At 69.6% G+C, this 90,202-nt stretch carries 92 protein-coding genes; 57 read left to right on the top strand and 35 right to left on the bottom strand.

Annotated features, from left to right (window positions below; all coding sequences use genetic code 11):
• On the top strand, window positions 1-822 hold an 822-nt coding region (locus tag ACWDOP_RS29495; protein ID WP_456347646.1), incomplete at its 5' end, for a (Fe-S)-binding protein.
• A 48-nt stretch (window positions 823-870) separates the two neighbouring features.
• On the opposite strand, the gene ACWDOP_RS29490 is transcribed toward ACWDOP_RS29495, so the two are convergent.
• Complete coding sequence (locus tag ACWDOP_RS29490) at window positions 871-1,512, bottom strand: TetR/AcrR family transcriptional regulator (protein ID WP_456347645.1); 642 nt, start codon at window positions 1,510-1,512, stop codon at window positions 871-873.
• A gap of 208 nt (window positions 1,513-1,720) precedes the next feature.
• Here ACWDOP_RS29490 and ACWDOP_RS29485 point away from each other — a divergent pair, with 208 nt between their 5' ends.
• The 3 genes from ACWDOP_RS29485 to ACWDOP_RS29475 are packed head-to-tail and all read left to right on the top strand — an operon-like array spanning window position 1,721 to window position 5,041.
• Window positions 1,721-2,911: an acyl-CoA dehydrogenase family protein gene (locus ACWDOP_RS29485; protein ID WP_456347644.1), complete on the top strand. Its 1,191-nt coding sequence runs from the start codon at window positions 1,721-1,723 to the stop codon at window positions 2,909-2,911.
• Between the two features lie 31 nt (window positions 2,912-2,942).
• Window positions 2,943-4,091, top strand: coding sequence for a VOC family protein (locus ACWDOP_RS29480; RefSeq protein ID WP_456347643.1), 1,149 nt, complete (start codon window positions 2,943-2,945; stop codon window positions 4,089-4,091).
• Window positions 4,088-5,041, top strand: a complete 954-nt coding sequence (locus ACWDOP_RS29475) for a fumarylacetoacetate hydrolase family protein (RefSeq protein WP_456347642.1) — start codon at window positions 4,088-4,090, stop codon at window positions 5,039-5,041. The genes ACWDOP_RS29480 and ACWDOP_RS29475 overlap by 4 nt, the downstream gene beginning before the upstream one ends.
• 7 nt (window positions 5,042-5,048) lie before the next feature.
• Here the strand turns inward: ACWDOP_RS29475 and ACWDOP_RS29470 are convergent, their stop codons facing one another.
• Window positions 5,049-5,972, bottom strand: a complete 924-nt coding sequence (locus ACWDOP_RS29470; protein ID WP_456347641.1) for a DAPG hydrolase family protein — start codon at window positions 5,970-5,972, stop codon at window positions 5,049-5,051.
• 155 nt (window positions 5,973-6,127) lie between these two features.
• Window positions 6,128-7,981 (bottom strand): dihydroxy-acid dehydratase, encoded by a 1,854-nt coding sequence (ilvD, locus tag ACWDOP_RS29465; RefSeq protein WP_456347640.1) that lies wholly within the window; start codon window positions 7,979-7,981, stop codon window positions 6,128-6,130.
• A gap of 100 nt (window positions 7,982-8,081) precedes the next feature.
• Here ilvD and ACWDOP_RS29460 point away from each other — a divergent pair, with 100 nt between their 5' ends.
• Complete coding sequence (locus tag ACWDOP_RS29460) at window positions 8,082-8,669, top strand: TetR family transcriptional regulator (RefSeq protein WP_456347639.1); 588 nt, start codon at window positions 8,082-8,084, stop codon at window positions 8,667-8,669.
• 97 nt (window positions 8,670-8,766) lie between these two features.
• On the opposite strand, the gene ACWDOP_RS29455 is transcribed toward ACWDOP_RS29460, so the two are convergent.
• Window positions 8,767-9,765, bottom strand: coding sequence for a 1-aminocyclopropane-1-carboxylate deaminase/D-cysteine desulfhydrase (locus ACWDOP_RS29455; protein WP_456347638.1), 999 nt, complete (start codon window positions 9,763-9,765; stop codon window positions 8,767-8,769).
• Window positions 9,766-10,066: 301 nt separating this feature from the next.
• Between ACWDOP_RS29455 and ACWDOP_RS29450 the strand changes: the two genes are divergently transcribed.
• A complete protein-coding gene (locus ACWDOP_RS29450; RefSeq protein ID WP_456347637.1) occupies window positions 10,067-11,359 on the top strand; it encodes a phytoene desaturase family protein in 1,293 nt (430 codons plus the stop codon).
• On the opposite strand, the gene ACWDOP_RS29445 is transcribed toward ACWDOP_RS29450, so the two are convergent.
• Window positions 11,356-12,003: a TetR/AcrR family transcriptional regulator gene (locus tag ACWDOP_RS29445; RefSeq protein ID WP_454200338.1), complete on the bottom strand. Its 648-nt coding sequence runs from the start codon at window positions 12,001-12,003 to the stop codon at window positions 11,356-11,358. The two genes, ACWDOP_RS29450 and ACWDOP_RS29445, sit on opposite strands and share 4 nt — an antisense overlap.
• A 70-nt stretch (window positions 12,004-12,073) precedes the next feature.
• Between ACWDOP_RS29445 and ACWDOP_RS29440 the strand changes: the two genes are divergently transcribed.
• Entirely contained in the window at window positions 12,074-13,492 is a 1,419-nt protein-coding gene (locus ACWDOP_RS29440; RefSeq protein WP_454200339.1) for a cytochrome P450, read from the top strand.
• A 13-nt stretch (window positions 13,493-13,505) separates the two neighbouring features.
• On the opposite strand, the gene ACWDOP_RS29435 is transcribed toward ACWDOP_RS29440, so the two are convergent.
• Entirely contained in the window at window positions 13,506-14,516 is a 1,011-nt protein-coding gene (locus tag ACWDOP_RS29435) for a TY-Chap domain-containing protein (RefSeq protein ID WP_454200340.1), read from the bottom strand.
• Between the two features lie 123 nt (window positions 14,517-14,639).
• Here ACWDOP_RS29435 and ACWDOP_RS29430 point away from each other — a divergent pair, with 123 nt between their 5' ends.
• Entirely contained in the window at window positions 14,640-15,431 is a 792-nt protein-coding gene (locus ACWDOP_RS29430) for a 3-oxo-5-alpha-steroid 4-dehydrogenase (protein ID WP_456347636.1), read from the top strand.
• A gap of 4 nt (window positions 15,432-15,435) precedes the next feature.
• Here the strand turns inward: ACWDOP_RS29430 and ACWDOP_RS29425 are convergent, their stop codons facing one another.
• The 3 genes from ACWDOP_RS29425 to ACWDOP_RS29415 form a co-directional block, all read right to left on the bottom strand.
• Entirely contained in the window at window positions 15,436-16,707 is a 1,272-nt protein-coding gene (locus ACWDOP_RS29425) for a diguanylate cyclase domain-containing protein (protein ID WP_456347635.1), read from the bottom strand.
• A 33-nt stretch (window positions 16,708-16,740) separates the two neighbouring features.
• Entirely contained in the window at window positions 16,741-17,547 is an 807-nt protein-coding gene (locus tag ACWDOP_RS29420; RefSeq protein WP_456347634.1) for an SAM-dependent methyltransferase, read from the bottom strand.
• 139 nt (window positions 17,548-17,686) lie between these two features.
• A complete protein-coding gene (locus ACWDOP_RS29415) occupies window positions 17,687-18,466 on the bottom strand; it encodes a M50 family metallopeptidase (protein WP_456347633.1) in 780 nt (259 codons plus the stop codon).
• A gap of 453 nt (window positions 18,467-18,919) precedes the next feature.
• Here ACWDOP_RS29415 and ACWDOP_RS29410 point away from each other — a divergent pair, with 453 nt between their 5' ends.
• A complete protein-coding gene (locus ACWDOP_RS29410; RefSeq protein WP_456347632.1) occupies window positions 18,920-20,116 on the top strand; it encodes an LLM class flavin-dependent oxidoreductase in 1,197 nt (398 codons plus the stop codon).
• 10 nt (window positions 20,117-20,126) lie between these two features.
• Here ACWDOP_RS29410 and ACWDOP_RS29405 read toward each other — a convergent pair whose 3' ends face one another.
• Window positions 20,127-20,615, bottom strand: coding sequence for a hypothetical protein (locus ACWDOP_RS29405; protein WP_454200346.1), 489 nt, complete (start codon window positions 20,613-20,615; stop codon window positions 20,127-20,129).
• A 470-nt stretch (window positions 20,616-21,085) separates the two neighbouring features.
• Here ACWDOP_RS29405 and ACWDOP_RS29400 point away from each other — a divergent pair, with 470 nt between their 5' ends.
• From ACWDOP_RS29400 to ACWDOP_RS29390, 3 genes are all read left to right on the top strand, one after another.
• Window positions 21,086-22,282 (top strand): nitric oxide synthase oxygenase, encoded by a 1,197-nt coding sequence (locus tag ACWDOP_RS29400; RefSeq protein WP_456347649.1) that lies wholly within the window; start codon window positions 21,086-21,088, stop codon window positions 22,280-22,282.
• Window positions 22,283-22,366: 84 nt separating this feature from the next.
• Complete coding sequence (locus ACWDOP_RS29395) at window positions 22,367-23,023, top strand: TetR/AcrR family transcriptional regulator (RefSeq protein WP_454200347.1); 657 nt, start codon at window positions 22,367-22,369, stop codon at window positions 23,021-23,023.
• Window positions 23,020-23,940: a TauD/TfdA dioxygenase family protein gene (locus ACWDOP_RS29390; protein ID WP_456347631.1), complete on the top strand. Its 921-nt coding sequence runs from the start codon at window positions 23,020-23,022 to the stop codon at window positions 23,938-23,940. The genes ACWDOP_RS29395 and ACWDOP_RS29390 overlap by 4 nt, the downstream gene beginning before the upstream one ends.
• Window positions 23,941-24,052: 112 nt before the next feature.
• On the opposite strand, the gene ACWDOP_RS29385 is transcribed toward ACWDOP_RS29390, so the two are convergent.
• Window positions 24,053-24,457 carry a pyridoxamine 5'-phosphate oxidase family protein gene (locus ACWDOP_RS29385; RefSeq protein WP_456347630.1) on the bottom strand — a complete coding sequence of 135 codons (405 nt, stop codon included), beginning with the start codon at window positions 24,455-24,457 and terminating at the stop codon, window positions 24,053-24,055.
• 300 nt (window positions 24,458-24,757) lie between these two features.
• On the opposite strand from ACWDOP_RS29385, the gene ACWDOP_RS29380 reads away from it, so the two are divergent.
• The 7 genes from ACWDOP_RS29380 (at window position 24,758) to ACWDOP_RS29350 (ending at window position 31,551) form a co-directional block, all read left to right on the top strand.
• On the top strand, window positions 24,758-25,309 hold the full coding sequence (locus ACWDOP_RS29380; protein WP_456347629.1) for a cytochrome C5: 552 nt from the start codon (window positions 24,758-24,760) through the stop codon (window positions 25,307-25,309).
• Window positions 25,310-25,424: 115 nt separating this feature from the next.
• Entirely contained in the window at window positions 25,425-26,633 is a 1,209-nt protein-coding gene (locus tag ACWDOP_RS29375) for a molybdopterin-binding protein (RefSeq protein WP_456347628.1), read from the top strand.
• A 42-nt stretch (window positions 26,634-26,675) separates the two neighbouring features.
• Entirely contained in the window at window positions 26,676-27,077 is a 402-nt protein-coding gene (locus ACWDOP_RS29370) for a TOBE domain-containing protein (protein ID WP_456347627.1), read from the top strand.
• Between the two features lie 5 nt (window positions 27,078-27,082).
• On the top strand, window positions 27,083-27,862 hold the full coding sequence (gene modA, locus ACWDOP_RS29365) for a molybdate ABC transporter substrate-binding protein (protein WP_456347626.1): 780 nt from the start codon (window positions 27,083-27,085) through the stop codon (window positions 27,860-27,862).
• A 130-nt stretch (window positions 27,863-27,992) separates the two neighbouring features.
• The gene (gene modB, locus ACWDOP_RS29360) at window positions 27,993-28,727 is read left to right on the top strand and encodes a molybdate ABC transporter permease subunit (protein ID WP_456347648.1); all 735 of its coding nucleotides are present in this window, start codon (window positions 27,993-27,995) and stop codon (window positions 28,725-28,727) included.
• Window positions 28,724-29,773 carry an ABC transporter ATP-binding protein gene (locus tag ACWDOP_RS29355; RefSeq protein ID WP_456347625.1) on the top strand — a complete coding sequence of 350 codons (1,050 nt, stop codon included), beginning with the start codon at window positions 28,724-28,726 and terminating at the stop codon, window positions 29,771-29,773. The genes modB and ACWDOP_RS29355 overlap by 4 nt, the downstream gene beginning before the upstream one ends.
• Before the next feature lie 674 nt (window positions 29,774-30,447).
• Window positions 30,448-31,551, top strand: coding sequence for a YihY/virulence factor BrkB family protein (locus tag ACWDOP_RS29350; protein ID WP_456347624.1), 1,104 nt, complete (start codon window positions 30,448-30,450; stop codon window positions 31,549-31,551).
• A 9-nt stretch (window positions 31,552-31,560) separates the two neighbouring features.
• On the opposite strand, the gene ACWDOP_RS29345 is transcribed toward ACWDOP_RS29350, so the two are convergent.
• Entirely contained in the window at window positions 31,561-32,271 is a 711-nt protein-coding gene (locus tag ACWDOP_RS29345; protein ID WP_456347623.1) for a TerD family protein, read from the bottom strand.
• A gap of 356 nt (window positions 32,272-32,627) precedes the next feature.
• Here ACWDOP_RS29345 and ACWDOP_RS29340 point away from each other — a divergent pair, with 356 nt between their 5' ends.
• On the top strand, window positions 32,628-33,386 hold the full coding sequence (locus ACWDOP_RS29340; protein ID WP_456347622.1) for a M15 family metallopeptidase: 759 nt from the start codon (window positions 32,628-32,630) through the stop codon (window positions 33,384-33,386).
• Window positions 33,387-33,401: 15 nt separating this feature from the next.
• Here ACWDOP_RS29340 and ACWDOP_RS29335 read toward each other — a convergent pair whose 3' ends face one another.
• The 5 genes from ACWDOP_RS29335 to ACWDOP_RS29315 all read right to left on the bottom strand — a co-directional run bounded on the left by ACWDOP_RS29335 (window position 33,402) and on the right by ACWDOP_RS29315 (window position 39,448).
• Entirely contained in the window at window positions 33,402-34,874 is a 1,473-nt protein-coding gene (locus ACWDOP_RS29335) for a serine/threonine-protein kinase (RefSeq protein WP_456347621.1), read from the bottom strand.
• A gap of 129 nt (window positions 34,875-35,003) precedes the next feature.
• Window positions 35,004-36,311 carry an NtaA/DmoA family FMN-dependent monooxygenase gene (locus tag ACWDOP_RS29330; protein ID WP_456347620.1) on the bottom strand — a complete coding sequence of 436 codons (1,308 nt, stop codon included), beginning with the start codon at window positions 36,309-36,311 and terminating at the stop codon, window positions 35,004-35,006.
• 44 nt (window positions 36,312-36,355) lie between these two features.
• Complete coding sequence (locus tag ACWDOP_RS29325; protein ID WP_456347619.1) at window positions 36,356-37,174, bottom strand: sulfurtransferase; 819 nt, start codon at window positions 37,172-37,174, stop codon at window positions 36,356-36,358.
• A gap of 361 nt (window positions 37,175-37,535) precedes the next feature.
• On the bottom strand, window positions 37,536-38,531 hold the full coding sequence (locus tag ACWDOP_RS29320) for an Acg family FMN-binding oxidoreductase (protein WP_456347618.1): 996 nt from the start codon (window positions 38,529-38,531) through the stop codon (window positions 37,536-37,538).
• A complete protein-coding gene (locus tag ACWDOP_RS29315; RefSeq protein WP_456347617.1) occupies window positions 38,528-39,448 on the bottom strand; it encodes a universal stress protein in 921 nt (306 codons plus the stop codon). Before ACWDOP_RS29315 ends, ACWDOP_RS29320 begins: the two co-directional genes overlap by 4 nt.
• A 399-nt stretch (window positions 39,449-39,847) precedes the next feature.
• Here ACWDOP_RS29315 and ACWDOP_RS29310 point away from each other — a divergent pair, with 399 nt between their 5' ends.
• The gene (locus ACWDOP_RS29310) at window positions 39,848-40,450 is read left to right on the top strand and encodes an Rv1733c family protein (protein WP_456347616.1); all 603 of its coding nucleotides are present in this window, start codon (window positions 39,848-39,850) and stop codon (window positions 40,448-40,450) included.
• A 4-nt stretch (window positions 40,451-40,454) separates the two neighbouring features.
• Here the strand turns inward: ACWDOP_RS29310 and ACWDOP_RS29305 are convergent, their stop codons facing one another.
• From ACWDOP_RS29305 to ACWDOP_RS29290, 4 genes are all read right to left on the bottom strand, one after another.
• Window positions 40,455-42,911, bottom strand: a complete 2,457-nt coding sequence (locus tag ACWDOP_RS29305; protein WP_456347615.1) for a heavy metal translocating P-type ATPase — start codon at window positions 42,909-42,911, stop codon at window positions 40,455-40,457.
• A gap of 126 nt (window positions 42,912-43,037) precedes the next feature.
• Entirely contained in the window at window positions 43,038-43,952 is a 915-nt protein-coding gene (locus ACWDOP_RS29300; RefSeq protein WP_456347614.1) for a 2-hydroxyacid dehydrogenase, read from the bottom strand.
• Window positions 43,953-44,002: 50 nt separating this feature from the next.
• Window positions 44,003-44,158 (bottom strand): hypothetical protein, encoded by a 156-nt coding sequence (locus tag ACWDOP_RS29295; RefSeq protein ID WP_454200365.1) that lies wholly within the window; start codon window positions 44,156-44,158, stop codon window positions 44,003-44,005.
• A gap of 9 nt (window positions 44,159-44,167) precedes the next feature.
• Window positions 44,168-44,620 (bottom strand): hypothetical protein, encoded by a 453-nt coding sequence (locus ACWDOP_RS29290; protein WP_456347613.1) that lies wholly within the window; start codon window positions 44,618-44,620, stop codon window positions 44,168-44,170.
• 167 nt (window positions 44,621-44,787) lie between these two features.
• Here ACWDOP_RS29290 and ACWDOP_RS29285 point away from each other — a divergent pair, with 167 nt between their 5' ends.
• Both ACWDOP_RS29285 and ligA read left to right on the top strand, forming a co-directional pair.
• Window positions 44,788-45,522 (top strand): HAD family hydrolase, encoded by a 735-nt coding sequence (locus tag ACWDOP_RS29285; protein WP_456347612.1) that lies wholly within the window; start codon window positions 44,788-44,790, stop codon window positions 45,520-45,522.
• Between the two features lie 71 nt (window positions 45,523-45,593).
• Entirely contained in the window at window positions 45,594-47,582 is a 1,989-nt protein-coding gene (gene ligA / locus ACWDOP_RS29280; RefSeq protein ID WP_456347611.1) for an NAD-dependent DNA ligase LigA, read from the top strand.
• A gap of 73 nt (window positions 47,583-47,655) precedes the next feature.
• Here ligA and ACWDOP_RS29275 read toward each other — a convergent pair whose 3' ends face one another.
• Both ACWDOP_RS29275 and ACWDOP_RS29270 read right to left on the bottom strand, forming a co-directional pair.
• Complete coding sequence (locus tag ACWDOP_RS29275) at window positions 47,656-48,453, bottom strand: SDR family NAD(P)-dependent oxidoreductase (protein WP_456347610.1); 798 nt, start codon at window positions 48,451-48,453, stop codon at window positions 47,656-47,658.
• A gap of 301 nt (window positions 48,454-48,754) precedes the next feature.
• Window positions 48,755-49,657, bottom strand: coding sequence for an aminoglycoside phosphotransferase family protein (locus ACWDOP_RS29270; RefSeq protein WP_456347609.1), 903 nt, complete (start codon window positions 49,655-49,657; stop codon window positions 48,755-48,757).
• A gap of 137 nt (window positions 49,658-49,794) precedes the next feature.
• On the opposite strand from ACWDOP_RS29270, the gene ACWDOP_RS29265 reads away from it, so the two are divergent.
• The 5 genes from ACWDOP_RS29265 to ACWDOP_RS29245 all read left to right on the top strand — a co-directional run bounded on the left by ACWDOP_RS29265 (window position 49,795) and on the right by ACWDOP_RS29245 (window position 54,669).
• Window positions 49,795-49,983: a hypothetical protein gene (locus ACWDOP_RS29265; protein WP_454200374.1), complete on the top strand. Its 189-nt coding sequence runs from the start codon at window positions 49,795-49,797 to the stop codon at window positions 49,981-49,983.
• Between the two features lie 104 nt (window positions 49,984-50,087).
• Window positions 50,088-51,083, top strand: coding sequence for a non-homologous end-joining DNA ligase (ligD, locus tag ACWDOP_RS29260; protein ID WP_456347608.1), 996 nt, complete (start codon window positions 50,088-50,090; stop codon window positions 51,081-51,083).
• Window positions 51,084-51,156: 73 nt separating this feature from the next.
• On the top strand, window positions 51,157-51,576 hold the full coding sequence (locus tag ACWDOP_RS29255; protein WP_456347607.1) for a pyridoxamine 5'-phosphate oxidase family protein: 420 nt from the start codon (window positions 51,157-51,159) through the stop codon (window positions 51,574-51,576).
• Between the two features lie 152 nt (window positions 51,577-51,728).
• Window positions 51,729-53,132 (top strand): amino acid permease, encoded by a 1,404-nt coding sequence (locus tag ACWDOP_RS29250; protein ID WP_456347606.1) that lies wholly within the window; start codon window positions 51,729-51,731, stop codon window positions 53,130-53,132.
• A gap of 163 nt (window positions 53,133-53,295) precedes the next feature.
• A complete protein-coding gene (locus tag ACWDOP_RS29245) occupies window positions 53,296-54,669 on the top strand; it encodes a hydroxysqualene dehydroxylase (protein ID WP_456347605.1) in 1,374 nt (457 codons plus the stop codon).
• Between the two features lie 40 nt (window positions 54,670-54,709).
• On the opposite strand, the gene ACWDOP_RS29240 is transcribed toward ACWDOP_RS29245, so the two are convergent.
• Window positions 54,710-55,306 carry a TetR/AcrR family transcriptional regulator gene (locus tag ACWDOP_RS29240; protein ID WP_456347604.1) on the bottom strand — a complete coding sequence of 199 codons (597 nt, stop codon included), beginning with the start codon at window positions 55,304-55,306 and terminating at the stop codon, window positions 54,710-54,712.
• A gap of 140 nt (window positions 55,307-55,446) precedes the next feature.
• Between ACWDOP_RS29240 and ACWDOP_RS29235 the strand changes: the two genes are divergently transcribed.
• A complete protein-coding gene (locus tag ACWDOP_RS29235; RefSeq protein WP_456347603.1) occupies window positions 55,447-56,457 on the top strand; it encodes an oxygenase MpaB family protein in 1,011 nt (336 codons plus the stop codon).
• Between the two features lie 3 nt (window positions 56,458-56,460).
• Window positions 56,461-57,813: an oxygenase MpaB family protein gene (locus ACWDOP_RS29230; RefSeq protein ID WP_456347602.1), complete on the top strand. Its 1,353-nt coding sequence runs from the start codon at window positions 56,461-56,463 to the stop codon at window positions 57,811-57,813.
• Between the two features lie 8 nt (window positions 57,814-57,821).
• Here ACWDOP_RS29230 and ACWDOP_RS29225 read toward each other — a convergent pair whose 3' ends face one another.
• From ACWDOP_RS29225 to ACWDOP_RS29215, 3 genes are all read right to left on the bottom strand, one after another.
• Window positions 57,822-58,172, bottom strand: a complete 351-nt coding sequence (locus ACWDOP_RS29225) for a hypothetical protein (RefSeq protein WP_456347601.1) — start codon at window positions 58,170-58,172, stop codon at window positions 57,822-57,824.
• 421 nt (window positions 58,173-58,593) lie between these two features.
• Complete coding sequence (locus ACWDOP_RS29220) at window positions 58,594-59,247, bottom strand: LysE family translocator (protein WP_456347600.1); 654 nt, start codon at window positions 59,245-59,247, stop codon at window positions 58,594-58,596.
• Between the two features lie 282 nt (window positions 59,248-59,529).
• Window positions 59,530-60,300, bottom strand: coding sequence for an SDR family oxidoreductase (locus ACWDOP_RS29215; RefSeq protein ID WP_456347599.1), 771 nt, complete (start codon window positions 60,298-60,300; stop codon window positions 59,530-59,532).
• Window positions 60,301-60,358: 58 nt separating this feature from the next.
• Between ACWDOP_RS29215 and ACWDOP_RS29210 the strand changes: the two genes are divergently transcribed.
• The 3 genes from ACWDOP_RS29210 to ACWDOP_RS29200 all read left to right on the top strand — a co-directional run bounded on the left by ACWDOP_RS29210 (window position 60,359) and on the right by ACWDOP_RS29200 (window position 62,328).
• Window positions 60,359-60,718 (top strand): winged helix-turn-helix transcriptional regulator, encoded by a 360-nt coding sequence (locus ACWDOP_RS29210; protein WP_456347598.1) that lies wholly within the window; start codon window positions 60,359-60,361, stop codon window positions 60,716-60,718.
• 2 nt (window positions 60,719-60,720) lie between these two features.
• Window positions 60,721-61,428 carry a polysaccharide deacetylase family protein gene (locus ACWDOP_RS29205; RefSeq protein ID WP_456347597.1) on the top strand — a complete coding sequence of 236 codons (708 nt, stop codon included), beginning with the start codon at window positions 60,721-60,723 and terminating at the stop codon, window positions 61,426-61,428.
• Between the two features lie 87 nt (window positions 61,429-61,515).
• A complete protein-coding gene (locus ACWDOP_RS29200) occupies window positions 61,516-62,328 on the top strand; it encodes a GntR family transcriptional regulator (protein ID WP_456347596.1) in 813 nt (270 codons plus the stop codon).
• A gap of 108 nt (window positions 62,329-62,436) precedes the next feature.
• Here ACWDOP_RS29200 and ACWDOP_RS29195 read toward each other — a convergent pair whose 3' ends face one another.
• The 3 genes from ACWDOP_RS29195 to ACWDOP_RS29185 form a co-directional block, all read right to left on the bottom strand.
• A complete protein-coding gene (locus ACWDOP_RS29195) occupies window positions 62,437-62,733 on the bottom strand; it encodes a hypothetical protein (protein WP_354989620.1) in 297 nt (98 codons plus the stop codon).
• A gap of 186 nt (window positions 62,734-62,919) precedes the next feature.
• Entirely contained in the window at window positions 62,920-63,096 is a 177-nt protein-coding gene (locus tag ACWDOP_RS29190; protein WP_454200388.1) for a hypothetical protein, read from the bottom strand.
• 130 nt (window positions 63,097-63,226) lie between these two features.
• Window positions 63,227-64,021, bottom strand: coding sequence for an SAM-dependent methyltransferase (locus ACWDOP_RS29185; protein ID WP_456347595.1), 795 nt, complete (start codon window positions 64,019-64,021; stop codon window positions 63,227-63,229).
• 346 nt (window positions 64,022-64,367) lie between these two features.
• Between ACWDOP_RS29185 and ACWDOP_RS29180 the strand changes: the two genes are divergently transcribed.
• Window positions 64,368-64,598, top strand: a complete 231-nt coding sequence (locus tag ACWDOP_RS29180; protein ID WP_454200390.1) for a DUF397 domain-containing protein — start codon at window positions 64,368-64,370, stop codon at window positions 64,596-64,598.
• A gap of 85 nt (window positions 64,599-64,683) precedes the next feature.
• A complete protein-coding gene (locus ACWDOP_RS29175) occupies window positions 64,684-65,568 on the top strand; it encodes a helix-turn-helix domain-containing protein (protein WP_456347594.1) in 885 nt (294 codons plus the stop codon).
• 246 nt (window positions 65,569-65,814) lie between these two features.
• Here ACWDOP_RS29175 and ACWDOP_RS29170 read toward each other — a convergent pair whose 3' ends face one another.
• Both ACWDOP_RS29170 and ACWDOP_RS29165 read right to left on the bottom strand, forming a co-directional pair.
• A complete protein-coding gene (locus tag ACWDOP_RS29170) occupies window positions 65,815-66,063 on the bottom strand; it encodes a hypothetical protein (protein ID WP_454200392.1) in 249 nt (82 codons plus the stop codon).
• A 434-nt stretch (window positions 66,064-66,497) separates the two neighbouring features.
• Window positions 66,498-66,836 carry a hypothetical protein gene (locus tag ACWDOP_RS29165; RefSeq protein WP_456347593.1) on the bottom strand — a complete coding sequence of 113 codons (339 nt, stop codon included), beginning with the start codon at window positions 66,834-66,836 and terminating at the stop codon, window positions 66,498-66,500.
• A gap of 216 nt (window positions 66,837-67,052) precedes the next feature.
• Here ACWDOP_RS29165 and ACWDOP_RS29160 point away from each other — a divergent pair, with 216 nt between their 5' ends.
• The 4 genes from ACWDOP_RS29160 to ACWDOP_RS29145 all read left to right on the top strand — a co-directional run bounded on the left by ACWDOP_RS29160 (window position 67,053) and on the right by ACWDOP_RS29145 (window position 70,788).
• Window positions 67,053-67,886: a thioesterase family protein gene (locus ACWDOP_RS29160; protein ID WP_456347592.1), complete on the top strand. Its 834-nt coding sequence runs from the start codon at window positions 67,053-67,055 to the stop codon at window positions 67,884-67,886.
• Between the two features lie 43 nt (window positions 67,887-67,929).
• Window positions 67,930-68,607, top strand: coding sequence for a PAS and ANTAR domain-containing protein (locus tag ACWDOP_RS29155; RefSeq protein ID WP_456347647.1), 678 nt, complete (start codon window positions 67,930-67,932; stop codon window positions 68,605-68,607).
• Between the two features lie 209 nt (window positions 68,608-68,816).
• Window positions 68,817-69,251, top strand: a complete 435-nt coding sequence (locus tag ACWDOP_RS29150; RefSeq protein ID WP_456347591.1) for an ATP-binding protein — start codon at window positions 68,817-68,819, stop codon at window positions 69,249-69,251.
• Between the two features lie 127 nt (window positions 69,252-69,378).
• Window positions 69,379-70,788: a lipase family protein gene (locus tag ACWDOP_RS29145; protein ID WP_456347590.1), complete on the top strand. Its 1,410-nt coding sequence runs from the start codon at window positions 69,379-69,381 to the stop codon at window positions 70,786-70,788.
• A 173-nt stretch (window positions 70,789-70,961) separates the two neighbouring features.
• On the opposite strand, the gene ACWDOP_RS29140 is transcribed toward ACWDOP_RS29145, so the two are convergent.
• Complete coding sequence (locus ACWDOP_RS29140; RefSeq protein ID WP_456347589.1) at window positions 70,962-72,512, bottom strand: acyl-CoA carboxylase subunit beta; 1,551 nt, start codon at window positions 72,510-72,512, stop codon at window positions 70,962-70,964.
• Between the two features lie 183 nt (window positions 72,513-72,695).
• Between ACWDOP_RS29140 and ACWDOP_RS29135 the strand changes: the two genes are divergently transcribed.
• From ACWDOP_RS29135 to ACWDOP_RS29125, 3 genes are all read left to right on the top strand, one after another.
• Window positions 72,696-74,063 (top strand): ABC1 kinase family protein, encoded by a 1,368-nt coding sequence (locus tag ACWDOP_RS29135; protein WP_454200595.1) that lies wholly within the window; start codon window positions 72,696-72,698, stop codon window positions 74,061-74,063.
• A 98-nt stretch (window positions 74,064-74,161) separates the two neighbouring features.
• Window positions 74,162-75,385 carry an alkane 1-monooxygenase gene (locus tag ACWDOP_RS29130; protein WP_456347588.1) on the top strand — a complete coding sequence of 408 codons (1,224 nt, stop codon included), beginning with the start codon at window positions 74,162-74,164 and terminating at the stop codon, window positions 75,383-75,385.
• Window positions 75,385-75,555 carry a rubredoxin gene (locus ACWDOP_RS29125; protein WP_454200399.1) on the top strand — a complete coding sequence of 57 codons (171 nt, stop codon included), beginning with the start codon at window positions 75,385-75,387 and terminating at the stop codon, window positions 75,553-75,555. The genes ACWDOP_RS29130 and ACWDOP_RS29125 overlap by 1 nt, the downstream gene beginning before the upstream one ends.
• A gap of 17 nt (window positions 75,556-75,572) precedes the next feature.
• Here the strand turns inward: ACWDOP_RS29125 and ACWDOP_RS29120 are convergent, their stop codons facing one another.
• Window positions 75,573-76,181: a TetR family transcriptional regulator gene (locus tag ACWDOP_RS29120; protein WP_456347587.1), complete on the bottom strand. Its 609-nt coding sequence runs from the start codon at window positions 76,179-76,181 to the stop codon at window positions 75,573-75,575.
• Window positions 76,182-76,291: 110 nt separating this feature from the next.
• Between ACWDOP_RS29120 and ACWDOP_RS29115 the strand changes: the two genes are divergently transcribed.
• The 15 genes from ACWDOP_RS29115 (at window position 76,292) to ACWDOP_RS29045 (ending at window position 89,193) form a co-directional block, all read left to right on the top strand.
• Window positions 76,292-77,515, top strand: a complete 1,224-nt coding sequence (locus ACWDOP_RS29115) for an alkane 1-monooxygenase (protein ID WP_456347586.1) — start codon at window positions 76,292-76,294, stop codon at window positions 77,513-77,515.
• Window positions 77,515-77,706, top strand: coding sequence for a rubredoxin (locus tag ACWDOP_RS29110; protein ID WP_454200402.1), 192 nt, complete (start codon window positions 77,515-77,517; stop codon window positions 77,704-77,706). Before ACWDOP_RS29115 ends, ACWDOP_RS29110 begins: the two co-directional genes overlap by 1 nt.
• Window positions 77,696-77,881 (top strand): rubredoxin, encoded by a 186-nt coding sequence (locus tag ACWDOP_RS29105; RefSeq protein ID WP_454200403.1) that lies wholly within the window; start codon window positions 77,696-77,698, stop codon window positions 77,879-77,881. Before ACWDOP_RS29110 ends, ACWDOP_RS29105 begins: the two co-directional genes overlap by 11 nt.
• Entirely contained in the window at window positions 77,878-79,107 is a 1,230-nt protein-coding gene (locus ACWDOP_RS29100) for an NAD(P)/FAD-dependent oxidoreductase (RefSeq protein ID WP_456347585.1), read from the top strand. The genes ACWDOP_RS29105 and ACWDOP_RS29100 overlap by 4 nt, the downstream gene beginning before the upstream one ends.
• A gap of 261 nt (window positions 79,108-79,368) precedes the next feature.
• Window positions 79,369-80,199: an MlaE family ABC transporter permease gene (locus ACWDOP_RS29095; RefSeq protein ID WP_456347584.1), complete on the top strand. Its 831-nt coding sequence runs from the start codon at window positions 79,369-79,371 to the stop codon at window positions 80,197-80,199.
• Window positions 80,199-81,068 (top strand): MlaE family ABC transporter permease, encoded by an 870-nt coding sequence (locus ACWDOP_RS29090; RefSeq protein ID WP_456347583.1) that lies wholly within the window; start codon window positions 80,199-80,201, stop codon window positions 81,066-81,068. Before ACWDOP_RS29095 ends, ACWDOP_RS29090 begins: the two co-directional genes overlap by 1 nt.
• 3 nt (window positions 81,069-81,071) lie before the next feature.
• Window positions 81,072-82,100, top strand: a complete 1,029-nt coding sequence (locus ACWDOP_RS29085; protein WP_456347582.1) for an MlaD family protein — start codon at window positions 81,072-81,074, stop codon at window positions 82,098-82,100.
• Complete coding sequence (locus ACWDOP_RS29080) at window positions 82,097-83,104, top strand: MCE family protein (protein WP_456347581.1); 1,008 nt, start codon at window positions 82,097-82,099, stop codon at window positions 83,102-83,104. Before ACWDOP_RS29085 ends, ACWDOP_RS29080 begins: the two co-directional genes overlap by 4 nt.
• Window positions 83,101-84,114: an MlaD family protein gene (locus tag ACWDOP_RS29075; protein ID WP_456347580.1), complete on the top strand. Its 1,014-nt coding sequence runs from the start codon at window positions 83,101-83,103 to the stop codon at window positions 84,112-84,114. Before ACWDOP_RS29080 ends, ACWDOP_RS29075 begins: the two co-directional genes overlap by 4 nt.
• Window positions 84,114-85,034: an MCE family protein gene (locus ACWDOP_RS29070; protein ID WP_456347579.1), complete on the top strand. Its 921-nt coding sequence runs from the start codon at window positions 84,114-84,116 to the stop codon at window positions 85,032-85,034. Before ACWDOP_RS29075 ends, ACWDOP_RS29070 begins: the two co-directional genes overlap by 1 nt.
• Window positions 85,031-86,038 carry an MlaD family protein gene (locus ACWDOP_RS29065; protein WP_456347578.1) on the top strand — a complete coding sequence of 336 codons (1,008 nt, stop codon included), beginning with the start codon at window positions 85,031-85,033 and terminating at the stop codon, window positions 86,036-86,038. The genes ACWDOP_RS29070 and ACWDOP_RS29065 overlap by 4 nt, the downstream gene beginning before the upstream one ends.
• Complete coding sequence (locus ACWDOP_RS29060; RefSeq protein ID WP_456347577.1) at window positions 86,035-86,985, top strand: MlaD family protein; 951 nt, start codon at window positions 86,035-86,037, stop codon at window positions 86,983-86,985. Before ACWDOP_RS29065 ends, ACWDOP_RS29060 begins: the two co-directional genes overlap by 4 nt.
• Window positions 86,986-86,999: 14 nt before the next feature.
• The gene (locus ACWDOP_RS29055; protein ID WP_456347576.1) at window positions 87,000-87,920 is read left to right on the top strand and encodes a hypothetical protein; all 921 of its coding nucleotides are present in this window, start codon (window positions 87,000-87,002) and stop codon (window positions 87,918-87,920) included.
• An 8-nt stretch (window positions 87,921-87,928) separates the two neighbouring features.
• Window positions 87,929-88,561 (top strand): TetR/AcrR family transcriptional regulator, encoded by a 633-nt coding sequence (locus ACWDOP_RS29050; RefSeq protein WP_454200414.1) that lies wholly within the window; start codon window positions 87,929-87,931, stop codon window positions 88,559-88,561.
• A complete protein-coding gene (locus ACWDOP_RS29045; RefSeq protein ID WP_456347575.1) occupies window positions 88,558-89,193 on the top strand; it encodes a TetR/AcrR family transcriptional regulator in 636 nt (211 codons plus the stop codon). The genes ACWDOP_RS29050 and ACWDOP_RS29045 overlap by 4 nt, the downstream gene beginning before the upstream one ends.
• Before the next feature lie 17 nt (window positions 89,194-89,210).
• Here ACWDOP_RS29045 and ACWDOP_RS29040 read toward each other — a convergent pair whose 3' ends face one another.
• On the bottom strand, window positions 89,211-89,990 hold the full coding sequence (locus tag ACWDOP_RS29040) for an SDR family NAD(P)-dependent oxidoreductase (protein WP_456347574.1): 780 nt from the start codon (window positions 89,988-89,990) through the stop codon (window positions 89,211-89,213).
• Window positions 89,991-90,202 lie beyond the last annotated feature (212 nt).

The raw sequence follows: 90,202 nt of genomic DNA, 5'->3' as shown, positions 1-90,202 counted from the left end.
AAGCTGATTCCGGTGTCCCCGGTCGCGCAGAACGTCACTTACCACGACCCGTGCTATCTGGGCCGGCACAACAAGATCTACGACGCCCCGCGTGAACTCATGGAGGCCTCGGGCTCCAAGCTGCTGGAAATGCCGCGCCACGGGGAACGGTCGATGTGCTGTGGCGCCGGTGGTGCGCGGATGTGGATGGAAGAGCAGCTCGGCAAGCGCATCAACGTCGACCGTGTCGACGAGGCCCTGGACGCGTTGAACGGTGGTAACGAGCCGTCGATGATCGCGACCGGTTGCCCGTTCTGCCGGGTCATGCTCACCGACGGTGTCACCGCCCGCAAGGATGGTGGCGAGGTCGGTCAGGGTGTCGAGGTCGTCGATGTCGCGCAGCTGATGCTGCAGTCCATCGACCGGATCGACGCCGCGGCGATGACCGAGAACCTGAAGGTCATCCAGGTCCCCAAGGCCGAAGAACCCGAACCGGTTTCGGATCCCGAGCCGGTCGTGGAAGTTGAGTCCGAGCCCGCCGCGCACCCCACGCCCGATGCGCCGAAGCCTCCCGCCCCGGCCCCGGCGAAGGGTCTGGGTATGAAGGGCGGTCTGAAGGCTCCGGGAGGTAAGGGCCTGGCCATGAAGGGTCCGGCGAAGGCTCCCGGCAAGGGCCTGGCGATGAAGGGCGCCGCAAAGGCCCCGGGTGCCGAGGCGGAAACCGCTGCGGCACCGGCGATTCCGGCCACGGTCGAGCCACCGGTCGCACCCAAGGGTCTCGCGATGAAAGGCGCGGTGAAGAAGCCCGGTTCGAAGCCGGCGACCGCACCGTCGGACGCCTAGCCCCGAGGGTGAACGATCGGCCGGGCGGTGGGGATGCCGCCCGGCCGATCAGGAACCCGACGTCGCGACCGTGCCGCGCAGGGTGCCGATCGCGTCGGCGACGTCCAGCGCCGGGTCGAGCGCCTTCGCACCGTCGAGCGCGAAAACCGCCATGGACATGAGACTTTCGACCATCGTCTCGACGGGGAACGGCTCGCCGTTCTCCAGCCAGTAGGCCGTCGCCGAGTCGATGGCGGCGATGGCGGCCCGGCCCGTCATCAACAGCGCCGGATTCGCGCGATCCAGGCCGAGCACGCTCGCGACGCCGTAGAGCGCGTCCATGCGCGCCCGCTCGAACACCTCCCAGGCTTCGGGATCCGCGCCCCGGCCGCCGAGCACGAGCCGCAGCGCCAGCCCGCGATTGGCCGAGAGATAGCGCAGGTGCGCGGCGAACGCCTGCCGCAACTGCGCGTCCGGCGTGAGGGTCGGATCGACGATGAACGCGGCGTTGAGCTGCGTCGCGGCCTCGTGCATGGCGGCCAGGTAGATGCCGCGCTTGTTCCCGAAGTGATGGAACAGTAGCCCGTGCGCCACCCCGGCTGCCTTGGCGATGTCGGCGACCGCGACCTCGTCGTAGTGGGTCGCGGAGAACATGCCGATGGCGACGTCGGTCAGCCGGCGTCTGGTCTCGGCCGCCTGTGCGGCGCGCACGGTCGCTCTCTTCTCGCTCGGCAAATTCGCACCCTTCGAAGTGTGTGTCGCTGTCCGATCATGCTGCCCGCCTGCGCCGATCTCAACTGATTCTAAGTCATTGACATGAAGTCAGCCAATCACTACCTTCGTCGCTATCGCGAGGGTCACCCGGCCGGACGGTCCGAACGACTCCCGTCGCGAGCCGAATCCGTACGAAGGAATTGCGATGACAACCACCGCTACGCCGACCGATGCCGCCGCGGTCCTGGCGAGAGTCCGCGAACTGGCCCCGCTCATCGAGCGCAATGCCGCCGAATCCGAGGCGGCCCGCCGGGTCTCGCCCGAAACCATCGAGGCGCTCAGGGACGCCGGCGTCTTCCGCATCGCCGTCCCCGCGGCCTTCGGCGGACTGCAGACCAGCCTGCGCGACATGCTGGACATCTCGGCCGCCGTCGCCGAAGCCGACGGCGGCGCGGCCTGGGTGACATCGCTGTCCAACGTCAACGCCTGGGCGACGAGCCTGCACACCCCGGCAGCCAAACAGGAGGTGTGGGCTTCGGGACCCGATGCGATCCTGGCCGGTGTCCTCGCGCCCGGTGGCACCGCCCGCCGGGTGCCGGGCGGCTATCGGGTGAGCGGGTCGTGGGCCTACTCCTCGGCCAGCCTGCACGCCGACTGGACGGCGGGCGGTGTGTTCCTGCTCGACGAGAACGACGGTGTGCTCGATCAGGGCATGGTCACCATCCCGCGCGCGGACTTCCGCGTCGAGGACACCTGGTACGTGGCCGGCATGCGTGCCTCGGGCAGCAATACCATTGTCGCGGAGGACATTTTCCTCCCCGAACACCGCTACATGTCGATGCTCCCCGCGATCGACGGCGACTATCTCTCCGATCACCCGGACGACTCGTTCTATCGCAGCGCGCTGGGCCCGATGCTGGTCATGGTGCTCGTCGGCCCGCAGCTCGGCCTGGCCCGCGCCGCCCTGAACCTGGTGCTGACCAAGGGCGCGACCAAGGCCCCGGCCTATACGACCTTCGCGCGCAATCGCGATTCGGTGGCCTTCCAGCTGCTCGTCGCCGAGGCGGCGCTCGCGATCGACACCGCGCACCTGCACGCCTACCGCGCCGCCGACGATGTGGCGCACTACGCCGATCTGGGCGTCTACCCCGATGTCGCGGCCCGCGCCCGGATTCGCGGTGACGCCGCCGTCGCGCTGCGCGCCGTCAACGCGGCGCTCAACACCCTGCTCGACGCCAACGGCGCCGGCAGTTTCGCCGAAGTCAATCGCCTGCAGCGCATCTGGCGTGATTCGAACGTCGCCGCCCGCCACGCCGTAGTTCTCCCGCAGGTGTCCCTGGAGACCTACGGCAAGGCGCTGCTGGGTATCGACGAGCACATCACCCCCATCATCTGACCCCGAGAAACGCTCGGAAACAAGGAGTTTCATGACGCACCCACCCGACGCCGGGGCCGGCGCCCACCGCGGGCTGCACGCCGAACAGGGCGCACTGCCCGGCGAACACCCGGGACGGCACCGCGACCCGGTCATCAAGGCGGCCGATCTAGCGTGGCTGGAGTTCGAGAAACCCGATCTCGCCCGGACCGCCGCGTTCGCCGCCGACTTCGGCTTCACCCCCACCCTGCATACGGCCACCGAGTTGCATCTGCGCGGCGCCCTGGCGGGCCCGCCGTGCGTGATCGTCCGGCGCGGACGCCGATCGGCGTTCCGCGGCATAGCTTTTCGCGCGGCCGACACCGCGGACCTGCGCCGGCTGGCCGCGCATACCGGAACGACCGTCACCGAACTCCCCGAGGTCCTCGGCGGCCGATCGGTGAGCCTGACCGACCCCGGCGGCCTGCGTGTCCGGCTGGTCGGTGACACCGTCGAGTACCCGGCACAGCCGCGTCAGGGCCGCCACGACTACAACACGGCGGGCGCGCTCACCCGCGTGAACGCCACGCAGCGACCGCCAGTCGAGCCCGCGCGCGTGGAACGACTCGGTCATGTCGTCGTCCAGACCACCCGCTACCGCCGCACGCTCGACTGGTATCTCGAGCACCTCGGCCTGATCGTCAGCGACTTCCTGTTCTATCCCGGTCAGCGCGCCCGCGGCCCCGTCATGAGCTTCATCCGCTGTGATCGCGGTCCGGAGCCCGCCGACCATCACACCCTGGCGCTGACGCTGGGCCCGTCGAATCGCTACGTGCACTCGGCATTTCAGGTCGCCGATCTGGACGCCCTGGCCGCGGGCGGGGAGTACCTGCGCCGGCGCGGACACGACCGGTCGTGGGGGATCGGGCGGCACATTCAGGGCAGTCAGATCTTCGACTACTGGCGTGATCCCGACGGCTTGCTGGTCGAGCACTTCACCGACGGCGATCTGTTCGACCACACCCTCGACCCGGGCTGGGCGCCCATGACCGCCTCCGGACTCAACCAGTGGGGCGATCCCGCCACCCCGGACTTCCTCGGGCTGCGCCTGAGCCGCGCCGCCGTGCGCGAACTGTTCTCGATCGTGCCCGCACTGCGCGACACCGACAACGAATTCGATCTCCACCGCCTGCGCGGTCTGCTGAAAGTGGCTTCCACATGACGACTTCCGTACTCCGCACCGCCGACGGCTGGTGGGTCTGCGCTCCCGACGGGGAGACGGCGTATCCCGTCGACACCGCCGCGACCACCACGGCCGAACTGCTCGCCGACCGCACAGCCGTCGACGCCGCCCACCGGGCCGACCCCGCAACGGGTGTGCGCACGGCCGATCTCGCGCTGCTTTCGCCCGTGACCGCGCCCTGCCGGGTGGTCGCGCAGATGACCAATTACGTGTCACACGTGCGTGATTCCGGAATGGATCCGGCCCGGGTGCCGCTGACGTTCTTCCGCAAGTCCTCGCACTCCATCACCGGTCCCCGTGCCGAGGTCGTGCGCCCCGCACACGTCACGCTCCTGGACTACGAGATCGAGATCGGCCTGGTCATGGGCGCTGCCCTGCCGGTCGGCACCGAGCTGCGCGACGGCGATCTCGGTACCTACGTGGCCGGTCTCGTCCTCGCCAACGACATCTCCGCCCGCGACATACAGCTTCCGAAAACCCAGTTCTACGAAGGAAAGTCCTATCCCACCTTCACCCCGCTCGGCCCGCGGCTGGTGCTGCTCGACGCCGGCGAGCTAGCGCGCTTCGAGGACCTGCGCCTGACCCTGCGCGTCAACGGCGTCGTCCGGCAGGACGCCACGGTGCGCGGTGACATCATCTACCCGCCGCTGCGAGCCCTGCGGGAGCTCAACAGATTTCAGCCCCTGGACCCCGGCGACGTGCTGCTGACCGGGACACCCGCGGGAACCGCGCTGGTGGCCCCGCCCAAGCCGATCGAACTGCTCGGCGCGCTGTTGCCCGCGCACCTCAAGTGGAAGAGCTTCTTCCGGCGCCAGGCCGCCAACCCGAAGTTCCTGCGCGAGGGCGACGTGATGGAGCTGACGGCCGCCACCCCGGACGGGGCCGTCGACCTCGGTACCCAGCGCACGGTGGTGCGGTTCGCGCGATGACGAACCGTCAGGGCGTGTCGCGAAACCGCTCGTAGAGTTCGGGCAGGAACCCTGCCAGGTGGTTCATCTCCTGGCCGCAGTGCAACAGCAGGTCGCTGGCCATGGTCAGATCCGGGAACAGGTCCGCCGGGTCCGCGGCCGCCCCGCGCTGAATCGCACGCACGGTGTGTTCCGGTGCGGGAGCATGGATTCCGTACTCCTTCAGGTAGAAGCGGCTGCGCATCTCGCTGCCGCCGGGAACCGGGCGGACCTGGTGGGCGAGCCAGCCCAGATCGACGGGGAGCACGCTGCTGCCCACCCGGGCGCAGATCACGGTGTGGTCCTCGGGCACGGTGAAGCCGCGGGCCGCGGGATCATGGAAGGCGATGGCGAGCTGCTGCAGCTCGGAACCGATGTACTCGTCGACGTAGGAGATGTTGCCGACGTACCGCGCCCGGTCCGGCAGCGTCCGGCCGCGAGTGTCGGTGGCGATCTCGGAGTACATGTGCGCGTCGGGATGCCAGAGCTTGTAGCGGGCCGAATCGGTGGAATGCCAGCCGAACCACCAATCCCACATGGCGGCGGTGACCCTCGGCATCTCGGTGCGGACCGCCACCCACACCGCACCCGCGCCGGTGTGGCCGTAGCCCGTCTCGACGGCGGAGTAGCCGCCGGGAGCGAGATCGGCGGGCAGCGCCGCGAGGTCCGGAATCAGCTCGGCCGCAACGGGTCCGGACTCGTATGCCGCCGTAACCGCGGACTGCGCCGGTGCGGTGCGCTCGGACATGAAGTGCGCGAACGGCTTTGCCCGGTCCTCGGCGTCGTAGCCGGGGTAGCGGCGATCCGCCGCCGCCGGATCCGCGTGGGCCGCGCCCGCCGCGACGGTCGCCGCCGCCCCGGCCACCCCCAGCGCCAGTGCCCGGCGGCGGCTCACTCTCGTCGGTCTCACCATCCGTAGAGAGTAGGTCTCCGTGCCGGTGGTCGCGACACCTGTGTGGAAGGACTGTCACCGGCCATTCCGGTTGGGGGCGAGGGCCACCGGGCGGGCCGAGCCGGTGTGCCGTGGGCGGACAACGGAGGTCGCCGCAGCCTGCCGTGGGGGCCCGCTCAGCCCGGCAGTTTCGTCGCGTCCCGCACCGCGCCCTTGTCCGCGGAGGTGGTCAGCAGCGCGTAGGTGCGCAGCGCCAGGGACACCGCCCGGTCGCGATCGCGGGGCCGGTAGCCCGTGGCCGACTCCAGCGCGGTTCGGCGGGAATCCAGTTCACGGTCCTCGACGTGAACGGTCAGCGAGCGGGTCGGGATGTCGATAGTGATCGAGTCGCCGTCGCGGACCAGGGCGAGGGGGCCACCGGAGGCGGCCTCGGGGGAGATGTGGCCGACCGACAGGCCCGAGGAGCCGCCGGAGAACCGGCCGTCGGTGACCAGGGCGCAGGTGCCGGACAGGCCCCGGGCCTTGAGATACGTGGTGGGGTACAGCATTTCCTGCATGCCGGGACCACCGCGCGGTCCCTCGTAGCGGATGACCAGGACATCGCCGGGGTGCACGCGGCCGGTGAGGATGGCCTCGACCGCCGCTTCCTGGGATTCCACGACCAGGGCCGGCCCGGTGAAGGTGTGCATGTGGTCGGCGACGCCGGCGGATTTCACGATCGCGCCGTCGGGGGCGAGGTTGCCGCGCAGCACCGCCAGGCCGCCGTCGCGGGAGTAGGCGTGCGCGCGGTCGCGGATGCAGCCCGCGGCCGCGTCGGTGTCGAGGTCGTGCCAGCGCTCGGACTGGGAGAACGCGGTGGCCGAACGCTTTCCGCCGGGCGCGGCGTGGAACAGCTCGGTGGCCGCGGCGGTCGGGGAGCCGCCCCGCACGTCCCAGTCGCGCAGCCACTCCGGCAGCGAATCCGCGTGCACCGCATGGACATCGCGGTGCAGCAGCCCGCCGCGATCCAGTTCGCCCAGTAGCGCCGGGATCCCGCCGGCGCGATGCACGTCCTCCATCAGGTAGTGCCCGTTGGGCGCGACCTTGCACAGGCACGGCACCTGCGGCGACATCTTCTCGATATCGGTGAGCGTGTAGTCCAGACCCGCCTCCTGCGCGGCGGCCAGCAGGTGCAGCACCGTGTTGGTCGAACCGCCCATGGCCAGATCCAGCGTCATCGCGTTGTCGAATGCCCTGTGCGAGGCGATGTTACGCGGCAGCACCCGCTCGTCGTCCTGCTCGTAGTAGCGCCTGGTCAGCTCCACCACGGTGTGCCCGGCCGCCTCGTAGAGCGCCCGGCGGGCGGTGTGGGTGGCCAGCACGGTCCCGTTGCCCGGCAGCGCCAGGCCGAGCGCCTCGGTGAGGCAGTTCATCGAGTTCGCGGTGAACATGCCCGCGCAGGAACCGCAGGTGGGACAGGCGTTCTCCTCGATCAGCGCCATGTCGGCGTCGGAGACCTCGGGGGACACGGCCGCGGCCATGGTGTCCACCAGATCCAGCCGCCCGCGCACGGTGCCGTCGACCAGCACCGCGGTGCCGCCCTCCATCGGACCGCCGGAGACGAACACCGTCGGGATGTTCAGGCGCAGGGCCGCCATCAGCATGCCGGGAGTGATCTTGTCGCAGTTGGAGATACACACCAGCGCGTCCGCGCAGTGCGCGTTCACCATGTACTCGATCGAATCGGCGATGAGATCGCGCGAGGGCAGCGAATACAGCATTCCGCTGTGCCCCATGGCGATTCCGTCGTCGACCGCGATGGTGTTGAACTCGCGCGCGATACCGCCGGCCGCGCGCACGGCCTCGGAGACGATCCGGCCGACGGGCTGCAGGTGCGTGTGCCCGGGCACGAATTCGGTGAAGCTGTTGGCGACCGCGATGACCGGCTTGCGGCCGATATCCGCCGACGGCACCCCGCTGGCCCGCATGAGCGCGCGGGCCCCCGCCATATTCCGACCGTGCGTGACCGTCCGTGAACGCAATTCGGGCACGATGCCACCTCCTCGACTGAAACTGCAACCGTGCGGTTGGAGTTTGCCACAGCGGCGGGCCGAATTACAACCGCACGGTTGGAAATGGTTGGATGGGCGCATGGCGTGGGATACCGACAGGACCAGACGACTGCTGCTCGAGGCCGCCGTGCACGAGTTCGCCGAACGCGGCCCGGACGGCGCGCGCGTCGCCGCCATCGCCGCCCGCGCCGGGATCAACAAGGAGCGCATCTACCAGTACTTCGGCGACAAACAGGGCCTGTTCGACGCCGTGCTCACCGATCAGCTCGCCCAACTCGCGGCGGCCAGCCCGCTGCACCCCGACGCCGCCGGTGACCTGGCCGAGTACGCGGGCCACGTCTTCGACTTCCACCACACCCACCCGCAGTTCCTGCGCCTGCTCTACTGGGAGGGCCTGCAGTCACACGCCGGCGCGCTCCCCGCCGAATCCGCGCGCGCCTCGCACTACGCCGAGAAGGTCCGGGCGCTGGCCGCCGCCCAGCGCGCGGGCACCCTCCCCGACGACGTGCCCGCGGGCTACCTGCTCTACGCGGTCGCGGCCCTGGCCGCGTGGTGGTTCGCCGCGCCGCAGGTGGTCCGGATGATTCTGGGCTCGGACGTGGACCATCCGGACAAGCAGCGGGCCGCCCTGGTTGCCATGGTTCGCCGGCTCGAGCTGCGCCCCTGACCCCGTCCGCGCGGGAACAATCCGCTCCGGACCGTGCGCGCTCGAGCCGCTCCGGCTCGGAGCCGGCGGCCGGGCGGCCCGGTGGGACGCTGCCGGCTCAGCGCGGCCCGTTGGTATTGAGATACACCACCGGTCCCGCGCCGAAGTGCCCGTGCGCGTTCATGTCCAGCACGGCCGCCATGGCTTTGGCGGTGTACACCGGTTCCAGTGTCAGATGCTCCAGCGTCGCCGAAAGCGTCTGCGCGGTAGCGGCTTCCGGGGTCACCTCCCCGTAACCCGGGCCGAGCCAATCGGTGACGATCTCCATGTTGCCGGTGGGGGAGACGTCGGCGGGCAGCCGCGCGCCCCGATCGCGCAGCAGCCGCGCGGACTTGTCGGCCAGTCCGCCGAGGGTGCTCTGATCCAGTCGCAGCGAGTCGTTGACAACCACGCCGACCACCCGGGTCCGCAATCCCGCCAAACGCAATCCGAGCGCGAGCCCGGCGACCGTCCCGCCGGATCCGACCGCGGCCACGATATGCGTCGGCTCGGGCAGCTCCCCCTCCCGAATCTGCGCCGCGAGCTCCAGCGCCGCCTCGACGTACCCGAGCGCGCCCACGGGCGAGGAGCCGCCGGCGGGCAGGAAGTAGGGCGGGCGCCACCCGGTGAAATTGCGGGCGAGCAGGAACGGCGCGCTCGCGATGGTACGTGCCTTGCTCCGGGTGAAATGCAATTCCGCCCCCGAGGCGCGCAGCCGGTCCAGCTGGGCCCGCACATGCTCGTCCACCGGCTGATCTATCAGCGCGAGGACGGTTTTCAGCCCGTACTCCCGTCCGTACAGCGCCGTCGCGAGGCCCCAGTTCGTGCCGAGCGCGCCCACGGTGACGATCGTGTCGCGCCCGCGCCGCCGCGCCTCGGGCAGGAGCCATTCGAGTTTGCGGACCTTGTTGCCGCCCCAGCCGCCGTTGCCGAACTCCCCGTCGTCCTTGACCCACAGATCCGCGCCGCAGGAGTCGATCGCGGACAGCTGCCGGACGGGGGTCGGCCCGGATCCCAGCGCGATGTGCGGCAGCGTGTCCGCGAGTTCGGGGTAGAGCTGATGCAGGTGCGGCGTCACACCCCCAACGTATCGACTGTCCAGTTCTCTGACGAGCGTGGCGCGGCACACACGACCGTGTCCTGGACTATGAGTGCGAATCAGGACGGGTCCGGCCTTCGCCTGGCGGCCGCGTGGCGGGGTGCGCCGCGCCGTCGGCGGGATCCGGCGCGGCCCGGGCGATCGGTGTCCCCGATCCGGGCTTCGCCGCACACGGCCCGAGTATCGATGCGGTGCGGGAGAATTGGAGTCGCATCACCGATACGGCCGACGCGCGGCCCGCGGCGAACCCGTGGTCCGGGCATGTTGTCAGGAGCTCGCCATGAGCGGGAATGATTGGGACGCACTGGTTGTCGGTGCCGGGGCGGGCGGTCTGTGCGTCGCCGCCCGGCTCTCGCACCTGGGCTACAGAACCTTGGTCGCCGAACGCCTGGATCGGCTCGGCGGCCGGGCCTCGACCGTTGACATCGATGGATTCAAGGTCAATACCGGCGCCATCGCGGTCGAACTGGGCGGTATCACCGAACAGACCTTCGCCGATGTCGGCGCGAAATTCGAAGTGCGACCGGCGGATCCGCCGCTGCTGTACCGCATCGGCGAGCGTACGGTCGACATCACCACCGGCGGCTGGGCCCTGCTGTTCGCGCAGCTGATCCGCCAGGGCGCCGCACTGCTGCGCGACGCTTCGCCCCCGCCGGCGGGCGGGCTGCCCGAGCGGGAACTGTCCACCGCGGAGTGGGTGCGCAGGCACACCAGGAACGACGTCGTGCAGGGGATCTTCCGCACGCTGTGCGGTTCGGCCTTCGCGGTCGCGGCCGAGGAGCTGCCCGCCCGCGTCTTTCTCACCTACTTCGCCACCGAATCGGTGTTCCGGCGCTTCGGTTTCTGCCCCGAGGGCACCCTGGGGCTCTGGACCGCGCTGGCCGAGGTGGTGGAACGCAACGGCGGTGAGATCTGGCTGGACAGCGAGGTGCGCCGCGTCGAGGTCGGCGGCGGCCGCGTCACCGGGGCCACCATCGTGCGCGCGGGACAATCGGTGGAGGTGACCTGCGGGGTCGCGGTCAGCGACATCGGTCCCGCCGCGACCCTCGATCTGGTTGGCCCGGAACGCTTTCCGGCCGGCTACATCGGCACCGTACTGCAGGGCGACCTGCCCGCCGCGATGATCACGGTGAACTTCGCGAGCCGCGAGGGCCTGGTGGACGCGCCCGGGCTGTTGAGCTTCGCCGGCACCCGGCGGCTGTGCTACGTCGCCGACCTCACCGTCACCTGCCCCGAGCTGGCGCCCGACGGCTGGCACCTGTACGTCGGCACCGGCGTGCCCAAACCGTCCATCGGCGACTTCGACGCCGACGCCGAGACCGCTTTGGTCCTGCAGGACCTGCGCCGGCAGCTGCCCGGATTCGACGCGGCCCGCATCCTGTCGATCGCGGTCAGCCGCGACGACTGGCCGCCGCAGCGCACGGTGCCCGGCTACGATCTGCCGCACACCACCCCGATCCCCAATCTCTGGAACGTGGGCGACGCGGTGAAGGAGTACGCGCACGGCGGCACCACCGCCTGCGCGGAGACCGCCAGGATCGTGGTGGAGGAGATCGTCGCCGCGGGGCGCTAACGCAGTTTGTCCACCATGGCGGGCAGCTGATCGACCACCGTCACCACGTAGTCCGCGACGATCTGGATCAGCACCGGCCGCTCGACCTTCAGCCCGCCGTCCAGCCACACCAGGATCAGTTCGGCCGCGCCGCCGGTGATGAGCTGGGTGAGCGCGATGAGCGCGGTGTCCTCGCCCTCGGGGATGTCGAGGATGACCCGCGCCTGCCCCATGATGGCGGTGGCCACCCGGCGCATGCCCTCGAAGCGCAGGCGGGTCAGCCGTTCGCTGCCGTGCGCCTGCGCGAAGGCGATGTTGGCCCGGCGCGGATCGTCGGTGACGGCGATGATGAGCGTGGCCACCCCCGCGCGGATCTTGTCCTCGGGCGATCCGGGCGTCGCGTGCATGGTGTCAATGGCCCTGTCGAGGGCCTCCTGCTGCACTTCGAACAGCAGGGCGCCGGCCAGGGTGTCCAGATCCGGGAAGGATTCGTAGAAGAAGCGCGGCCCGACCTTGGCCTGTTCGCACAGCCCGCGCACGGTCAGCGCCGAAAGCCCTTGCGTCCCCACGATTTCCAGCGCGGCGTCGAGTAGCCGCCGCCTGCGCTGCTCGCGGCGCTCATCGGTACTGGTTCCGCGGTAGGTCCCCTGGAAAGCGCGCGTCACTCCGCAAGCTTCGCACACAAGTCGGGAAACGACCGTTTACGGAAACAAATGTTTCCGATACCGTGCATCCATGGCGCCTCGAAAAGCCGTGCTGAATCACCGAATTCAGTGTCATGTCGCCGGGGTATTGCAGCGGTACCCGGCCCGCACGCGCGCCCTGGCGGACCCGCCGCCGGGCAGTGGACTCGCTCCGATCATGGGTGACTTCGGCCCGCCGGGCGTCGGCCACGTACTGAGTCAGCTCGCCGATCCGCTCGGCTACTCCCGCAAGACCATGCGCCGCTACGGACCGGTGCACTGGATGGGCGCGTTCGGCCGCCCGATCGTCGGGCTGCACAGCCCGGCGGGCGTGGAGGAGTTCCTGCTCGATCGCAAACACGCCTTCTCGGCCCAGCGCGGCTGGGAGTTCCTCATCGGCCCCTTCTTCCGGGGCGGGCTGCTGCTGCGCGACTTCGACGATCACCGCTACCACCGCCGGATCCTGCAGCAGGCCTTCACCAGGCCCCGCCTCATCGGCTATCTGGACCTGAGCACCCCGCGCATCACCCGCGGCGTCGAGAGCTGGCGTCCGGCACCGGATTTCCCGCTGTACGACCGGGTCAAGCAGTTGCTGCTGGAACAGGCCACGGTGGTCTTCGCCGGGGCCGAACTCGGCGCCGAGGGCAGCCGGCTGATCCGGGCCTTCGAGGACGCGGTGGTCGGCGGCACCGCCGTCATCCGCACCAACGTGCCCGGCGGGGTCTGGCACCGCGGCCTGCGCGGACGGCGGGTGCTCGAGGAGTACTTCCGCCGCGAGCTGCCGGTCAAGCGCGCCGGGGACGGCGAGGATCTGTTCAGCGTGCTCTGCCACGCGGTCACCGAGGACGGTGAATCCTTCACCGACGCCGACATCGTCGATCACATGATCTTCACGATGATGGCCGCGCACGACACCAGCACCATCGCCATCGCGATGCTGGTGTACGAACTCGCGCGCAATCCCGAATGGCAGGAGCGCCTGCGCGCGGAATCGCTGGCGCTGGGCAAACCGGCGCTCGAATACGGCGACCTGGACCGCCTGCCCGCCATGGAACTGGCCTTCCGGGAGGCGCTGCGCATGTACGCGCCGGTGGGGCAGCAGGTGCGAGAGGCCATCGCCGACACCGACATCCAGGGCTACTACATCCCGCGCGGCACCCTGGTCATGATCGGGCCCTACGTGATGATGCGCTCCGAGGAGTACTGGAAGGACCCGGACGTCTTCGATCCCGAGCGGTTCGATCCCGCTCGGGCCGAGGACAAATCGCATCGCTTCGCCTGGCCGCCGTTCGGCGGCGGCGCGCACAAGTGCATCGGCCGGTACTTCGGCGGGATGACGGTCAAGGCGGTGCTGCATCAGATGCTGCTGAACTACCGCTGGAGCGTCCCCGCCGACTACCGGGTACCCCTGGTGGCCGGAACCGGTCCCAAACCCGCTGACGGGCTGCCCATCCGCCTGCAACGGCTGTGAGAATCCGGCCGCCTCAGCGCACGTCGCGCGGCACCCCCAATTCCACGTCCAGATAACGGAGTTCGGGGTCCCGCCGGCGCCCGTTGCGGAAGGCCCGGAACACCAGGTCCTGCGGATGGCGCACCGCGAACACCTCCTGGAAGGTGGTCACCGTGCGCAGCGGGGCGCCGCGCAGGCTCGGGTTGTACCCGGTCCGCGCGGCCGGGCCCTCCCAGATGAGGGCCGCGCCGCCCGGCACGCTGTGCGGGGCGAAACTCCAGCCCAGATCCCGCATGCGCCGGTCGAATTCGTCCGCGCCCAGCCCCGCCACATCCCAGCCGCTGGCCTCGTTGAACAGCTGGCGGCCGTGCAGGAACTGCACGAAGCACGGATCCGGGCCCGGATGCGGGGTGCTGACGTTGATGACCCCGTCCCACGGCAGGGTGGTCAGCGCCCAGGACAGCCTGGCCTCGAAATCGTCCCAGTCCGTGCACAGCGCGGGCGCGCCCCGCTCGCTGGGGCGATCGGCCACGAGCCCGTAATCGCCGACGGTGTCCGGCGAGTCGAGGCTCCAGGCGGCGAATCGCAGGCCGCCGGGCTCCATGTCCAGGCCCTCGCGCAGCACCGTGACCACCGAATCGGCGGTCCGCCGGCGCTGATCCAGGCTCGCCCCGCGCCGCCAGCCCGTACTCCACTCCCGCGCCAGGCGCGGTTCGCGGCGCACCCGCTGTACCGCGCGCTGGTGCGGATCCGGTGCTGTCGCATCCGATTCCAGGGCCAGCGGGCACGGCGCCCACAGTCCGTCGGGCTGGGCGCGCACGGTCGCCAGCAGGTGTTCGGCGTCGGCGGTGTCCACCGGCACCGCGATCACGACCTCGATGTCGGACCCCTGCTGCGCGAAATGCACGTGCCGCCCGGTGGTCTCGTCGCGGACCTGGATGAAGCGGGGATTCCACTCCAGCCCGCCGCCCTCGGTCTCCTCGTCATCCTCCTCCAGGAAGAACGGCATCCATTTCAGAAGTACATCCCATCCCTCTGCACCCATCTACGCCTCCCTGCGGGTCCCCGCCAACCTACCGGGCGCACCGGGGCCACCCGCCGGCTACGGGTATCGGAACAGCGGCCACCGTGATAGAACGTGTTCTAGTTTTTCGACGAAGGACCACGAATGAATTGGTATACCGGCAACACCGTTTACGACACCGTCCTCACCATCGCGATCGGCTTCACCGTGTTCGTGCTGGTGGGCGGACTGTTCGCGCAGAGCCCGTACGGCCGCTTCGCCACCACGAGCCTCGGTTTCAACCTGAACCCGAAACTCGGGTGGTGGTTGATGGAGATTCCGGCGACGGTGGTCTTCGCGGTGGCGTACCTCAGCGGTCCGAACCGTTTCGAGCCGACTGCCCTGGTGCTGGCGGCCATCTGGATTCTGCACTACGGCAATCGCGGCTGGTTCTTCCCCCTCTCCATTCGCCAGGTGCCCGGCAAGACCAGCAGTTTCAACGTCTCGGTGCTCGCCATGGGCATGCTGGTGACCTCGCTGCACGGCTACCTCAACGGCGCGCTGTTCAGCCACGACTACCTGGGGCAGTACGGCAGCGAGTGGCTGACCGACCCGCGCTTCATCATCGGATTGGTCATCTATCTGGGCGGATTCGCGCTGCTGGTGAGCTCGGAGAGCATCGTGCGCAACCTGCGCGACAAGAACAACCCCGGCGCGACCGAGTACAAGGTGCCCTACGGCCTGGGCTTCAAGTTCGTCACCAGCCCCACCTATCTCGGTGAACTGCTGGCGTGGGCGGGCTTCGCCATTCTCACCTGGGCGCTGCCCGGCGTGATCATCTTCCTCATCACCTTCGGCAACCTCGTCCCGCGCGCGTTCGCCACCCACGCCTGGTACCGCGAGAAGTTCGCCGACTACCCGGCCGAGCGCAAGGCCCTGGTGCCGTACGTGATCTGAGGCGCTACCGCCCCTGCCGGGTCGCCTTGTCCCGGTACATGGCGGTGTCCACGGCGTGCATGAGTTCGTCGATGGCGGTGGAGTGGGTGTCCACCAGGGCGGTGCCGATGCTCGCGCCCACCGTCACCGACAGCCCCGCCACGTCGAACGGATCCCGCAGCGCCGCCAGGATGCGCGCGGAGACGTCCGCCAATTCGGCACGGCCCGTGCACTCTTCGACCAGCACGATGAACTCGTCCCCGCCGAGCCGCGCGGCGACCGCGTTGCCCGGCAACGCCGCGCGCAGCCGTTCGGCGACATCGCACAGCACCCGGTCCCCGGCGGTGTGCCCGCGCCGGTCGTTGATCTCCTTGAACCCGTCCAGATCCAGATAGCAGACCCCGACCTGCCCGTCGGCCGCGGTCAGCCGGTCGAAGAACAGCAGCCGATTGGGCAGGCCGGTCAGCGAATCGTGGTGCGCGTCGTACCAGAGCTGATCGGCGAGCTGCTTGCGCTCGGTGACATCGACGGTGACCCCGACCAGGAAGCGCGGCGCGCCCGCGCTGTCGCGCACCACCGACATCGACAGGTCCACCACGCACGTCGCGCCGTCCGCGCGGTTGTGCACGGTCTCCATGCGGAAACTGTCGACCTCCCCGGCCAGCAGCCGCTGGAAGCGTTCGAAGGCCGCGCCGATGTTGGCCGGGCCCAGGATGTCCGCGACCGAGCGCCCGGGCATGGATTCCGCGGGCACGCCCAGGGTTTCGGCCATGGCGTTGTTCACGTCCAGGACGCGGCCGGTATCGATGTCGATGGTGCCGATGCCCACCGAGGCGCCCGCGAAGATGGCCTGGAAGCGTGCCTCGGACAGCTGCCTGCGCGCCTCGGCCTCCCGGGCGGCGGTGAACGCCGCGGTGATGGTGGCCTCCTGTTCGGCCAGCGCCGCGGTGCGCAGGCCCGCGCTGAACTCCGCGGCGAAGCCCGCCGCCGCCTCGATGGCGCGTTCGCGCACCGAATCGATGTCGGGGCAGCGCGGATTCGCGCACGCGTGGTCGACCAGATCCCCGCACAGCACCAGCACCGAGCGCTGCACCGCGAGCGGATCGCGGTAGTTCGCGGCCACCAGCGCGGCGGCCGCGCGCTGGGCGACCTTCGGATCGCCGGTGCCGCGCACGGCCTCGATCAGGCCGGCGGCGTAGGGGTCGAGCAGGTCTTCCACCTGCGCCCGGGTGAGCGTCGGCGCGACCGCGCCGTCCAGCGCACCCGCCCAGCGCACCGCCAGCTCGTGTGCTCCCACCGCGAACCCCCTTGCCCGAAGTCGTACTCCCGCTCAGTCCTTGCGGCCGACGCCCGCCAAACCGAGTGAGCGGCCCGGGGTTTCGTGTAGGTCACGGTCGGACTCGGGCCGCCACTGCGGCAACTCCACCACACCCGGTTCCACCGGCGACCACGGGCCGAACAATTCGGTGATCGCCTCGCGGGACCGGAAGTGAATACCGACCTTCTGCCCCGCGGCGTCGGCGCCCAGCTTGGCCGCGTCCTCCGGGCGGGTGGCCGAGGTCAGATGCGAGATGGCCACGTGACTGCCCGCCGGAACCGCGGCGTGCAGGGCGGCCACCACCTCGGCCGGGTGATCGTCGTCGCCGAGCAGGTGCAGCACCGCGATCAGCAGCACGCCCACCGGCTGGTCGAAGTCGATGAGACCGCTCGCGCGCGCCGCGGCCAGCACGTCGGCGGGCTTGCGCAGGTCGGCCTCGATCGCCACGGCCCGGTCGTTGCCCTCGAGAATGGCCCGCGAATGCGCGACCGCGACCGGATCGATGTCGGCGTACAGCACGCGGCAGGACGGATCGATCCGCTGGGCCACCTCGTGCACGTTGCCCGCGGTCGGAATGCCGGAACCGATGTCGAGGAACTGGCGCACGCCCTGATCCATCAGGTAGCGCACGGCGCGGCGCAGGAAGGCGCGATTGCTGAGCGCGACGCGGGGCAGATCCGGAACCAGCTGCTTGCCCATTTCCGCTGCGCGGCGGTCGATCTCGAAATTATGGGAGCCGCCGAGCAGCGCGTCGTACATGCGAGCCGGGCTCGCCTGCGCCATGTCCACGCCCTCCGGGGCCCACGCCGGTCTGTCCATCCCAAACCCTCCTGCGATCACGATCGAACGCCCGGCGATCCGCGTTCGGCGATCACCCGGACGGTGCACCGCGAATGTTAGCCGTCGTTCTCGAGAATTCTTGCACTCGTACGGTTCCCGATCGCGGGTGGGAGAATGCTCACCGAGCGGTTGACGCCGCGCAGGTGCTGTGCGTGAGCGGCGGCACACACACCCCGCGCGCGTCGGCGAGCAACAGCCGGGCGCCCAGGATCAGCGAACACACCGCGATCGCGCCGAACAGCAGCACCCAGATGATGCCGGGAACACGGGTGAGGCGCGCCAATTGGTCGGCGTCGGAATTGGGTTCGTGCTTGCGATTGCGCTGCAGCTCGAGCACCGGCCGCACGGCCGCCAGCAGCAGGAACCAGGCGGCCAGGTAGGCCAGCGCGGCCTGCGCCAGATCGGTGCCGAACCAGGAGACCGCGAACAGAATGCCGCCGATCACCAGCACGGTGAGAACGCCGAACACGTTGCGCACCTTGATCAGCAGTACCACCAGCAGCGCGATCGTCAGCCACAGCATGAGCGTGATGCGGTGGGCGCCCAGCAGTCCGGCGTAGGCGAGGCCGACCAGCGCCGGGGCCGGATAGCCTGCGGCCGAGGTCAGGATCATCCCGAATCCGTACGGCTTCCCGCTCGAGACGGTGAGACCGGAAGTGTCCGAATGCAATCGGATACTGTCGAGCCGGCGCCCGGTGAGCAGCGCGGTGAACGCGTGCCCCGCCTCGTGCGCGAGGGTCACCACGTTGCGCAGCAGCCGCCAGCTCGGGCGGAACGCCACCAGGACCAGGGCGAGTACGCCGGTTCCGATCACCAGTTGCCAGGGCGGCGGGGTCTGCGTGGTGGTCAGCCGATCCATGATCGAGGTGCCGCGCTCGACGAACTCTGCGGTGTTCACCGCCGCAGAGTAGCGACTCCGGGCGCTCGCGGCCAGATACACGGTGGACGTGCGGTGATAGCCTATCGGTCAGGTCACGGAATCCACCGTGGCGCCGAAAATTGTTTCAACCGCGACAAATCGGGCAATGCTTAGTTGCCCATACCGCCCGCCCAGCGAGTCCGGCGGGCATAAACGCAGGAGTTGTCTCAGCGTGAGCGGGAAAACGAAGATTCCTCGTCCGACGAACAATCAAGGCCAGAATGCGAGTGGGCGTGAAGACGTCTGCTGGCCCGAACCGAGTCCGCTGGCGTCGTGGTGGGATGAAGTGATGCATCCCGACGGACCCGATTCACCCGTGGGGCACGGGATGGATTGACCGGCCGGAGTTTTCGGCCACCGCGTATCCCGAGGGGCTCGGCGCGGGCAATGCTCGCGTTCACCGGACGTGACCGGGGCCCGTCGGGATAATCGGTGCTGGACCGATCCGGGTTGATCGGCCGGGAGGAGACCACCGTGCCGGACTCACGTAACTCCACGTCGTTCTCGGTGGGCACCATGGTGGGGGTCAATCCGCCCCTGGCCGCGGCCCGCTTCGTCACCCGTATGGCCCGGCTCGGCCGGCTGGATTCGATTCTGGCGCCGGATCATCTGATCGGCGTGTTCCCCCGCGCGATCTGGGACGCGGACTTCACCGCGCAGGCCAAGGGCGCGGCCAGTCCGGACGAGCAGTTCGATTTCGCGCCGCTGCTGGCGCATCTCGCCCCGAGCGCGGGGCGGGTGCAGTTGGGCGTCGGCGTCACCGACCCGCACCGCAGGCATCCGGTGCTGCTCGCCCAGACCTTCCTGACCCTCGCGCACATGACCAAGGCCCCGCCCATTCTGGGTATCGGCTCCGGCGAGCACGAGAACCTCGATCCGTACGGGTTCACCTGGAACCGGCCCGTCGATCGGCTGGAGGAGGCGCTGGGGCTGCTGCGCACCGCGCTGAGCGCGACCGAGCCCATCGACTTCGCGGGCAAGTACTACCGGCTCGACAGCGCGCCAATGGATTTGACGGCGCCGCCGGGGCGCATGCCGCAGATCTGGATCGGCGCGCACGGTCCGCGCATGCTGGAGCTGACCGGTCGCTACGCCGACGGCTGGTATCCCTGGGAGACCGCGGCCCCGGACGAATACGAGCGGCGCTGGAACGTGGTGCGGGCGGCCGCCCGGGCCGCGGGGCGTGATCCCGACGCGATCGTGCCGTCCCAGTTGATCAGCGTCGTCACCGCGCGCACGGCGGCGGGGGTGCGCCGCGTGCTGGCCGCACCCGCCGTGCGCTACCTCGGGTTGTTCGCGCCGCCCGCGGTGTGGACGCGGTACGGCGCGAAACACCCGTTCGGAGAGGACTATCGGGGCCTGATCGACCTGATGCCGCACCGGCTCACCCGCACCGAGATCCAGGACGCCATCGCCGAGGTGCCGGACGAGGTGCTGCGCGACTGGCTCGTCGTGGGCACCCCGGCCGAGGTGCTGGCCCGGATACGGGAGCTGGCCGAGGCGGGCCTTCGGCACCCCATCATCTTCCCGTCGTCCGCGCTGGTGTCCAACGCGGACGCGGCCTTCGGCTACGGGGTACTGCTGTGGCTGGCCGATCGGCTTCGGCGGCAGTCGAACACCGCCGACTGAGCGGAACCGGCTAGACCGACACCGACACCTTCACCCGTTCGGCCGGGCGCTCGGGCAGTGGCGTGCCCACGCGGTTGTAGACGTATTCGCCGGTGTGCGTGCGGCGTACCGGGCTGTTCGGCTGCTCGGCCAGGCGCGCGCACGCCGCCTCGATCAGTTCCAGCCGGTCCGGCAGCCCGGCGGGCGGCTCCCAGCCGTTGATCTCCAGCGCGGCCCCGATCGCCGGGGGATCGATGCTCGCACCGCACTCGGACAGCAGTTCGCGCACCAAACTCATGACCGGTCCGACCGGATCGGCCTGCGCGGCCAGTCTCCGGTACGTGCGAGCGTCGTCGAGCTTCCGGGCGACCGAGAGGAATCGTGCACATTCGTAGCGCAATTCCGCGTTCGGTTCGACGTCGGCTTCCAGATCGACCAGCGCTTCGTAGTAGCCGCTCAAATTCGCCAACACCGCTCGCGTCTCGTGTACACGCTCGGCGACAACATCAGCGATATTCATCTTCAACGCTCCCCACGGTGACAACGCACGAACAGGTCGCGGCACATCCGATCACACCGAGCGCCCCATTCCGGGCGCGGCGCGCCGAGTTTCGCCACGCAGAACTCGAGTCACATACGCGGAGTGTTGAACAGGACACGCTGGGCTTTCCCGTGTCTGTGCGACACCGGGGTCTCGAGGATGCAGTTGATCTTTTCTGTATCGCCGACGACACATCGGCTGTGTCGCTGGTGATTTGCCGACCGTAACTCCGGTTCTTCTTGGTCATTCCGGGCAAATCTCAGGCGTGATCGTGCGATATTGGTTCGCGGGAGGGGGGATGTGAAGCGGATTGCCGGGCGAACCCGGTGATCACCGGCACAACCCATGGAGGCACCGGTTCAATGTCGATCAACACCGTGGCTGCGCAGCCCGAGCTCGTCGCCGCGGCCGATCTCGTTTGTCCGCACCGCAACTCGTCGGCGCACCCGATGCTGGCACACCGCTCGGTCTCGATTCCGGACCGCGTGGCCGAATGCGAGGAGTACTTCGCGCTGCCCGAATTGGCGCATCTGCCACCCGGCCGCGGCACGACCGTGGTCCGGCGACTGCGCAAAACGGGCACCTATCGTCACACGCTCGAAGAATTGAGCGTGGGGACGAAATTGGCGTGGCGCAATCATGATCGATGCGTCGGCCGCAAACACTGGCGGGCGCTGGAATTGCGCGACGCGCGCACGGCCACCACCGCCGCCGAGATCGCCGAGGCCTGCTGGGAGCATCTGCGCCTGGCCACCAATAGGGGAGCGGTGCGTTCGATCATTACCGTCGCGCCGCCCGCGGACGCGCAGGGGCGCGGGTTCCGCATCGTGAATTCCCAGCTCATTCGATATGCCGGATACCGAACGGGCGGAGATATTCTCGGCGATCCGGCCAATGTCGAACTGACCGATCTCGCCCGCGAGCACGGCTGGCACGGCGCGGGCGGGCGCTTCGACGTGCTGCCCCTGCTGATCCAGGAGCCCGACGGCACGACGCGGTGCTTCGACGTCCCGCCGGATCTGGTGCTGGAGGTGCCGCTGCGGCATCCGGATTTCGCCTGGTTCGGCGATCTCGACCTGAAATGGCATGCGGTACCGGCGGTCTCGAACATGGATCTGGAGATCGGCGGGCTCAGCTACACCTGCGCGCCGTTCAACGGCTGGTACGTCTCCTCCGAGATCGGGCGCAACCTCGGCGACACCGACCGCTACGACATGCTGCCCACCATCGCCGACCGGATGGGCCTGGACCTGAGCAGCGATCGCACGCTGTGGCGGGACCGGGCGCTGATCGAACTCAGTCGCGCGATTCTGCACAGCTACAAGCGATCTCGCGTGCACCTGGTCGATCATCACACCGTGGCGCGGCAGTTCCTCGATCACGTCAATCGGGAGGAGGCGGCGGGGCGCAGTTGCCCGACGGACTGGAGCTGGATCAATCCGCCGCTCTCGGCCAGCCTCACGCCCACCTTCCACCGGTATTACGACGCACCGGATCCGCACATCCGGCCGGCGTTCGTCCGGCGCGACGCGCAGCCGCCGGAGCCGCGGCGCGCGGTGGCGGATCCGGAACCCGCGCGGCGAGGCTCGTTGTGGCGCACCGTCGGTCGCGCCTTCCGGCGCTCGGGCTCGGACCGGGAGGAGTAGGGGGCGAAGGGGGTCCCGCGTCGAATAAGGATCGGCTCGAGTTAATCCCGATCGCGTTTAACGCACGTGCGTTAAATTGCGTACATGGCGGCGAAGGAACAGATCCTGGCCGCGGCGGAGCGGTTGTTCGCCGAGTTCGGCATCGAGTCGGTGTCGCTGCGGCAGATCGCCGTCGCGGCCGGACAGCGCAACACCTCCGCGGTGGCCTACCACTACGGCAGCAAGCAGGCGCTGGTCGAGGCCGTCTACGTGTGGCGGATGACCACGGTGAACGCGCAGCGGCTGGCCCGGCTGGCCGAGCTCGGTGACACGGGTTCGGTCGCCGAACTGGTGCGCGCGCTGATCGACCCGCTGGCGGCGACCCTGCACGCACCCGAACTCGACGGCGAGCCGAGCTGGTATCTGCGATTCATCGCCGAAACCCTGTGGCGCCCACCGTTCGAGGCGGTCGGCAACACCCTGCGCGGCCCCGAGGCCGAGAGCGTCCGGCTCGTGGTCGACGGGCTGGCGCGCCGGTTGGACGCGGTGCCCGCCGCGGTCTTCGGCGAGCGCATGCGCCTGGTCGCCATGCTCGTGGTCACCGCGCTCGCCGATCGCGAACGCCGGTTGCAGGAACCGGATCCGCCGGATCATCTGGCCGGGCTCGGTCTCGAGGTGCTCGCCGACGCCGCCACCGCCATTCTCACCGCTCCGTGGGCGCCGCCAGGCCCCAGTGTCCCAACGAAACAAGGATCGTCATGACCGCTGCCTACGCCACCCTGGGCGATATGCTGACCGGCCGTTCGCTGGCCGCCGGACCGCGCACCCTGCATCGCCTGCCCGGCGGCGCGGAGAGCGCGCCCTACGAACTGTTCACCCTCGTGCCGCAGACCGCGCTGATCGGCGCCGAGATCTCCGGCATCGATCTGCGCGAGCCCATCGGCCCGGAGTTGTTCGCCGAACTCGATCGCGCGCTGCTGGAATGGAAGGTCCTGTTCTTCCGCGACCAGCACCTCACCGGTACCCAGCATCGCGACTTCGCGCGGCTGTGGGGCGAACTCGAGGTGCACCCCTTCCTGCCGCAGGGCGAGGTGCCCGAGATCGTGCGATTCGCCAAGGACGCGGAAAACCCGGGCGTCGAGAACGCCTGGCACACCGATGTCACCTGGCGTGAGCGACCCGCGCTCGGTTCGGTGCTGCGCGCGCTCGAGGTGCCGCAGGCCGGGGGCGACACGTTGTTCGCGGATATGGCCGCCGCGTACGACAATCTGCCCGCCGCGCTGAAGGAGCGGATCGACGGTCTCGAGGCGATCCACGACTTAACCCTGCCGTTCGGGCAGTTCCTGTCGCCGGAGGACCTCGCGCGCCGGCAGGCCGAGTTCCCGCCGGTCGCCCATCCGGTGGTTCGCACCCATCCCCGGACCGGGCGCAAGACCCTGTTCGTGAACGCGGTCTTCACCACCCACATCGTCGGCCTCGACCCCGCCGACGGCGAAGATCTGCTCCGGCAGCTGTTCCAGCAGGCCCGGATTCCGGAGTACCAGGTCCGATTCCATTGGGCCGCGGGCTCGATCGCCTTCTGGGACAACCGCGCCACCCAGCACTACGCGGTGAACGACTACTTCCCGAACCGCCGCGTCATGGAACGCGCCGCCATCCTCGGCGATCGCCCGATCTGAGGCATACGCGGGATCGGCCGGGTCGTGCGTGATTCCGCGTTGTGCGCGGCTCGATCGAGCGCGTCCGGGACTTCGCGGGCGGATCCGGAGCAGCACCGAAAGCTGCTGCGGCTCAGCTGATCCGGTGCGCGGTCTCGCTCAGCCGATGCGGCGGTGCGAGGTTGAAGCGGCGGCAGCCCGAACAGCGCTGCTCCGCGGCGCCCGGACTGTAGACGTGGTGCAGGACGGCGCGACTCGGGAACACCTCGAGCGCACCGTCTTCCAGCACCGCGTGCCCGTCGACGATGAGCGCGTGGGTGTCCGGGCGCGGCGGCGGCCACAGCAGCGTCACGGCCGGATTGGCGGCGATATTGCGGCAGGTCGCCGGACCCGGCGCGAGGATTCGGAACCGGTCCCCGGTCAGCGCCGGTTCCAGCGGCGTGGTGTGCGGTCCGGTGTCGCCGATGCTCACCAGGAAGGCGAGGTCGAACCGGCCGATCAGCTCGACCAGTTCGGTGGGCAGCTCGGGCGCGTCCATGTCACCAGGGTAGGCGAGTTCGCGGGGATCGCGCGCCCATTTATCCGCGTATGAGGGTGTATAGGTCGAATGTAACCGTGTTTGCGGTTTGCTGGATCATCGCCGCCCTGCGCTCGATGTCGCGGCCGCGGGGTCCGATTGCACCCGCGTGCCGGGATCTCGGCGACCGCGCCGATGTCATCGCCGCCCGACCCGGTGGACGCGAGGATCCCGGAGCCCGGGTGCGCGGTCAGCGGGTGCACGTCCCGGGCCGGTCTCGGTACGGTGGGGCCACTGTCACCACGGGAGAGGCGAGACTCGATGGACCCGATCGATCGGCTGGGCGAGGAGATCGCGCGCCGTGGACTGCTGACCGCGCCGGAATCGGGCGCCGGGATCATCTTCGGCACCGCGCGGGTGCCCGCCCTGGGGCTGGTGGTCACCGTCAACGTCGATCCCGAACTCGACGATCGCGACGACCTGGACGCCGAGGCGCTGCTGTCCGGCATCGCACGGCTGCTCGGCCTGCCGGCGGGTGAGTGGGCGCGCCTGTGCGACGAGATCGCGCTCGAGATCGAGGAGGCCGTCGGCGATCAGCCCGTCGTGGAGGAGACCGACCTGCGCGCGGATCTGACGCTGCGCTCCACCGTCGTCTTCCACGATGCCTTCCTGCTGTCCTTCGCGGCCCCGAAACAGTTCCCCGACAGCTGGATTCGAGTGCAGCTCGATGCGGAGTTCGCGCTGCAGGACCTCGTGGTCGATCCCCGGGACGATGACGACGCCATCGAATTCGACAGCCTCGACGATCTGCTCGACCAGCTGAGCGCGGCCGGGGAATCCGACGCACAGCCGGCCGCTCGCCCGGGTGAGTAACCAGCAATGAACATGCAACTGCGTAGAAAATGACTCGAAATCTCCGCAGATGAGGATCTGACCCCGGAGCCGGTTTCGTCGTGGAAACGGCCGCTGCGGAAGGGCGGGTGCGGGGGTGCGGAGTCGATCCCTGGAAGTGCTGGACGGCGTCGGGGTGGCGGTCCGGGACCTCGATTCCCGCCTGCGTGATGTGCTCGAACCGATTCCCGCGCGGTCGGCGCCGGTGGTCGACGCGCTCGGCGCGACCCTGGCCGAACCGTTCGTCGCCGGGGCCCAGTCGCCCGCGGCCGACACCGCCGCGATGGACGGCTTCGCCGTCGGCGGCGGCGGGCCCCGCTGGTCCCTGCTGCTGGGCAACCAGGTGGCCGGGCGGCCCGCCGCCGGCACGCTCGCCGAGGGTGAGGCCATCCGGATCTCGACCGGCGCGCCGGTGCCCGGCGGGACGACCGCGGTGCTGCGCCGCGAGCACGTGCACATCGAACGCACCGGGCGCCGCTGGTCGCTGCTCGCGCTGCCGGACGCCCCGCGCCGCAACGACCTCCGCGCCCGGGGCGAATACTGGTCCGCCGGAGCCGAACTCGCGCCCGCGGGCGCCCGGGTCGACGCCGCGCTGATATCGGTGGCGTTGAGCGCCGAGGCGCCGATCGCGGCGGTCCGGGGTCCGCTGCGCGCCGACGTGCTCATCACCGGCGACGAAATCCGCGCCGCCGGCGCGCTGGCGCCCGGGCAGGTGCGCGACGCGCTGGGCGCGGTGTTGCCGCACTATCTGCGCGGCTGCGATATCGAGTGCCGGCGGGTCTGGCCCGTCCCGGACGACCGGGAACTGCTGCGCGCCTGGTTCGCGCTCGACACCGACGCCGAGTTGGTCGTCTCGGTCGGCGCCACCGGGCGCGGCGCGGCGGACCGGTTGCGCGCGGTGCTCGCCGACCTCGGCGCGCGAATCCTGATCGACGGGGTGCGCGTGCGGCCCGGCGGATCCCAGATCGTGGCCCGGCTACCCGACGGCCGCACCCTGCTGGCCCTGCCCGGCAACCCGCTCGCCGCGGTGACCACCCTGCTGGTGACCGGGCGGGTGCTGGCGAACGTGCTCACCGGACGGCGCCCGGATCCGCCGCTGTGGGGCCGGATAGCGGACGCGGCCGCCCCCGCGGACGGCCCGACCCGCGTCGTACCCGCGCGACAGGTCGACGGCGGCGTGTGGCGCACGCACGGCGCGGTGCGCACGCCGCACCTGGCCGATCTGCTCGGCGCCCAGGCCCTGGCCCTGCTCCCGGCCGGGACCGGGCGCGGCGCGCTCGTGGAAATCGTGCCGATTCCGCGATGAGTTGGATTTGCGAGCCGCACACGCGGCAATATCATTCCTCCTGTGACGAATTTGCGGATCAGTGAGGCTGCGGCACTGCTCGGGGTCAGCGATGACACCGTGCGGCGCTGGATCGACCAGGGCCGGCTGCCCGAGGTGAAGCTGGAGAACGGCCGCAAGGGCGTGCGCGGCGCGGACCTGGCCGAGGTGCTGCGCGCCACGAACGCCGAGGCGACCGCGCTGGGCGCGACCGTCGCGGCGTCGGCGCGAAATCGCATGCGCGGCATCGTGACCCGCATCGTCAAGGACACCGTCATGGCGCAGGTGGAGATGCAGGCCGGACCCTTCCGGCTGGTGTCGCTGGTGAGCCGGGAATCGGTCGATGAACTCGGTCTCGAGGTCGGCAGCATCGCCGTGGCCTCGATCAAATCGACCCATGTCGTGGTCGAAATACCAGAAGGTTGATGAGGATGAAGGCATTTCGCACACTCGGCGCCGTCGCCGCCGTGCTCGCGGTCACCGCGGCCGTCGCCGGATGTGGCTCGGACAGCTCCGAGCAGAGCTCGGATCAGGTGTCCGGCACCGTCACGGTGTTCGCGGCCGCGTCGCTGACCGGCACGTTCACCGAGCTGGGAAAGCAGTTCGAGGCCGCGCATCCGGGCACGAAGGTCGTCTACAGCTTCGCCGCCAGCTCCGCGCTCGCCGAGCAGATCAAGCAGGGCGCGCCCGCCGACGTTTTCGCCTCCGCCGCGCCCGCGAACATGCAGCAGGTCGTCGACGCCGGTGAGGTCACCGGGCAGCCCGACACGTTCGTGAGCAACCGCCTGGAAATCGCGGTGCCGGACGGCAATCCGGGCAGGATTACCGGTCTGGCCGACTTCGGGAAGTCCGAACCGCGCATCGCGCTGTGCGCCGAGCAGGTGCCGTGCGGCGCCGCCGCCAAGAAGGTCTTCGAGATCGCCGGCATCACCCCGCAGCCCGATACCCGCGAGCAGGACGTGAAGGCGGTGCTCACCAAGGTCACCCTCGACGAGGTCGACGCGGCGCTGGTGTACCGCACCGACGTGCAGGCCGCCGGGAACAAGGTCGAGGGCATCGACTTCCCCGAGTCGGCCAAGGCGGTCAACACCTACCCGATCGCCGCGCTGGCCAAGGCGCCCAACGCCGCCGCGGCCGCCGCGTTCGTCGACTTCGTCAAGTCCGACCAAGCCAAGAAGGTTTTCGCGGACGCGGGATTCGATACGCCGTGATTCGTGCGCAGACCGGGACGCGAGCGTGTGACATCGCGACGGGTTCGCGGTGACCCGTTCCGCCACTCGCAGGCGGGCAGCCGCGGGACGACGACCTGTCGTCCTGGTGCTGCCCGCCCTGCTGGCGCTGATGTTCCTGGCCGTGCCGCTGCTCGGTCTACTGGTGCGCGCGCCGTGGGCGACGCTCCCCGAACGGTTGTTCAGCCCGGAAGTCGGCCAGGCCCTGCGGCTCTCGCTGATCTGCGCCAGCGCGGCGACGGTGATCTGCCTCGTACTCGGCATCCCGCTGGCGTGGCTGCTCGCGCGCGCCCGGGTACCGGGCAGCGGGCTCATCCGCGCGCTGGTCACGGTGCCCCTCGTGCTACCCCCGGTGGTGGGCGGTGTCGCGCTGCTGCTGGTGTTCGGGCGGCGCGGCCTGATCGGGCAGTACCTGTACGACTGGTTCGGGGTGGCGCTGCCGTTCACCACGCCGGGGGTGATCGTCGCCGAAGCCTTCGTGGCCATGCCGTTCCTGGTCATCTCGGTGGAAGGCGCGCTGCGGGCGGCGGATTCACGCGTCGAGGAGGCGGCCGCGACCCTGGGCGCCTCGCCCTGGTACACCTTCCGCCGGGTCACCCTGCCGTCGGTGCTGCCCGGCGTGATCGCGGGCGGGGTGTTGTGCTGGGCCCGCGCGCTCGGTGAGTTCGGCGCCACCATCACCTTCGCTGGAAACTTCCCCGGCACCACCACGACCATGCCGCTGGCGGTCTACCTCGCCCTGGAGACCGATCCGGACGCGGCGATCGTGCTGAGCCTGGTGCTGCTGTTCGTCTCGGTGGGCGTACTGGTCTCGTTGCGCGAGCGCTGGATTCGAGGTCCGGTATGACCCTGCACGCTCGAATGCGGGTCGAGCGCGAGAACTTCGACCTCGACCTCGATCTGACCGCCGAACCCGGCGAGGTGGTCGCGCTGCTCGGCCCCAACGGCGCGGGCAAGACCACGGCGTTGCGCGCGCTGGCCGGACTGCTCCCGCTGTCGGCGGGCGAGATCACCGTGGACGACGAGGTCTGGGACGCCCCGCCGGGGGTCTTCGTGCCCGCCGATCGCCGCCGCGTCGGCGTGGTCTTCCAGGATTATCTGCTGTTCCAGCATCTTTCGGCCCTGGAGAACGTCGCGTTCGGGCTGCGCGCACGGGGCGTGCGCCGGGTCGAGGCGCGCCGCACGGCCGCGGACTGGCTGGAGCGGGTCGGCCTGGGTGCGCAGGCCGCCGCCCGGCCCCGGGCGCTGTCCGGCGGTCAGGCGCAGCGCGTGGCCCTGGCCCGCGCCCTGGCCACCGATCCCCGGCTGCTGCTGCTCGACGAGCCGCTGGCCGCCCTGGATGCGGGCACCCGGCTGCAGGTCCGCTCGGACCTGTCCCGGCACCTGCGGGAGTACGGCGGTCACACCGTCGTGGTCACCCACGATCCGCTGGACGCCATGGTGCTGGCCGACCGGCTCGTCATCCTCGAGCACGGCCGCGTGGTCCAGCAGGGTCCGCCTACCGAGGTCGCGCGCCGTCCCCGCACCGACTACGTGGCGAACCTGGTGGGCCTCAACCTGTTCCGGGGCGAGGCCGAGGGAAACACCGTCACCCTGCCCACCGGCGCCCGCTTCACCGCGGCCGATCCCGTGTCCGGTCCCGTCTTCGTGGCCTTCGCGCCCGCCGCGGTCGGCCTGTACCCCACCCGACCGACCGGGAGCCCGCGCAACTGCTGGCCCGTCACCGTCGCGGGCCTGGAACAGCACGCCAACATCACCCGGGTGCGGCTCGGCGGGACACCGCCGGTGCTGGCCGACATCACACCGGCCGCCGTGGCCGAACTCGACCTGCATCCGGGCCGTCCGCTCTGGGCCGCGGTCAAGGCCACCGAGATCCACACCTATCCCGCGTGAGGGGAGAACGTCACCGATCGCGGTTACGCCGGGGAAGCGGGCGCACGTGCGAGATACGCCCTGGCGGGCGCGATGGTCCGGCCGGATGCACACACGGCCCGGACGCGGGCATCGTCTCCGGGCGGGCGCTGCCACGCCACATCCGGATCCGTAGTGCCGCACAATACTTCACGCAATAACAGCGCAAACAAGGGTTGGGTCAGGGCCGGGTTCGAGTCGGCCCTGACGCCGGATTATGTGTGTTAGGGGCGATTCAGAGGGACGGTCCGGAGAGGAAGGCGGGGCACCAGCCGCCGCCCGGGGGCGCGGCGGGCAAAATCTTCTCCGGGGCCGGGACCGGACGTTCCGGGCCGATGGCTCCCTTTCCGGGTCCGGCGGGGGGTGGGACGTCACCGGAGGCGAGGGCGTTGGCGGGCGGGAGGATGAGAACGGCAACCGATACCAGCGCGCCAAACAGTAGGCCGATTGGTTTCTTTGCTGTCATGTTTCGACGATACAACCGGGTGTGAGTCGGCTGGTTTTAACACGCCCGCACAGGATGGATTATTTTGGTGAAGTTGAATGTCGGACTCGCGGTTCGGATGCCGATGCTGTATGTATCCGCGCGCGTGACCGGGGTCGCCCGTTTGTGCCGGTGCGGGCCGGGTATTCGAGCCTCGAGCGGGAGGTTCGGTATGCAGGACTCGGTAGCGGTCGCCGAAGATCATCCGGCCGCGCCCACGGATATGCGCGGCGAATCGTGGTTGTGGGTGCTGCGGCGTACCGCCGCGCAACTGCTGAAGGACAAACTCACCGATTCGGCTGCGACACTTACCTATTACAGTGTGCTGTCGATCTTCCCCGGCATTCTCGTGCTCTCCGCGCTACTCAGCATGCTGGGCCCGAACGCGACCGGATCGCTGATCGAGACCGTCCGCGAGATCGGCCCGGGCAGCGGTACGGCGCTGCTGGTGGACGCGCTGCGCGAACTCGACGGTTCGAGCTCCCTGGCCGGGCCGCTGGCCATCGCGGGCCTGATCACCGCCATGTGGACCGCCTCGGGCTACATCGGTGCCTTCATCCGCGCGGTGAACGCCATCTACGGCACCGAGGAGGGCCGCCCGATCTGGAAGACGGTGCCGCTGCAACTGGGCCTCACCGCGATCATGATGGTGCTCGTCGCCCTGTGTGGACTCGGGGTCGTCGCGAGCGGGTCGATCGCCGACAAACTCGGCCGGTGGCTGGGATTCGGCACGGCCGGCATCACCATCTGGAATATCGCCAAATGGCCGGTGCTCGCGCTGCTGGTGAGTTTCGCGCTGGCGACGCTGTATTGGATCGCGCCCAATGCGCGCCAGCTCGGATTCCGCTGGCTCACACCGGGAAGCGTGCTCGCGGTATTCCTCTGGATCGTGGCATCGGCCGGATTCGCTTTCTACGCCGCGAATTTCGGCACCTATAACAAGGTCTACGGTTCGCTGGCCGGCGCGGTGGTATTTCTGATCTGGTTGTGGATCACCAATCTCGCGGTTCTACTCGGTGCGCAATTCGACGCCGACCTGGCGCGCGCCCGCCGGCGGGAACGGGGCGGCTCACCCGAGGACGACCCCGTGCTGCCGCCCCGGGACGCGCCGGATGTGGCCGAGCTCGAACCGAGTGCCGCGACGGCGGATTCGAGCCCGGTGCGGGTCGAACCGAGCGCGGCGGAGCGGGGGCTCGAGCCGCGCCCGGTGGTGGCGGACGCCGAGCCGGACGCGCCGGTGCGCGACCGGGATTCGCACCTCAGTGGCGCCGGGTGAGCCTTCCCGTCAGGTCAGGTGCTTCGTCAGTGCCGGCAGCGTCTCGAGCGGATGCGTCGCGGTGACCGGATACCCGATCGGGCGCAGTCGCCACCCCGCGGATGTGCGCAGCACCGCCGCCACCAGCATGCCGGTCGCCGGGGTGGTGGTCAGATCGAGGAAGCTGAGTTCGGCGCGGCTGACCCCGTCCATGATGCGGCAGTAGGCGTTGGGAACCGTGTCGAAGGTGTGCCGGTGATAGGAGGTGACCGCGAAGACGATCGCGGTCGCTGCCGGATGCACGCGCGAGAGATCGGCCGTGATGACCTCGCACTCACCGGCGCCCGTGCTCCGCAGGGCGCTCCCGTGATGGCGAATCGCGTTGTCGCCGGAGATGAGCCGATCGAAGTAGACCGCATCGAGCAGCGTGCGACCGGCGAAGACCAGCGCCGCGGCGTCGAGATCCGCCGCATCGGAACGCGTTCCGCCGTTCGCGCCGGATCGGCCCCACCCCAGACCCATCCGGACATGGCGGACGGTGGGATTGTGCGCGGCGCCCGGCGGTTCGAGCCCCGGGAGCGGCACGGTGCCCGGGATCTGGCCCGCGGGGTGCGCGATCCGCGAAATCGATTGGCGCCGCGTACTGGATCGACCGATCCGGACCCGATGTCCGGTCCGGGGCCGGTTGGCCGACTCGTTCCACACAACCCGCACGACATCTCGCTGGACCGTTTCCCGCATGGGCAACTCCTGTTCTGCCATGTGCGGAAACGGATCCCGTCGCAGACAGCCATCCCGGCCTGAGCGCAGGCCGCCTCGCGGGCGCGATTTCGCCCTGCTCGCAGCAGATTTCACCGATACCTTCGGCGTAGGGTGCTCTGCGGCTGGGCTCCGACCGGAATACCACCCGTGACGCATTGTGGTTGCGCCGCAACGGGGTTCGTCTCGCACAATCATCCGCGTGCCGTCAGTATACCGTGCGGGTTCGCCGGCCACGGCGAAGTGCGCGACCGGCGTGTCCGGTGACGGCGGTGCGGGCGAACGAGCGGGGCCGTAGCGGGCGGCCCGCTAACCGGGGTGATTGATAGCCTGCAGCCATGGCTGGTCTGCGGCGGTGGCTGCTGGTACTCACGGTGCTCGGCCTGGGCGTCGGCTGTGCCCCGGAGGCGCCCGGAGAGCGCGCGCCGGAAGCGTCCGCAGAACGCGCGACGCGCGAATCCGCGACCGCCACAGCGGTTCCGGCGGTGCCGCCGGTGTCCGAGCAGGCCCGCGCGGCCGGGTTCGTCGATGTCCGGACGGTGGTGCCCGACGCCGTCCTCGACCTGCGGTACGCGACACCGGACAACTTCGTCGGCGTCGCGCTGTACCCGCCCTCCGCCCGCTGCCTGGTGCACGAGTCGATGGGGCCGGGCCTGGTGACCGCCGCGGCGCGGTTGCGCGACGCTGACGCGGTGCTGGTCTTCTGGGACTGCTATCGGCCGCACGAGACGCAGGTGCGCATGTTCGAGGCGGTGCCGGATCCGGGCTGGGTGGCGCGTCCGGGCGATTACGCGCGCAGCCACGAGGCGGGGCGCTCGGTCGATGTGACGTTCGCGCGGAACGGCGGGCCGTGCCCGCCCGAACGGCGTTCGGGCGACCGGTGTCTGGCGGACATGGGCACCGATTTCGACGAGTTCTCGCCCGCCGCACAGGCGTTCGCGACCGCCGGTGTCGGCACCGCGGCGCAGGCCGATCGTGCCCTGCTGCGCGCGGCGATGCTCGCGGGCGGGCTGGCCGTGTACCCGGGGGAGTGGTGGCACTTCGACGGGCCGGGCGCCTACGTCGAACGCCCGATTCTCGACGTGCCGGTGGGCTGAGCGCGCCGCGCTCGTTCAGCGGCGCAGGGTCGCGTAGATGGTGAGGTTGCGATTCTTGGACGCCGCGAAGTACGTGGACGTGAAGTCCAGTGTCCCATCGTCCTTCGGGGTGAGGGTGATCGAGGATTGCACGCAGGTGCCCTGATCGATCGACTCGGTCAGCTTCCGTGTCGTGCCGTCGGCGGCGTACCCGGTCTCGGTCCACACGCCCCGGCAATTCAGCTGCGGATAATTCACCAGCGCGCGCAGCGGCGGCCCGTCCGAGATGTCCGCGATCACGTCGAATCCGGACTGATCTCCCGAGACGGTGCCGGTCCAGCGGCCGCTGAGGGATGCGCCGGATGCGGCCGGTCCGGAGGCGCCGGGGACGGTCGAGGAGATCGCCGACTGCGGCCCCGGTGACCCGCCGGAGTCGCCGGTGTCGTCCGAACGAATCGCGAGCACGGCCGCCGCGACGACCACCGCGACCACCGCCGAGACGGCGGCGCTGAGCACGAGTCCCCGGCGGGCGCGCCCGCCGGCGGCCGGTATCGCGGGTTCCGGTGGCGCGGGCGGCCCCGGCCGGGTCGGTGTCGTGGGCGCGGGCGACTGTGTCGGGGAGGTGACGGTGACGGCCAGATGCGCGGTGGCCAGCGCGGACGCCGCCGCCTCGGCCAGCGCCCGGCAGCTCGGGTAGCGATCCGCGGGATCCTTCGCCATGGCGGTCGCGATCACCGCGTCGATCGCGGGCGGCAGGTGCGGGTGCGTCTCACTCGGGCGCGGGGGCGCGGCGGCCATGTGGGCGTGCATGATCGCCATCGGATTGGACCGGGGGAACGCCACCGAACCGGTGAGCATGGCGTGCAGGGTGCAGCCCAGCGAATAGATGTCCGCCCGGTGATCGACCTCCACGCCCTCGATCAACTCCGGGGCCGCGTAGGCCAGCGTCCCCAGGAAGCTCCCCGTCTGGGTGAGGACCGTCGCGCTGTCCAGGGTGCGCGCGATTCCGAAGTCGCTCACCAGGACCCGCTCGGAATCGGGCGATCCGTCCCACCCGGGGGTCACCATCAGGTTCGCGGGTTTGATGTCGCGATGCAGAATGCCGTGCCGATGCGCCGCGTCGAGTCCGCGCGCGGCCTGGGTGAGGATGTCCAGCGCCTGCGCGGGCTCGAGTCCGTTTCCCCGCTCGCTCAACAGCATCGCGGCGTTGGAGCCGTCGACGAACTGCATCGCCAGCCACATGAGCCCGTCCGCGTTCCCGCAGTCGTGCACCGACACGACGTTCGGGTGGTCGAGCTGGGCGGCCAGGTGCGCTTCGCGCTCGAACCGCACCCGGAAAGAGGGGTCCACCCCCAGCGCCGGCGCGAGCACCTTGAGCGCGACGTGTTTCGGCAGCCGCGGATGCCGGGCGAGGTACACCGTTCCCATGCCGCCGGTGCCGAGCGCGCGCACGATCGTGTAGCCCGCCAGCACCGATCCCGGTGTGAGACTCGCCAACGATCCGCCCACCTGTACTACGGTTCCAACACTTCGGCGTCTACAAACATAACGCCGAGTGGTCCCGGCACAAACTCACGCCCCGACCGCCGAAGTCCGAGTTCAGCGGCGCGCTGTCCGGTCCGGTCGGGCCCGTGGGGGTCAGGCGCGCGGGTGCGGCACTCCGAAGCGCTCGCGCAGGGTCCGCTCCGCGTACTCGCGGCGAAAGATGCCCTTGCGCTGCAGCAATGGGATCACATGCTCGACGAACAGCTCCAAACCGCCCGGTAGCGTGTCGAATTGGATGACGAAGCCGTCGGCGGCCCCGGTGCGGAACCAGTGTTCGAGATCGTCGGCGATCTGCTCGGGGCCGCCGACGACAGTGCGGTGGCCCTGCCTCGGCTCGGCGGCCAGTTCGCGCACGGTCCGATGCCGATTGCGTTCCAGGTAGAGCCGGATCGACGTGTCGAAACCCACCGAGCTGTAGGTGTCTCCGGTCGTTGTCAGCAGCTCCAGGGGGAAGGGCCGGTCCGGGTCCAGGGCCCGCGGGTCGACGCTCGCCCAGCGGGCGAACCGTTCGATCGGATCGCCTGTCCACCCGGTGATCTCGTCGTGCGCGGCGATCCGGCGCCGCGCCTCGGCCTCGGTCGAGCCGACCACGGGATTGATGCCGGGCATGACCGCGATACTGCCGGGCGCGCGACCGTATTTCGCGGCGGCCGCCCGCAGCCGCGCGGCGTACTCCCGAGCCGGCTCGATGAACAGCGCGGAGACGAACACCGCGTCGGCGAAGCGGGCGGCCAGATCCTGACCGCCCTCGGAGCCGCCGGCCTGGGTCAGTAGCGGGCGGCCCTGCGGGGAGGGTGGCAGCTGCAGTGGCCCGGCCACCGAATGATGCTGTCCGGCATGGTCGATCGGCTTGATCAGATCGCGATCGACGGCGATCCCGGCCGCGGTGTCCAGCACCAGCGCACCCGGCGCCCAGCTGTCCCACAGCGCGGTGACGACCTCCACCGTCTCGACGGCACGCTCGTATCGCGCGGCGCGATCGGGCAGTTCGGCGAAGCCGTAGTTGTGTCCCTCGGGCCGGTTGCGGCTGGTGACCACGTTCCAGCCCACCCGCCCGCCGGAGAGGTGATCCAGGGACGCGAAGGCCCGCGCGATGGCGTACGGCTGGTGGAACGTGGTCGAATACGACCCGATCAGGCCGATGCGCGACGTCGCGGCGGCCATGGCGGCCAGGGTCACGATCGGATCGAGCCCGGAGTTGGGATACCCCTCCGGGTGCAGGTAGGAATTGTCCGCCATGAAGACGGTGTCGAACAGCCCGTCCTCGGCGATGCGGGCGACCCTCGCGTAGTGCGCGGGATCGAAGAACGCCCGGGGGTCGGTCCCGGGTGTGCGCCAGGCCGCCGGGTGGATACCGGCCCCGGTGACATTGACGTTGAGATGCAGCGTGCGTTCGGACATGGGGCATCGACCTCGGCGGGTGTATTGCGGTGGGGTGGTCCGGATCAGCCCGGCTGGGTGCCCGCCACCACCGGGCGGGCGGGGTCGGTGACCCACTCCGAGAACGAACCGGGATACAGAGCGGCGGTGACGCCGATGGCCGCCAGCGCCAGCACGTCGAGGGTGGCCCCGGTGCCGCCGCCGCAGTACGCGCCCCACCCCTCGGTCCGGCCCAGCCCCACCCGGGTGTAGGCCGCGATCAACTCGTCGGCGCCGCGCAGCAGGCCGTTCGCGTCGATGTTGTCCGCACCCGGCAGATGCACCGCGCCCGGAATATGGCCGCCCGCAGGATCTCCGGCGTAGCCCGCGAGATCGCGGGCGTCGAGCAGTACGCCCGATCGCGCGAGGCCGGCGGCCTGGTCGGCGTCGAGCACCGGCAGCGAGCCGGGGACCACGGTGAACGAACCGGGTGTCACCTCCGGCAACTCATCGCTCAGTTCGCCGCCGAGCGCGGTCCAGGCCAGGAGGCCGCCGTCGAGGTAGCGCACCTCGGGAACACCGGCCCAGCGCAGGGTCCACCAGGCGCGCGCGGCCAGTGCCGGGGCCTCGGGGCTGTAGACCACCACGAGGGTGCCGGCGTCGATTCCCCAGCGGCGCACCGCATCCTGGAACCGCGCCGGGTCCGGCAGCGGGAAAGCGCCCGAACCCTCGGACGGCGGTGCGACCAGATCGGTGCTCAGCGCCACCGGCCGCGCGCCGGGAATGCGGCCCGCGGCGTCGTCGGCGGGCTCGCGCCGCACCTCGAGCAGGACCACGGGACGATCGGACCCGAGCTGATCGCGCAGGGCCGCGGCGGTGATGATCACGTCGCCGGTGCTGGACATGCGAACTCCCCTCCGGAGGCCGAGCGCGCTCGGACCCCGACACGGACGATGGTGGAGCGGCGATGCCGGGGTCGCGTCGCGAAAGCGCCCACCGTGTGCCGCGACTGCAAAGGTAGTTTCGCGGCCGATGCCGATCACCATTTACGGTCGTCGAAATTTAAAAGGGGCGACTACCGGCGACTTTCAAGCCGGGCTACAACAATCATGTAGGCGAACTCGCCGATGAAATAGCCGGCCGGATCCGGAATCCCGTGGGCCGCGTGTTCTCCGAACCGAGTGGGGCCGACGGCACCCGGGCGGGAGCGCGCAGGCCGCGCATCGCGACGCCGCGGCGGAATGGGTACCGGAGTCCGCCCCGGCGCTAGCGCACGACGAGGAAGTCCGAGACCGGAAGGCGGGGGGTTGCCGTGCGCGGGCCGTCGTCCGGGGCCGTGCCCGCACGAATGATCAACTGCGGCACGGTGTGATCGGGGAGCAGACCGGCGATGAGGTTGCGGGCCTGGGCCAACTCGGTGATGTGGGTCAGTGTGCAGGTCGCGATCCCGGCGGCCGCGCACTCGAGCAGCACGATGGACAGCGCGCCGCCGGTGCGGATCCAGTCGTCGGGGGTGTCGGCGGGGGAGCTCAGCACCAGTAGGGCGGCGGCGTCGGGGGTGCGGTCCCGCGGCGCGTCGGCGCCCTCCGGCTGCGGGAAGTCGCGGGCGATCGGGACCAGCGCGGCGGCGGCGTGCGGGTTGAGCGCGCGCTCCGGAATCCCGGTCGACTGGCCGGAATGGCCTGCCCACCAGCGCAATTCGGCCTGGTACGGCATGTCGTACCGCTGGAGCGCGGCGGTTTGCCCGGACACTTTGGTCAGTTCGGTACGCGCCCGCTCGTCCAGGACGTCCAGCAGGATCTCGAACCGCACCGCCAGGTGCGCGAGTTCGTCCGGGACCTCGGACCACTCGCGCGGCGCGCGCATGGGGCGGCGCTCGGAGTACCGCGCGGTGATGGCCTCGGCTCGGATCCGCACCGCGTCGGGCAGTTCCGGGCCCGCGCGAAAGCGCAACGCCGCCAGGTGATCCGGCCGGTCGCGTTCGGGCAGCAGGGTGATCTCGGTGCCCCAGCCCAGCGTGAGGAAGGCGGTGCGGGCGTGCTGGAGCATCGCCCCGCAGCTGATGATCATCTGCCGGCCGCGCGGATCCGCCAGGGGGAGTTGGCGGGTGCGATCGCTGAACAGGTGCAGCACCCCGCCCTGCCACTCCCAGCGCCACGGTTGCGAATTGTGCACCGACGGCGCGCGGGACGCCAGTGTCAGGGCCGCCTCGACCGTGTGCCGATCGGGTACGGTCTGGCCCTCGGCCGGCGCGGTGGTCACCCGCGGTTCCGTGCTTCGTGCACCACCATGACCGGGCAGTGCGAGCGCTGCACGAGGGTGTTGCTGGTGGAGCCGAGCAGTCCGCCGACGATCGCGCCGCGACCGCGGCTGCCCACCACCAGCAACTGCGCGGTTTCGGACATCTCGGCGAGCAGTTCCCGGGCGTCGCCCCGCACCACCTGCCGCCGCACACTCACATCCGGGAATCGCTCCTGCCACCCGGCCAGGCGCTCGCCCAGGACCTCTTCCTCGGCGCGCAGCACATCCTCGGGATCGGCGGGCGGTTGCAGCAGCCGGGCGTAGCTCTCGTAGAAGGGCTCCTGCCAGGCGTGGACCGCCACCAGGGGAACGCCGCGCAGGGACGCCTCCTCGAAGGCCGCGGCCGTGGCCGCGTCGCTGGTGGCGCTGCCGTCCACACCCACGACCACCGGCCCGTCGCTCCAGCGGCGCTCGGCGCCGCGCACGACGACCACCGCGCCGTCGCTCTTGCTCACGACCGCCAGCAGGATCGACCCCAGCCGGCCCGCGCCGGTGCGATCGACGGGGCCGCCGATCACGACCAGATGCGCGCTCGCGGAGAGCTCGATCAGCAGCGAGGCCGGGTGCGCGCTGCTCACCTCGGTGCGCACGACCGCGGCAGGTGCCAGCTCTCGCACGAGTTCGGCTGCGGCGGAGACCTTCTCGTCGCCGTACTGGTGGATCGACTCGGTGACGTCGGGTTGCAGTTGCGAGTACGAGCCCAGCAGCGCCCGGGTCACGTCCAGGTTGGTTCCGGTCACGACGAGCAGCTCACGCCCACGCTGCGCCGCGATGTCGGTGGCCCAGCGCACCGCGTCCGCGGCGGCGGGCGACCCGTCGACCCCGACCACGACGGGGGCCGATGCCAGCTGATGCGGATTGTCGGCGGCGAGATCCATCCGAGCCTCCCTCGTCGATGAATGGCTGATCCGGGTCGAACGTGCGGGTGACCTCGACCTTACCCGGCTAACTTTCAGCATCCGTTCGGGTGTGGTCAACGGCTCGTCCGGGGGCGGCCCGTGCGGGGGTGTTCGGCGGGGGACGTCGTACCGGATGAACCGGGCGGCCGATCCGGCGCGGGCGCTCGGGACTCGAATCCGACGGCGGCGCTGCGGATTCGAGTCCGCGGGGCGGCGAAGTGCGCGGAGCGGGAACGGAATCGGCACGTTTCGGTCGCTTCGGCGTGTCACATAAGCGTGTCGTTGCGTTTTCCCTGCACAAACCACTTTTTGCGGGGTATCGAAGTGGGTATTGCTATCGGGTAGTCGGTGGTGTGGCACCGGGAGGAGGTGGGCCGGGTGTCGGAGACGCCGTCCTGGTCGATTCGGTGGTGGCGGATGCTGCCCTGGAATCCCAGTCCGCTCATGCGAGGTTCGGATCGATTCGAGATCGTGCTGCGGTTCTTCGCGGCGATCGCGGTGGTGGTGGCGGTGCCCGTGGCGGGCGCCGCGGGCACCGCCGGTTACACGGGGGCGGCGGCGCGGATCGCGGCCCAGGACGCGGGCAAGTCCCAGGTCGAGGCGCAGGTGACCGAACAGGCGGTGCGGCTCGGGACCTCGGATCGCTACGGGGCGTACCACGATCGCTACGAGGCACGGGTGCGCTGGACCTTCGCGGGCACCGAGCAGACCGCGAAGGTCGAGGTCGACACCCTCGCTCAGGTGGGCGAGCAGGTGCCGCTGTGGATCGATCGCGACGGCAAACCCGCCACCGCGCCCACCCGCGCGGGCGCGGCGGCGGCCGAGGGGATCGGCACCGGCCTCGCGCTGCTGGTCGAGACCTGGTGCGCGGCAGCGGCTTCGGTGTGGATCGCGAGCACGGTGCTGGAGTCGCGGCGCAACGCGCGCTGGGAGCGCGAATGGCGGGAGCTGAACCGGCCGATCGGCAAGGACACGCTCTGACCGGTTACTCGAGCGGCGCCGGGCGCAGATCCAGGCGGCGCAGCAGCTGCGCGTTGACCGCGACGACGACCGTGGACGCCGACATGAGCAGGGCGCCGACCTCCATGGGCAACGTGATGCCCCAGGGCGCCAGCACGCCCGCGGCCAGCGGGACCGCGATGATGTTGTACCCCGCTGCCCAGACCAGATTCTGAATCATCTTGCGGTAGGTCGCTTTCGAGAGGGTGATGACCGAGACCACCGACCGCGGGTCGTCGCTGGCGAGCACGACCCCCGCCGAGGCGATGGCGACGTCGGTGCCCGCCCCGATGGCGATGCCGACATCGGCGCGGGCGAGCGCCGGGGCGTCGTTGACGCCGTCGCCCACCATGGCCACCCGGTGGCCCGCGTCCTGCAGCGCCTGGACCTTCGCGCCCTTGTCCTGCGGCAGCACACCGGCGAACACCTCGTCGATGCCGAGCCGGGCGGCCACCGTGCGGGCCACCGGTTCGGCGTCACCGGTGATCATGGCGACGTGAATGCCCCGGGCGTGCAGATCCGCGACCGCGCGCTCGGATTCGGGCCGGATCTCGTCGGCCAGGGCCAGCGCGCCGACCACCGCGCCGTCCCGCAGCACGTGCAGCACCGTCGAACCCTCCTCGGCCCACGCGGCCGCCTCGGGTGCGGGATCGAGGCCGTGCTCGGCCAGCATGCCGGGTCCGCCCACGCTCACCGTCGCGCCGCCCACGGTAGCGGTGACCCCGATTCCGTTGCGGGCGGCGAAGTCTCCGGCCACGGGCACGGTCAGCCCGCGGTCGGCGGCGGCCTGGACGATGGCCCGGCCGAGGGGATGCTCGCTGTCCGATTCCGCGGCCGCGGCCAGGGCGACGACCTTGTCCGCGCTCACCGCCGCCGTCGTGGCGGCCACCCCGGCCACGGCCGGTTCGCCGCGGGTCAGGGTGCCGGTCTTGTCGAACAGCACCGCGTCCACGGTCCGCATGGCCTCGAGCGCCCGGCGATCGGTGATGAGGATGCCCGCCTTGGCCGCGCGCTCGGTGGCGATCGACACCACCAGCGGAATGGCCAGGCCGAGCGCGTGCGGGCAGGCGATGACCAGCACGGTGATCGTGCGCGTCACCGCCGAATCCGGCTCGCCTAGCAGGGTCCACACGATCGCGGTCAGCACCGCCGCGCCCGAGGCGAACCAGAACAGCCAGCCCGCCGCGCGATCGGCGAGCACCTGCGCGCGCGAGGTCGAGTTCTGCGCCTCGGCGACCAGGCGCTGGATGCCGGCCAGCGCGGTGTCCGCGCCGACCGCCGAAATACGAACGCGCAGTGCGGAATCGGTGGTGACGGTGCCGGCGATCACCGGATCTCCGGCCGTGCGCCGCACCGGGCGCGATTCACCGGTCACCATGGATTCGTCGACGTCGGCGGTGCCCGATTCCACTGTTCCGTCCGCGGGGACCCGGCCGCCCGGCCGCACCACGACCAGGTCGCCGGTCCGCAGCGAATCCAGCGTGACCGTGGTGACGGACCCGTCGTCCCCGACCCGCTCGGCCTCGTCGGGCAGCAGCGCGGCGAGGGACTCCAGCGCGTTGGAGGCCTGCCCGAGCGATCGCATCTCGATCCAGTGCCCGAGCAGCATGATCACGATGAGCAGCGCTAGTTCCCACCAGAAATCCAGTTCGTGCGACAGCACCCCGAGCGTGGAGCCCCAGGACGCGACGAACGCCACCGTGATGGCCAGCGCGATGAGCAGCATCATGCCCGGCTGCCGCGCCCGTATCTCGCTGACCGCTCCGGTCAGGAACGGCCGCCCGCCCCAGATGTACATGAGCGTGCCCAGCGCGGGCGAGACCCACCGCAGCGCCGACGGCACGTCGTACCCCACCAGGTCCGCGAACATCATGTCCGCCGCCACGGTCGGGATGGCGATCACGAGCATGATCCAGAACAGGCGCCGGAACATGCCCACGTGGTCCCCGTGCCCGGAGTGGGCGTCGTGCCCGGAGTGGGCGTCGTGCCCTGAGTGACCGTCGTGCCCGGAGTGGGCGTCGTGCCCTGAGTGGGCGTCGTGTCCGCTGTGTTCGTCGTGCCCGTTGTGGCCGCTGTGGCCGCTGTGCGTGGCGTGGTTGCCGTGCTCGGCTGAATCGCTCCGGCCGTCATGCCCGTCGGGATCGCGTCGCACGGCCGTGTCTTGTCCGTCGTGGCTCGAGTCCCGACCCTCGCGCTCGTCGTCGCCGTGCCCGGCCGAGTCGCGGTGGCCGTCGTGCAGGCCCCGGGTGGCGTGCTCGTGCCCGGCGTGACCGTGGTGGCCGTCGTGCTCGGTGTGGGTGCCGTCGCCGGGCGCTGCGCTGTGGCCGGAATGGTCTGCGGCAGCGGTCATGTCGGCGGCCGGGCGGGCCGGGTGTCGCTCGTGCTCGTGGCCCGTCGGGGTCGGGTCTGCGCCGGAACCGGACGAAGCATGATCAGCGGACATGATTTCGACTATATACCCTAGGAGGGTATCGGTGGGGGAGGCGCTTTCGGCGGCGCAGCGGGGGTTGGGGTGGGGGCCGCGACCGCAGGGTTGAGCTGGGGGATTCGGCGCGGTCGGCGGGCCGGATCAGTACTCGCCGCGGACCAGGTTGCGGGGTTCCTCGCCCGCCACGTAGCGCGCGATCTCCTCGGTGGCGATCGCCCAACCGCGTTCCCGGCTGCCGCGGCTGCTGCCGCCCACGTGGGGGGTGAGCAGCAGGCCCGGGGCGTCCCAGAGCGGATGGCCCGGGGGCAGGGGCTCGGGGTCGGTGACGTCGAGAATCGCGCGCAGGCGGCCGGTCCGGAGCTCGGCGAGCAGATCGTCGGTGCGGACCACCGGGCCGCGCGCGGCGTTCACCAGGATCGCCCCGTCGGCCATGCGGGACAGGAAGGCCGCGTCCACCAGGCCGACCGTCCGGCTCGTCACCGGAACCATGAGCACCACGGCGTCGAAATCGCCCAGCAGCGAAGGCAATTCGTCGACCCCGTGCACGCCGTCGCGCGCCGTCGTGCCGACCAGCGTGACCGTGGCGCCGAACGGGGCGAGCATGCGCCCGAGCTCCTCGGCGAGATTGCCCGCGCCGACGATCAGGACGCGTTTGCCGTGCAGGGTGTCGGTCTGGTGCTGGGTCCAGCGATGCTCGCGCTGTGCCGCCGCGAAGCCGGTGAACTCGCGGTACACGGTGAGCAGTCCGGTCATGACCCATTCGGCGGTGCTGGCTCCGTGCGCGCCGCGCGCGATCGAGATGCGCACGCCCTCCGGCACTTTCCCGACCCAGGATTCCGCGCCCGCGGTGAGCAGCTGCACCAGGCGCAGTCCGGGCAGCGCGTGCACGATGGCCGCGGCCTCGGGACCCACCAGGAAACCGGGAACCAGAACCTCGGTCTTCTCGGCGCCCTCGGGCAGCGGCTCGCCGGGCGTGAACCGCAGCGCGTGCACCCCGTCCACGCGCGAGAGCGCCGCGAGGCCGTAATCATCCGGAACAAGCACCGTCACCGTCATGGGTGCGACGCTAGCGGATGGGCCCCGCGGCGCTCTGTCACAGCCGAACGTCAGTAATACCAGCGCCGCCCGCCGACCGGCCGACCGGCCGAGCCGAGCGCCCACAGGACGACGCCCGCGATCAGCAGAATGATGCCGATGGTGGTCAGCAGCGAGAAGCCGAGCAGCCAACCGGCGATGAGCAGAACAAGACCTAAAATAACCATGATCATTTCCTATTTCGAGAGCGAATCCGCCGTGCCGGAGCCCACCGGTTTGGAGCTCTGGGTGCGGTTCAGGAACTTGTTGAACGACCAGGTCGGTTCCTGAGCGGGTGCGGCCGACGCGGGCTTGGCCGCGGGTTTCGGCGTCGCAGGCGGTACGGGCTTGCTGAGTTCGGTTCGCGCCGCGGCCATTTCGCGACGTGACTGTCTCAGCTCCCGGCGGGCGACGGCGCCGCGCCGCGAGGTGGTCCACAGCCCCGCGAGCATCATGATGAGCCCGCAGGTGCCCACGGCGCCGATGAGGATGCCGTAGGCGAACAGCAGCCCCGCCGAGCCGCCGTACGCGTGGTCGAATACGGTGAAACCATTGGGAAGCATATGGTTTTCGCCGCTGTTGGCCTGGATGCCGGCGACTCCGATGGCCACCGCGCCGAGGAGGGCGATGAGCCCGATGATGGTGAACATGGTGCTGCAATTCCCGCTGCTCGAGGCATCAAACCTGGGCATCGGAGCGTTGTTCGCGGCGCGCCGCCGCCCGCACCCGCCGCTGCGGGCGTAGGAATTCTGCGGCAGCGTGGATGAGCGGGCCGGGTCCGGGCACGGGACGCCGTGCTGATCTGATGGCGGGCATCATGCCGAATCCACAGCAGGGGATCGACCGGCCGGGATCTCCCGCGGCCCCCATCGCCGCGGTCGTCTTCGATTGGCGCGGCACACTCGTCACCGAACTGGACGCGCGCGGCTGGGTGCGGGAGGCGCTGCGCCGGGTGCGTGCCGCGGCTGCGGACGCGGTGATCGACGCGGCCGACATCGACGCGGTCCTGCGCAGAATTCACACCCCCGAACTGCGTGCCCGCCTGCAGGCCCCGGACGGCAACATCGGTGAAAAGCGGCACCGCGAAACCTATTTCGGCGTGTTCGCGGCTGCCGGTCTCGACGACGATCTATCCCGGGCACTCTGGGATGTCGACTCGGATCCCTCGTACAACGTCTTCGCATCCGATGCCGCCGATACCGTCGGCGCGGTGCTCGACAGCGGCCTCCCGGTCGGTGTCCTGAGCAATATCCACTTCGACATCAGGCCGCTCTTCCGCGAACCGCCGTTCGACCGGATCGAGGAGCGGGCATTCGTACTGTCCTGCGAGGTCGGCATGCAGAAGCCCGACCCGGCGATCTTCCGGGAGATGCTCGCCCGCCTCGGCACTCCCGCGGCGCGGACGCTGATGGTCGGCGACCGGGAGAACCGGGACGGCGTCGCCCGGCGGGTCGGCATGCCGACCCTGATCGTCGAGCCGCTGACCGACCCGGGCACCCGGCAACTCGGCCGGGTCACCGCGGCCGTTGCCGGCGCGGGCCGCCCCCACTGACGCGGATACCCGCGCCCATCGATACCGGTCGGTTCACCCGCCTGTCAGTGCTTATGGGTAGCGTCCCGTGCGTGGACATTGGGGAAAACATCCGAGAGCTCGCGCACCGCATCGTGGAGCTGCGCGAGGCCTACTATCAGGGCGCGCCGCTGGTCGCGGACGCCGAGTACGACGCCGTCGAGGACGAGCTGCGCGCGCTGATCGAGGCCAACCCTGAACTCGCGCCCGACCCGAACCCGCTGGAGCAGGTCGGCGCGCCCGGGGTGCTGCACGCCCCGATCCGGCATTCGCGGCCCATGCTCTCGCTGGAGAAGGCCACCAAGCCCGAACAGGTCGCGGCGTTCCTGGACCGCTTCCCGGGCCAGTCGGTCGTCGTCATGCCCAAGCTGGACGGTCTGTCGCTGGCGCTGGTCTACGAGGAGGGGCGACTGCAGTACGCGGCGACCCGCGGCGACGGCACCACCGGCGACGACGTGACCCCGCTGGTGCGCGCCTTGGTCGACGGCGTGCCCGACCGCATCGACACCCCGGGGCGGGTGGAGGTCCGCGGTGAGGCGGTCATGCTGCGCTCGACCTTCCTCGCCTACAACACCGCGCACCCGGACAAGCCGCTGATCAACCCGCGCAACGCCGCGGCGGGCACGCTGCGCGCCAAGGACCCGGCCACGGTCGCCGAGCGACGCCTGCAGTTCTTCGGCTTCGACCTCGACACCGACGAGGACACCGCCGTCGATCTGGAGGAGGGCCTGCGCACCCTCGGCATCGCGGGCGCGCGGATGCGGCACTGCGACGACGCCGAGCAGGCGCAGGCCGCGATCGGCGTCATCGAAACCGATCGCAACGACCTGGACTACGACCTCGACGGCGCGGTGCTGCGCCTGGCGGATCGAGATGCCTACGCGGCCGCCGGAACCCGCTCCAACTCCCCGCGCGGGGCCCTGGCGTTCAAGTTCGCCGCCGAGGAGAAGACCACCCTGCTGCGCGAGGTCATCTGGGACGTCGGCAAGACCGGCAAGATCGTCCCCGTGGCCTGGCTCGAGCCGGTCTTCGTGGGCGGCACTACCGTCACCAAGGCCACCCTGGCCAACCAGGAGGTGATCCGCGCCCGCGACATCAAGGTCGGCGACACGGTCCTGGTGCGCCGCGCGGGCGACGTGATCCCGTTCGTGGCGGGCGTTCTCGACGCCGCCAAGCGCACCGGCGAGGAGATCGACATCCTCGCCCCGACCGTCTGCCCGTCCTGCGCGCAGCCGGTCACCGAACAGGGCAACAGCCGGGAACTGTTCTGCACCAACGCCTCCTGCCCCGCCCAGTCGGTGCGCAGGCTCATCCACTGGGCCTCGCGCGCGGCGGCGGACATCGACGCCATCGGGCAGGTGTGGATCGAGCGGCTGGCCGAGGCAGGAATCCTGGAGAACCCCTCGGACTTCTACACCCTCACCAAGGATCAGCTCCTCGAATTCGATCGCGTCGGTGAGGTTTCCGCGCAGCGCATGATCGACTCGATCGACGCCAGCCGGCAGGTCGGCCTGCGCCGCGCCCTGATCGGCCTGTCGATTCCCATGGCGTCGGAGGGCACCGCGGCCCGCCTGGCCCGCGCGGGCTTCGGTTCGCTGGAGGAGGTCGCCGACGCGGGCGAGGAGCGCCTGGTCGAGGTCGAGGACATCGGCGCCAAGGTCGCCGCCTCGCTGACCTCGCACCTGGCCCGGCTGCGCCCGGAGCTCGAGCGCCTGCGCGAATACGGTGTCTCCCTGGACGTTCGCGCCGAGGACCTGCCCCCGGTCGTGGCCGCGGGCGCCCCGCTGGCGGGTAAGACCGTCGTCATCACCGGCGCGCTGGCCGATCCCCGCTCGGGGGAGAAGGTGGCCCGCCCGACCTTCCAGCGCCTGTGCGAGAAGGCCGGCGCCACCGCCGCGTCGTCGGTCTCGGCCAACACCGACATGCTGATCACCGGCGCGGGCGTCGGCGAAAGCAAACTCACCAAGGCCGAGAAGCTCGGTGTGCGGGTGGTGGATCAGGCCGAGATCTGGACCCTGCTCATCGACGCGAAGGTCGTCTAGCCGATCGCGGAATCCGTTCGCCGCCTGTATCGATCGGCCGCGAACGGATCCCCGTGCGTGAGTTCCCTCGAGGTCACCGGCCGCCGTAGGTCGAGCGCATGGAGCGTCCCATGATGCCGATGGCGGTCCGGCGGGGGAGCAGCCTCGTCAGCAGCGTGCCGCTGAATTTGTTGAGCCGTCCCGGAATCACCGACGGGCGCTTGCCGAGCGCGTTCAGGCCCGCGGCCACCACCGGGCCCACCGGCATGACGTCGGGGGTGGAGCGGTTGTCGCGGGGGTTGTCCTTGCGATACCCCGGGGTCTCGGTCGCGCCGGGGATGACGGCGGTGATGTCCACGCCCTTGGATCGCCATTCCTCCCACAGGGTTTCGGCCAGGTGCAGGGTGAGGGCCTTGGTGCTCGCGTAGGACGCGTACATCGGGGTGCCGAGCAACCCGGACATGGAGCTGAGCAGGATGACGCCGCCGCGTCCGCGCTCGAGCATCGGCGCGGCGTAGCGGTGCACGACCCGGTACATGCCGGTGACGTTGACGTCCAGCACCTTCAGATGACTCTCCAGCGGCGTATCGAGCCATTCTCCGCAGATCGACAGCCCCGCGTTGTACACGACCAGCCCGATCTCGGTGCCCGCCGCGCACAGCTCGATCCGGTCCAGGGTCTCCGGCGCCGTGATGTCGCCCGCGACGGTCTGCGCCCGAATCCCATGCGCGGCTTCGAGTTCCTTGGCCAGCGCGGCGAGTTCGTCGTCCTCGAGCGACACCAGGATCAAATCCACGCCCTGCGCGGCGAGTTGGCGGCTGAACTCGGCCCCCAATCCGATGGCCGCGCCCACCACCAGCGCGCAGGGTCCGTACTTGTCCGCGAAGCTCATGTCGTGTTCCTCACCGGGACGCGTGTCGGCGCGCCCATCCTCATGTCGTTGCCCAACACAATGACAGCCCGCGGCAGCGGCCGCGCCACGGGCCGGTCGGCGGCCCCCGTCGGCACCGCCCTCGACACCGCGCGACCGACCACGAATGCCGTTGATGTTCAGTGCATATCGGCGTTCTACGCCGCTCCCGGTGGCGCTGAGTCGACCGGCGTCCACTCGCTGTATCGACCGCCGTGCGTGCGCTGTGTCGATCGGTGTTCGTGCGGCCGTTCAACGGGCATGTCCGCACCGACCACGGCGATCAGGTCAGCGCCTCCGCCAGCCTGTCCGTGGCCTCGACCAGCCAGTCGGGATCGCCGTGCGCCCTGCCCCACAGCGCCTCACGAACCGCCCCGGCCTGCGTCCACCGCCGGGTGCGGTCGAAGTCGAGTTCGGCCGCGTCGCAATAGATGTGCAGCAGCCGCCGCACCCGCGACCGCAGCTCCGCGCTGTGCAGCAGTTCCAGGTATCGCGGGCTGCGAATCACGTTGAGCGCGTCGATGGCCGGGTCGCCCGTGTGTCCCTTGGGATCCACGACCAGCCAGGGTTCGCGGTCGGCGGCGAGGATGTTGGCGTCGTGCAGATCGCCGTGCACCAGCGTCGCGGGCTGGTCCGGGCCGAGCTCGCGCAGCGTGGCCAGCGCCGGAGCGTAGACCGCGTCCGGCAGCGGATGGCCGAAAGCCGCTGCGTTCGAGATCATCTCGCGCTCCCAGCGCAGGGCCGCGTCGGCCAGGGCCGGCAGCCCGGGCGGCGCCGGAACCGCCAGCCGGCGCGTGAGCGCGCCCTGGATCCGCAGCGCGCGTTCGTGATCGGTGACGGTGGCCAGCGTCCGCGAACTCGCCCGCTTGAGCAGCATGGCGAAACGGTCGTCGTCGCGGCGGAACAGCCGCGTGGCCCCGCGCCCGTCCCAGACCTGGAAGGCATCGGGTTCGTTGACGTTGCCCGGATGGGGGAACGAGACCTTCAGGACCGCCGGGGGCAGGTCCGGGTGCCGCACCGGGACGATGACCCCGACGTGACCGTGCAGGGGCGCTCCCACCGGGGTGCACGACCAGCGGTCCAGCAGTTCGTCGAGCAGGCCCGGCAGCGCCGCGATCCACGCGCGGCCGGTCGCGCCCTCCCGCTCCACGGTGAGCCGGTCGAAAGCCGCCGGAATCGCGATCATGGCTCGACCCTAGACGGACGCGGCGAGAACGGCTGTGGCGCAGCGGAGATGCGCCGGTTGTCGCCGGCACACGTTTGACTCGCGCCGATCCGGCTACTGCGGAGGTGTCAGTGGAATCCGTCGAAAGGGTGGCCGTCATGGGCTACAGGTTCGAATTGCCGCATTTCGCCAGCGAGGCCAATCTCGCCGAGCAGGCCCTGCGCGGCATGGATTCGGTGACCGCGGTCAGCACCGACGCCGCGTCCGAGACGCTGGACGTCACGTCCTCGCTCAGCTACGGCGAGGTCCTGGACGTGCTGCGCCGGCAGGGCATCTCCGCCAAGTAGGGGGTCCGCCGGTCCCGGGGTAACAACCGGGACCGGCCCCGGCGAGCCGCCGCGACCCGCCCGCGATCCGGAGGCAAACTCCCGGGCATGTTCTCCATGTCCGATTGCCGGCGCGGGTAGCGGCCGCCGTGGTCTGGCCGCTCGCGCACGTCCCCGCGCCCATGCTGGCGACCGCCGGTCGTCCGCCGAACGGCCCGGACTGGGCGGTGGAGATGAAATGGGACGGAGTCCGCATCATCGCGGTGCGCCGGGACGGTGAGTGCGCGCTCTACAGCCGGGCGGGCAACGCGGTGGGATCGTCGTATCCCGAGGTGGTGGCGGCGTTGAAAGCCGTGCCGGGCAACGGAACCCTCGTGCTGGACGGTGAGATCGTCGCCCCCGAACGCGACGGCGCGCCGTCCTTCGGCCTGCTGCAGCGGCGCATGCACGTGGAGCGTCCCGGCGAGCAGCTGCTGGCCGAGGTACCCGTGCGCTTCTTCGTCTTCGACGTCCTGGCGATCGGCGATTTGGACACCACGGGCGAGACCTATCTGGACCGCCGGGCGCGGCTCGCCGAACTGGAACTGCCCGCCCCGCTGTCCGCGCCGCCGCACTGGGTCGGCATGGACGCCAGGAAGTTGCTTTACGCCGCCGAAGAGCATCGGCTGGAAGGAATCGTGTCCAAACGCGTCGATTCCGTCTATCTTCCGGGGCGGCGCTCGCCCGCCTGGATCAAAACGCCCCTGCGGAACAACACCGAGGTGGTGGTCGCGGGCTGGACGCCGGGCACCGGCGCGATGCAATCGACCTTCGGCTCGCTGGTGCTCGGCGCGCACGACGAGAACGGGCGATTGGTCTTTCTCGGCAATGTCGGTACCGGTTTCACCCAGGCGGCGCGGCGCGCCATTCGCGACACGCTCGATCAGATCGCGGTCCCGGCAAGCCCTTTCGAGCAGTCACCGCCCGAGGCGGCGGCCGGCGGCTGGCACTGGGTCGAGACGATCCTGGTGGGGGACGTGCAGTACCGCGAATTCCGGGGCGGGCGACTGCGCATGCCGAGCTGGAAGGGCCTGCGCACCGACAAGGTTCCGGCCCAGGTCGACGTGCCCCCGGTGCGCTGAGTCTTGCAGTACGAACCGTGCGTTGTCGCAACATAATTGGCATAAATCGGAAGTTTCGGCCACAATCGGAGGGATGGTCGGCGATGGTGAACGAAAGCTGCGCGAGCTCTCGGCTGCCGATTCACTGAAACGCTTGGCCGGTGCGCAGTACGGCCGAATATGCCTCTCCCGCCGCGGTGTTCCGATCATTCGGCCCGTGAACCACATTGTCGAGCTGGACGCTATCGTGGTGCGCGCGCACCTGGGCGCCGGTCTGCTGCAGGGTGACGGGCAGGTGGTCGCCTACGAGGCGGACGACTTCGACGAGCAGACCCGCAGCGGCTGGAGCGTCATCGTCACCGGGGTGGCCCGGGTGGTCACCGACCGAGAACAGGTGCGGCGCTATGTGACCCTGCTCGATCCGTGGGTCAACATGCCGACCGATCACGTCATCCGGATCGAGACCGAGGTGGTCACCGGCCTGGAGCTGGTCGAGGTGGATACCGACCGGTAACTCTGGTCTGGGCGCGCCGGTCGCCTCCGGTAATCTGACACGCCTTGGACCGAGCTCGGCAACCCGTCGGCAAGCTCGGCGCGGTCCCCGGCGTCCCGCGCGCACGACGGCGAGGCTCGGTGCGGCCGCACGCACGTGTGGAAGGAACGTTCTTGACAGCCTCGAACAGCACGGAAAGACCGGCGGCCGAGCCCGGCTCGGCCACCACCGACGAGGGGTATGCGCGCGGCCTCTCGCCCCGCACCATCCAGATGATCGCGATCGGCGGCGCCATCGGCACCGGCCTGTTCTACGGTGCGGGCGGAGCGATCGAACAGGCGGGACCGGCGCTCATCCTCGCCTACCTGGCGGCCGGCCTGGCCATCTTCGTGATCATGCGGGCTCTCGGGGAACTGCTGACCTATCGCCCGGTCGCGGGCAGCTTCGCCGAATACGCCAACGAGTTCCTCGGCCGCTTCGCCGGCTACGCCACCGGGTGGACCTACTGGGCGGTCTGGGTCGCGACCTGCATGGCCGAGATCACCGTGGCCGGCAAGTACGTGCAGTACTGGTTCGACATTCCGCAGTGGGTGACCGCGCTCGTGGTCCTGGGCATCATGTTCCTGGCGAATCTGGTCTCGGTGCGCCTGTTCGGCGAGGGCGAGTTCTGGTTCTCGACCATCAAGGTCACCGCCATCGTGGCCATGATTCTCATCGGCATCGGCGTGCTGGTGTTCCACTTCGGGAACGCGAGCAACCCGACGGTCACCAACCTGTGGAACGACGGCGGCGTGTTCCCGAACGGCTTCGGCCAGGCGCTGCTGGTGCTGCAGATCGTGCTGTTCGCCTACGTGGGCGTGGAGCTGGTCGGCGTCACCGCCGGCGAGGCCCGCGACCCCAAGCGGACCCTGCGCAAGGCCATCAATACCCTGCCGTTCCGCATCGGCCTGTTCTACATCGGCGCGCTCATCGTCATCATGTCGGTCTCGAGCTGGCGAACCTTCCACTCCGGGCGCAGTCCCTTCGTGGAGGTGTTCGAGCAGATCGGCATTCCCGGCGCGGCCGCCATCATCAACTTCGTACTGCTCACCGCGGCGCTCTCGTCCTGCAACTCCGGCATCTACTCCACCGGGCGCATGCTGCGCAGCCTCGCCCAGCGCGAGGAGGCCCCGGCCCGGCTCGGCACGCTCAGCTCGCGGTCGGTGCCCGCGGCGGGCATCGCGCTGTCGGCGGCGGTCATGGTGATCGGCGTCGGGGTGAACTACTTCTCGCCGGACAAGGCGTTCGCGTACATCACCTCGGTGTCCACGATCGGCATCATCTTCGTCTGGGGCATGATCCTGATCTGCCACTTCCTGTACCGCGCCCGGGTGCGGCGGGGGCTGCTGCCCGCGAGCGACTACCGCCTGCCGGGCGCGCCGGTCACCACCGCGCTGGCACTGGCGTTCCTGGTCCTGGTGGTGGTGCTGCTGTTCTTCACCGAGGCGGGCCGGACCGCGATCATCGTCGGTGCGGTGTGGGGCGCGCTGGTGTGCGCGGCGTATCCACTGCTCGCGCGCCGGCACGCCGAGACCTAGGCCCGGCCCGTGCGCGGCGGTCACCCGGACGGGTGGCCGCCGCCGTCGTCTTCCCGTGCGGCCCGGGATTCCCGCGCGACCCAGTATGTTTCGCCGAATTCTCGGACGGCCGCGCGGTCGCGGGGCTACGTTGCCCTGGTAGGTTCTGCCTCCGGGAGCGCGCATGAACGATCAGCGACGGTACGTGGTGATCGGGGGCGGGCTCGCGGGCCTGGCCTCCGCCGTCTGGCTGGCCGAGGCCGGCAAACAGGTGACACTGCTGGAGCGGCGGGGCAGGCTGGGCGGGCGCACCCACGCGCTGGAAGTCTCTCAGCTGCACGATGTTCCGGACAACGGCCAGCACGTCATCGCCAGCGGATACGACCACTTGTTCCGCTACCTGAGCAGCATCGGCACTCGCGACCACGTGGCGTTCCCGCACCGGGGTGTCCTGCGCTGGCCCGGTGGGCGCACCACGATCATGGGCACCAAGGGATTTCACGCGCTGCGCTCGCTACTGGGCGCGCACCCCGACGCCTCGGCCGCCGATCGGGCCCGCGCCGCGATCGCCACCGCGCGCCTGGGCTGGCAATGCCTGAACCAGCCCGCCGATCTCGCCGAACTCACCACCGACCAGTGGTTCCGGCGGGTCGGCATGCCCGCGACCGCCCGCGAGGCCCTCTGGGATTGGCTGGCCCTGGGCATCGCGGCCGAACCCGTCCGGCAGGAATCGGCCAAGGTGTTCGCCGATGTGCTCGCGACCGGAATTCGCCTGGGCGTCAAGCATCGGCGGCCGGTCAGCATCGGCTATACGACCACCGATCTGGACACTCTTTTCGTCACCGGCGCGCAACGCCTCTTCGAGCGCACCGGCGTACAGGTGCGCTACCGGGCGGTGGCCCGGCGCATCCTGGTGCGCGACGGCGCCGTGACCGGTGTCCTCCTGGCCGACGGCGACACCGTGCCCGCCGACGCCGTCGTCTGCGCCGTGCCCAACTCCACCCTCGGCGGGCTGCTGGACGAGCTGCCCGAGCACGACGAGATCTACGCCGCCGCCGACAAATTGGGATTCACCCCGATCGTGAGCACCAATCTGTACTTGGACCGGCCGCTGGGCACCGAGGGTGCGATGGAGGCGCTCATCGGCGGCGCGGAGGTCGTCGATCAGGTCTTCGACCGCCAGCGCATGCACGGCCGGGACACCGCGAACGGCTGGCTGTACTGCCTGACCACGAGCGGGGCCTACGCGCAGATCCACAAACCCAGCCACGAGGTGGTGGACGAGCAGATGGCGCTGCTGCGCCGCTACTACCCGGCCGCCGCGGACGCGAAAGTCCTGCACGCGCAAGTGGTTCCGATGCCCCGCGCCACGTTCTCGCAGGTGGTGGGAACCGACGGGCTCCGGCCCGCGCAGCGCACCTCGGTGCCCACCCTGGTGCTGGCGGGCGATTGGACCCGCACCGACTGGTCCGCGACCATGGAGAGCGCGGCCCAGAGCGCGGCCCGCGCGGTGGACCTGCTGCTGGCGCTGCCCGATCCCGTGTCCGCCGGGCGGTGACACGCCCCGGCCACATCACGAATCCGCCGGGCGCTCCGGCCTACTCGCGTCCGGCTCGCGGTCGATCCGCGCCCGGCGCCGGCTCGTGGAAGTAGTTGAGTATCAGGCGGGTGATGTCGGCCAGGAAGCGCTCGCGGGGGATCGGCGGGGCGTCGAGAATGTACCGGATCGTGAGGTGCTCCACCGTGCGCACGAGCATCCAGGCGGTGGCGTCGAAGTCGACGGACCGGGGGATGGCGCGTGACCGCATGGTCAGCGCGAGGCGGGCGAGTTCGCCGATCTGCTGTTCGAACGCGAGCACGGTCGCGCCCCCGGACAGGCGCGGGGTCTGCTCGACCACCGCGCGCAGCAGTTCGCGATCGGTGCCGAGCGCGTCTAGCAGTTCGGAAATGGTCTCCGGCACAGCGATCTCCGGCCTGCCGGTCAGATTCGCCATGACCCGCGCCCGGACGCGATCGGCAACCGCGCCGGTGTACCGCTCGATGACCGCGGCGACCACCGCGTCCTTGTTCGGGAAGTACTGATAGAGCGAACCCGGGCTGATGCCCGCGGTCTCGGCGATGCGATTGGTCGAGGCCCCGTCGTATCCGTGGGCGATGAGCACCCGCTCGGCGGCGTCGACGATGCGCGCGACCATGGCCCGGGAGCGGTCCTGTCGCGGCGATCTGCGCTGGCCGGCAGGGGTTTTCGGAAGCTGTCGTCTCGGTGGCATGTCTTTTCCGTCGCGGTTCGGAACGCGAATTGAACGCGAGTAAATATTCGTGTCAGCCTGTGGCCATGGTGACATATGCCGCCGCGGACAGCGAGCGAGAACCGATCGCCCTCGGCCCGGAATCGTTGACCTGGAAGATCTTCGGATCGCTCTATTACGCCCCGACCGGGTTCTTCATGGGCATGGTGCAGAACATGCATCCCGGGCTGGGCGCGGGCGTGGAGTTCCACTCCGAGATCGCGAGCGAACCGTATCAGCGGGTGCTGCGCTCGGCGTACCCGATCGTCGGGGTCGTGTTCGACGGTCCGCGGGCGCGCGAGACCGCGCGGGAGATCGTCGGGTACCACCGCGCCATCAAGGGCGTCGACGCCCGGGGCCGCCGGTATCACGCGCTCGATCCCGCGACCTTCTACTGGGCGCACGCGGTGTTCTTCGTGCAGACCCTGCGCGCGGCCGAGCTCTTCATGGGCGGGCTCGGTGGCGCACAGCGCGAACAACTCTGGCGTGAGCATTACCGGTGGTACGAGCACTACGGCATGAGCATGCGGGTGGTGCCGCCGAGTTGGCCGGAGTTCCAGCGCTATTGGCGGGACATGTGCCGGGACACCCTGGAACCGACCCGGGCCGCGCGGGATGTGTTCGACCTCATCGGCGCCGCACCGGTGCCGCCGTTCCCGGTGCTGCGGCACCTGCCGGATCCGCTGTGGGAGCGCGTGATTCGTCCACCGGGCGCGCGCCTGGTGCGGTTCGTGACGATCGGCCTGTGCGATCCGGCGATCCGCCGGACCATGGGATTCGGCTGGACCGCCCGCGATCAGTGGGTCTTCGATCGGCTGTGCCGGCTCCTGTCCGCCATGCACCGCGTGACCCCGGACGCGGTGAACTACTCCTTCCCGCGGATCCGGGCCGCGCGCCGCCGCGTCGCCGGGAAACGCCCCGCCACCCTGGGCCCGCCGCAGGCGCCGGAAATGCTCTGGCCCGCACCGGAGAACCGAGGCGATCCCAAGCACTACTGTCCCGTCCACGCCCCGGGCGGCGACGCGATCACCGCATTCCGTCAGCTGACAGGATTCTGAACGATGGTGCCGCACAGCGACTCCCCGCCCGTGACCGGAGCGCACCCCTACGACTACTACTACCGGCCGGGCCTGCCCCTGCGGCCCGCGCCGCCCCGGGCCGTGCCGTCCGACCTGTGGTTCGCACCGCGCCGGGCCATGCTGTCGCCGTGGCTCGATGTCCGGCTCGAACCCGCCGACACCCCGCGCACCCGGCTCATGGCCGATCACCTGTGGCAGGGCGACGAACCGATGGACGCGCTCGTCGCCGCATTCCGCCGCGTGGGTACCGCCGCCGGCCGACGGCAGCTCGATCAGGCCCTGGCACACGGGATCGACAGCGTCGACGACCCGGCGCCGGAACTGGTGCGCGTGATCGCCCGGCTCGACGACCCGCCCGCGTGGTTCGACCCCGATCGCTGGGAACGCGGGCGCCGGCGCTGGATCAACGTCTCCACCGCCGGGAAGATGGCGATGGGCGTGCAGGATTTCATGGGTACCTTCGTCGGCGCGGAGGTCGCCTCGGCCGTCGGGGCCACCGGTCGGTTCGTGAACGACACCTACCGGCGCAATCTCGAATCCGCGGTCTGGTTCGGCAGCGTCACCGCGCCGGGCGCGCTCGAACGCCGGAATCCGATCCTGCACGACACCGTCCGGGTGCGCCTCATGCACGCGCAGGTCCGCGCCATGCTCCGGCGCCGGTGGGGCGACGCGCATTTCGCCGGGCACGGGAGCCCCATCTCGAACGCCACCACCATGGGTGCGGCCGTCACCTTCGGGCTCACCCCGATCTGCTTCGATCACGTGCACGGACGCCGCTGCACGACAGGAGAACTCGACGACGTCATGCACTACTGGGCGTACATCGCCCACGTGTTCGGCGTCGCGGAGGAGCTGATCCCGCGTTCGGCCGCCGAGGGACTGGAGATGGTGGACTACATGGTCGCGACCGCCGGTGTCGCGCCGGACTGGACCGCGAGGATGGCGGGCGCGGCTACTCGGCGCCTGGCCGGTACTACCCCCGCCGCGCGCCTGCGCCGCCTGAGCACCGCGCCGGTGCTCGGGGCCTTCGCCTTCTACAGCAGCGAACCGCTGGTGCGAACGCTGCTGGCGGACACGCCGTTACGCGATGTGCCGGTCCGGCCCTGGTCGGCCCTGACCGCCACCGCCGCGACCACGGCGGTTCGCCTGCGCGCCCTCGACGACCGGCTCCCCGGCGCTCGCGCCCGCGCCGGCCGCCGCGCCGCCGGGTACGACCCGTTCTGGCAGCGCAATATTCGCCTCGCCCGCTTCCTGGCCGCCCGCGCCGGAATTCGCGGCACCCCGTTCGACCACCACGACGCCTCGGCGAGCGATCCGGTCCGCTGCCCGACATGAGCGGCCGCTCAGCGTGCCGATCCCGCGATGGTCAGGTAGGCGGTCATCAGAACGAACAGGAACCACCCGGCCCCCTGCCAGATGGGCCAGGTTCGCCCCGCAGCCCACTCCCTGATGGTGATCACGAAAGCCCCGATACCTCCGGCCAGCAGCACCCCGCCCGGCACCAGTCCCACGATGACCCGCGAGGTCGTGTCACACAGCATCGTGTCGGCGTCGAGGCACTGGTTCCGCGCCGCCGCCCACACCAGCACGATCACGGCCGACACCGCCGCGACGATCAGCACCCCGAGCACGTACCGGCCGGCCCTGCGCAGCGCCCCCGGGTCGTTCCATTTCTTCTCCACGTCGTTGACCACGCCCCACACCTCCTCGCCAGGTAGTTGCCAGCGCTCCCCCTCCCAAACATAGCCCCGGCCGGACGGTGCGGGAACGCCGTCGCGCGGCCGCCCGGTCACGGCCGGGACCGGTTCGAATGTCTCGCGTGCCGACCGAGCAGCACGTGCCGGAGCGACCAGCCGGATGACGCGGCGGTTCCCAGCCCGCCGGGCGCGCATGGTCGACCACGCGCTCGGGATCGCACCGAAAGCCACGCCCCTGGGCAACTGTGCGCAGGATCGTGCCGCGGATAGCGGAAGGACAGGTCGGCTGTGCAAGCACGACCGGCCTCCGCCGCAATGAGACCGTGCTGCTGGGCCCGGTGCACCGCCCGACGCGGTCGCCGAGTTCCCTCTGATGTGACCGGGCCTGCGGCGATCCGTGCGAACCGGCCCGGTTCGGTCAGCGGGCCTCGGCCGCGAGACCGATGCCCAGGCCGACGAGTACCGCGGCCAGGGTGCGCTCCACCCGTTGGCGAATGCCGGTGCGGCGCAGCCAGTTTCCGGCGCGGTCGGCGGCCAGCACCACGCCCACGCACCACGAAGTGTCGATGACCAGCTGGATCACCGCGAGGATGATCACCGTCGGCAGCACCGGACCCTCGTCGGGGAGGAACTGCGGCAGGATCGTCAGGCCGAACACCGCCGCCTTCGGGTTGGCGGCGATCGAGATCAACGAGGCCCGGAAGGCCGCCCCGGGCGTGCGCCCGCCGGGCAGCGCCGCGGTCAGCGCCGCACCGAAGACATCGTCCCCGTCGCCCCTACCCCGGGCGCCGCGCCAGGCCTGCACGCCGAGCCAGATCAGCACCACCGCGCCCAGGATGTGCACCGCCTGGTTCATGACCCGGTTGGCCACCAGCAGCGCCGACAACCCGAGCCCGCCCGCGAGGGTCCAGCTGAACATGCCGATCTCGTTGCCGACCACCGCCGCGAGCCCCGCCTTGCGCCCGTCCCGCACCGACCGCTGCAGGAACAGCGCGGTCGCCGGCCCCGGCAGCGCGGCCAGCATCAGACAGGCGAGCATGAAAGCAGGCAGAACCTCGACCCAGTGCGGCATCCCGAGATGCTCGCACGCCCACCGCCCCCGGGCCAACCCGTTTCCCCGCCCACCAGCACGAATGCCCTGTCCCACGCCGCTCGGCGGCAACGCCCCGCCAACCGGTCCGCGTCCGCGACGAGTCCGACATGGCATCCAGGCGGTCGGGCCGGGAGGATCGCTACGCCCCGCCTACGGCCGCCGATCTCGGTCCGAGCGCGACTGACGCTGGGTCGTGGGTGTGCGAGACCGGCTCGAGATCGACGCCGATCAGCCCGGTGCGGAGGGGCGCCGGGCGTTCGTTCACACCGCAGCGTGGTGGAAGTCCGCTCCGCCCACGTAGTGGGTGTGGCCGGTGGGGGTCGTGGCCACGGTCGCGTCGGCGACGGCGGTCGCGAACTCCTCGACGGTGGGCAGGGCGCCGTGGTCGCGGCGGGCGGTCACGGCGTCGGGATCGCGGCGTTCCAGGAGGCGGACGATGATCGTGCCGTCGATCATGTCGCCGGAGACGACGGTGAAACCCACTGCGCGCCGCTCGAATTCGGGGACCATCGCGCGCAGGGCGTCCTCGCCCGCGCGTTTGCTCGCCGCGATCGGCTCGTACCCCGCCGGGACGGGACGGGTGGGGGAGAAGTGGGCCTGATGGCTGGTGACGAAGACCAGGTGGCCGCCCGCGGGCAGGTGCGCCAGCGCGAGGGTGGCCAGGCGGGCCTGCGCGTCCCGGTTCAGCAGCATGGCGTAGCCGGGCGCGGCCTCGCGTTCGAGGCCGCCGGAGGCGTTGAGCACCAGCACGTCCAACCGGCCGAACTCCGCCACCACATTGTCGATGAGTGCGCGGGCACTGTCCGGGTCGGTGATGTCCGCGCCCGCCACCGACGCGCTGCCGCCCGCCGCCCGCGACTCCGCCACGAGGGTCTCCGCGCGCCTGCGCTTCTCGCGGTAGTTGACGACCACGTGATCGCCGCGCGCCGCCAGCACCCGGGCGGTCTCCGCGCCGATTCCCCGCGACGCGCCCGTGACCAGCACGATCCGTCGCCCGCCCGGCGCGCCCGCCGCATTCCCCGTCGATTCCACGCACTGACCTCCGGCCCCGATGATTGCTTCTGATTTAGAACCAATATGGTGGTTCGAAATGAGAAGCGCAAGCCACCCCGCCTCGTCCAACAGCCGCGCCGAGTCCGCGGACGGCCCCGTGCTCGCCGCCATGGACCTGCTCGGTCAGCGGTGGATGTTGCGCGTGATCTGGGAACTCGAGCCGGGCCCGCTCGGCTTCCTGGAGTTGCGCCGGCGCATGGGAAATTGCTCGTCGAGCATGCTCTCGGTCCGCATGCAGCGCCTGCAGGAAGCCGGTGTGGTAGCCAAGAAGCCGGACAAGTCGTATGAATTGACCACCGCGGGAATCGAACTCGGGCTGGCGCTCGAGGCGCTGTGGAAGTGGTCGGACCGCTGGGGCGCGAACCTGGCGCGGGTGGACGCGGAGTTGGACGGGTAGCGATGACGAAACGCAGGCTGCTGATCGGCGCGGCCCTGACCGGGGTCGTGGCGCTGGTGGTGGCCGCCGGGCTGTACGTGCTGATGAACTCACGCGGCTTCCAGCTCGCCGGCCGGATCGTCCCGCGCGTGGACACCGAGCGCAAGGTGGTCGCGCTGACCCTGGACGACGGTCCCACCGAGTACACGCCCGAGATCCTGAAAGCCCTTGCCGACGCCGGAATTCCGGCGACCTTCTATCTCGTCGGCCGGGACCTGGCGGCCAACCCCGACCAGGGCGCGGCCATCGCCCGGGCGGGCCACGAGATCGGCAACCACACCTACACCCACCGCCGCATGATCCTGGTCGGCGCCGATACCGTGCGCGAGGAGATCGAGCGCACCGACGCCGAGATCGCGAAGACCGGCTACCGCGGCGTCGTCACGGTCCGCCCGCCCTACGGCAAGAAGCTCATCGGGCTGCCGCGCTATCTCTCGGACCACGACCGGACCACCGTCATGTGGGACGTGGAACCCGATTCCGGTAAGCATCCCACCACCGCGGACATCGTGTCCGAGACCGTGTCCCAGGTGCGCCCGGGCTCGATCATCCTGCTGCACGGCATGTACGAATCCGGCGCTGCCTCGCGCGCGGCCATCGGCCCGATCGCCGCGGAACTGCGCTCGCGAGGCTATGAATTTGTGACCATCGCACAGTTGCTCGCCGAATAGATCACGTGAATTCCCAGACTTGTGCAGTTGTCCGAATAAACACCTACACTGTCTGGGACGTGTACTGAGCTCTGGAGAGGTGACACGATGGGAGACCGGACGGTCGTCGCTGACGTCGCCGACGAACTGGCGCGGCGGGTCGCAGCGGGAGAGTACGCCCCCGGTGGTCTGATGCCGTCCGTTCGGCAGGTCGCCGACGAGTTCGATCTGAATCGTGCGACGGCGCAATTGATTCTGGGACGGCTGGAATCGTACGGATTCGTGGACGCCCATCGCGGTAAGGGTTTCGTCATCCGGGACGTGCGCGCCGAGGGCGGCGTGGACGTGTACCGGCGGTTGTTCCGGCTCTCGATGCCGAACCCCGAGATCGCCGCCGAGATGTTCGGCAACATCGTCGAGGAGGAGCGCGGCATCGCCCTGGAGGCGCTGCTCGCCTACACCGGCAGTGATCGAGCCATCGATCCGGCGGTCTTCAAGGCCGAGGTCGACGAGCTGGAAACCCTTGCGCGCGGCGCCGATCCGGACCCGTACCGGATGCTGCGCATCGAGCTCGGGCTGCTGCGGCGGCTGCTCACCGCGCTCGGGCACAACATGCAGCGCGCGGTGCTCAACTCCATCGGCGAGATGATTCTCGAGGTGCCCGAAGCGGTTCGGGCCTATTTCGCGGTCTCCCCGGACCTGCACGTGCTGGTGTGGCGCGCGCTCATCGCCGTCTGGGAATCCGAGGGCGGACCGAGCGAGGCGCAGCTCGCGCTGTTCGAGGACCTGTTCGGGCTGTACCACCAGAAGGTGGTGGCCCGATTCGAGGAAATGGTCGGTGCCCTGGACGAATCCGCGGATGCCGCGGGTGCGGGCGTCACCGGCATCGGCGCCGAGCCCGCGCACGCCGCCACGGCCTGATCCGGGGTACGGCCCGGTTCGCCGGGCTTGTCTGAGACGACGGCGCCGGCGCGCCAGCACCGTGGTCGAGGGCCCGGCCGGGGGATCGGCCGGGCCGCACGCGCGGCGCTATTGCCCGATAACGGCATTCATGATGGTGCCCGCACTGGTGGCGATCACGCCGCCCACGAGCGCCCCCGCGATCTGCTTGGGTGACTGCAGCGCGCCGCCGCTCCATTTCTCCCAGGCGAAGCGGCCGCCGGCGTAGATGATGGCGATCGTGCCCGAGAGCAGGACGAACCAGGTGAAGTAGCGGACCAGGCGCAGCAGCTTGTCGGCGGCCGGCGGGGTTTCCGGGGTCGGATCGAAGACTTGGGCCAATGACGCTCCAGTGGCCAGCAAATCGTGGGCGGCAGTCAGAATCATCTCGGCGCTCTTCCACGTGACGGCAGTTCCCTATCCGGAGTACCCGCCTAATGCTGTGTCTTGCAAGGCGAGAACGCAAGGGTGGAACGGGAGCCGCTGCACCGCAGGGGCGCACGAAACCTGACTCGCGGGGGTGTGTACGCTCACCGGGGCGAGCGCGCCGAACCCCCGCGCGGGGACCGGGTTTCAGTCGACGTCGTTGTCCGCGGAGAGATACGCGATGGCGGCCAGATACTGCCGACAGGCGAAGTGCTGATCGTGCGCGTGCAATATGGTGCGGGCCCGGCGATAACTGAGGCCGCGCGGTTCTACGTCGCAATCGTCACCGGAGAGTTCGGTGCTGGGGGCGAGCATCTGTGTCATGGGATGCCTCTGGCCGAGGGTGGAATTGGTTAACCGAGTGTAGGGGCGTGAATCGTGCAGATGCAAGTGCATCTGCACGTTCGACACGACGTGTCGAGAGTCTTCCGTCCCATTCGGTGTTGTTGTGGCGTCAGGGTTTACGCGCCAGGCCCCCGTAGGCCGATATGTCCGGAGCGAACTCCGCCGCGGCCGGTTCGATGCCCCACCGGGAGATCGGGACGAAGCCGGGCGCGAGCAGTCGCAGCCCCTCGAACGCGGCCAGCAACTGTTCCTTGGGTCTCGGGATGTACGGCACGCCACCGGACTTGCCGTATTCCTGCCACAGCTTCACGTACGCGTCGCTGTCGGTGGTGCCGTCCCACAGCGCGAGGTAGCTGCCGGCCGGCAGCTGCGCCATGAGGGCGCCGACGATGCGCTCGAGGTCGCCCGCGCCGCGGGCGTGACCGAGCACCCCCATGAACATCACGGCGATCGGCTCGCCGAAATCCAGGACTTTTCGGGCATCCGCGACAATTTGGTCAGGTTCGTGGAAGTCATGCTCCGAGAAGGTGATAGCGCCCTCGGCCCCGCTGCTGAGCAGTGCCCGGCCGTGCGCGAGCACGAGCGGATCGTTGTCCACGTAGACCACCCTTGACCGCGGATTCATCTCCTGCGCGATCTCGTGGGTGTTCTGGGTAACCGGCAGTCCGCTGCCGATGTCGAGGAACTGGCGCACCCCCAGTTCGCCCGCGAGCGTACGCACGGCGCGAATCAGGAACTGCCGCGATTCCACCGCCATGGTGCGGATGTCGGGGTCGATGGCCAGGCTCGCGTCCCCGACCGTGCGATCGATCTCGTAGTTGTCCTTACCACCCAGCCAGTAGTTCCAGATCCGCGCGGAGTGCGGGACATCGGTGCGGATAGCCGGATGTTGTACGTCGGACATGGCGGCTCCTCGACAGGTGTGCTCAGCACGTTCGCTGGGGGATATGCCCAGTGACAGTACAAGATTCGCCAAGTGTTGACCTGAGGGTTGGCGCTATCCGCGCGGATGGTGAGTTACGGTACCGACCGGTATGTAACGCCGGGAAATCTTCGCAACTTCGCAGCGGCAAAACCGACACCAAGATCAATGCTGTTGTGTTGCAAAGGATCAGCCTGCGCAGAGCCATCGATGCGGGGCTACCTGCGTGCTATCGTTCGTCTTGCGGTTGCAACTGTAAGAACATTTGCTCGAACATTTGCACTTACTGGACCACCGCCTACGGGCGGTACCGGCATAGGAGTCTGAGATGACCGATACATCCGCAGCCCCGTTCGACCCGGCGGAACTGTCTTGGCGCAAGAGCACTTTCAGTAATCCGAGCGGTAACTGCGTGGAGCTGGCGCAGCTGTCGGACGGTGGAGTGGCCATGCGCAACTCGCGGGACCCCCACGGTTCGGTGCTCGTCTACACCCGCCCCGAGATCGAATGCTTCATCCTGGGCGCCAAGAGCGGAGAGTTCGACGATCTGGCGTTCTGAGCGGTAGCATTGGCAATCGGCGCGGTGGTTCGCGACGCTGCTGTTGTGTCCACTGCCGGCAATCCCGAGCATCGGAGTGGACCTCATGATCGCTGAACCCGTTCCCCACGGTCGGGTGAATTCCGCTGTCGCCGAACGCGGCCCGACCGCACTCCGTATTGCGGTGGGCGGGCAGCTACGGAAACTGAGGGAAGAGAACAAGATCACCCGGGAGGCCGCCGGTGAACACATCCGCGGCTCCCACGCCAAGATAAGTCGCCTGGAACTCGGGCGAACCGGATTCAAGGAGCGGGACATCCGGGATCTGCTGAGCCTCTACGGCGTCAGCGATCCCGGTGAGCTCGAACAGTTCTTGGATCTCGTACGCAAGGCGAACCAGCCGGGCTGGTGGCACCGCTACAGCGATTTGCTGCCGTCCTGGTTCGAGACCTACCTGGGTCTGGAACATGCCGCCAAGTCCATTCGGACGTACGAAGGCCAGCTCATTCCGGGCCTGCTGCAGACCGCCGATTACGCGCGCTCCGTCGTCGCTCTCGGGCACGACGAGGACGGCGAGCGACGCGTATCGCTGCGCAGGCACCGTCAGGAACTGCTGACGCGCGAAGGCGCGCCGACGTTCTGGGCGGTATTGGACGAGTCGGTGCTGCGGCGTCCGGTGGGCGGCCCCAGTGTCATGCGTGGGCAGCTCGAGTATCTCCACGAGATCTCGTTGCTGCCCAACGTGACGATTCAGGTCCTGCCGTACGCGGCGGGTGGCCATGCGGCGGCGGGCAGTTCGTTCACCATGCTGCGCTTCGCCGAGGCCGAACTGCCCGACATCGTGTATCTGGAGCAGCTGACGAGCGCGCTGTACCTGGATCGCCGGGAGGATCTCGAGCTCTACCGGCAGGTCATGGACCAGCTGAGTGTGCAGGCCGAGCCGCCGGAGCGTTCGCGCGAATTCCTGCGGGAGATCGCCGACTCGCTCTGAGTCTGATGGGCCCGTTCTGTGAACGGGCCTGTTGTGGTGCGCGAAAACGGCTGGCCGGCACGCGGATCGAGGTATCCTGCGGCGCTGTGAGGCCGGGGTAGACAGTGGAATAGCGGGTGAGCGTACGACGCGGCAACGGCGTCGGCGCAACTTCGTGGTGCGCGTATGCCCACCGGTGCACCGGGTGTACACATGCTGGCGGGGCCCCTCGCGGGGCCCCGGTCAGGCCGTGCAGTGCAGTTCAGATCACTGCCTGATGAAACTGGACGCGATGCGCCAGAACGCGTCGCGCTGCAAGGAATGCAGATCCCAGTCGTTCACCATCGCGTGCGCGGTGGTGACTATTCGGTCGATATCGAAATCGTACCGAGTGGCCGCTCCGGTGGATTCGACCTGCCCGATTACGAATGCGGTCGCCGTCTCGCGTGAATAGGTGTGCGCCGGCTGATTCCTTTCGGCGAACCCGAGTCGGCTGAGGTTGATTGGCTGGTTCATTAGAACGCCCCTGATGCCAAGCCGTCGGCAAACCTGTGGCGCGGAATCGCCGGTGATTTACCGTTCGGCTCCCTGGTTATCCCCTACGGTGCCTTACACCCCGAGTCTATGACCGTGCTCCGCGCAGATGCAAGTACATCTGCAACCTCGAATTCGCAGGTCCGGCAACGATTTCGGGATGCCAAGAGTTTGCGCTGCGAGCCCGCCGGGAGTGCCCGGATGGTGCGGTCAGGAGTATTTCTGAACGAAAATACTGGTCAGATCAGACTTTTTCGCCGGTGATTCGAGATCGACATCCGGCACGTCGATGAACTGGAGGGATTCTGGTCCCCGCCAACGGGATTGCACACCGATGCGAAGATGTTTCCCGGCTCGAAAATTGTTTGTCCCGAGCCGGTTCCGGAGGTCGAAGCGGGACGCCGCGGCGCCCCTTCCTACTCGTCGCCGGGCTCCGGCCGGACCGCCCTGCCGTGTTCGGTCACCAGCAGGACGATTCCCGCCCCGAGGAACACCACGGCCGCCACCGCGCCCACGAGCACTCCGTCCGACCAGCCGTGGCCCGCGGCGGTCGCCGTGAGCGCCGCGGCGATGAGGGCCAGGGCGGTGAGGGCCAGGCCGGGCAGCGTCCGCACTTCGGCAAGGGGCACCGCCGGGGAAGTGCGGGCGCCGCGATCGGATTCGATGAACCGGTGTCCGGCCCGCGCGGCGCCGTGTCCGGCCTGCGCGGTGCGATTCAGCCTGCGGGAAGTGCCGAGGGGTGCGGGCTGCATCATCACTGACCTCTTCTCCGCCCCGGACCTCAGGGCCGATGGCATGTGGTTACCCGGGCCCGTCGAGCGCTAATCACCGGACCTGCCGGACGGTTTGGTCCGCGCTGTGGGAAATGCCACCGGCCGGCGCCGGGTCTTTGTATTGAAACGGGTTCTAGCTGTGTGTTAGGTCTGGGAGCAGTGATTCGATCAGCTGTACTGGACAGGACAGGTGGACCCGTGGTGGACGTCCCGGCGTATTTCGATGTGGTGGGCGACGGCTTCGAGCCGACCCGGTTCGCGGCCAGTCAGTGGAGCGCCGCGCAGATCGTCGGCCCCGCGCTGTGCGGGCTCATGGCCCGGCAGCTCGAACTCGAACACGCCACCGACGGATTCACCCCGGTGCGCCTGACGGTGGACATGTTCAGCGCCGCCCGCTTCGAACACACCGTGCTGCCCACCGTGCGGGTGCGCGACGGCAACCGCATCCGGGTCGCCGACGTGAACGTCATGCAGAACGGCACGATCGCCGCCCGCGCCTCGGCGGTGCTGTTGCGGCCCTCCGAACAGCCCGTGGGCGAGCTGTGGCACCGCGAGCGTGAACCGGTGCCCCCGACGCTCGAACTCGCGCCCACGAGCCCGGAACCCAAGATCCCGCTCTTCAGCAGCGCCGCGACCCAGGACGACTGGTCCTCGGTGCCGACCCAGCACGAGAACAACGCGCGGAAGCGCACCTGGCAGAACCCGATTCGGGTGGTGACCGGCGAAGAGCTCTCCCCGTTCCAGCGGGTCGCGCTCGTCGCCGAGGCGACCAGCATGATGACCAACTGGGGTGACGGCGGCATCGGCTTCATCAATACCGATATGACGCTGGCGATCGCGCGCATGCCGCAGGGCTACGAGATCGGCGTCGAGGCCGACAGTCACTTCAGCGAGCGCGGTATGGCCGTCGGTGTGGCGACCCTGTTCGATCGCCTCGGCTCGTTCGGGAACTGCATGGTCACCTCGGTGTCCAACGCGGGCCGGCAGATCAGCAGCGCCCAGCTGGACGCGGTGATGGCCTCGCGCATCTGATCCACGCCCGGGCGAGCGGCCGGCAGCGGATACTCGGGTGGTGATGCTCGACGGTGAGACTTCCGAACAGGGCCCTGGGCTCGATGAGGTGATCGGCTCGGGCCGGCCGCAGGCGGTCGGCAGCTTCCGGTTCTGGTCCGCCGAACAGCGGTGGGAGTGGTCCGACGAGGTGGCCGCCATGCACGGCTACGCGCCCGGCACGGTGCAGCCGACCACCCAGTTGCTGCTCACCCACAAACACCCCGACGATCGAGCGCTGTTCGCCAGCTCGCTGGCCCGGTCGGTGGAGAGCGGGGAGCCGTTCTGCAGCCGGCATCGCATCGTGGACACGGCCGGGGCGGTGCACCACGTCCTCGTCGTGGGCGATCACATGCTCGACGAGGACAACCGGGTCGCCGGCACCTCGGGGTACTACATCGATGTCACCGACACCCTGGCCGAGCACCGGCAGGAGACGCTGGACGACACCCTGCCCGAGCTGTACCAGGCCCGGGCGGTCATCGAACAGGCCAAGGGCGCGCTCATGCTCGTCTACGGCATCAGCGCCGAGCAGGCCTTCCGGGTGCTGACCTGGCGTTCTCAGGAGACCAACACGAAACTTCGCACGCTGTCGGGACATCTGGTCGCCGGATTCGCCGAACTGGGCGGAACGACCGTGCAGCTGCGCAGCAGGTTCGATCACCTGCTGCTCACCGTGCACACGCGGTTCGACGCGGAATGAGACGGCGGTACGCGGGTTTCGGCGCGACCGCCGGGGGTACGTCGGTCAATGACACGTGCCGGGCGCTCGGATCCGCCGGCAGACCGCGCGATCGACATCCGTCAGGCGAGTGAGTGTTCGAGAATATGCATCAGGCGAATGGATCGAACAATGGCCGGGCGCGGCGCGTTCCATCGGCACGGCGCGGCGGCGGACGGGCGGAGCGGCGTATGCGGGATGGGACCTCTCGATCGGCGGCCGCGGCGGATGTGATCGGCGTGCGCGTCCCCGCCGAACTGGCGCAGCTGACCATGCTGCGCGCGCTGGCCGAAACAGTGGCTCTGATAGGCGATTTCGCCCTCGACGAGGTGACCGACATCCGGGTCGCGCTGGACGAGGTGGCCACCGCGCTGATCCTGGGCTCGGTACCGAGCGGCGTGATCGAGTGCGACTTCGCCTACGACGACAACCGCATGCGGATCCGGGTGGGAACCGTGGTGGCCGAACCGGACGCCCTCGACGAGGGCGGCTTCGGCTGGCACGTGCTGAAGACCCTCACCGAGACCATCGGTGTGCGCACCGAATCCTTCGACGTGGTCGCCGGAGGCTTCCCGACGGTGGTGGAATTCAGCCGCCGCCGCGGGGAATACGAGGATCGGGACTGATCCGCGGCGCCGGTTCGGCACGGACCGGTCTCGATGCCGCGTCGAACGGACTACGTCGAATACCCCACGGAGAGCGGCGGTTTAAGGTTGCGGTTACCGCCGAGTTCTGGATCGCCTGGGGGTTGCCGTGCCGCGTTCTTCGTCGAGAATCGCCCTGGGTCTGTCCCGAATCCTCGCCGCCGCACTGCTGCTCGGCTGCGTCGCCGGAACCGCGAACGCCGAGCCGCCGGTCCCGGGCGGGCCCGCCGAGGTGAACGGCTTCGGCTTCGACCCGCTGCCCGCGGTGCAGCAGTGGATCGACGCCGTCCTGCCCGCGCCCGCGCTGCCGGCGGCCCCGGACACCCCGCTGGTCGACGGCGACTCTCTCACACCGGAATTGGCGGCGCTGCGCGCGGCGACCATGCCCACGCCCGTCGGTGACGCCTTCCTGGACGAGTGGCCCGCGGAGTTGGACGGGCTGGCGCCCGGACAGGTCGTCGCGTCGCGCGACGTGAGCGCGGTCGGCGCCCTCACGCTGCTGACGCCCGTGCGGCAGGTCGTGCAGTTCAAGTACCGCACCACCGACGCACATGGCGCGGCCTCCTACGCGGTGGCCTCGCTGGCGATCCCGGCGGGGGAGTGGACCGGGTCCGGCGGGCGGCCGGTGCTGGTGAACAACCTGCCCATCAACGCACTGGGTCGCGCGTGCAATCCGAGTTACACCCTGGCGCACGGTATTTCGCTCAACACCAATCTGACCGAGTATCTGCCCCCGACCACCCAGCTGGCCCTGCTGCGCGGGTACGCGGTCCTGCTGCCCGATCACGAGGGCCCGCGGATGGCCTACGCGGAGCCGTACGTGGCCGGGCACGCCATCCTGGACGGCATCCGGGCGGTGCGCGGGGCGCTGCCGAACGAGTTCGGCGACAGCCGTTTCGGGATGGTCGGCTACTCCGGCGGCGCGATCGCCACCAAGGGCGCGGTCAAACTCCTGGCGGAGTACGCGCCCGAACTCACCGACGTGGTGGCGGGCGCGGCGCTGGGCGGGGTGCCCGCCGACTACGAGTTGCTCGCGCGCAGCATGAACGCGAATCTGGCCTCGGGCATCTTCATGGCCGCGACCTTCGCCGTCGGCCGCGAACGCCCGGACATCCTGGCCCGCATGAACAATCTGGCGCGCTGGGTGACGACCTCGTTCGTCAAGGACTGGTGCGTGGACACGTTCGCGCTGCCCGGGGTGCTGCACCTGCCCATCGACGTCGCCGCGAACTTCCCCGATCCACTGCACAGTCCCTTCGCGCAGGAGATCTACCGCGTCACGCGCATGGCGGGCCGGGCGTCGCCCGTGCCGCTGTACATCTACCACGGCGCGCAGGAGTTCTGGGTGCCCGAGCAGGGCGCGCGGGACCTCTACGACGAACAGTGCGCGCTCGGCGCGCGGGCGGTGTACCGCAGCGTGTTCGGCGAGCACATCATCGCGGCGGCGGTGGGGTACCCGGAGTCGCTGCTGTGGCTGGACGAACGCCTGCGCGGTGTACCCGCGCCGAACGAATGCTGAAGCGCCCCTTGGTGATAGTGCTGCGCAGGGGTGTGCTCGAACACCTCGCGCGGCGAACCGCCGGCCGAAGGTGAACCCGCGCACCGGCTCTGCGGGCCCCATGACGCGATCAGGTCCCCGGTCGGATCGACCGGGGACCTGATCGCGAGGTCACACGCCCTGCCGGGCGCCTCTCACATGGGGAACAGGTTGTGCTTGCGCGGGTTGTGCTTGCGCACGGCGCCCTTGTCGCGCAGCAGCTTGAGCGCCTTGCGGATCTCGAGCCGGGTGGTGGACGGTTCGATGACCGCGTCGATGTAGCCGCGCTCGGCCGCGGTCCACGGGGTGGCGACGGTGGCGTTGTAGAAGTCGATCATGTTCTGCCGCACCGCCTCCCGCTGATCCTCGGGGGTCGCCTCGAGGGTGCGCTTGCCGACGATCGGGATCATGGACTCCGCGCCCATGACCGCCAGGCGCGCGGTCGGCCAGGCCAGGGCCACGTCGGCGCCGAGCTGCTTGCAGCCCATGACCGCGAAACCGCCGCCGTACGCCTTGCGGGTCACGATGGTCACGATCGGCACGGTGGCCTCGATCAGCGCGCGGAACATGCGGCCGCCGCGCTTGATGACGTGGTTGCGCTCCTCGTCCACGCCCGGCAGCACGCCCGGGGTGTCGACGACGTAGATCAACGGCAGGTTGTAGGCGTCGCAGAGCCGGATGAAGTGCGCGGCCTTGTCCGAGCACGCGGCGTCGAGCGCGCCGCCGAGCACCAGCGGCTGGTTGGCCAGCACGCCGACCGGACGCCCGTCGACGCGGGCGAACCCGGTGATCAGGTTCTCCGAGGTCTTCGCGCCGATCTCGTGGAAGTGGCCGTCGTCGAAGATGCGCAGCAGGATCTCGTGCATGTCGTAGCCGACCTTGTCGGCGTCGGGCATGAAGGTGTCCAGCTCGCGGTCGGTGGCGGTGAGCTCGGGCTCGAGGCCGGGGTTCACCACGGGCGCCGGCTCGACACAGCTGGTCGGCAGGTAGCTCAGGTATTCGCGGACCCACGCGAAGGCGCCGGCCTCGTCCTTGGCGACGTGGTGGACGGTGCCGTTCTTCTCGAGCGCGCGGGCGCCGCCGAGCTCCTCGGCGGTCACCGAGGAACCGGTGACGGCCTTGATGACCTCGGGACCGGTGACGAACATGTACGAGTCCTCGGTCGCGACCAGGACATCCATGTTGATCGGGCCGTACACCGAGCCCGCCGCGCACTTGCCGAACATGACCGCGATGGTCGGCACGAAGCCGGACAGGTCGTCCAGCGGACGGCACATGTTCGCGTACCAGGCCAGGGAGGCGACGCCGTCCTGGATGCGCGCGCCGCCGGAGTCGTTGATGCAGATCACGGGGCAGGCGTTGTTGTAGGCGAAGTCCATCGCGGCCCGCACGCGGCGGCCGAAGACCTCGCTGACCGAACCGCCGTACACCGAGGGGTCGTGGGAGATCACCACGACCGGGCGGCCGTCGATGTAGCCGCGGCCGGTGACCACGCCGTCGCCGTAGTAGGCGTCGGGCTTGCCGGGCTGGCGCATGAGCGCGCCCATCTCGACGAAGGTTCCCGGGTCCAGCAGCATGTGCACCCGTTCTCGGGCGCTGGGGATGCCCTTGGCGAGCCGCTTGGCAATGCCCTTCTCACCGGAAGGTTCCTCGGCGATCTCGAGCAGTTTGCGCAGTTCCGCCAGCTTTTCCGCTGTACCCGTCATTACTTCGGTCTTGCCTTTCCGCCTTCATCAGTCGAGCCGGATCGCGGCCCGACCATGCACGGTACCCCGCCTCCCCCCTCCCTAACCACCGAACGATCACCGAACGCCTCGGTAACGTGTGCCGGGCACCACAGCGGGGTTCGCGAAACAATCAGCGATACACTGCGGCCCGTGAGCTCACCCATGACTGTGCGGGCCGGTACGCCCGAGGTGGTTCGGCCCGATCTCAACACGTTCGGGTTCTCCGAGATGCGGCGTACCGCGATCGTGGGCGCGGTGCTCGGGGGCGCGGTCACCCGCAGCGTGCTGCGCGGCGGGTTGCGCCGGACCAAGCGTAAGCGCGCGGTCGCCGACGGTGTGGTGAACGGCTTCGAATCGCTCGGCCCGATGTTCGTCAAACTGGGTCAGCTCATCGCCTCCTCGCCCGGCGCCTTCCCGCGCGAGCTGGCCGACGCCTGCCTGCGCTGCCTGGACGACATGGCGCCGTTCCCCTCCGCGGATGCCCGCGCGATCATCGAATCCGAGCTGGGCAAGCCCATTTCCGAGCTCTTCCGATCCTTCGACGACGAGCCGCTCTCGGCGGCTTCGATCGCCCAGGTGCACGCCTGTGTGCTGGCCGACGGCCGTCCGGCCGTGGTCAAGGTGCAGCGCCCGGAGATCGCACGCCGCATGATTGTGGATCTGCGCGCGGCGATGAAGCTGGCGAAGACGCTGGAGAAGCGTTCGGAGAACGCCCGGGTCGCCAACACCCAGGCGGTGGTGCGCGATTTGTACGAGGCCACCGTGGCCGAGCTGAACTTCCTCATCGAGGCCGACAACCAGACCCGGGCCCGGCACAACCTGACCGTCTTCGGTGACAACACCAATGTCGTTGTCCCCGAGGTGTATTGGGAGTACACCGCGCCCCGCGTGCTGTGCATGGAACGCATGCGCGGCATGCCCCTGGACCGGTTCGACGACATTCGCGCGGCGCACCCGGACTCCGAGCTGCTCATCCGCCGCCTGGTGAAGGCGTGGATGGAGAGCGTCGCGGTGCACGGGCTGTTCCACGGTGACGTGCACGCGGGCAATCTCTGGCTGCTCGACGACGGCCGGGTGGCCATGCTCGACTTCGGCATCGTCGGCCGCATGGAGACCGAGTGGCGCGAGTTCGTGCGCGCCCTGTTCTACGCCAGCGCCATCGACAACGACTTCCGCCCGGTGGCCCGCGCCCTGCGCAAGCTCGACATGGTCGCGGACGACAGCGGCGACGACGCGACGATCGGCCGCCAGCTCGCGGTGGCCCTGGGCCCGGTCCTGAACGGCAGCCTGGACAAGCTCGACCTCGGCGTCGTGGCCGCCCGTCTGCTCGAGTTCGGCAAGCGCCGCGGCGCCGCGGGCCCCGAACAGCTCATTCTCATGGGCAAGCAGCTCGGCTACTTCGAGCGCTACGCCGTGGCCCTGGCCCCCGGCTGGAAGCTCGGGCGCGACCTGTTCCTGTTCCGCAACGTCTTCCCCGACGAGGTGGCCGCCAAGCTCGCCGAGTCCGGCGCCGAGCTCCCGGCGAACTGACGCCCGGCGCACCGGCGAGGTAACTGGACGATTGTCCGGCGGAAACGGGCGTCGCTGAATACACTGCGCCAGCAGTTGTATTCGAGGAAAGATCGACAATGACGACGTCTCGTACCGAGGAGTCGCGGGAGACGGCGCCGCCGCGGTGGCGCGATCGCAACCGCTACTTCTGGTTGTTCGGGCTGGTGCCGCCGACCGCCGTGTTCCTGGCCACCGGCCTGGTGTGGGTGTTCGGGCTGCTGGGCTGGCAGGCCGCGGCGCCGGTGTGGTGGTGGATCGGGCCGCTGCTGGTCTACACGTTGTTGCCGGCGATGGACCGGCTGTTCCTGCCCGATCTGGAGAACCCGCCCGAGGACGCGATGGCGTGGCTCGAGCAGGATCGGTACTACCGCTACTGCGTGTACGCCTACATCCCGTGCCAGCTGCTGAGCCTGGTCTACGGCTGCTACCTGTGGACCGCGTCCGAGCTGTCCTGGCTCGGGCTCGACGCCGGGCTCGGCCCGGTGTCCAAGCTCGGGCTCGCGCTGACCGTCGGGGTCATGGGCGGGGTCGGCATCAACACCGCGCACGAGCTCGGGCACAAGAAGACCGAGCTCGAGCGCTGGCTGTCGAAGATCACGCTGGCCCAGACGTTCTACGGGCACTTCTACATCGAGCACAATCGCGGCCATCACGTGCGCGTGGCGACGCCCGAGGACCCCGCCAGCGCGCGTTTCGGCGAATCGCTGTGGATGTTCCTGCCGCGCAGCGTGTGGGGGAGCCTGCGTTCGTCCTGGGCGCTCGAGAAGGCGCGTTTCCGGCGAATGGACAAGGGGCCGTGGACGATCCGCAACGACGTGCTCAATGCCTGGCTGATGTCGGCGGTGCTGTGGGGCGCGCTGATCGGCGTCTTCGGCCCGAAGACGCTGCCGTTCCTGCTGATTCAGGGCGTGTACGGCTTCGCGCTGCTAGAGACCGTCAACTACATCGAGCACTACGGCCTGCTGCGTCAGCGCACCGCGCGCGGGCGCTACGAGCGCTGCACGGCCGCGCACAGCTGGAACTCGAACCATATCGCGACCAATATCGTGCTCTACCACCTGCAGAGGCACAGTGACCATCACGCCAACCCCACCCGCCGCTACCAGACCCTGCGCACGGTGGACGGTGCGCCGAACCTGCCCGCCGGCTATCCGAGCATGATCGGGCTGGCCTACTTCCCGCCGCTGTGGCGCCGGGTGATGGATCACCGGGTGCTCACCCACTACGACGGCGACATCACCCGTGCGAACATTCAGCCCGGCAAGCGCGAGCGGGTCCTGGCGAAGTACGGGGTGCGGTGATGGCCGCCTTCCGCTGCCCGGTGTGCGACTACGTCTACGACGAGGCGCGCGGCGCGCCCCGCGAGGGCTTCCCGGCGGGCACGCCCTGGTCGCAGGTGCCCGAGGACTGGTGCTGCCCGGACTGCGGCGTGCGCGAACAGATCGACTTCGAGCCGGTTCCAGGCACCTAGCACCGCGCGCGGCGCGACTACTCCAGCACCGTCGCGAATGCCCCCGCGACCACGGAGTGAATCTGCCCCACGGCCCGGTCGATCGGCCCGGTGGGCTGGAACAGGTGGCTCAGGGCAAGGCGCACAAGGGTTTCGGTGATCGCCGCCAGATCGTCGTCGGTGACCTCGGTGAGGGTGTACTGCGCGCGGATCATGAGCGTGACGGCCGTGATCGCCCGGCCGAGCACGGGTTCGGTCTCGGTCATCAGCACCGGCAGCAGCGCGGTGTCCGGGCCCGTCCGGCCCGCGAGCGCTGCCTTGAGCAGGGTGTTGTCCGCGCCCGTGCGCAGCGTGAACTCGACCGCCGCGCGAATGCCGAGCACCACGTCGCCGGGCTGCTCGGCCAGGCACCGCGCGATGCCGGCCAGGAAGGTGTCCACCTCCTGGCTGATGACCACCTCGGCCAGCTCGTGTTTGTTGGCGAACTCCTTGTACAGGACCGGGCGGCTGACCCCGACCTCCTTGGCCAGGCGGGACATGTTCACCGCGCCCCAGCCCTCGGCGACCACGATGCGCCGGCCGGTGTCGATGATCCGTTCGCGCAGGAGCTTGCGCATGTCGCTCTGAAAGTTCGGGGCTGCGGCCACGCGCTGATCGTACATGGGCCCTCGATCCGTCTCGTTCATTGACATTTTCAAGACGAGTGTATCTACTGGATACACTTCGTGAAGAAGTGTAAATGTCTAGGAGATCGACAATGACGACGTCTCGTACCGGGGAGGCTCGCGAAGTCGTGCCGCCGCAGTGGCATGACCGCAAGCGCTACCTCTGGCTCTTCGGCCTGGTCGCACCGACCGCCGTATTCCTCACGACCGGGTTCGTGTGGGTGTTCAATCAGCTCGGCTGGCAGGCCGTGTCCCCGGTGTGGTGGTGGATCGGCCCGCTGCTGGTCTACGTGCTGCTGCCGATCCTGGACCGCTTCTTCGGTCCGGACGGGCAGAACCCGCCGGACGAGGTCATGGAGTGGCTCGAGAACGACAGGTACTACCGCTACTGCGTGTACGCCTACATCCCGTTCCAGCTGCTGAGCCTGATCTACGCCTGCTACCTGTGGACCGCCACGGATCTGTCCTGGCTGGGCGTGGACGGCGGGCTGAGCCTGATCTCCAAGTTCGGCCTGGCGCTGAGCATCGGCGTGGTCGGCGGCGTCGGCATCAACACCGCGCACGAACTCGGCCACAAGAAGGAGGAGCTCGAGCGCTGGCTCTCGAAGGTCACGCTGGCCCAGACGTTCTACGGGCACTTCTACATCGAGCACAACCGCGGTCATCACGTCCGCGTCGCGACCCCGGAGGATCCGGCCAGTTCCCGCTTCGGCGAATCGTTCTGGACCTTCCTGCCGCGCAGCGTGTGGGGCAGCTTGCGCTCGTCCTGGGGGCTCGAGGCCACCCGGCTGCGGCGACTGGGCAAGAACCCGTGGACGATTCACAACGACGTGCTCAACGCCTGGCTGATGTCGGTCGTGCTGTGGGGCGCGCTGGCCGTGGCCTTCGGCCCGATGGTGCTGCCGTTCCTGGTGATTCAGGGTGTCTACGGTTTCGCGCTGCTCGAGACGGTGAACTACCTCGAGCACTACGGACTGCTGCGCCAGCGCACCGCGAGCGGCCGCTACGAGCGCTGCACCCCCTCGCACAGCTGGAACTCCGATCACATCGTGACCAACATCTTCCTGTACCACCTGCAGCGGCACAGCGATCACCACGCCAATCCCACTCGGCGCTACCAGATCCTGCGCAGCATGGACGGCGCGCCCAATCTGCCCAGCGGTTACGCCAGCATGATCGGCCTGGCCTACTTCCCGCCGCTGTGGCGCAAGGTGATGGACCACCGCGTGCTGAACCACTACGCGGGCGACATCACGCGCGTGAACATCCAGCCCGCCAAGCGCGAGCGCGTGCTGGCGAAGTACGGGGTGCGCTGATGGCCGCCTACACCTGCCCGGTCTGCGACTACGTCTACGACGAGGCCGCCGGCGCGCCCCGGGAAGGCTTCCCCGCCGGCACCCCGTGGTCGGCGATCCCGGACGACTGGTGCTGCCCCGACTGCGGTGTCCGCGAGAAGCTCGACTTCGAATCCACCTCCGCGAGTACAGGACCCGGCCATGAGCACTGACTACAAACTCTTCCGCTGCCTGGTGTGCGGCTTCGAATACGACGAGGCCCTGGGCTGGCCGGAGGACGGCATCGAGCCCGGCACCCGCTGGGCCGACATCCCCGAGGACTGGTCCTGCCCGGATTGCGGTGCGGCCAAGGCCGATTTCGAGATGGTGGAGGTCAGCCGCTCGTGACGAACGGCCGCATTGTCATCGTGGGCACCGGCGTCGCGGGCGCCACCGCGGCCCGCACCCTGCGCACCGCCGGGTACAAGGGCGCGATCGTGCTGATCGGCGCGGAGGCCGACCTGCCCTACCGGCGGCCCATGGTGTCCAAGGAGATGCTCGCGGGCACCGCGGTCGAGCGGCGAACCCTGTTGGAGCCCAGCGAGTTCTGGCAGTCGCGCGACATCGAGGTGCGCACCGGCGCCACCGTGGTGAGCATCGAGCCCGAGCGGGCGCGGGTACTGCTCGACGACGGCGCCGAGCTCGGCTACGACAGCCTGCTGCTGGCCACCGGTGCGCGCCCGCGCGCACTGCCCGGCTCCGGGGACGGGGTGCACACCCTGCGCGGGCGGGCCGACATCGGGGCCGTGCGCGCCGCGATCGACGCGGGTTCGCTGCTGATCGTCGGTGCGGGCCTGATCGGCTGCGAGGTCGCCGCCACCGCGACGACACTGGGCGCGCGGGTGACGATGCTCGACGCCGGGGCCGCTCCGCTGGACCGGATCGCGCCGCCGGTGATCGGTGAGTTCGTGCGGAATCTGCACGCCGGCAACGGCGTCGATATCCACGGCGGGGTGTTGCTGACCGATATCGAGCGGACCGCGCCCGACACGGTGACCGCCACCGCCGAGGACGGCCGCGCCTGGAACGCGCGCGCGGCACTGGTTGCTATCGGTGCCGTTCCGAACATCGCGCTCGCCGCCGCGGCCGGCATCGCGGTCGCGGACGGCATCCTGGTCGACGAGCGCTACCGCACCAGCGCGCCGGGGGTCTTCGCCGCGGGCGACGCCGCCGCCCGGCTCGATCTCGACACCGGCGTGCACCGTCGTGACGAACACTGGAACAGCGCGCAGGCCCAGGGCGCGGCGGCGGCCGCCGCGATGCTCGGCACCGCGCCCGAGACGGCCGAGGTCTCCTGGGGCTGGTCCACGCAGTACGGCGTGAACATCCAGTTCGCGGGCCGGATCGAGCCGTCGGACGAGTTGGTCGTGCGCGGCGTGCCGGGTACGCCCGACCTCACCGTGCTGGGCGTGCGCGAGGGCAGGCTCGCCGGTGCGGTGGCGGTCGGTCGTCCCGCCGACATCCGTGCCGCCCGCGATCTGATCGCCCGGCGCGCGGTGCTCGATCCCGCGGTGTGCGCCGACGAGTCGGTGCTCTTGGCGTCGCTTGTCGATCTCGCCCGCAGCGTTAATTGAATCGCAAGCGAGCTAATAACTCGCAATAAGTGAAATACCGCCGAATCAATTATTTGATCGGCGGTATTTTCGATTGCCCGTGCATTGCTGAATGGCGTTGCGGGCCCGGTCGTCGGTAATGGGATTGGGCATTTTTCCCCCGAACCGGCCGGTCAGTCAAGCATTTGCACGAACCCCGTGAAGACTGACACGTCAGTCCGAAATCTGTATTACTGTTCGGCCGGTCGGCAACGACCAACAGGGGCAGTGGGGTGGTAAGCATTGGTCGACAAGGCTATTCGGGGGCCCGAACCGCTGGTGCGGCAGGCAATCGATTTCGTTCTCTCCGGGCTGCGCACATTCGGGCGCACCCTGCAATTGGCCGTGGCGGCCTTCCGCTACCTGATCACCGACACCATCGGTCTCAAACATCCGTGGCGCGACACCCTGCAGCAGGGCTGGTTCATCGTCAGCGTGACCGCGATTCCCGCTGTGCTGGTTGCCATTCCGTTCGGCGTCATCGTCGCGGTGCAGGTCGGTAGCCTCACCCAGCAGGTCGGCGCGAGTTCGGTCTCCGGCGCGGCGGGCGGACTCGGGGTGATCCGCCAGGGCGCGCCGATGGTCACCGCGCTGCTGCTGGGCGGCGCCGCCGGTTCGGCCATCGCCGCCGATCTCGGCGCGCGCACCATTCGCGACGAAGTGGACGCGCTGCGCACCATGGGCATCGACCCGGTGCGGCGGCTGGTCGCGCCCCGGCTGGCGGCCATGCTCGCGCTCACGCCGCTGCTGTGCATGCTGATCATCTTCATGGGCGTGTTCACCGGATACGTGATCGCCGTGGGCTTCCAGGGCGTCACGCCCGGCAGCTACCTCTCGGCCTTCTCGGCCTTCGCCAAGATGAGCGACCTGGGCGTGGCGATCGTGAAGTCGATTCTCTTCGGGGTCATCGTGCTCATCGTGTCCTGCCAGCGGGGGCTGGAGGCCACCCACGGTCCCAAGGGGGTCGCCAACGCCGTGAACGCCGCGGTGGTGATCGGCGTGATCGCGGCCTTCGGGGTGAATCTTGTTATCACCCAGCTGGTTTCGATGTTCCTACCGCAGCAGGTGGGCTGATGACGCAGGTTCCCGCCCGCTATCACGCCCTCGGTTCGGTGGGCCTGGTCGCCGAGCGCGGCGCGCAGGCGCCCATGTCGGTCCTCGAATCCCTCGGGCACCAGGCCACTTTCGTCTACGAGGTGCTGGCCGCGATCCCGCACACGCTGCGGGTGTACCGCCGCCAGACCATGCTCATCCTGTCCGACATCACCTGGGGCTCCGGGGCGATCATCGTGGGCGGCGGCACCGTCGCGGTGCTGGCGTTCCTGGGCATCGCGGTCGGCGGCTCCATCGGGGTGGAGGGTTTCACCGCGCTGAACATGGTCGGCATGGGACCGCTGACCGGGTTCGTCTCGGCCTACGCCAACACCCGGGAGATGGCGCCCATGGTGGCCGCCATCGGGTTCGCCGCCCAGGCGGGCTGCCGGATGACGGCCGAGATCGGGTCCATGCGCATCTCCGAGGAGATCGACGCGCTCGAGGCCATCGGCATCCGGCCCATGCCCTTCGTGGTGACCACCCGCGTCATCGCCGGCGTCATCACCATCGTGCCGCTGCACCTGCTCACGCTCATCCTGTCGTACCTGTCGTGCGCGACGGTCGTAAACGTGCTGCACGGGCAGTCCTCGGGCACCTACTACCACTACTTCAACGCCTTCCTGCAACCGGGAGACGTCGTGGCGTCGCTGATCAAGGCGACGATCTTCGTCATCGCCATCATCCTCATCCACGGCTACCAGGGCTTCTACGCCACCGGCGGGCCGGAGGGCGTGGGCCGGGCCTCGGGCCGGGCAATCCGCGCCAGCCTGGTGCTGGTGGTCATCCTGGACATGATCCTGACGATCGTGATCTGGGGCCTGGATGTCGGCATTCGGATCTCGGGGTGAGTCATGGGTGTTTTTCAGGATCATTCCGGCCGGGCCGCGGGCCCCTGGCTGCTGCGCCTGCGCGGGCTGGTGTTCGCGGTCGTCATCGTCGTGGTGGGGATCGTCGTGAGTTCCTACGCGCGTGGGTCTTTCGCCGATAGATTCGCCCTCACCATCGACGCGGCGACCCTCGGCGAGGGCCTGGCGCCCGGCGCGGAGGTGAAGTTCCGCGGCTACGCCATCGGCACGGTGCGCGAGGTGACCACGGTCGGCTACGGCCAGCAGCGCATCGAGATCGAGATCGAGCGGGATCAGGCCGGCGCGCTGACCGACGACGTGACCGCGCGGTTCACCTCCTCGAATGTGTTCGGCTCCAGCGCGATCGAACTCGTCGCGGGCAGCGGCGGCGGCCCGCTGGCGGAGAACTCGGTGCTGAGCATCGGGGAGAACGCCACCAACGCCACCGTGTCGGGGGTGTTCCGGCGTGCGGCCCGGCTCACCACGGTGCTCGATTCCGACACCGTCCGCAGGCTTTTCGATCTGCTGCTGGACAACGCGGACAGCCTGGGCCCGGCGCTGAAGTCCTTCTTCGAGACCGCCCGCATGCTCGCGGACAACCAGCGCGCGCCCCTGGGCCACTACCTCGCGATCGGCGGGGACATGACCGGCGCGTTCGCCGATCTGACCCCCTCGGTGGGGCACGCGATCCTGGCGGTGCTCGAACAGAGCGCCTACTTCGGCGACCCGGGCAACCGGGCCCGCACCAACACCGCCACCGACGGCATCGATCAGGCCGTGCTGATCGGGATCTCGGATCTGCTGGCGCGCAACAACCCCGACCTCGACCGGGTGCTGGGCGGCGTCCTGGACCTGGCGGTGCCGATCGCGGCGTCCGCGGGTTCGCTCGTCCCGGCGTACCACCGGGTCCCGGCCCTGCTGAACGCCATGGACGGCGCGTTCGAGCCGCGGGACGGGCGTATTCGGCTGCAGGTCGAGCTGATCGCGAAAACCATGCCGTACCTGGCCGATTCACTTCCGGAGGCCCCGCGGTGAACGACATCGTCAAATCCTCGATCAAACTCATGATCTTCGTGCTCGTCGTGGCGGGCTGCTCGGTCTTCATCGTCACCGCGCTGCGCACGCCGATCCCGGGCGAGAAGGTCACCTACGACGCGATTTTCACCGATGTGTCGGGCCTGTTCGCCGGTGATTCGGTGCGCATGTCCGGGGTCGCGGTGGGCAAGGTGGAGGCGGTCGAGCTCGACGGGCCCCGGGCCCGGGTGCGCTTCACCATCGATCGCCAACGCGCGGTCCACGACAACACCGAGGCCGCCGTGCGGTATCAGAACCTCATCGGGCAGCGGTACGTCGAACTGCTGACCGAGGGCCCGCCCGGCGCGACACTGCCCGCGGGGTCGACGATTCCGGTACAGCGCACCATCCCCAGCTTCGACGTGTCCAAGCTGTTCAACGGCTTCAAGCCGATGTTCGACACCCTGGATCCCGCGCAGCTCAACCAATTCGGCGACAACCTGCTCCGGGTCATCCAGGGCGACGGCTCCGGTATCGGACCGGTACTGGCCGACGTCGACAAGCTGACCGCGCACGCCCGCGACAGCGAGCAGGTCATCGTGCTGCTGATCCGCAACCTGGGCCTGGTCTCGCAGGAGCTGGGCGGCAAGTCGCAGGCGGTGGGCGATCTCGTGGCACAGCTGAGCGGCATCCTGCGGCAGTTCACCGATCGGACGCAGACCGTGCTCAGCGCCATCGATTCCGCGAAAGCCACTCTCACCCCGCTGATTCCGCTGCTGGAGGGCACGCGGGACGCCTACGACGCCGGCTACGGCCCGATCGACGGCCTGCTGCGCCGGCTGGTCCCGCAGACCGAGCAGCTGACCCAGCTGCTGGCGCTGACCCCGGCCCTGGTCACCGGGCTGAACGCGGCGATGCCCGGAACGGGCTATCAGCCGCGCATCACCTGCTCCAACGGCCCGGCCGCGTTGCCCGCGACCGCGGACATCATTCTCTCGACCCAGAACCTGGTGGTGTGCAAATGACGGCCGCGGTGCGGTACATCGGCGCGCTGGTGCGCGAGGTCCTGACGGGCCGCGGCGATCAGCCGACCCAATTACGCTGGGGCATAGCGGGTGTGGCGGTGTGCTCGGTGCTGCTGCTCACCGCCGCGGCGCTGTACGTCGTGCCCATCGGGCAGCGCACCTACGTCGCGGACTTCGCGGTCTCCGGTGGCGCCCGGGCCGGGGACGAGGTGCGCGTGGCGGGCATCAACGTCGGCAAGATCCGGGAGGTCGAACTCGCCGGTGATCACGTCGAGATCAGCTTCACGGTGAAATCCGATGTGCGCGTGGGCCACGAGTCCACCGCGGAGGTCAAGATGCTGACCCCGATCGGTGGTCACTACCTCGCCCTCGGCCTGGCGGGGGACAGGGACCTGGGGGACGGGCACATTCCCCGCGAGCGCACCGCGACCCCGTTCGAACTCAGTGACATCCTCGACAAGGGCACCCCGCTGTTCTCGAAGGTGGACACCGCGACGACGCGCGGCACGGTCGAGGAGCTGAACCGGGCACTGAACGATCAGCCCGACGCGCTGCGCGGGGTGATCACCAACGCCAACGAGCTGACCGGCCTGCTGGCCGAGCGCACCGGGCAACTCGACACCGCGCTGCGGGTCTCGGACGAATACGTCGCCGCCATCGCCGGCGACAAGGCGATCCTGGCCGACTTCGTGCGTCAGCTCGGGACGGTCGCCGACCGGCTCGGCAATCGCAAGGCGGACATCGTCGGGGTGTTCAACCTCGTCAAGCGGCTGCTGCTCATCATCAACCGGCCGGTCATGGCGTTCGGGGACACCCTCGAGCCGCCCATCACCGAGATCGAGCAGCTCTTCTCCAAGGTCTTCGACGACCCGAACCGCATCGACGTCGTCATCACCACCCTGCGCGATGTGATCGCCAGGCTGAACGGCCTGCTCGGCACGCAGGTGCAGGTGGACACACCCGCCGCGGGCGTACAGGTCTGCATTCCCTACGACGGCAAGGCGTGCTGATGAATCGGTTCCGAACCGCACTCGCCGCCGGGGTCGCCACCGCCGTGCTGGTGGCGACCGGCGTGGCCGGGGTGACCTGGGCCAAGACCGCGCGGGTGACCTCGCACAGCGTCTGCGCCGAATTCGCCGACACCGTCGGCCTGTACGAGGGCAACAGCGTGACCATGCTCGGCGTCGAGATCGGCACCGTGTCCGGGATCGAATCGCTGGGCAACCGCATGCGGGTCACCATGGACGTGCGCGGCGACGTGACCCTGCCGGCCGACATCGCCGCCGTCACGATGTCCAGCTCCATCGTGACCGATCGGCACGTGGAGCTGACGAAGCCGTTCACCGGCGGGCCGAGCTTCGATACCGCGCAGTGCATTCCGCTGGAGCGGACCAAGACGCCCATCGGCATCAGCGAGGCCCTGGACGCCATGGGCAGGCTGTCCGAGGACCTGACCGGCGGCAGGGCGGACGATACCCTGCTCGACGACACCCTCGTCGCGGCAGATCGCGCCATCGACGGCACCGGGCAGCAGTGGAATCAGTTGCTGCAGCGGCTGTCCGCGGTGGTCGGCGATCCGAACTCGCGCGACGTGGTGTTCCGGCGGCTCATCGACAATCTGGATCAACTGACGAGCATGTTCGTCACCAACTGGCCGGATATGGTTGCGGTACTGGACAATCTGCGGGCCGGTCTGCAGCTGATCGGCGAATTCTCCCAGGAATTCGCCGGGGCCGTGGACATCGCCGTGCAGTTCCTGCCGGTGCTCGCCCGCAATATCGGCAAGTACGATCAGCAGGTCTTCGACCTGCTCGACCAGGTGGTGCCGCAGCTGCACGATCTGATCGAGCAGCGCCGGGGCGACATCACCGATCTGCTGTCGCAGCTGCCGCCGCTGGCCGCGAATCTGCCGCAGGCGGGTGTGCGATGAGGCGAACGCTCACCCGGCTGGTCCCGGGTCTCACGGTCGCGGCGCTGGTGCTGAGCGGCTGCGGGGTCAAGGCCACCGACATCCCCATCCCCGGCACCTACATCAGCGGTGAAACCTACTCGGTGCGTATCGAATTCGGTTCGGTGCTGAACCTGCCCGATCGCGCGAAGGTGATCAACGAGGGCGTGGAGATCGGCATGCTCGATCACATCGACCTGGTCGGCACCACCGCCATCGCCACGGTCGACATCGAGGCCGGCGCCAAGCTGCCCGCGGCCACCACGGCCGAACTGCGCCAGAGCACGATCCTCGGCGACATCCACATCGCCCTGGAAGCGCCGAAGAACGCCCCGGCCACCTTCCTGTCCGACGGCGACCTCATCCCGGTGTCGCAGACCGTGCCTGCCACGAACGTGGAGGACATCCTGCGGGCGCTGTCCAACATCATCACCGGCGGGCGCTGGTCCGACATCCAGCAGCTGGTGACCGACGTGAACGCCGCGTTCCCCGCGGACCCCGCGGAACTGGATCGCGTCAACCGGGCCGGGCGAGCGGCGCTGAGCGACATGGCATCCCACACCGCCGAACTGGATCGCATTCTCGTGTCGGCGCAGCGGATCACCGGAAAACTGGAATCCGGTCGCGGGTCGGTGGACAGCATTCTCACCAACGGTCCCGCCCGGGCCGCGGGCCTGTCCGACGTGCTGTTCAACGTCGTCAAGCTGATCATCAGCGGCGGGGCGCTGGCGAGCAACCTGGGCACGCTGATCCAGCCCTACATCGGCGACTTCCGCTCGATCGTGGCGGTGCTCGCGCCGGCCGCGGTGACCATCGGATACTCCGACCTCACCCTCGCGGACAACCTGGAAACCTTCCGGGTACTGCTGCGGGACAAGCTGATTCCGTTCCTGAACGCCCCGGACGTACAGATCCGGGGGGTCGACACCGGGGCGCAGGCCGATCAACTCGTGACAACCCTGCGATCGCTCGGGATGGTGCCGTGAAACTCTCGCTCTCCGGGCCGGTCTCGCTGGCCCTGCTCACGGTGCTGACCCTGATCTGCGGCAGCTACATGGCCGTCGGGGTGCTGAACATGGACCCGCGCCGCGACACCAACACCGTGACGGTGCTGCTGGACACCTCGGGCGGGCTGATGAAGACCTCGGAGGTCACGCTCCGGGGCCTGCCGATCGGGCGGGTGCGCGACATCGGCGCGACCACACAGGGTTTGGCGGTCGAGGTCGAGTACGACGCGGACTACCGGATCCCCGCGGGGAGTCCGATTCGCATCGCCAACCTCTCCGCGGCGGGCGAGCAGTTCCTGGACTTCCGCCCCGAGGGCACCGCCGGGCCCTTCCTGCGCGACGGCGACACGGTGCCCCGGAGTCAGGTGCGCGCGGCCAGCACCGTGGGTGACGCGCTGGCCAAGATGGACGCGCTGACCGCGCAATTGGATCCGGCCCGCCTGGAACACCTGGCCACCACCGTCGCCACGGGTTTCGAGGGCCGCGACGCCGAGATCGCGAATCTCACCCAGGCGCTGGTGAGCACCGCGAACCTGCTGCGGGACAAGCGCGATGCCATCGCGCGCCTGTACGGCAACGTCCAGACCCTCGGCGATCGATTCGACGGCCGCGCACCGGGTTTGAGCGCCGCCGCGGGCGACGTGGACCGGGCGCTGCCGGAACTGCTGCACATCATCGCCGCGTTCGAGAACTACTCCCACGTCGGCGAACACATCTTCGACGACCCGATCGGCCCGCTGGTCACCCGGATCGACGAATACCTGCAACTGATCGGCCCCGACCTCGGGTTCATCGCCACCGCCCTGAAACCGTCCACCAGCGCGCTGAAACCGCTGCGCGTGGATGCCGGATCGATAGTCGATCTGCTGGCCACGGTTTTCCCGGGCGATGGCGCGGCCCACGTCGGCGTCGAGTTTCCGCGATAGACAGGAGCCGAGTCATGACCGCGAACGACAGGAAGCCGGGGGAGACCGGGGTGGATGCGGGAGAGGGTGTTACGGCCGGCGCGGCGGAGGAGCCGGCGCAGGCCGCACCCGGCGGTGCCGGGGCCGAGTCCGCTCGTAGTGCCTCCGGCGCGGCCGTGGCCGGGGATGCCCGGCCTGCCGCAGACGAGACTTGTGCGCTGGAGGGCGACGAAAATCCCGCACCCGCTTCGCACACTCCGTCGAGCACCGCGGAAGATGCTGTACCGCTGAAGAAGTCGACGGACGCGGCGGCGGCGGTCGCCGTGCCTTCGGTTCCCGGCGCGTCGAGTCCGGCGAAGGAGTCCGGGGAACCGGCAGATCCACCCCAGGCCCGGGCGGCGGTGTGGGGCAGGGTTTTCGCCGACCGTGCCCATGCGCTCGTCGCCGGGGCCGCCGTGCTGCTGGCCGTCGCCGCCGTGGTGCTCGGGGTCCTGTGGCGCGGGAGCGCGGCGGATCTGGACGCGTTGCGCACCAGCCAGTCCGACCGCGAGACCGCCGCCCGGGTGGCCTCGGACTACACCCTGCGCTCGCTGACCTACGACTACAAGAATCTGCCCGCGTTCTTCGCCGGCGTGCAGTCGGGCACGTCCGATGCCCTGCGGGCGCGCTACGACGAGGTACACGACACTCTCACCAAGATCATGACCGAAGCCCAGGTGGTGGCCACCGGGCAGGTCGCGGGAACGTCGGTGCGGGCCATGGACAATGACCAATTCGAAGTACTGGTCTACGCTACCCAGCGCACCAGCAATATTCAGCAGGCGGAACCGGTGACCAAGCCGAATCTGCTCGTGGTGACGGTCGCCGAGAGCGGCGGCGAATGGCTGGTCGTGAATTACGGGCCGAAGGACGCGGGGGACAAGGCCGAGGCAGGCAAGGAAGGAGCCGCGAAATAGCATCCCGAATGGGCAGGCCGCCACAGCGGGAGTTGCCGCTGCGGCGGCGCCGCGAGATCGTCGAAGCCGCCTACGAAGTGTTCACGGCGCAGGGCTACGAGGCCACCGCCATCTCCGAGGTCGCCGCCCGGGCCGGGATAGGCCAGGGCACGGTGTATCGCTACTTCGGCAGTAAGCGCGAAATCCTGGACCACGTCATTGATTTCAGCGTCGAGAAGGTGATGCAATCGGTGCAGCCGGAAACGCTGTTCGGCGTGGCGGAGAGCGTGGGCGAGCTGGTGGACGTGGTGCGGGGCGCGGTGGAGCGGGTGTACGAGCTCTACGAGCGCGAGCCGCAGCTGGTGCGGTTGCTGCTGGTGGAGGCCGGCGCGATCGACGAGGAGCTGGCACAGCGCCTCTTCGGCTTCGAGGGTTTCGTGGCGGCCCTGGTCACCGCCGAGCTCGAGCGCGGCATGGCCGCCGGCTGGATTCGCGCCGACATCGACGCCGAGGTGCTCTCGCACACGATCCTGTCCCTGGTCGGCCCCGGCCTGGTGCGCGAGTTGCACGGCAGCAGTACCCCTTTCACTCGTGAGCGCAGCACCGCCGGGGCGCTGTACATGCTGGAGAAGGTGCTTCGGGTCCGCCAGGCGGCGTCATGAGCGAGGACCCGCGCGGCACCCGCCGGGCCGCTCGCCTGGAACAGCGCCGGGCCGATCTGGTCACCGCCGCTTACGGTTTGGTGCTGGCGCGCGGCTTCCGCACCGTCAGCGTCGACGACATCGCGGTGGCGGCCGGCGTCAGCCACGGCACGTTCTACAACTATTTCGAGAACAAGCGCGAGATCCTCGACGCGGTTATCGATCACTGTTTCGGCCACATCCGCGAGCTGCTGCTCGGCCCCGAGGGTGACGACTTCCCGGACTCCCTGGCGGACTTCCGGACACGGTACGAGCGCGTCGTCGACCGCTGCTACGACCTGGTGGCCACCGAGCCCGGCCTGGTGAATTTCCTGCTCCTGGAAGCGTCTTCGATCGATGATCGGGTGATCGAGCGCTGCATCCACAACGCCGGGCGGTACGTGGAACAGGCGATCCAGCTGGTGAGTCACGGCATGAAACAGGGCTACCTGGATTCCCGCGTGGATGTGGATGTGGCGAGTGAGGTCCTGCTCTCGGTGCTGGTGTCGGCCCTGCTGTCCGCCCTGCGCGCCGGCGCGGACGGCCTGACCCAGCAGCGAGTTCGCGTGGAACTCACCGAGTTTCTGGCCACCGCACTCGGCGTGGAGCCCTAGCGCCGGGTGCTCGGCTCTCAGTGCACCGAGAATCCGCCGTCGACGCAGATGGATTGGCCTGTCACGTAGCCGGATCCATTGCCCGCCAAGAAGACCACCGCTCCGGCGAAGTCTTCCGCCAGGCCGTTGCGTCCCACGAACGTGCGCGCGGCCAGGGCCGCCACCCGCTGCGGGTCGGCGGACAGGTGCGCGTTCATCGCGGTCTCGACGAATCCCGGCACCAGGGTGTTGCAGGTGACGCCGTGGGGCGACCAGGCTTCGGCCTGCGAGCGTGTCAGTGATTCCAGTCCGCCCTTGGACACGCCGTAGGCGCCGCTGTTCACGAACGCCCGGTGGGCCTGCTGCGACGAGATATTGATGATCCGGCCGAATCCGCGCTCCGCCATGCGTGGTCCGAATCGTTGGCCGAGCAGAAAGGGTGCTTCCAGATTGACCGCCATGGTCCGGTCCCACACGTCCACCCCGACCTCGCCGAATGGGGGACGCAGGTTCACTCCCGCGCAGTTCACCAGGATGTCCGGTTCGCCGAATTTGCCGACGGCTTCCTCGGCTGCCGCCTCGACACCGGGTCGGGAACCAAGATCGGCTGCGACCCAAGTGGTTTCGCAGCCCGAGTTCCGCAACTCCTCGTCCGTATGGATCAGCCTTTCTCGATCGCGGGCCACGATCACCACTTTTGCCCCCGCTCGGGCCAGGGCCTCGCTGATACCGCGCCCGATCCCGGAATTTCCTCCGGTCACCACGGCGATGCGGCCTTGAAGCGAGAAAAGCCCGGCAAGATACTCGGATGTGGTCACGAGGTCACTGTAGTTTTGGACTTCGCGCACGGCCAATTTGGGTTCAGTGAATTGTCTGAATAGTGTTGTATGCCAATAGAATTGGGCTATTCATGCTTGCTATGAAGGAGTAGAATGGAGGCATGGATTCGGGAGAGGTACCCACGATCGCGACGAGTGCCAAAGCACTTGGCGCCGCGGTGGAGAACCTGCTCGAATTGCCGATGTACTCG

Source organism: Nocardia sp. NPDC003693, from assembly GCF_053981095.1.
The sequence above is the reverse complement of the archived record's forward strand: the minus strand, read 5'-3'. Positions and strand labels throughout refer to the sequence as shown.

Coding starts and splice junctions, on each gene's coding strand:
- ACWDOP_RS29355 (WP_456347625.1), top strand. CDS start 28,724: ATGACCCTGCACGCTCGAATGCGGGTCGAGCGCGAGAACTTCGACCTC.
- ACWDOP_RS29135 (WP_454200595.1), top strand. CDS start 72,696: ATGACTGTGCGGGCCGGTACGCCCGAGGTGGTTCGGCCCGATCTCAAC.
- ACWDOP_RS29485 (WP_456347644.1), top strand. CDS start 1,721: ATGACAACCACCGCTACGCCGACCGATGCCGCCGCGGTCCTGGCGAGA.
- ACWDOP_RS29055 (WP_456347576.1), top strand. CDS start 87,000: ATGACCGCGAACGACAGGAAGCCGGGGGAGACCGGGGTGGATGCGGGA.
- ACWDOP_RS29440 (WP_454200339.1), top strand. CDS start 12,074: ATGGCGCCTCGAAAAGCCGTGCTGAATCACCGAATTCAGTGTCATGTC.
- ACWDOP_RS29065 (WP_456347578.1), top strand. CDS start 85,031: ATGAGGCGAACGCTCACCCGGCTGGTCCCGGGTCTCACGGTCGCGGCG.
- ACWDOP_RS29430 (WP_456347636.1), top strand. CDS start 14,640: ATGAATTGGTATACCGGCAACACCGTTTACGACACCGTCCTCACCATC.
- ACWDOP_RS29235 (WP_456347603.1), top strand. CDS start 55,447: ATGGTGACATATGCCGCCGCGGACAGCGAGCGAGAACCGATCGCCCTC.
- ACWDOP_RS29390 (WP_456347631.1), top strand. CDS start 23,020: ATGACCGCTGCCTACGCCACCCTGGGCGATATGCTGACCGGCCGTTCG.
- ACWDOP_RS29130 (WP_456347588.1), top strand. CDS start 74,162: ATGACGACGTCTCGTACCGAGGAGTCGCGGGAGACGGCGCCGCCGCGG.
- ACWDOP_RS29220 (WP_456347600.1), bottom strand. CDS start 59,247: ATGCCGCACTGGGTCGAGGTTCTGCCTGCTTTCATGCTCGCCTGTCTG.
- ACWDOP_RS29315 (WP_456347617.1), bottom strand. CDS start 39,448: ATGGATCTCGCCGCCGACAATCCGCATCAGCTGGCATCGGCCCCCGTC.
- ACWDOP_RS29255 (WP_456347607.1), top strand. CDS start 51,157: ATGGTCGGCGATGGTGAACGAAAGCTGCGCGAGCTCTCGGCTGCCGAT.
- ACWDOP_RS29155 (WP_456347647.1), top strand. CDS start 67,930: ATGCTCGACGGTGAGACTTCCGAACAGGGCCCTGGGCTCGATGAGGTG.
- ACWDOP_RS29435 (WP_454200340.1), bottom strand. CDS start 14,516: ATGGGTGCAGAGGGATGGGATGTACTTCTGAAATGGATGCCGTTCTTC.
- ACWDOP_RS29380 (WP_456347629.1), top strand. CDS start 24,758: ATGGACCCGATCGATCGGCTGGGCGAGGAGATCGCGCGCCGTGGACTG.
- ACWDOP_RS29205 (WP_456347597.1), top strand. CDS start 60,721: ATGACGAAACGCAGGCTGCTGATCGGCGCGGCCCTGACCGGGGTCGTG.
- ACWDOP_RS29285 (WP_456347612.1), top strand. CDS start 44,788: ATGCCGAATCCACAGCAGGGGATCGACCGGCCGGGATCTCCCGCGGCC.
- ACWDOP_RS29210 (WP_456347598.1), top strand. CDS start 60,359: ATGAGAAGCGCAAGCCACCCCGCCTCGTCCAACAGCCGCGCCGAGTCC.
- ACWDOP_RS29400 (WP_456347649.1), top strand. CDS start 21,086: ATGCTGGCACACCGCTCGGTCTCGATTCCGGACCGCGTGGCCGAATGC.
- ACWDOP_RS29115 (WP_456347586.1), top strand. CDS start 76,292: ATGACGACGTCTCGTACCGGGGAGGCTCGCGAAGTCGTGCCGCCGCAG.
- ACWDOP_RS29265 (WP_454200374.1), top strand. CDS start 49,795: ATGGGCTACAGGTTCGAATTGCCGCATTTCGCCAGCGAGGCCAATCTC.
- ACWDOP_RS29305 (WP_456347615.1), bottom strand. CDS start 42,911: ATGTCCGCTGATCATGCTTCGTCCGGTTCCGGCGCAGACCCGACCCCG.
- ACWDOP_RS29190 (WP_454200388.1), bottom strand. CDS start 63,096: ATGACACAGATGCTCGCCCCCAGCACCGAACTCTCCGGTGACGATTGC.
- ACWDOP_RS29090 (WP_456347583.1), top strand. CDS start 80,199: ATGACGCAGGTTCCCGCCCGCTATCACGCCCTCGGTTCGGTGGGCCTG.
- ACWDOP_RS29405 (WP_454200346.1), bottom strand. CDS start 20,615: ATGAATATCGCTGATGTTGTCGCCGAGCGTGTACACGAGACGCGAGCG.
- ACWDOP_RS29475 (WP_456347642.1), top strand. CDS start 4,088: ATGACGACTTCCGTACTCCGCACCGCCGACGGCTGGTGGGTCTGCGCT.
- ACWDOP_RS29470 (WP_456347641.1), bottom strand. CDS start 5,972: ATGGTGAGACCGACGAGAGTGAGCCGCCGCCGGGCACTGGCGCTGGGG.
- ACWDOP_RS29290 (WP_456347613.1), bottom strand. CDS start 44,620: ATGTTCACCATCATCGGGCTCATCGCCCTCCTCGGCGCGGTGGCCATC.
- ACWDOP_RS29045 (WP_456347575.1), top strand. CDS start 88,558: ATGAGCGAGGACCCGCGCGGCACCCGCCGGGCCGCTCGCCTGGAACAG.
- ACWDOP_RS29185 (WP_456347595.1), bottom strand. CDS start 64,021: ATGTCCGACGTACAACATCCGGCTATCCGCACCGATGTCCCGCACTCC.
- ACWDOP_RS29450 (WP_456347637.1), top strand. CDS start 10,067: ATGAGCGGGAATGATTGGGACGCACTGGTTGTCGGTGCCGGGGCGGGC.
- ACWDOP_RS29275 (WP_456347610.1), bottom strand. CDS start 48,453: ATGAGCTTCGCGGACAAGTACGGACCCTGCGCGCTGGTGGTGGGCGCG.
- ACWDOP_RS29350 (WP_456347624.1), top strand. CDS start 30,448: ATGCAGGACTCGGTAGCGGTCGCCGAAGATCATCCGGCCGCGCCCACG.
- ACWDOP_RS29340 (WP_456347622.1), top strand. CDS start 32,628: ATGGCTGGTCTGCGGCGGTGGCTGCTGGTACTCACGGTGCTCGGCCTG.
- ACWDOP_RS29330 (WP_456347620.1), bottom strand. CDS start 36,311: ATGTCCGAACGCACGCTGCATCTCAACGTCAATGTCACCGGGGCCGGT.
- ACWDOP_RS29295 (WP_454200365.1), bottom strand. CDS start 44,158: ATGGTTATTTTAGGTCTTGTTCTGCTCATCGCCGGTTGGCTGCTCGGC.
- ACWDOP_RS29200 (WP_456347596.1), top strand. CDS start 61,516: ATGGGAGACCGGACGGTCGTCGCTGACGTCGCCGACGAACTGGCGCGG.
- ACWDOP_RS29195 (WP_354989620.1), bottom strand. CDS start 62,733: ATGATTCTGACTGCCGCCCACGATTTGCTGGCCACTGGAGCGTCATTG.
- ACWDOP_RS29270 (WP_456347609.1), bottom strand. CDS start 49,657: ATGATCGCGATTCCGGCGGCTTTCGACCGGCTCACCGTGGAGCGGGAG.
- ACWDOP_RS29175 (WP_456347594.1), top strand. CDS start 64,684: ATGATCGCTGAACCCGTTCCCCACGGTCGGGTGAATTCCGCTGTCGCC.
- modB (WP_456347648.1), top strand. CDS start 27,993: ATGTTCCTGGCCGTGCCGCTGCTCGGTCTACTGGTGCGCGCGCCGTGG.
- ACWDOP_RS29075 (WP_456347580.1), top strand. CDS start 83,101: ATGACGGCCGCGGTGCGGTACATCGGCGCGCTGGTGCGCGAGGTCCTG.
- modA (WP_456347626.1), top strand. CDS start 27,083: ATGAAGGCATTTCGCACACTCGGCGCCGTCGCCGCCGTGCTCGCGGTC.
- ACWDOP_RS29325 (WP_456347619.1), bottom strand. CDS start 37,174: ATGTCCAGCACCGGCGACGTGATCATCACCGCCGCGGCCCTGCGCGAT.
- ACWDOP_RS29125 (WP_454200399.1), top strand. CDS start 75,385: ATGGCCGCCTTCCGCTGCCCGGTGTGCGACTACGTCTACGACGAGGCG.
- ACWDOP_RS29165 (WP_456347593.1), bottom strand. CDS start 66,836: ATGATGCAGCCCGCACCCCTCGGCACTTCCCGCAGGCTGAATCGCACC.
- ACWDOP_RS29420 (WP_456347634.1), bottom strand. CDS start 17,547: ATGGACAGACCGGCGTGGGCCCCGGAGGGCGTGGACATGGCGCAGGCG.
- ACWDOP_RS29180 (WP_454200390.1), top strand. CDS start 64,368: ATGACCGATACATCCGCAGCCCCGTTCGACCCGGCGGAACTGTCTTGG.
- ACWDOP_RS29140 (WP_456347589.1), bottom strand. CDS start 72,512: ATGACGGGTACAGCGGAAAAGCTGGCGGAACTGCGCAAACTGCTCGAG.
- ACWDOP_RS29150 (WP_456347591.1), top strand. CDS start 68,817: ATGCGGGATGGGACCTCTCGATCGGCGGCCGCGGCGGATGTGATCGGC.
- ACWDOP_RS29240 (WP_456347604.1), bottom strand. CDS start 55,306: ATGGTCGCGCGCATCGTCGACGCCGCCGAGCGGGTGCTCATCGCCCAC.
- ACWDOP_RS29460 (WP_456347639.1), top strand. CDS start 8,082: ATGGCGTGGGATACCGACAGGACCAGACGACTGCTGCTCGAGGCCGCC.
- ACWDOP_RS29300 (WP_456347614.1), bottom strand. CDS start 43,952: ATGACGGTGACGGTGCTTGTTCCGGATGATTACGGCCTCGCGGCGCTC.
- ACWDOP_RS29245 (WP_456347605.1), top strand. CDS start 53,296: ATGAACGATCAGCGACGGTACGTGGTGATCGGGGGCGGGCTCGCGGGC.
- ACWDOP_RS29480 (WP_456347643.1), top strand. CDS start 2,943: ATGACGCACCCACCCGACGCCGGGGCCGGCGCCCACCGCGGGCTGCAC.
- ACWDOP_RS29105 (WP_454200403.1), top strand. CDS start 77,696: ATGAGCACTGACTACAAACTCTTCCGCTGCCTGGTGTGCGGCTTCGAA.
- ACWDOP_RS29345 (WP_456347623.1), bottom strand. CDS start 32,271: ATGCGGGAAACGGTCCAGCGAGATGTCGTGCGGGTTGTGTGGAACGAG.
- ACWDOP_RS29070 (WP_456347579.1), top strand. CDS start 84,114: ATGAATCGGTTCCGAACCGCACTCGCCGCCGGGGTCGCCACCGCCGTG.
- ACWDOP_RS29170 (WP_454200392.1), bottom strand. CDS start 66,063: ATGAACCAGCCAATCAACCTCAGCCGACTCGGGTTCGCCGAAAGGAAT.
- ACWDOP_RS29385 (WP_456347630.1), bottom strand. CDS start 24,457: ATGGACGCGCCCGAGCTGCCCACCGAACTGGTCGAGCTGATCGGCCGG.
- ACWDOP_RS29050 (WP_454200414.1), top strand. CDS start 87,929: ATGGGCAGGCCGCCACAGCGGGAGTTGCCGCTGCGGCGGCGCCGCGAG.
- ACWDOP_RS29395 (WP_454200347.1), top strand. CDS start 22,367: ATGGCGGCGAAGGAACAGATCCTGGCCGCGGCGGAGCGGTTGTTCGCC.
- ACWDOP_RS29085 (WP_456347582.1), top strand. CDS start 81,072: ATGGGTGTTTTTCAGGATCATTCCGGCCGGGCCGCGGGCCCCTGGCTG.
- ACWDOP_RS29110 (WP_454200402.1), top strand. CDS start 77,515: ATGGCCGCCTACACCTGCCCGGTCTGCGACTACGTCTACGACGAGGCC.
- ACWDOP_RS29230 (WP_456347602.1), top strand. CDS start 56,461: ATGGTGCCGCACAGCGACTCCCCGCCCGTGACCGGAGCGCACCCCTAC.